Origin of the sequence: Collimonas sp. OK242 (assembly GCF_900107095.1) — a bacterium.
In the GTDB taxonomy this organism is placed as follows: domain Bacteria; phylum Pseudomonadota; class Gammaproteobacteria; order Burkholderiales; family Burkholderiaceae_D; genus Collimonas.
In genome coordinates this window covers 114190-229532 of sequence record NZ_FNOR01000005.1, presented here as the reverse complement: position 1 = coordinate 229532, position 115343 = coordinate 114190, and the positions used below count along the sequence as shown (strand labels likewise).

Annotated in this window: 113 protein-coding genes and 1 tRNA gene (2 of these 114 only partly in view); 53 read left to right on the top strand and 61 right to left on the bottom strand. The window is 56.4% G+C overall.

What is annotated here, in order from left to right:
• From BLV81_RS07085 to cobA, 7 genes are all read left to right on the top strand, one after another.
• Positions 1–562: the 3' portion of a sulfite exporter TauE/SafE family protein gene (locus BLV81_RS07085; protein ID WP_092353803.1), read on the top strand. 212 nt of this gene lie to the left of the window's left edge; the window shows 562 of its 774 coding nt (coding positions 213–774); its start codon lies beyond the left edge, outside the window; it ends in the stop codon at positions 560–562.
• A gap of 122 nt (positions 563–684) precedes the next feature.
• The gene (locus BLV81_RS07080) at positions 685–2382 is read left to right on the top strand and encodes a nitrite/sulfite reductase (RefSeq protein ID WP_092353801.1); all 1698 of its coding nucleotides are present in this window, start codon (positions 685–687) and stop codon (positions 2380–2382) included.
• Complete coding sequence (locus tag BLV81_RS07075) at positions 2357–2905, top strand: DUF934 domain-containing protein (RefSeq protein ID WP_092353799.1); 549 nt, start codon at positions 2357–2359, stop codon at positions 2903–2905. The genes BLV81_RS07080 and BLV81_RS07075 overlap by 26 nt, the downstream gene beginning before the upstream one ends.
• A complete protein-coding gene (locus BLV81_RS07070; RefSeq protein ID WP_092353797.1) occupies positions 2902–3654 on the top strand; it encodes a phosphoadenylyl-sulfate reductase in 753 nt (250 codons plus the stop codon). The genes BLV81_RS07075 and BLV81_RS07070 overlap by 4 nt, the downstream gene beginning before the upstream one ends.
• 54 nt (positions 3655–3708) lie before the next feature.
• Positions 3709–4644, top strand: coding sequence for a sulfate adenylyltransferase subunit CysD (gene cysD / locus BLV81_RS07065; protein WP_092353795.1), 936 nt, complete (start codon positions 3709–3711; stop codon positions 4642–4644).
• Positions 4644–5984 (top strand): sulfate adenylyltransferase subunit 1, encoded by a 1341-nt coding sequence (locus BLV81_RS07060; protein ID WP_255365017.1) that lies wholly within the window; start codon positions 4644–4646, stop codon positions 5982–5984. Before cysD ends, BLV81_RS07060 begins: the two co-directional genes overlap by 1 nt.
• 40 nt (positions 5985–6024) lie before the next feature.
• Positions 6025–6810, top strand: a complete 786-nt coding sequence (gene cobA, locus BLV81_RS07055) for a uroporphyrinogen-III C-methyltransferase (protein WP_092353793.1) — start codon at positions 6025–6027, stop codon at positions 6808–6810.
• A gap of 21 nt (positions 6811–6831) precedes the next feature.
• Here cobA and BLV81_RS07050 read toward each other — a convergent pair whose 3' ends face one another.
• The 4 genes from BLV81_RS07050 to BLV81_RS23560 all read right to left on the bottom strand — a co-directional run bounded on the left by BLV81_RS07050 (position 6832) and on the right by BLV81_RS23560 (position 8930).
• Complete coding sequence (locus BLV81_RS07050) at positions 6832–7017, bottom strand: hypothetical protein (protein WP_092353792.1); 186 nt, start codon at positions 7015–7017, stop codon at positions 6832–6834.
• A 184-nt stretch (positions 7018–7201) separates the two neighbouring features.
• A complete protein-coding gene (locus BLV81_RS07045) occupies positions 7202–7411 on the bottom strand; it encodes a hypothetical protein (RefSeq protein WP_143036304.1) in 210 nt (69 codons plus the stop codon).
• A gap of 261 nt (positions 7412–7672) precedes the next feature.
• Complete coding sequence (locus BLV81_RS07040; RefSeq protein WP_092353788.1) at positions 7673–8065, bottom strand: hypothetical protein; 393 nt, start codon at positions 8063–8065, stop codon at positions 7673–7675.
• Between the two features lie 505 nt (positions 8066–8570).
• Positions 8571–8930: a DUF3563 family protein gene (locus BLV81_RS23560; protein WP_143036303.1), complete on the bottom strand. Its 360-nt coding sequence runs from the start codon at positions 8928–8930 to the stop codon at positions 8571–8573.
• On the opposite strand from BLV81_RS23560, the gene BLV81_RS07030 reads away from it, so the two are divergent.
• Positions 8929–9840, top strand: coding sequence for a LysR substrate-binding domain-containing protein (locus BLV81_RS07030; RefSeq protein ID WP_092353784.1), 912 nt, complete (start codon positions 8929–8931; stop codon positions 9838–9840). The genes BLV81_RS23560 and BLV81_RS07030 overlap by 2 nt on opposite strands.
• On the opposite strand, the gene BLV81_RS07025 is transcribed toward BLV81_RS07030, so the two are convergent.
• The 3 genes from BLV81_RS07025 to lptF all read right to left on the bottom strand — a co-directional run bounded on the left by BLV81_RS07025 (position 9821) and on the right by lptF (position 12577).
• Positions 9821–10234: a sirohydrochlorin chelatase gene (locus BLV81_RS07025; RefSeq protein WP_092353938.1), complete on the bottom strand. Its 414-nt coding sequence runs from the start codon at positions 10232–10234 to the stop codon at positions 9821–9823. The two genes, BLV81_RS07030 and BLV81_RS07025, sit on opposite strands and share 20 nt — an antisense overlap.
• Positions 10235–10295: 61 nt before the next feature.
• On the bottom strand, positions 10296–11429 hold the full coding sequence (gene lptG / locus BLV81_RS07020; protein WP_092353782.1) for an LPS export ABC transporter permease LptG: 1134 nt from the start codon (positions 11427–11429) through the stop codon (positions 10296–10298).
• Positions 11426–12577 (bottom strand): LPS export ABC transporter permease LptF, encoded by a 1152-nt coding sequence (gene lptF, locus BLV81_RS07015; protein ID WP_092353780.1) that lies wholly within the window; start codon positions 12575–12577, stop codon positions 11426–11428. Before lptF ends, lptG begins: the two co-directional genes overlap by 4 nt.
• 37 nt (positions 12578–12614) lie before the next feature.
• Here lptF and BLV81_RS07010 point away from each other — a divergent pair, with 37 nt between their 5' ends.
• Entirely contained in the window at positions 12615–14138 is a 1524-nt protein-coding gene (locus tag BLV81_RS07010) for a leucyl aminopeptidase (protein ID WP_092353778.1), read from the top strand.
• A gap of 71 nt (positions 14139–14209) precedes the next feature.
• On the opposite strand, the gene xth is transcribed toward BLV81_RS07010, so the two are convergent.
• Both xth and BLV81_RS07000 read right to left on the bottom strand, forming a co-directional pair.
• The gene (gene xth, locus BLV81_RS07005) at positions 14210–14977 is read right to left on the bottom strand and encodes an exodeoxyribonuclease III (RefSeq protein WP_092353776.1); all 768 of its coding nucleotides are present in this window, start codon (positions 14975–14977) and stop codon (positions 14210–14212) included.
• A gap of 251 nt (positions 14978–15228) precedes the next feature.
• The gene (locus BLV81_RS07000; RefSeq protein ID WP_255365016.1) at positions 15229–15957 is read right to left on the bottom strand and encodes a YdcF family protein; all 729 of its coding nucleotides are present in this window, start codon (positions 15955–15957) and stop codon (positions 15229–15231) included.
• A 359-nt stretch (positions 15958–16316) separates the two neighbouring features.
• Between BLV81_RS07000 and BLV81_RS06995 the strand changes: the two genes are divergently transcribed.
• The 3 genes from BLV81_RS06995 (at position 16317) to BLV81_RS06985 (ending at position 19351) form a co-directional block, all read left to right on the top strand.
• Positions 16317–17471, top strand: coding sequence for an NHL repeat-containing protein (locus BLV81_RS06995; protein WP_092353774.1), 1155 nt, complete (start codon positions 16317–16319; stop codon positions 17469–17471).
• A 123-nt stretch (positions 17472–17594) separates the two neighbouring features.
• Positions 17595–18047: a MarR family winged helix-turn-helix transcriptional regulator gene (locus BLV81_RS06990; protein WP_176992783.1), complete on the top strand. Its 453-nt coding sequence runs from the start codon at positions 17595–17597 to the stop codon at positions 18045–18047.
• Complete coding sequence (locus BLV81_RS06985) at positions 18044–19351, top strand: MFS transporter (RefSeq protein WP_092353772.1); 1308 nt, start codon at positions 18044–18046, stop codon at positions 19349–19351. Before BLV81_RS06990 ends, BLV81_RS06985 begins: the two co-directional genes overlap by 4 nt.
• A gap of 10 nt (positions 19352–19361) precedes the next feature.
• On the opposite strand, the gene BLV81_RS06980 is transcribed toward BLV81_RS06985, so the two are convergent.
• The 10 genes from BLV81_RS06980 to BLV81_RS06935 all read right to left on the bottom strand — a co-directional run bounded on the left by BLV81_RS06980 (position 19362) and on the right by BLV81_RS06935 (position 29697).
• Positions 19362–20000: an esterase/lipase family protein gene (locus BLV81_RS06980; RefSeq protein ID WP_092353770.1), complete on the bottom strand. Its 639-nt coding sequence runs from the start codon at positions 19998–20000 to the stop codon at positions 19362–19364.
• Positions 20001–20006: 6 nt separating this feature from the next.
• Positions 20007–20264, bottom strand: coding sequence for a hypothetical protein (locus BLV81_RS06975; protein WP_092353768.1), 258 nt, complete (start codon positions 20262–20264; stop codon positions 20007–20009).
• 69 nt (positions 20265–20333) lie between these two features.
• On the bottom strand, positions 20334–21224 hold the full coding sequence (locus tag BLV81_RS06970; protein WP_092353766.1) for an RluA family pseudouridine synthase: 891 nt from the start codon (positions 21222–21224) through the stop codon (positions 20334–20336).
• Entirely contained in the window at positions 21224–21715 is a 492-nt protein-coding gene (locus BLV81_RS06965) for an arsinothricin resistance N-acetyltransferase ArsN1 family B (protein WP_176992782.1), read from the bottom strand. The genes BLV81_RS06970 and BLV81_RS06965 overlap by 1 nt, the downstream gene beginning before the upstream one ends.
• Positions 21716–21799: 84 nt before the next feature.
• Positions 21800–23692, bottom strand: a complete 1893-nt coding sequence (locus BLV81_RS06960) for a propionate--CoA ligase (RefSeq protein WP_092353764.1) — start codon at positions 23690–23692, stop codon at positions 21800–21802.
• A gap of 133 nt (positions 23693–23825) precedes the next feature.
• Complete coding sequence (locus BLV81_RS06955) at positions 23826–25277, bottom strand: bifunctional 2-methylcitrate dehydratase/aconitate hydratase (protein ID WP_092353762.1); 1452 nt, start codon at positions 25275–25277, stop codon at positions 23826–23828.
• Positions 25278–25410: 133 nt separating this feature from the next.
• On the bottom strand, positions 25411–25815 hold the full coding sequence (locus BLV81_RS06950; RefSeq protein WP_092353760.1) for a hypothetical protein: 405 nt from the start codon (positions 25813–25815) through the stop codon (positions 25411–25413).
• A gap of 340 nt (positions 25816–26155) precedes the next feature.
• Positions 26156–27685: a nitrogen regulation protein NR(I) gene (gene ntrC / locus BLV81_RS06945; protein WP_092353758.1), complete on the bottom strand. Its 1530-nt coding sequence runs from the start codon at positions 27683–27685 to the stop codon at positions 26156–26158.
• Positions 27686–27803: 118 nt separating this feature from the next.
• A complete protein-coding gene (gene glnL / locus BLV81_RS06940; protein ID WP_176992781.1) occupies positions 27804–28886 on the bottom strand; it encodes a nitrogen regulation protein NR(II) in 1083 nt (360 codons plus the stop codon).
• A 286-nt stretch (positions 28887–29172) separates the two neighbouring features.
• Complete coding sequence (locus BLV81_RS06935) at positions 29173–29697, bottom strand: DUF4124 domain-containing protein (RefSeq protein ID WP_255365014.1); 525 nt, start codon at positions 29695–29697, stop codon at positions 29173–29175.
• 71 nt (positions 29698–29768) lie between these two features.
• On the opposite strand from BLV81_RS06935, the gene BLV81_RS23920 reads away from it, so the two are divergent.
• Positions 29769–29930, top strand: a complete 162-nt coding sequence (locus BLV81_RS23920; protein WP_176992780.1) for a hypothetical protein — start codon at positions 29769–29771, stop codon at positions 29928–29930.
• Position 29931: 1 nt separating this feature from the next.
• On the opposite strand, the gene glnA is transcribed toward BLV81_RS23920, so the two are convergent.
• Positions 29932–31347 (bottom strand): type I glutamate--ammonia ligase, encoded by a 1416-nt coding sequence (glnA, locus tag BLV81_RS06930; RefSeq protein WP_092353756.1) that lies wholly within the window; start codon positions 31345–31347, stop codon positions 29932–29934.
• Between the two features lie 421 nt (positions 31348–31768).
• On the opposite strand from glnA, the gene BLV81_RS06925 reads away from it, so the two are divergent.
• A complete protein-coding gene (locus BLV81_RS06925; RefSeq protein WP_092353754.1) occupies positions 31769–32233 on the top strand; it encodes a rhodanese-like domain-containing protein in 465 nt (154 codons plus the stop codon).
• A gap of 49 nt (positions 32234–32282) precedes the next feature.
• On the opposite strand, the gene BLV81_RS06920 is transcribed toward BLV81_RS06925, so the two are convergent.
• From BLV81_RS06920 to BLV81_RS06900, 5 genes are all read right to left on the bottom strand, one after another.
• Positions 32283–32789, bottom strand: a complete 507-nt coding sequence (locus BLV81_RS06920) for a GNAT family N-acetyltransferase (RefSeq protein ID WP_092353753.1) — start codon at positions 32787–32789, stop codon at positions 32283–32285.
• Between the two features lie 25 nt (positions 32790–32814).
• Positions 32815–33741 (bottom strand): delta(1)-pyrroline-2-carboxylate reductase family protein, encoded by a 927-nt coding sequence (locus BLV81_RS06915; RefSeq protein ID WP_092353751.1) that lies wholly within the window; start codon positions 33739–33741, stop codon positions 32815–32817.
• 23 nt (positions 33742–33764) lie between these two features.
• A complete protein-coding gene (gene lhpH, locus BLV81_RS06910) occupies positions 33765–34775 on the bottom strand; it encodes a trans-3-hydroxy-L-proline dehydratase (RefSeq protein ID WP_092353749.1) in 1011 nt (336 codons plus the stop codon).
• 116 nt (positions 34776–34891) lie between these two features.
• A complete protein-coding gene (locus BLV81_RS06905) occupies positions 34892–36019 on the bottom strand; it encodes a branched-chain amino acid ABC transporter substrate-binding protein (RefSeq protein ID WP_092353747.1) in 1128 nt (375 codons plus the stop codon).
• Between the two features lie 367 nt (positions 36020–36386).
• Positions 36387–37313: a sugar nucleotide-binding protein gene (locus tag BLV81_RS06900; protein ID WP_092353745.1), complete on the bottom strand. Its 927-nt coding sequence runs from the start codon at positions 37311–37313 to the stop codon at positions 36387–36389.
• Between the two features lie 11 nt (positions 37314–37324).
• On the opposite strand from BLV81_RS06900, the gene BLV81_RS06895 reads away from it, so the two are divergent.
• From BLV81_RS06895 to BLV81_RS06885, 3 genes are all read left to right on the top strand, one after another.
• The gene (locus BLV81_RS06895; RefSeq protein ID WP_092353743.1) at positions 37325–38350 is read left to right on the top strand and encodes a CDP-6-deoxy-delta-3,4-glucoseen reductase; all 1026 of its coding nucleotides are present in this window, start codon (positions 37325–37327) and stop codon (positions 38348–38350) included.
• A 231-nt stretch (positions 38351–38581) separates the two neighbouring features.
• On the top strand, positions 38582–39784 hold the full coding sequence (locus tag BLV81_RS06890) for an acetylornithine transaminase (RefSeq protein ID WP_092353926.1): 1203 nt from the start codon (positions 38582–38584) through the stop codon (positions 39782–39784).
• A 23-nt stretch (positions 39785–39807) separates the two neighbouring features.
• Entirely contained in the window at positions 39808–40290 is a 483-nt protein-coding gene (locus BLV81_RS06885) for a C40 family peptidase (RefSeq protein WP_255365013.1), read from the top strand.
• Positions 40291–40385: 95 nt separating this feature from the next.
• On the opposite strand, the gene lpdA is transcribed toward BLV81_RS06885, so the two are convergent.
• From lpdA to BLV81_RS06840, 9 genes are all read right to left on the bottom strand, one after another.
• The gene (lpdA, locus tag BLV81_RS06880) at positions 40386–42488 is read right to left on the bottom strand and encodes a dihydrolipoyl dehydrogenase (RefSeq protein WP_092353739.1); all 2103 of its coding nucleotides are present in this window, start codon (positions 42486–42488) and stop codon (positions 40386–40388) included.
• Between the two features lie 77 nt (positions 42489–42565).
• Positions 42566–43135 carry an Ntn hydrolase family protein gene (locus BLV81_RS06875; RefSeq protein ID WP_092353737.1) on the bottom strand — a complete coding sequence of 190 codons (570 nt, stop codon included), beginning with the start codon at positions 43133–43135 and terminating at the stop codon, positions 42566–42568.
• An 80-nt stretch (positions 43136–43215) separates the two neighbouring features.
• Positions 43216–44532: a dihydrolipoyllysine-residue acetyltransferase gene (gene aceF, locus BLV81_RS06870; protein WP_092353735.1), complete on the bottom strand. Its 1317-nt coding sequence runs from the start codon at positions 44530–44532 to the stop codon at positions 43216–43218.
• 178 nt (positions 44533–44710) lie between these two features.
• Positions 44711–47407 (bottom strand): pyruvate dehydrogenase (acetyl-transferring), homodimeric type, encoded by a 2697-nt coding sequence (aceE, locus tag BLV81_RS06865; RefSeq protein ID WP_092353733.1) that lies wholly within the window; start codon positions 47405–47407, stop codon positions 44711–44713.
• A gap of 459 nt (positions 47408–47866) precedes the next feature.
• Positions 47867–48487, bottom strand: a complete 621-nt coding sequence (gene plsY, locus BLV81_RS06860) for a glycerol-3-phosphate 1-O-acyltransferase PlsY (RefSeq protein ID WP_092353731.1) — start codon at positions 48485–48487, stop codon at positions 47867–47869.
• 52 nt (positions 48488–48539) lie between these two features.
• Complete coding sequence (locus BLV81_RS06855) at positions 48540–49025, bottom strand: aminoacyl-tRNA deacylase (RefSeq protein ID WP_092353729.1); 486 nt, start codon at positions 49023–49025, stop codon at positions 48540–48542.
• 131 nt (positions 49026–49156) lie between these two features.
• A complete protein-coding gene (locus BLV81_RS06850; RefSeq protein ID WP_092353727.1) occupies positions 49157–49342 on the bottom strand; it encodes a hypothetical protein in 186 nt (61 codons plus the stop codon).
• Between the two features lie 152 nt (positions 49343–49494).
• A complete protein-coding gene (xerD, locus tag BLV81_RS06845) occupies positions 49495–50433 on the bottom strand; it encodes a site-specific tyrosine recombinase XerD (RefSeq protein WP_092353725.1) in 939 nt (312 codons plus the stop codon).
• On the bottom strand, positions 50430–50867 hold the full coding sequence (locus BLV81_RS06840; protein WP_369823834.1) for a methylated-DNA--[protein]-cysteine S-methyltransferase: 438 nt from the start codon (positions 50865–50867) through the stop codon (positions 50430–50432). The genes xerD and BLV81_RS06840 overlap by 4 nt, the downstream gene beginning before the upstream one ends.
• A 618-nt stretch (positions 50868–51485) precedes the next feature.
• Here BLV81_RS06840 and BLV81_RS06835 point away from each other — a divergent pair.
• Positions 51486–52379, top strand: a complete 894-nt coding sequence (locus BLV81_RS06835) for an AEC family transporter (protein WP_092353723.1) — start codon at positions 51486–51488, stop codon at positions 52377–52379.
• Positions 52380–52383: 4 nt separating this feature from the next.
• Here BLV81_RS06835 and queG read toward each other — a convergent pair whose 3' ends face one another.
• Positions 52384–53505 (bottom strand): tRNA epoxyqueuosine(34) reductase QueG, encoded by a 1122-nt coding sequence (queG, locus tag BLV81_RS06830; RefSeq protein WP_092353721.1) that lies wholly within the window; start codon positions 53503–53505, stop codon positions 52384–52386.
• A 101-nt stretch (positions 53506–53606) separates the two neighbouring features.
• Between queG and tsaE the strand changes: the two genes are divergently transcribed.
• Both tsaE and BLV81_RS06820 read left to right on the top strand, forming a co-directional pair.
• A complete protein-coding gene (tsaE, locus tag BLV81_RS06825; protein WP_092353719.1) occupies positions 53607–54101 on the top strand; it encodes a tRNA (adenosine(37)-N6)-threonylcarbamoyltransferase complex ATPase subunit type 1 TsaE in 495 nt (164 codons plus the stop codon).
• Complete coding sequence (locus BLV81_RS06820; protein WP_092353717.1) at positions 54065–55423, top strand: N-acetylmuramoyl-L-alanine amidase; 1359 nt, start codon at positions 54065–54067, stop codon at positions 55421–55423. Before tsaE ends, BLV81_RS06820 begins: the two co-directional genes overlap by 37 nt.
• 93 nt (positions 55424–55516) lie before the next feature.
• Here the strand turns inward: BLV81_RS06820 and BLV81_RS06815 are convergent, their stop codons facing one another.
• On the bottom strand, positions 55517–56161 hold the full coding sequence (locus BLV81_RS06815) for a VTT domain-containing protein (RefSeq protein ID WP_092353715.1): 645 nt from the start codon (positions 56159–56161) through the stop codon (positions 55517–55519).
• A 141-nt stretch (positions 56162–56302) separates the two neighbouring features.
• Between BLV81_RS06815 and mutL the strand changes: the two genes are divergently transcribed.
• The 9 genes from mutL to BLV81_RS06770 all read left to right on the top strand — a co-directional run bounded on the left by mutL (position 56303) and on the right by BLV81_RS06770 (position 68801).
• Entirely contained in the window at positions 56303–58171 is a 1869-nt protein-coding gene (gene mutL, locus BLV81_RS06810; RefSeq protein ID WP_092353713.1) for a DNA mismatch repair endonuclease MutL, read from the top strand.
• Positions 58172–58176: 5 nt separating this feature from the next.
• Positions 58177–59157 (top strand): tRNA (adenosine(37)-N6)-dimethylallyltransferase MiaA, encoded by a 981-nt coding sequence (gene miaA, locus BLV81_RS06805; protein ID WP_092353711.1) that lies wholly within the window; start codon positions 58177–58179, stop codon positions 59155–59157.
• An 86-nt stretch (positions 59158–59243) separates the two neighbouring features.
• Positions 59244–59320, top strand: a tRNA-Met gene (locus BLV81_RS06800).
• Between the two features lie 461 nt (positions 59321–59781).
• The gene (locus tag BLV81_RS06795; RefSeq protein ID WP_092353709.1) at positions 59782–62172 is read left to right on the top strand and encodes a type I restriction-modification system subunit M; all 2391 of its coding nucleotides are present in this window, start codon (positions 59782–59784) and stop codon (positions 62170–62172) included.
• Positions 62163–63413, top strand: coding sequence for a restriction endonuclease subunit S (locus BLV81_RS06790; RefSeq protein WP_092353707.1), 1251 nt, complete (start codon positions 62163–62165; stop codon positions 63411–63413). Before BLV81_RS06795 ends, BLV81_RS06790 begins: the two co-directional genes overlap by 10 nt.
• Positions 63410–66490: a type I restriction endonuclease subunit R gene (locus tag BLV81_RS06785; RefSeq protein WP_092353705.1), complete on the top strand. Its 3081-nt coding sequence runs from the start codon at positions 63410–63412 to the stop codon at positions 66488–66490. Before BLV81_RS06790 ends, BLV81_RS06785 begins: the two co-directional genes overlap by 4 nt.
• Positions 66480–67217: a M48 family metallopeptidase gene (locus BLV81_RS06780; RefSeq protein WP_092353703.1), complete on the top strand. Its 738-nt coding sequence runs from the start codon at positions 66480–66482 to the stop codon at positions 67215–67217. Before BLV81_RS06785 ends, BLV81_RS06780 begins: the two co-directional genes overlap by 11 nt.
• Positions 67198–67833: a gamma-glutamylcyclotransferase gene (locus BLV81_RS06775; protein ID WP_092353701.1), complete on the top strand. Its 636-nt coding sequence runs from the start codon at positions 67198–67200 to the stop codon at positions 67831–67833. The genes BLV81_RS06780 and BLV81_RS06775 overlap by 20 nt, the downstream gene beginning before the upstream one ends.
• Positions 67834–68087: 254 nt before the next feature.
• Positions 68088–68801, top strand: coding sequence for a hypothetical protein (locus BLV81_RS06770; RefSeq protein ID WP_092353699.1), 714 nt, complete (start codon positions 68088–68090; stop codon positions 68799–68801).
• Between the two features lie 281 nt (positions 68802–69082).
• On the opposite strand, the gene BLV81_RS06765 is transcribed toward BLV81_RS06770, so the two are convergent.
• The gene (locus tag BLV81_RS06765) at positions 69083–69706 is read right to left on the bottom strand and encodes a hypothetical protein (protein WP_143036302.1); all 624 of its coding nucleotides are present in this window, start codon (positions 69704–69706) and stop codon (positions 69083–69085) included.
• A 374-nt stretch (positions 69707–70080) separates the two neighbouring features.
• Here BLV81_RS06765 and BLV81_RS06760 point away from each other — a divergent pair, with 374 nt between their 5' ends.
• From BLV81_RS06760 to BLV81_RS23915, 3 genes are all read left to right on the top strand, one after another.
• Positions 70081–70641, top strand: a complete 561-nt coding sequence (locus tag BLV81_RS06760) for a recombinase family protein (protein ID WP_092353695.1) — start codon at positions 70081–70083, stop codon at positions 70639–70641.
• 290 nt (positions 70642–70931) lie between these two features.
• On the top strand, positions 70932–71819 hold the full coding sequence (locus tag BLV81_RS06755) for a hypothetical protein (protein WP_176992778.1): 888 nt from the start codon (positions 70932–70934) through the stop codon (positions 71817–71819).
• Positions 71820–72344: 525 nt separating this feature from the next.
• Entirely contained in the window at positions 72345–72500 is a 156-nt protein-coding gene (locus BLV81_RS23915) for a hypothetical protein (RefSeq protein ID WP_176992777.1), read from the top strand.
• A gap of 106 nt (positions 72501–72606) precedes the next feature.
• Here the strand turns inward: BLV81_RS23915 and BLV81_RS06750 are convergent, their stop codons facing one another.
• The 3 genes from BLV81_RS06750 to BLV81_RS06745 all read right to left on the bottom strand — a co-directional run bounded on the left by BLV81_RS06750 (position 72607) and on the right by BLV81_RS06745 (position 75175).
• Positions 72607–73254 (bottom strand): terminase small subunit, encoded by a 648-nt coding sequence (locus BLV81_RS06750; RefSeq protein WP_143036301.1) that lies wholly within the window; start codon positions 73252–73254, stop codon positions 72607–72609.
• Positions 73255–73538: 284 nt separating this feature from the next.
• Positions 73539–73793, bottom strand: coding sequence for a hypothetical protein (locus BLV81_RS23555; RefSeq protein ID WP_143036300.1), 255 nt, complete (start codon positions 73791–73793; stop codon positions 73539–73541).
• Between the two features lie 341 nt (positions 73794–74134).
• Positions 74135–75175 (bottom strand): PIN domain-containing protein, encoded by a 1041-nt coding sequence (locus tag BLV81_RS06745; RefSeq protein WP_092353690.1) that lies wholly within the window; start codon positions 75173–75175, stop codon positions 74135–74137.
• A 30-nt stretch (positions 75176–75205) separates the two neighbouring features.
• Here BLV81_RS06745 and BLV81_RS06740 point away from each other — a divergent pair, with 30 nt between their 5' ends.
• Complete coding sequence (locus BLV81_RS06740; RefSeq protein ID WP_092353688.1) at positions 75206–75406, top strand: hypothetical protein; 201 nt, start codon at positions 75206–75208, stop codon at positions 75404–75406.
• Between the two features lie 130 nt (positions 75407–75536).
• Here BLV81_RS06740 and BLV81_RS23550 read toward each other — a convergent pair whose 3' ends face one another.
• The 16 genes from BLV81_RS23550 to BLV81_RS06670 form a co-directional block, all read right to left on the bottom strand.
• On the bottom strand, positions 75537–75719 hold the full coding sequence (locus BLV81_RS23550) for a hypothetical protein (protein ID WP_143036299.1): 183 nt from the start codon (positions 75717–75719) through the stop codon (positions 75537–75539).
• Between the two features lie 43 nt (positions 75720–75762).
• On the bottom strand, positions 75763–76056 hold the full coding sequence (locus BLV81_RS06735) for a hypothetical protein (RefSeq protein WP_143036298.1): 294 nt from the start codon (positions 76054–76056) through the stop codon (positions 75763–75765).
• Positions 76043–76234, bottom strand: coding sequence for a Lar family restriction alleviation protein (locus BLV81_RS24415; protein ID WP_176992776.1), 192 nt, complete (start codon positions 76232–76234; stop codon positions 76043–76045). Before BLV81_RS24415 ends, BLV81_RS06735 begins: the two co-directional genes overlap by 14 nt.
• Before the next feature lie 11 nt (positions 76235–76245).
• On the bottom strand, positions 76246–77178 hold the full coding sequence (locus BLV81_RS06730; RefSeq protein WP_218134255.1) for a hypothetical protein: 933 nt from the start codon (positions 77176–77178) through the stop codon (positions 76246–76248).
• The gene (locus BLV81_RS06725; RefSeq protein WP_143036297.1) at positions 77178–77459 is read right to left on the bottom strand and encodes a hypothetical protein; all 282 of its coding nucleotides are present in this window, start codon (positions 77457–77459) and stop codon (positions 77178–77180) included. The genes BLV81_RS06730 and BLV81_RS06725 overlap by 1 nt, the downstream gene beginning before the upstream one ends.
• On the bottom strand, positions 77452–77811 hold the full coding sequence (locus BLV81_RS06720) for a hypothetical protein (protein ID WP_092353683.1): 360 nt from the start codon (positions 77809–77811) through the stop codon (positions 77452–77454). Before BLV81_RS06720 ends, BLV81_RS06725 begins: the two co-directional genes overlap by 8 nt.
• Positions 77811–78218 (bottom strand): hypothetical protein, encoded by a 408-nt coding sequence (locus BLV81_RS06715; protein ID WP_092353681.1) that lies wholly within the window; start codon positions 78216–78218, stop codon positions 77811–77813. Before BLV81_RS06715 ends, BLV81_RS06720 begins: the two co-directional genes overlap by 1 nt.
• A 134-nt stretch (positions 78219–78352) precedes the next feature.
• Complete coding sequence (locus tag BLV81_RS06710; protein ID WP_092353679.1) at positions 78353–79153, bottom strand: hypothetical protein; 801 nt, start codon at positions 79151–79153, stop codon at positions 78353–78355.
• Positions 79154–79245: 92 nt separating this feature from the next.
• Entirely contained in the window at positions 79246–80580 is a 1335-nt protein-coding gene (locus BLV81_RS06705; protein WP_176992775.1) for a site-specific integrase, read from the bottom strand.
• Between the two features lie 321 nt (positions 80581–80901).
• Positions 80902–81294: a hypothetical protein gene (locus BLV81_RS23910; protein ID WP_176992774.1), complete on the bottom strand. Its 393-nt coding sequence runs from the start codon at positions 81292–81294 to the stop codon at positions 80902–80904.
• Positions 81295–81639: 345 nt separating this feature from the next.
• On the bottom strand, positions 81640–85695 hold the full coding sequence (locus BLV81_RS06695) for a pilus assembly protein (protein WP_092353673.1): 4056 nt from the start codon (positions 85693–85695) through the stop codon (positions 81640–81642).
• A 43-nt stretch (positions 85696–85738) separates the two neighbouring features.
• A complete protein-coding gene (locus BLV81_RS06690) occupies positions 85739–86275 on the bottom strand; it encodes a hypothetical protein (protein ID WP_255365007.1) in 537 nt (178 codons plus the stop codon).
• Positions 86276–86371: 96 nt separating this feature from the next.
• Positions 86372–87595 carry a PilW family protein gene (locus BLV81_RS06685; RefSeq protein ID WP_092353922.1) on the bottom strand — a complete coding sequence of 408 codons (1224 nt, stop codon included), beginning with the start codon at positions 87593–87595 and terminating at the stop codon, positions 86372–86374.
• Complete coding sequence (locus BLV81_RS06680) at positions 87592–87984, bottom strand: type IV pilus modification PilV family protein (protein WP_092353669.1); 393 nt, start codon at positions 87982–87984, stop codon at positions 87592–87594. The genes BLV81_RS06685 and BLV81_RS06680 overlap by 4 nt, the downstream gene beginning before the upstream one ends.
• Complete coding sequence (locus BLV81_RS06675) at positions 87981–88628, bottom strand: prepilin-type N-terminal cleavage/methylation domain-containing protein (protein WP_143036295.1); 648 nt, start codon at positions 88626–88628, stop codon at positions 87981–87983. The genes BLV81_RS06680 and BLV81_RS06675 overlap by 4 nt, the downstream gene beginning before the upstream one ends.
• Positions 88595–89068, bottom strand: a complete 474-nt coding sequence (locus tag BLV81_RS06670; RefSeq protein ID WP_092353665.1) for a type IV pilin protein — start codon at positions 89066–89068, stop codon at positions 88595–88597. Before BLV81_RS06670 ends, BLV81_RS06675 begins: the two co-directional genes overlap by 34 nt.
• 504 nt (positions 89069–89572) lie before the next feature.
• Here BLV81_RS06670 and BLV81_RS06665 point away from each other — a divergent pair.
• From BLV81_RS06665 to gloA, 15 genes are all read left to right on the top strand, one after another.
• Positions 89573–89923: a hypothetical protein gene (locus tag BLV81_RS06665; protein ID WP_092353663.1), complete on the top strand. Its 351-nt coding sequence runs from the start codon at positions 89573–89575 to the stop codon at positions 89921–89923.
• A 25-nt stretch (positions 89924–89948) separates the two neighbouring features.
• The gene (gene miaB, locus BLV81_RS06660) at positions 89949–91289 is read left to right on the top strand and encodes a tRNA (N6-isopentenyl adenosine(37)-C2)-methylthiotransferase MiaB (protein WP_092353661.1); all 1341 of its coding nucleotides are present in this window, start codon (positions 89949–89951) and stop codon (positions 91287–91289) included.
• A 45-nt stretch (positions 91290–91334) separates the two neighbouring features.
• Positions 91335–92504, top strand: a complete 1170-nt coding sequence (locus BLV81_RS06655) for a PhoH family protein (RefSeq protein WP_092353659.1) — start codon at positions 91335–91337, stop codon at positions 92502–92504.
• Entirely contained in the window at positions 92488–92964 is a 477-nt protein-coding gene (gene ybeY / locus BLV81_RS06650; protein WP_092353657.1) for an rRNA maturation RNase YbeY, read from the top strand. Before BLV81_RS06655 ends, ybeY begins: the two co-directional genes overlap by 17 nt.
• Before the next feature lie 322 nt (positions 92965–93286).
• Positions 93287–93892, top strand: coding sequence for a cytochrome b/b6 domain-containing protein (locus tag BLV81_RS06645; RefSeq protein WP_092353655.1), 606 nt, complete (start codon positions 93287–93289; stop codon positions 93890–93892).
• Positions 93893–93902: 10 nt separating this feature from the next.
• Entirely contained in the window at positions 93903–94676 is a 774-nt protein-coding gene (locus BLV81_RS06640) for a molybdopterin-dependent oxidoreductase (RefSeq protein ID WP_092353653.1), read from the top strand.
• A gap of 185 nt (positions 94677–94861) precedes the next feature.
• Positions 94862–95146, top strand: a complete 285-nt coding sequence (locus tag BLV81_RS06635) for a pentapeptide MXKDX repeat protein (protein WP_092353651.1) — start codon at positions 94862–94864, stop codon at positions 95144–95146.
• 178 nt (positions 95147–95324) lie between these two features.
• Entirely contained in the window at positions 95325–96206 is an 882-nt protein-coding gene (locus tag BLV81_RS06630; protein ID WP_092353649.1) for an HlyC/CorC family transporter, read from the top strand.
• A gap of 85 nt (positions 96207–96291) precedes the next feature.
• A complete protein-coding gene (gene lnt / locus BLV81_RS06625) occupies positions 96292–97848 on the top strand; it encodes an apolipoprotein N-acyltransferase (RefSeq protein ID WP_092353647.1) in 1557 nt (518 codons plus the stop codon).
• Positions 97849–97988: 140 nt separating this feature from the next.
• On the top strand, positions 97989–98969 hold the full coding sequence (glyQ, locus tag BLV81_RS06620; RefSeq protein WP_092353645.1) for a glycine--tRNA ligase subunit alpha: 981 nt from the start codon (positions 97989–97991) through the stop codon (positions 98967–98969).
• Between the two features lie 11 nt (positions 98970–98980).
• A complete protein-coding gene (glyS, locus tag BLV81_RS06615) occupies positions 98981–101098 on the top strand; it encodes a glycine--tRNA ligase subunit beta (RefSeq protein ID WP_092353920.1) in 2118 nt (705 codons plus the stop codon).
• A 155-nt stretch (positions 101099–101253) separates the two neighbouring features.
• Positions 101254–101811, top strand: a complete 558-nt coding sequence (gene gmhB, locus BLV81_RS06610) for a D-glycero-beta-D-manno-heptose 1,7-bisphosphate 7-phosphatase (protein ID WP_092353643.1) — start codon at positions 101254–101256, stop codon at positions 101809–101811.
• A 67-nt stretch (positions 101812–101878) separates the two neighbouring features.
• Positions 101879–102622, top strand: a complete 744-nt coding sequence (locus tag BLV81_RS06605; protein WP_092353641.1) for a lysophospholipid acyltransferase family protein — start codon at positions 101879–101881, stop codon at positions 102620–102622.
• Positions 102623–102641: 19 nt separating this feature from the next.
• Positions 102642–103577, top strand: coding sequence for a M48 family metallopeptidase (locus BLV81_RS06600; protein ID WP_092353639.1), 936 nt, complete (start codon positions 102642–102644; stop codon positions 103575–103577).
• A 28-nt stretch (positions 103578–103605) separates the two neighbouring features.
• On the top strand, positions 103606–104016 hold the full coding sequence (gene gloA, locus BLV81_RS06595) for a lactoylglutathione lyase (protein ID WP_092353637.1): 411 nt from the start codon (positions 103606–103608) through the stop codon (positions 104014–104016).
• 64 nt (positions 104017–104080) lie between these two features.
• Here the strand turns inward: gloA and rsmA are convergent, their stop codons facing one another.
• The 4 genes from rsmA to BLV81_RS06575 form a co-directional block, all read right to left on the bottom strand.
• Positions 104081–104854, bottom strand: coding sequence for a 16S rRNA (adenine(1518)-N(6)/adenine(1519)-N(6))-dimethyltransferase RsmA (gene rsmA, locus BLV81_RS06590; RefSeq protein ID WP_092353635.1), 774 nt, complete (start codon positions 104852–104854; stop codon positions 104081–104083).
• A gap of 73 nt (positions 104855–104927) precedes the next feature.
• Positions 104928–106025: a 4-hydroxythreonine-4-phosphate dehydrogenase PdxA gene (gene pdxA / locus BLV81_RS06585; protein ID WP_255365006.1), complete on the bottom strand. Its 1098-nt coding sequence runs from the start codon at positions 106023–106025 to the stop codon at positions 104928–104930.
• A 55-nt stretch (positions 106026–106080) separates the two neighbouring features.
• Positions 106081–107487: a peptidylprolyl isomerase gene (locus BLV81_RS06580; protein WP_255365005.1), complete on the bottom strand. Its 1407-nt coding sequence runs from the start codon at positions 107485–107487 to the stop codon at positions 106081–106083.
• 35 nt (positions 107488–107522) lie between these two features.
• Entirely contained in the window at positions 107523–109823 is a 2301-nt protein-coding gene (locus BLV81_RS06575; protein ID WP_255365004.1) for an LPS-assembly protein LptD, read from the bottom strand.
• Positions 109824–110086: 263 nt separating this feature from the next.
• Here BLV81_RS06575 and BLV81_RS06570 point away from each other — a divergent pair, with 263 nt between their 5' ends.
• From BLV81_RS06570 to BLV81_RS06550, 5 genes are read left to right on the top strand one after another with little or no spacing between them, the layout of a single operon-like run.
• Positions 110087–111124, top strand: coding sequence for an aminoglycoside phosphotransferase family protein (locus BLV81_RS06570; RefSeq protein WP_092353629.1), 1038 nt, complete (start codon positions 110087–110089; stop codon positions 111122–111124).
• Positions 111125–111156: 32 nt separating this feature from the next.
• Positions 111157–111864 carry an N-acetylmuramate alpha-1-phosphate uridylyltransferase MurU gene (gene murU / locus BLV81_RS06565; protein WP_092353627.1) on the top strand — a complete coding sequence of 236 codons (708 nt, stop codon included), beginning with the start codon at positions 111157–111159 and terminating at the stop codon, positions 111862–111864.
• A 50-nt stretch (positions 111865–111914) separates the two neighbouring features.
• Entirely contained in the window at positions 111915–113255 is a 1341-nt protein-coding gene (locus BLV81_RS06560) for an aminopeptidase P N-terminal domain-containing protein (protein WP_092353625.1), read from the top strand.
• Positions 113256–113310: 55 nt separating this feature from the next.
• The gene (locus BLV81_RS06555) at positions 113311–113943 is read left to right on the top strand and encodes an HAD family hydrolase (protein WP_092353917.1); all 633 of its coding nucleotides are present in this window, start codon (positions 113311–113313) and stop codon (positions 113941–113943) included.
• Positions 113940–115112, top strand: coding sequence for a UbiH/UbiF/VisC/COQ6 family ubiquinone biosynthesis hydroxylase (locus BLV81_RS06550; protein ID WP_092353623.1), 1173 nt, complete (start codon positions 113940–113942; stop codon positions 115110–115112). Before BLV81_RS06555 ends, BLV81_RS06550 begins: the two co-directional genes overlap by 4 nt.
• Before the next feature lie 78 nt (positions 115113–115190).
• Here the strand turns inward: BLV81_RS06550 and BLV81_RS06545 are convergent, their stop codons facing one another.
• Positions 115191–115343: the end of an NAD(P)(+) transhydrogenase (Re/Si-specific) subunit beta gene (locus BLV81_RS06545; protein WP_092353621.1), read on the bottom strand. 1284 nt of this gene lie beyond the right edge of the window; 153 of the gene's 1437 nt are visible here — the last part of the coding sequence; its start codon lies beyond the right edge, outside the window; it ends in the stop codon at positions 115191–115193.

Genomic DNA, 115343 nt, shown 5'->3' with positions numbered 1-115343 from the left:
CGTCAAATTACTGTCGCTGGGCGCCTTGCCGGCAGCCGTCGCCACCGCCCTGATACTCAAATACCTGGGCGGCATCAGCGCCGAAATCGGCCAGGTCATCCGTTATTCGATCGCCGTTTCGGTATTGCTGACGGTGGTCGCGCTGCTGTTTAAAGGTAAACTCCAGCATTGGTTGAACGCCCATCCGGAAAAACATCTGCACGGCAGGAAGCTGGCCGTAGCGACCGTCGTCGCAGGGCTGATTCTTGGCACACTGGTTACCATATCGTCGATCGGCGCCGGCGCGGTTGGCGCCACCATCCTGGTGCTGCTGTATCCTCGCCTGTCGCCGGCAGAAGTTGCCGGCACCGACATTGCCTACGCCGTGCCGCTGACGGCGATTGCCGCCCTAGGCCATTGGTGGCTGGGATCGATAGACTGGAATTTGCTGGGCGCCTTGCTGCTTGGCTCGGTACCCGGCATCACCGTCGGTTCGCTGGCGGCGCGGGCCGTTCCGGAAAAATTCTTGCGTGCTTTGCTGGCCTTGACCTTGACCAGCGTTGCCGTAAAGTTGATTTATTAAAATTGATTTAATACAGGGCAGTGCAGTAACAGCCCAATACCTGTTTCGAAGCAAGGCGTGGCGAGTTGAGTGATCATACTGCTTGGTGACAACGCTGGCCACAACCCATAAGGAAGACGAAGATGTATCGCTACGATCAATACGATCACCTGATAGTCAAGGAAAGGGTCGCACAATACCGCGACCAGGTACGCCGCCGTTTGTCGGATGAACTGACCGAAGAAGAATTCCTGCCGCTGCGCCTGCAAAACGGCCTGTACATGCAGCGCCACGCTTACATGCTGCGCATCGCCGTGCCTTACGGCATGCTGGCCTCCGCACAGGTGCGCATGTTCGCCCATATCGCCCGCACCTACGATCGCGGCTACGGCCACTTCACGACACGTCAGAATATCCAGTTCAACTGGATCAACCTGGAACAGTCGCCGGACATCCTGGCGGAACTGGCGACGGTAGAAATGCATGCTATCCAGACTTCCGGCAATTGCATCCGCAACACCACTTCGGATGAACTGGCCGGCGTCGCTGCGGACGAGATCATCGATCCGCGCCCTTACGCTGAAATCATCCGTGAATGGAGCACCTTCCATCCCGAATTCGCTTTCTTGCCGCGCAAATTCAAGATCGCCATCAGCGGTTCCGAACAAGACCGCGCCGCGACTGCAGTGCATGACATCGGCCTGCACGTAGTCAAGAACGCGGACGGCGAAGTCGGCTTCCGCTTCCTGGTCGGCGGCGGCATGGGCCGTACCCCTATCATCGGTAGCGTGATCCGCGAATTCCTGCCGTGGCAACACGCGTTGACGTATCTGGAAGCGATCCTGCGCGTCTACAACCAGCACGGCCGCCGCGACAACAAGTACAAGGCGCGTATCAAGATCCTGGTGAAAGCACTTGGCGCGGAAGAATTCGCGCGCCAGGTCGAAGCCGAATGGGCGGATATCAAGGATGGTCCGGCGACACTGACTGTAGAAGAATTGCAGCGGATCGCCCAGTATTTCGTGCCGCCGCCGTATGCAACCCTGCCAGCGAGCGATGCCGGATTCGAGGCGCACAAGGCGGAAAACAAGGCTTTTTCCAACTGGCTGCTGCGCAACGTCAAAGCACACAAAGTAAGCGGCTATGCGGCAGTGATCCTGTCGGTCAAGAAAACCGGCGTGCCGCCGGGCGACATCACCGCCGCCCAGCTCGATTTCGTCGCCGACCTGGCCGACCAGTACAGCTTCGGCGAAGTGCGCATCACGCATGAGCAAAACCTGGTGCTGGCCGACGTCAAGCTAAGCGACTTGTTCACGGTATGGCAGGCAGTCAAGGCGCATGGCCTGGCAACGCCGAATATCGGCCTGCTGACCGACATCATCTGCTGCCCCGGCGGCGATTTCTGCTCGCTGGCGAATGCCAAGTCGATCCCGATTGCGCAAGCCATCGCTGAAAAATTCGACGACCTCGATTTCCAGCATGACATCGGCGAGATCGAACTGAACATCTCAGGCTGCATCAACGCCTGCGGCCATCATCACGTCGGCAATATCGGCATCCTCGGCGTCGACAAAGACGGCTCCGAGTGGTATCAGGTTTCCATCGGCGGTGCGCAAGGCAACCACACCAGCATCGGCAAGATCATCGGGCCGTCGTTCTCGGCGCAGCAGATGCCTATCGTGATCGAACGCCTGCTGAATGTCTATGTGCAGCAACGCAACGAGGAAGAACTGTTCATCGATACCGTGCAGCGCCTGGGTATCGCACCGTTCAAGGAATTTGTCTACGCCAGCCCGATCCCGACGGGTCACACCCATGGAGAGGACGCCTGTGTCTATTAATATCATCAAGAATCGCACGGTCATCGCCGACGACTGGAGCCTGCTGCGCCTGAACGAAGGCGAAAGCGCCGACAGCGTCGGCATCCCTGCCGGCAAAGTGATTGTGCCGTTCAGCGTCTGGCAAGCCCAGCGCGCGCAATTGCAGGATCGTGCGGAAGTAGGCGTATGGCTCGGCAGCGATGCGCAAGCGGACGTAGTGAAAGACGATCTGGCGCATTTCGCCGTGATCGCGGTCGATTTCCCCAAGTTCACCGACGGCCGCGGTTATTCGATCGCTTACAACCTGCGCACCCGCTTGAACTTTAACGGCGAATTGCGCGCCATCGGCGACGTCTTGCGCGATCAGTTGTTTTACATGCAGCGCGTGGGCTTCGATGCCTTTGCCGTGCGCGCCGACAAGGATATCAACGACGCCCTCAAAGGCTTGACCGATTTCTCCGAAAAATACCAGACTTCGTGGGACGAGAAGACCCCGCTGTTCCGCCGCGTGCAACGTCAGGCAGCCATCCAGGATGAATCATGAGCAGCTCGACCTCATCACTGCCTGACCTGATCGCCGCCACCAAGGCAAGCTTGGAAAAAATCGCCGCCGAATATACGCCTGCGGTATTTGCTTCCAGCCTGGCGGCCGAAGACATGGTGCTGACCGATCTGATCCTGCGCGGCCAGCTGCAAGACAGGATTTCCATCTTCACGCTGGAAACCGGGCGCTTGCATGCCGAAACGCTGGGCATGCTGGATCGCATCAAGCAAACCTACGATTACGACGTCAAGCCGTATCGGCCGCAACCTGAAGCAGTCGCCGCCTATGTTGAACAAAACGGCTTGAACGCGTTTTACGACAGCATCGAGATGCGCAAGGAATGCTGCCGCATCCGCAAGATCGAGCCGCTGAACCGCGCCCTCGCCGGCAATAAAGCATGGATCACCGGCCAGCGCCGCGCGCAGTCGCAAACACGTGCTGAACTGCATGTGCAGGAACAGGATGAAGCGCACGGCATGGCTAAATTCAATCCGCTGGCCGACTGGTCGGAAGACGATGTCTGGCAATACATCCGCAGCAACAACGTGCCGTACAACCCGCTGCACGACAAGGGTTATCCGTCCATCGGCTGCGAACCGTGCACCCGCGCCATCCAGCCAGGCGAGGACGTACGCGCCGGCCGCTGGTGGTGGGAAAACCCGGATTCGAAAGAATGCGGCTTGCATGTAGTCGACGGCAAACTGATCCGCATCAAATCGGTCGCTGCAGAACCACCGCGGAACGCCTGAAGCGTCGCATCATTGAAGAATCGTTGAAAAACACAGACCCGGACAAGACTCGATATGAACACAGTTGTTGAAAATTTTTTCCTGGATAAAGCCGCCAACCGTCATCTGGACTGGCTGGAATCGGAAGCGATCCACATCATGCGGGAAGTGGCGGCCGAGTGCAGCAATCCTGCGCTGCTGTTCTCCGGCGGCAAGGATTCCGTGGTGCTGTTGCGGATTGCAGAAAAAGCTTTCCGTCCAGGCAAATTCCCATTCCCGCTGGTGCATATCGACACCGGCCACAACTTCGCAGAAGTCATCACCTTCCGCGACAAGCGCGTGGCTGAACTGGGTGAGCGCCTGATCGTCGGTTCGGTGGAAGATTCGATCAAGCGCGGCACAGTGCGCCTGCGCAATCCGCAAACCGATTCACGCAATGCTGCGCAAGCAGTGACTCTGCTGGAAACGATTGCCGAGCACAAGTTCGATGCCTGCATCGGCGGCGCCCGGCGCGACGAAGAAAAGGCACGCGCCAAGGAACGTATTTTTTCGTTCCGCGACGAATTCGGCCAATGGAACCCGAAAGCACAGCGTCCCGAACTCTGGGACCTGTACAACACCCGCGTTCATCCGGGCGAAAACATGCGGGTATTCCCGATTTCGAACTGGACCGAACTGGATATCTGGCAATACATCGCCCGCGAAAAGCTGGAATTGCCGCCTATCTATTTTGCCCATCAGCGCCAGGTGATCCCGCGCAACGGCTTGCTGGTGCCGCTGACCGACCTGACGCCGGCAAGAGATGGCGAAGTGGTGGAGATGCGCGAAGTCCGCTTCCGTACTGTCGGCGATATTTCCTGCACCTGCCCGGTGGCATCCGATGCGGCGACTGTCGAAGCCATCATCGCTGAAACAGCAGTGACCCAGATCACCGAACGCGGCGCTACCCGGATGGACGATCAGACCTCCGAAGCCTCGATGGAAAAACGCAAAAAAGAAGGATATTTCTGATGAACGCCGTTGTAACGAAAACTGTTGAAGCGACTGTCTCCACCAATGCCACCAACGCGCCGCTGGAACGCGGCCTGCTGCGCTTCATTACCGCCGGTTCGGTGGATGACGGCAAAAGCACGCTGATCGGCCGCCTGCTGTTTGACAGCAAGGGCATTTTTGCCGACCAGCTGGATGCCATCTCGCGCGCCAAACACAAGCGTACAGTGGGCGACACCATCGATCTGTCGCTGCTGACCGACGGCCTGGAAGCCGAACGCGAACAAGGCATCACGATTGACGTGGCCTATCGCTATTTCGCTACGCCTAAGCGTAAATTCATCATCGCCGACACCCCGGGCCACGAGCAGTACACCCGCAACATGGTCACCGGCGCCTCGACCGCGGATGCCGTCATCATCCTGATCGACGTCTCCAAAGTGAAGCTGGGCGACGACGGCAGCGTCGAACTGCTGACCCAGACCAAACGCCATTCGACGATTGCCCACCTGCTGCAAATCGAGCATGTGATCGTCGCCGTCAACAAGATGGATCTGGTGAACTACGATCAAACTGTCTACGACCGCATCGTCGCCGCTTATCAGGAGTTTGCCCGGCAACTCGGTTTGCGCGACGTGCGCCCGATCCCGCTGTCGGCACTGGCCGGCGACAACGTGGTGGTGCCCGGCGATAACATGCCTTGGAACCAGGGACCGACCCTGATCGAGCTGCTGGAATCGCTCAGCGTCTACGACGAATCGCATGACGAGCCGTTCCGCTTCCCGGTGCAGCTGGTGGCGCGCCACAACGGCCACGAAGCGCATGATTTCCGCGGCTACATGGGCCGTATCGAAGCCGGCAAAGTCCACCAGGGCGACAAGCTGGTGGTGCTGCCGGGTGGCCAGAGTGCTACCGTCAAGGACATCCTGGTGCTCGAAGGTTCGCTGCCATCGGCCGTGGTCGGACAGTCGGTTACTTTGCTGCTGGACGAATACCTGGACATCTCGCGCGGCGACATGCTGACTTCCGTCGACCGTGCGCCGGCGTTGCTGAAAACCCTCAGCGCCGATATTTGCTGGCTGTCGGAAGATACGCTCGACCTGCGCCGCAAATACTGGATGAAGCACAGCACCAAACAAGTCGCGGCGCGCATTACCAAGATCGATACGCTGCTCGATATCAATACCCAGGAACGGCGTCCGGCCGAGTCGCTCAAGTTGAACGACATCGCCCGCGTATCGCTCAATCTGCAGCAAGCCATCGCCGCCGATTCCTACGATGCGATCCGCGCCACCGGCGCCTTCATCCTGATTGACGAAGTAACGCACCAGACCGTGGCCGCCGGCATGATTCGGCTATAACCCGGGCTCGACTGACAGCGATAGATAGGACAGGCAAGCCATGCATGCTACTCACTCCTCCAGCAATCGGACCGGCGCCTACGGCAAGGTCTACCTGATCGGCGCCGGCCCGGGCGCGGCCGACCTGATTACCGTGCGTGGCGCCAAATTGCTGGCGCAGGCCGATGTAGTCTTGCATGACGCCCTGGTCACTGAAGAGATGCTCGCATTGTGCCCGCAGGCCTTGAAAATCGCTGTCGGGAAGCGTTGCGGAAAGCTTTCCACCGCACAGCAGTTCATCAACAAGCAACTGGTCGACAATGCCCGTAAATACGCAGTGGTAGTGCGTCTGAAGGGCGGCGATCCGATGCTGTTCGGCCGCGCCGACGAAGAATTACGGGCGCTGGAAAAGCATGGCATCGCGGTGGAAGTAGTGCCAGGCATCAGCGCTGCACTGGCAGCGGCCGCGACTTCCCAGCAGCCTTTGACCAAGCGCGGGGTGGCGCGTAGCGTCGCCTTCTTTACCTCGAGCACCGCTCCCGGCGAATCGGATCAGGTGAATATCCCCTCTTGCGACACGCTGGTGCAATACATGGGCGGGCGCGAAGCAGCGGCCACTGCGCAACGATTGCTGGCACAAGGCCGGGCTGCTTCAACGCCGGTGGTGGTGGTAGAAAACTGCAGCCGCGACAACCAGCGCATCCTGCGCTTGCGTCTTGATGAGCTTGAGTCAGGCTTGCAGCAATGCGAAGGCCCGGTGCTGGTGATGATAGGCGAGGCACTGGCCAGTCGTGCGCAACAGCCGATTGAAATCGACCAACAGCAGGACAGTCGAAACACGGCCTGACCCCGGTCGACGATCAGTGCCCTAGGGGCTTGACTTGGCGTGCGCCGGCGACGCCAGCGCTTTCTGCAGGACCTGGCCGGACTCATCCGGACGGTCTTCGGGCGACAGGACATTGATCCAGCTGACCAAGCCGACAGCAACCACGGTCAGTACAAAAAATACGGCAACTCTCTTATTCAAAAATTCCAATTTCCATTTCAATTTCATTATTTACTCCTTGCCTGCGACATTGCTTGTAGCGCGCATCCGCTGAAAATCGCTGATGCCATAACACCGTCAACTATCGCATTCATATCTCATTCAAATAACAGGCTCCCCGCCGCCATTGCAAACGGCGGCAAGGAAACCTCTACACCATGATTAGCGGATCGCGTTCAGCGTCCCGCAGCCGCTACCTGCTACGTATAGCCAGGACACCGTACACACCGACCTGGCGATTGCCCCGAGCGGTTTCACGCTGAACATTGTTTGATTTTGCATTGCCGGAAAGCGCCGATGCCTGGCTTGGCGTCCAGCCAAAAGTCCAGTTACCGGTGTTGCCGGTGTTACCAGCCTTGCGATTTCCCGGCGCAATACCGAGTAGTTTTTTGACGATCATCATTTCACCTTTTTCATGCGGTGTTTCCTTTGCGGGAAACAGTGTCAACATGTAAAGCGGTGGCGCCGGCGACTGCGACGAAGACATTCCGCCAGTCGATTGCAAGCTGTCCAGCCTGGCCAATCGACACCGGAAAAGTGAGGATAGCTAGACAGGGTCAAGCGAATGCAGGCACACAACTGCTTTACTATTTTTTACTGCTGATTTCTTGGTCCGACATATCGATATCGGACAACTGGAACAGTCCATTTCACTTACTCCTGGTTATGCCGGCAGCGCCGTCGCGTGCGCAGTGCAAGATGCAGATTTGGCCTGGGCAGAGCGCGTGGAACGCTGGGGAATGCTTTCCCAACGCACGCTACGGACGCTGATTTCCCGTGCCACACGTGTTACCAATTGCACCAGGCCGCCACGTTCGCGAACCGAACACATCACCTCAACCGTGATGCTGGTCAAATGCGCCTGTACTGCAGGTGCGCTGCCTTGATAAGTCACGTCATAGGCAGACAACAGCTGACGCATCAGCTCTTCGAGTTTGGCCACTTCCGAACTACGGCAGGTGGTCACGATACGATATGGCAAAGCGGTCTCGTGACTGGCATTGGATGCGGCGAAACGATGCTTGCTAAAAAAGGCGCGCAGTTTATTGAATGGCATGGCGATTTCCTCCCCACTTCCAATTTCCGTTAACCGGGATTGCCAGACGGTTTTCTACAGCAGATCACCGGCCCATGCGGGTGCCCGAGGCAAACACACAGCCGGAATGACATGCCGTACGAATCCGCCGAATGGCAGTACGAAAACGGTCTTACAAAAAACGGATGGGAGTATCGCTGCGGCATTTATCTGCTTCGATATTTGCCGCGATGATTTTGTCGCGATGATGTTGCCGCGACGATCTTACCGAGATACTACAGCTCGCATATAAGCACAAGCCGTAGCGGAGGGAGGTCTGCTAAAGATTATGCGCTATGTGCAGGGCTGAGGACCCATCCACGTGTACTACTAGAACAACTGTCCAAGATATGGACCTCCATGTGATGCAACGTTAAGGATTATATTTCCAACTAGCTATTCCGTCAAGTAAAAACACTTTACTTTGAAGTCAAAACATGCATCGCCGACCTGCATAACGATGGCCGCCGGCGCCAATCAAACGGCCTCAGTAAGAACCGATCTTCATTACACGCAATGTGTGCAATATCGACCCGTGCCGGCAATCCAGCAGCCGCAAACGCCGCTCCAGATCCTGATGGTCCAGCGCTGCGGCAAGATAAGCCTGCTCCGCATCGGGCGCCTCGGTTCGGCTGCTTGCTGCCACCCGTTGCCGCCAGGCAGAGCGTAGAAATGCACGCACATCGATATTAGAAAATTTGTTGGAAAATGCCATGCCAAACCCCAATTCATGAATAGATAAATTAGCTTTACCGGCTGCCGTCTGTTTGCCATGACTGTAGAATAGACGGAGCCAGTCTTTTCCTGAAGCGACATTATCTATTTGAAATATAAGTTTTTTTAACATGAAAACACGTTTGCCACCCCTCAAGCCTTTGCGCGTATTCGAAGCCGTGGTACGCACCGGCAGCCTGACGCTGGCCGCGGCGGAGCTGCACCTGACGCACAGCGCGGTAAGCCAGCAGATCAAATTGCTGGAACAGCATTTCGACCAGACCTTGTTTGTCAGAGGGCAGCGCGGGGTCGAGCCGACTGCGGCGGCGCGGGTGTTTTTTGCCGACGTCAAAGCCGGCCTCGATCGCATCTCCCTGGCGGCCGAACAGCTGCTCAATACCGGCAAGGTGCGCATCATCCGTGTCAGTTGCACACCGTCGATGGCGATGCGCTGGCTGATTCCGCGCCTGTCGTCGTTTCAGATAGAAAATCCGCGGGTCGAGATTCGCGTCACGACGTCGACGGTCGCGGTGGACGCTCTCAAGGAGCCGTTCGATGTGCTGATACGACGCAGTCCGATGCATCGCGCCGAGTATGAATGCATACGATTCCTGGACGACGTGCTGACGCCGGTGGCGTCGCCGCGTTACCTGCAGCAACATCCGTGCAAGACCCCGGCCGATTTGCTGCAAGCTTCCCTGCTGCATTTATCGACCCGATCGGAAAGCTGGACGCGCTGGTTTAGTGAAGTCGGCGTGCCGGTCAAAGGCCGCCTATCCGGCCAGATCTATGAGCATTTCTTCTTGAGTTTACAAGCTGCGCTCACCGATCTCGGGGTGGCATTGGGATCGCTGGCCATGATCGAGGAAGACCTCGCGCATGGCAGCTTGTTGCCGCTGTTTCCAGACTTGCTGCTGCGAGACAAAGGATTTCATTTGCTGTACCGGCCGAGTCTCCAGGATCCGGTACTCACGAACTTTATCGCGTGGCTGCAATTGAAAGGGAAGCAGACATCCGCCAGCATTATCGCGGCGGCAAAGTAGAAATACAGTATTGAGCGATGGCATTCTGCACATCCGGCTGTTCGCCGACCGCCTGCGCCACCGTGATCGCCAGTTGCGGATATTGCTGCTGAGCCTGCATGATCAATGCCGGCAGATCGCGCCGCACATGCCCGCCCTGCCCCAGGAACACCGGCACCACGCTAACTACGCCGACACCGGCGGCAACCAGCTGCTGCAACAGTTGCGGCAAATCCGGCTGCATCAGTTCAAGAAAAGCCAGCCTGACCAGCAATTGCGGACGCTGCTGCTGGATCAGCTGCTGCAGGGACACGAACGGCGCCGCCCAGCTCGGATCGCGGGCGCCGTGAGCGAACAGGATAAGTGCCTGGTGCGGAGCCTGCTGCCGCACAAGCGGGGATTCTGACTGAGACATGAACAGCCCGATCTTCAAACAAAACGTAATGTAGCGTAGCGCCACCTATAGCGCGGTCTGGCTACTGTCGTTCAATCTTCCACAAAGCGCCAATGGCAATCAACAGGAAGATGGTACTCGGCAAGGCTGCCGTGAAAAAAGGCGGCCAGGTATTGAGTAAGCCAAGATGAGAAAACAGCGTGTTGACCAATTGGAAGCTGACACCGATCATGATACCGGTAAATATCTTCAGGCTCACGCCGCCGGTACGGAAATGCAGATAGGCAAACGGCAAGGCCAGCGCCATCATCACAAGCACCGACAGGGGATACACCAGTTTTTTCCAGAACGCGATGTCGTAGCGCTCGGTGTGCTGGCTGTTTTCCGCCAGATGCCGGGAATAAGCCCATAAATTGTATGCCGACATATGATCGGGGTCGGCAAACAGTACCGACAGGATCTCCGGCGTAATTTCCGAAACCAGGCTTTTGGTCGGGAATTTCTTGATGGCGATCGAACCGGTAATATCTTCTGTCGAAGTACCGTTGACGAAATCGGTTTGCACCACGTCATCCATGCGCCAGCTATGCTGGCCCAGATAATCGGCCCTGGCGGCCTGAATCTGCGCGGTCATGTGCAGGTTGCGGTCAAACTCGTATAGTTTGACGCCGACCAGCTGACCGTCCGGGCGGATCTCGCCGATATTGATAAACCGCGAGCCGACGATATCGCCGCTGGCGCCATCGGCCCGTATCACATCCTTGCTCCACAAACCGGTCTTGAATTTCTGTGAAATCGAAGATCCCTTGGCTTGCAATTTCACCTTCTCGGCAAACTCCGCGCTTTTAGGTGAAACAAACTCGCCGATCAATACCGTCGCCACCACAAACAGCAGGCCGATCTTGAGCAAGATCTTGGCGGTCATCATGGTCGACATGCTGGAGACGCGCATGATCGTAAACTCGGACCGCGCAGCGAATTGCGACAAGGTGTAGATCGTGCCGATCAGAGCCGCGATCGGCATCAGTTCGTAGGCGTAGCTCGGCATGCCCAGCAAGACGAACAAGAAAGCATGCTGCAATTTATAGCCGCCGCGGCCGACCGACGGCAATTCATTCATCAAGTCAAAGAATGCGAACAGCGCCAGAAACGCTGCCAGCGTGAACAAGACGGAACGCACAATCTCGGAAGTAAAGTAACGCTGCAGGACTTTCATGTTGCCGCCGTTTTTTTGTTCGATTTTTTGTTTTTAATCAGGCGCGCATGCTTGACCGCAGACCACATCACCAGAGGATGGCAGCGGCTATTGACGTTCAGGCGCCACAGGAACAGCAAGCAGATGATGATCAGCGCCACCAGATGCATAGGCCACCAGGCAATCCCGAAAGACATACGGTTTTGCACAACTGAAGCCTGGAAAATATTGGTCACGTTGCTGTAGGTAATGAACAGCAGCAGCGCAATCAGCAAACTGGCCGAACGCCCCACCCGCGGATTCACAAAGCTGAGCGGTATCGCCAGCAACATCAGGCACAAGGCCATGAACGGCAGCGACAAGCGCCACAGCAACTCGCCCATATTGAAGCCGTTGCGGTCTTTCAATAAATCCGAAGTCGGTAATGCGCGCGCCGATTTGTCGCCGTTCACCGCTAGCGAATTACTGGCCACCAGCACGCCGTAACGCTCGAATTCCATGACCCGGAACTCGTTCTGGCTGGAGAGGACGTCATAGCGCCGTCCTTTTGACAAAATCAGGAATTTATCGCCATTTTTATCTAGCTCGATATTGCCTTCCTGCGCCACCACGATGCTGTTCTTGCCATCCTGCTGGGTATTGACGAAGACATTTTTCACCTTGCTGCTGTCGCCGGAAAATCCTTCCACGAAGAAGACCCGGTTCGCGGCCGCCGACTCTTGAAATTTGCCGGGCGAAACCCGGGAGATGTCTTCACGCTTCTCGAAACGTTCGCGGTATTGCGCGCTCTGGCTGTTGGCCCACGGCGTCGCCACAAAACTCAGGATGGCGGTCAGCACAATGATGGGCAGGCCGAATGCCAGCACCGGCCGGATCCAGCGCACCAGGCTCAGGCCGGAAGCAAACCAGACCACCATTTCCGAGTCCTGGTAGCTGCGCGTAACCACCAGCAGCACCGAGATATAGCCGGTCAGGATCAGCAGGATCGGCATGTAGTTCAAGGATTGGAAACCGATCAGCGCGACCACATCCTGCGACGCAATCTGTCCTCCGGCTGCTTGTCCCAGAATCTTGATCAGCATCACCGTGATGATAATTGTGAAGAGCGTAGTAAAAACTGCACCGGCGGTGCTAATTAATTCGCGTCGGAGTGCGCGCTGAAAGATCATTGGGGAATATAATTGCGGATCAAAAAAGGAGTAAGTGATGGACTTTAGCATAAAAACCAATGACGCAAAAACCTCAATTGCCTCTCTGAAAGCTGGCTGTATCGCAGTCGGGATCTATGAAAACAAGAAACTTTCGCCACAAGCGCATGCTCTTGACAAATCTGGTGAAATCACTGCTGCACTGAAGTCCGGGGATATTTCCGGTAAACCAGGCTCCACCCTGTTGCTGCGCAAAGTCGCAGGCGTCGCCGCTGAGCGCGTCCTGTTGATCGGTCTCGGTACGGACGGCGAGCTGAGCGACAAGGTCATGTCGATGGCAGCCTTGTGCGTAGCACGTGCTCTGTCGACTCTGGGCGGCAACGATGCCTTGCTGGCATTGCCGTTCGACGCCCTGGCGAAGCAAACCCCGGAACGCGACCTGGCGTGGGCCATCCGTAACAGCATCCTGGTGCTGCGCGAGAACAGCTACCGCTCGGACACCCTGAAAAGTAAGAAAGAGACAACACTATCCGGCGTCAAGAAGGTCGCCTTCCTGGTCGCTACCACCCAAGCCGCGGTCGCCAAGGAAGCTGTGGCGCAAGGCCTGGCGCTGGCCAACGGCATCGACCTGACCAAGGAACTGGGCAACCTGCCCGGCAACGTCTGCACCCCGACCTATCTGGCCAACACCGCCAAGAAGCTGGCCAAGGAATTCAAGCTGACGGTCGAAGTACTCGACCGCAAGCAGCTGGAAGCCTTGAAGATGGGCAGTTTCCTGTCGGTCGCGCGCGGCGGCGGCGAAGCGCCGAAATTCATCATCATCAAGCATCTGGGCGGCAAAGCCAAGGATGCGCCGACGGTCCTGGTCGGCAAGGGCATCACCTTTGACACCGGCGGCATCTCGCTCAAGGGCGGCTCCGGCATGGATGAGATGAAATACGATATGTGCGGCGCCGGTTCGGTGCTGGGCACAATCCGCGCCATCGCCGAGCTGAAGCTGAAGCTGAACGTGATCGGCGTCATCCCTGCCACCGAGAACATGCCATCCGGCAGCGCCACCAAACCCGGCGACATCGTCACTTCCATGTCGGGCCAGACCATCGAAGTCTTGAACACCGATGCCGAAGGCCGCCTGGTGCTGTGTGATGCGCTGACCTACGTGGAGCGCTTCAAGCCGGCTGTCGTGGTCGATATCGCGACACTGACCGGTGCTTGCGTGACTTCGCTCGGCCACCATAACTCCGGACTGTTCACCCGTCACGACAGCGCGCATGATGCGCTGGCGAACGAATTGCTCAGCGCCGGCAAGGCAACAGGCGATACCGCATGGCGCATGCCTATCGAAGATAGCTACCAAGAGCAGCTGAAGTCGAATTTTGCCGACATGGCAAATATCGGCGGCCCTGCCGGCGGCAGCATTACCGCAGCCTGTTTCCTGGAGCGTTACACCAAGAAATACACCTGGGCCCATCTGGACATCGCCGGTACGGCATGGAAGAGCGGCGCAGCCAAGGGTGCAACCGGACGGCCGGTGGCTTTGCTGACTACTTTCCTGATGAACCGCGCTGCTGCAGCCAAGTAATCAGCAGGTAGCAAAAAAAAAGGGCTGTTGGCGTTTATGCGCCAACAGCCCTTTTTCATGCGGGGCGGCGTTTACTCTAGCGTCGCTATTACCGGCGCATGATCCGACGGCTGCTCCCATTTGCGCGGCACTTTGTCGATCACGCAAGCGCTGCACTGAGCGGCCAATGGCGACGACAGCAGGATATGATCGATCCGCATGCCGCGGTTCAGACGGAATCCCATCTGCCGGTAATCCCACCAGCTGAACAATTTCTCCGGCTGTTCAAACATGCGGAATGCATCGGTCAGCCCGAGTCCCTGCAAGCGGACAAATGCGGCGCGCTCAGGCGGCGACACCAGGTTCTGCCCGACCCATGCAGCGGGATCATGGACATCGCGGTCTTCCGGCGCGATATTGTAGTCGCCCATCAAGGCCAGCTTCGGATGTTGCCTGCACTCGTCCTGCAGCCAGTCATGCAAGGCGTCCAGCCACTTCAGCTTGTATTGATACTTCTCCGTATCGGGCGCCTGGCCGTTGGGAATATAGGCGCAGACAATCCGCATGCCGTCGATGGTTGCGGCGATAATCCGTTGCTGCAGGTCGTCATAGAGCGGGTTGTTCTTGACGACGTCGGTGATCGGATGGCGTGACAGGATGGCCACCCCGTTATAGGTCTTCTGGCCGCTGAACGCCACGTGGTAACCGGCCGCCTCGATTTCCGCCGCGGGGAATTTGTCGTCGGTCAGCTTGGTTTCCTGCAAGGCCAATACGTCCACCGGATTATCGGCCAGCCATTGCAGCACTTGCGGCAGGCGCACCTTGAGGGAGTTGACGTTCCATGTCGCAATCTTTTGCATTATTCTAAATCCTTATTTTATGCAGGTCAGAGAGGGAAAGTAGTGCATATTCCGCATCTAGCTACCCATTTAATACCCGGTACGGCTTACCCGGCTTTACAAGTGCGGATGTTACCGCACCCGCTACCTGGCTGGGGCATGTGTTACCAGTGCATCGTGACTTTCAGCAGGCGACTACATCAAGATGGCCTTGGGGCCAGATTGAGGCAGGTCTTCGTGTAATTAGCCAACGGGAATCTGCGGATTTTTATTCACGACTTCGCATAGTATGCAATATAGGCGATTGCTTCTCTGAAAATGGAATAGATATCCCGTATTTCAAAGTACCGCCCATGTGCCGCGCCTGTCACTTTGATTCCGTTGCGTTCAAGCGCAAGTTTTGTGCGTAGAATATGAAAGTATTGAGTCGCAACCAATGCTGATTTTAGGCCGTTGGCAAGCATGAAGTTTGCTGCGTTTTTCGCGGTAGCGGACGTATCTATTCCCAAACTATCTTTGACAATAGCTGTTACCGGCACGCCATTTTTTGTGAGGTAGTTTGACATGGAAACCGCTTCGTCGAATCCTTCCTTCCCGGTACCCCCGCTCACAAAGATTAGCCCTGCCCGGCGCTCGTGAAATAGTTGTAGCGCCACATCGAGCCGCGCTTGCAATCTCGGACTTGGCGTTCCATCCGCAGCAACGGTATTTCCAGGAACGACTATCAAATCAGCATCGGCAATCTTATCGTTGAGTCCCGCAACAACGATTGCGCCCGCAACCAGCGAGAGGGAAAAAATACAAATGAGGGCAAATAGCTTTAGTCGTTGCATTATCTTGATTATGAAGAGCTTACACACAACGCAAGACTTCATGGATACCTGAATTGAATGTCCCTCAAGCTCCACCGTCATGCGCAACAATTTTTGATCTAAGTGAAAATTCTGCCGCGCTTTTAACAGTCTTCCCCAGTCCTGGTCCAGCCGCAGGGGTTCGTCCACTGTGAGTTAGATCAAATCATGCGATGCGCTAACTAAATTTTAATCTTCCTCCTTAAAATCATCAGGATCGTCTCTGCTCACTGTGGCGATCGAGTTCCGTCCCTCATAAGGAATATTATCATTTCCAATTCATCTTAAAATTCCAACGGAGTCTCCGCTGCGAAAACCTGTATTACCCAGCCGAAAACGGCATACCGGAGCTGGCAAGCCGTTGTGATTCACGCCTCTTGCCTTTTTGCTGCAACGCTTGAGGCTTTTTTCATCACTGGCTCGGCCATCCAAACTTTGCCTCCAAGAAACCCTGAGAATCCAGTAATATTCTCATATCGATCTATCATCGCCGACTTATCAGAGGTTAAATGGGCGTCAACCAATTGTCCGCCAGACTCTCCTTATGCCTGCTGGGCTTGATGCTGGCGGCTTGCTGTCGGCAAGAGCAGGCGACGAGCTGCAATGAAACCACGCCGGTTACCGAAGCGGGCAGCAGTGACGGCAGCGGCAATAACGCCCGCTTTAGCCAACCCAGCGCTATCGCCGTTGATGCCGGCGGCAATCTGTTCGTCACCGACACGGCCAACAATACCGTCCGCAAAATCACTGCCGCCGGTGTCGTCAGCACTCTTGCCGGCAGCGCCGGCAATGCGGGCAGCGCGGATGGCAGCGGGCAGAAAGCGCGCTTTAATCAGCCGGGCGGTATCGCTATCGACTTGGCCGGCAACCTGTATCTGGCCGATACCCAGAATCACACCATCCGCAAGGTGACCGCCGCCGGCGTGGTAAGCACCTTGGCGGGTAGCGCCGGACAAGCCGGCCAGGCTGACGGCATCGCAGGAAATGCGCGCTTCAATCAGCCTTGGGGGCTGGTGCGCGACCCTGCCGGTAATCTGTATGTGACTGATACCGGTAACGATACAGTGCGCATGATCACACCTGAGGGCGTGGTGACGACGCTGGCGGGCACCGCTGGAAATCCAGGAAGCGCCGATGGCAACGGAGCGCGTGCGCAATTCAATTTTCCACGCGGCATAACGATCGACCGCGCGGCGATTTTGAATCCGAATCTGAATCTGTACATCGCCGATACCAACAACAATACAATTCGCAAGCTTAATCTGAGCGGCGACGTCACTACCCTGGCAGGCACGGCAGGCGCCGCCGGCAGCGATGACGGCGGCGGCCGGCGCGCCCGATTCAATCAACCGGATGGCATTGCCATCGACAGTGCCGGCAATATCCGCGTCAGCGATACCGACAATCAGCTGATTCGCAATGTATCCCAGACCGGTGTGGTCAGCACCCTGGCCGGCGCTGCCGGAACCACGGGCCACGCCGACGGTAACGGCAGCAACGCAAATTTCAACCTGCCCATGGGAATTGCTGCCGATACCGCAAACAATCTCTATGTTGCCGACAGCGGCAACAATCTGATTCGTAAAGTGACGCCAGGTGGACTGGTCAGCACCTTGTTAAGAAGCGGCGAGTCATCGCCATGCTTGTGTCTTTTCAAACTATAAACACACCCGCCCTGTCCCGAGATCAAATTACAACAAGCCGGTTGACATAGTTTGAACTTCATTTATAGTATGCATATGCATGGATGTATATGCATTAATCTATATACGTGAAGAGAACGATACATGATGAAAAGTCAATGCAGCTGCTCGACGCTGCGGCAGCTGACCCGCAAGATGACCAACATCTACGATCACTATCTTGCCGCCGACGAGCTCACCATCAGCCAGTATTCCTTGCTGGCCCGGATCGGTAAATACGGCCCTGTCGGCGTGATTCCGCTGGCAAACAACATGGGCATGGACCGCAGCACGATGAGCCGCACCCTCAAGCCTTTGATTCGCGCAGGCTGGATAGAGACGGTCGACCTGCCGCTGGAAATGCTGACAGACAAGCGTTCATTCGGCGTCAGCTTGAGTACCGATGGACAGCGCAAGTGGCAGCAATCCATGCCTAACTGGCGCAAGGCACAAGATGTAATCAATACAATATTGGGCGACCAGACACATCAAGCCCTGATGGACCTGGTCGATGACGCAAACGCAAAGTTTGAACAAAACGAAAACGCCATTTTATGAACCAGACCATACAAGCCATCATGTCGCGCACACGTTTCAGCTACGTGTGGATCATCGTCGGCATCACTTTCCTGGTGTTGCTGGCCGCAGCCGGCATCCGCGCCACGCCATCGGTGATGATCCTGCCGCTGGAACATGAATTCGGCTGGAGCGTCACCACCATCTCCTTCGTCATCTCCGTCAATATCGCACTGTACGGCTTGATTGGACCATTTTCGGCGGCCGCCATGCAACGCTACGGCATCCGCCCGATTGTGCTGGGAGCGCTGGTGTTGCTGGCGACCGGCACTTTCATCAGTACCTTCATGAGCATGCCGTGGCACATGGTGCTGGCCTGGGGCATTCTGGTGGGAGCCGGCAGCGGCGTCGCCGCCAATACGCTGGCTGCGACTATCGTCAGCCGCTGGTTCGAAACCCGCCGCGGCCTGGCGATGGGCTTGCTGACAGCCAGCTCCGCCACTGGCCAGATGGTGTTCCTGCCATTGATGGCCTACATGGTCGAGCATTACGGCTGGCGTTCGGTCGCCATCCTGGTAGCCAGCGTGGCGGCATTGGCGATCCCGCTGGTGGCGATCTTCTTGCCGGAACGTCCGCAAGATATCGGCATGAAACGCTACGGCCAGTTTGAAGAACTGCCGCCAGATGCCGCCAGCAAATCTAAAAATCCATTGACGATCGCGTTCCAGGCTTTGGGCAAGGCGGTAAAAATCCGCGATTTCTGGCTGCTGTTCTTCAGCTTCTTCATCTGCGGCATGAGCACCAACGGCTACATCGGTTCGCATTTCATCGCCATGTGCGGCGACTACGGCATTACAGCTGTCGGCGGCGCCAGCATCCTGGCCGCTATGGGCATGCTGGATCTGGTCGGCACTACCATGTCCGGCTGGCTATCGGACCGTTACAGCCCGCGCGTGCTGCTGTTCTGGTATTACGGTTTGCGCGGCGTGGCCTTGATTTTCCTGCCGCACGCATTCGGCCTCAGCTATTTCGGGTTGCCGGTATTTGCGCTGTTTTATGGATTGGACTGGATCGCTACGGTCCCGCCCACCGTGCGTTTGGCTAACGATGTATTCGGCCGCTTGGCCGCGCCTATCGTGTTTGGCTGGATCGTCGCCGGTCATCAATTGGGCGCCGCCAGCGCCACCATGCTGGCCGGCTCGCTGCGTAACAGCCTGGGCAGCTATACCCTGTCGTCGATGCTGATGGGAACGGCTTGCATCGTGGCTGCGGTCATGGTGCTGCGTATCAAAGGCCATCACGCCGGCGGCGACCTGATACCTGCAAGTCCGGTGTTGAGCCGCTAAGCGCTTATGACTACGCCCGTGACTTCACGGTGGCCACGATATCGCTGGCCACCTGACGTGAATTCATGATGATGGTATGGATAGTCGGCAGCAGTTGAACCGGCACGTTTCCCAGTTGTACTTCTTTTACCGACAGGATGCCGTCGTTCGGCTCATCGCCGAACGGCATCCAGCGACTGCGCGGACCTTTGACGCCGGCGTACACGCGCAACGGAATATCCGGAATCGGCAAGCTATCCATGAAATCCTGGCGCGCCAGCAACTGTCCCATTTCGCCGGTCAGCAACCGGAACAAACGCCACTGCGCCAGTTTGATCGCGTAGCTGGAGGCCATGGTCGGCGGCGCCAGGAACACGCCAAGCTCCGGCGCCCGCGCCAGGTGCGGCAAGACGGCGCGGGTCAGCACGCAGCCCAGCGAATGGCCGATGATGATGAAGCGCTGCTCGCCGACGCGGCTTGTGATGAATGTACGCAGCCGTTCGACGCAGGGTAGCCAGCGTTCAAATGCGGCCGAATAAGCGAACAGATGGGTGGTGATTCCTGCCGCGCGCAGGCGTTTGGCAAGCAGCAGCATCGATACCGGCGTGCGCCCCATGCCATGCACCAGGATGGCATGCACGTTTGCACTATCGGGCCGGCGACCGTCCATTGCGCGCTACTCTTTCTTTTGCAACTGCTTTTCAAACGCAACGTCCAGCTTGCTGACGCGCTTCGGCTTTTGCGGGCCATAAGCATTGACGAAGCGGACGAAAGCATCCAGCTCCAACGCCTCGCTCAAGCGGATCGGCGCCGCAAAACCGGCGTTCTGCGTCAGGTAAAATAATTCCTCCGCGGTTCTCACCATCGAATACCGCACATCGGTGCTACGGGCATTGAGACGTTCTACCGCCGCTGTAGCTCGGGTTGATCTCATTGCGTTCTCCTGATCTTTATCATCATCTGTACCAACACTCTTCAGCTCTTCACTTCACCTAAATTCCACCTAAAGTGTGCGCTGGCTTGCGAAGTGGCGCGGCCGCCCATCCAGCGGATCAACGAAAGCAATTTCCCGCGCCAGCAACTGCAAGGGCGCCGACAGATCGTCGCCTTTGCAGGGATGTACAACGGGATAAAAGGTATCGTTGATAATCGGTATCCCCAATGCCGCCATATGTACGCGCAGCTGATGTTTCTTGCCGGTCAGCGGGCGCAGGCGGTACCAGCTGCATGTCTCGCGCTGCTCGATCAGCTCGATGCGCGTCTCCGAATTCGGTTCGCCTGCCGCTTCCTGCATACGGAAAAACGGCGTGCTTTCCACCATGCGGCTGCGATACACCAGGGGCAACGCCAGATCCGCTGCGGTCGGCGCCAACGCCTCATATGTCTTGTCGACCAGACGTTGCTGGAACAGCGACTGGTACGCGCCGCGGCTGCCGATGTCGTGGGAAAAAATCACCACTCCGGCAGTTTCCCTATCCAGCCGGTGGATCGGCGTCAAATCGGCCAGGCCGGTCTTCTTCTTAAGGCGTACCAGCAAAGTCTCGTGCAGAAAGCGTCCGCTCGGGATCACCGGCAGGAAATGCGGCTTGTCTGCCACCAGTATCCGCTCATCCTGATACAAGATGGTTTCTTCAAACGGAATCGGCGTCTCGGCCGGCGGTTCGCGATAGTAGAAAATGCACATGCCGCGCCGGTAAGGAGTATCCGGCATCAAACGCAAGCCATTGCCGTCGACCACCTCGCCGCGCGCCATGCGCGCTACCCAGGTAGCGCTATCAACGGCGGGGAAACGCTGTGCCAGGAATTCCAGCAAATTCGGCCAATCGCCGACCGGCAGCCACAGATAGCTTGGTGCAACGCCATCGACAACGGGCAACGGCGACGACTGAGCCATCACAACACCCGTTGCCAATAGCCGACATCGATCCAGCGCTCGAATTTTTTACCTACCTGCGCGAAGTGCGCCACTTTTTCATAGCCCATCTTTTCGTGCAACGCGACGCTGGCAGCATTTGGCAAGGCGATGCCGCCGATCACCACATGCACCGGCAACTTCTCAAGTTCCGCGATCAAGGCGCGATACAGCGCACTACCGAATCCCTTGCCGCCCGCTGCGGTCGACAAATATACCGAACTCTCGACTGCATGTTGATAAGCCGCACGCGCGCGCCATTTGGTGGCGTAGGCGTAGCCGAGAATTTTCCCGTCTTCGACGCACACCAGCCAAGGGAATTGGGATGTTATATCGAGGATGCGGTGCCCCATTTGCTCGGGCGTCACCGGTTCGGTTTCAAAACTGATGACGGTATCGAGGATATAAGGATTGTAGATGTCGCAAATGGCGGCTGCATCGGCGATGGTTGCCGGGCGAATGATGTGGGTCATGGCAATTTATCAGGTTACTTGGGCGAATACACAATCATACCGTGCATTCGCCCGTACCTGACGGCAGCCATCAAATAGACAATGTCAAGCGAGCAAGGCTTGCTTGATCTGCTGCAAGGAAGACGGATCTTCAATGGTCGTCAAATCTCCCGGATCGCGTCCCTCGCAGATCGCCTGTATGGAACGGCGCAGCAGTTTGCCGGAACGGGTTTTCGGCAGCAGGCCAACCACATACACCCGCGCCGGCCGGCCGAGGCTGCCGATCTGCTTGTCGACCACGCGCATGATTTCCGCTTCCAGCGCGGCCCGCCCTTGTGCCGTATTGTCGGCCACCTTGGGAATCACGAAGGCCACGGCCACCTGCCCTTTCAGCTTGTCTTCGACGCCGACCACGGCCACTTCCGACACATTCGGATGGCTGGAAATACTTTCTTCTATTTCGCGCGTGCCAAGCCGATGGCCGGCGACATTGATGACGTCGTCGGTGCGTCCGAGAATGAAGTAGTAACCGTCGTCATCGCGGATGCCCCAGTCGAAAGTCGAATAGACCGGGCGTTGGGAGTCGGGCAAATGCGTGGCCCAATAGGTAGCGATGCAACGCTGGTCGTCGCCATAAATGGTTTGCATGCAACCCGGCGGCAAGGGCCATTCGATGACCACCACACCTTTTTCATTGGCGCCGCACAACTCGCCGGTCGTCTCGTTCAGCAACTGCACTTTGTAGCCATACATCGGCACACCGGGGCTGCCCAGCTTGCAAGGTTTGTCTTCGATGTTCTTGGCAATCGTCATGATCGGCCAGCCAGATTCGGTTTGCCAGTAGTTGTCGACGACGGGTACGCCAAGCGCCGTTGAAATCCAGCTGGAAGTAGTTTCGTCCAGCGGCTCGCCGGCCAGGTATAGCGCCTGCAGCGACGACAGATCGTATTTCCGCATCAGCTCCGGAGGCTGCTTTTTCAGTACCCGGATCGCGGTCGGCGCCGAGAACATCCGCGTTACCTTGTACTTCTCGACGATGCTCCACCAGATGCCGCCGTCAGGGCGGATCGGCAGACCTTCATACAGTATCGTCGCCATGCCCGCGATCAAAGGCCCATACACGATGTAGGAATGGCCGACCACCCAGCCGATATCGGAGGTACAGAAAAATGTGCCGCCCGGCTTGCTGCAAAAGATGGCGTCCATGGAAGTGGCCAGCGCCACCGCGTAACCGCCGACATCGCGCTGCACGCCCTTGGGCTTGCCGGTGGTGCCGGAGGTGTACAGGATATAGGAAGCCTCGTTCGATTCCAGCCAGGCTAGCGGCACCTTGGCGTCCATATGGCGTTGGCGCTGCTCGGCATAATCGACATCCCGCCCCGCCACCGCTGCCATCGGCGCCAGGCCGCGATCAACCAGCAGCACGTGCGCCGGCTTGTGTTGCGCCAGCTTGATCGCATCGTCCAGCAAACCCTTGTAAGCAATCACTTTGCCGCCGCGCGAACCGGCGTCGGCGGAGACGATCAATTTCGGCGTTGCATCATCGATCCGGCTCGCCAGGCTGTTCGAGGCAAAGCCGCCGAACACCACTGAATGGATGGCGCCGATGCGGGCGCAAGCCAGCATGGCAAACGTCGCCTCGGCAATCATCGGCATGTAGATCAAGACACGATCGCCGCGGCCCACGCCTAGCGCTTGCATGATGGCGGCAGTGCGATTGACTTCCGCCTGCAGCTCGCGGAATGAATAGGTTTTTTCAGTATTGGTCTCGGTCGAAATCGCGATCAGGGCAGCCTGGTCGCCACGCGTTGCCACCCAGCGGTCAACCGCGTTGTGGCACAAGTTGGTGGTGCCATCGACAAACCATTTGGCGAACGGTGGCCGGCTATCGTCGAGTACCTGCGAGAACGGATGGTGCCAGTCGATCCGCCTGGCTTGCTCGGTCCAGAATGCGGATGGATCGGTGATCGAGCGTTGGTAAAAGGTGGCGAAACTCATGCTGTCTCCTCGCTTCTTGAAAAGAACCGTCGGGCGGGTAATTTTTTCCCCACGTATTTTTATAAGGTTACGCGCGGGCACATGTGCCCCTCTACGCCTATCGACATCTACATCGACAAGCGCGGCGTAATTGTTATATCACATACAGATCGACATACTCGTTGACTGCCATGTCCTCCAGTTTTTTCTGGTCAAACGAAACCTCCAGGATTTTCTGCTGCTGCTTGAGTGACAACTGGCGCGCCAGGTTGATCTTGAACTTGGCTTCCAGCAGCGGGATGCCATCCTTGCGGCGGCGTGCATGGCCGATCGGATATTCGACCACGATTTCCTTGAGCTTCTTGCCATCCTTGAATTCAAGCGTCAATGCATTGGCAATCGAACGCTTCTTCGGATCGTGGTAATCCTTGGTGAATGCCTTGTCTTCGACGCAAACGATCTTGCCGCGCAAGGCGTCGATACGTTGGTCTGACGCCACCTTGTCTTCATAGTCGCCAGCAGTCAGGCGGCCGAAAATCAGCGGCACCGCGACCATGTACTGGATGCAGTGATCGCGGTCGGCCGGATTGTTCAACGGCCCCTTCTTGTCGATGATGCGGATGCAGGCTTCGTGCGTGCGGATCGTGATTCTCTTGATGTCATCCACCGGCTTGCCAGCCTTGGCCAACTCCGCATGCAAAGTCATGGCGGCTTCGACTGCGGTCTGCGCGTGAAACTCGGCCGGGAAGGAAATCTTGAACAGCACATTTTCCATGACATACGATGCGTACTTGCGCTGGAACTTGAACGGCTGGCCTTTGAACAGCACATCGTAAAAACCCCAGGTCTTGGCAGTCAGCACCGACGGATACCCCATTTCACCGGTCTTGGCGATCAAGGCCAGGCGCACCGCGCGCGAAGTAGCGTCGCCGGCAGCCCAGGATTTGCGCGAACCGGTATTCGGCGCATGGCGATAGGTGCGCAGCGACTGGCCGTCGACCCATGCCAGCGACACCGCGTTGAGGATTTCTTCGCGTGTCAGGCCCATCATCTCCGCCACCACCGCGGTCGACGCTACCTTGACCAGCACGACATGATCCAGGCCGACCTTGTTGAAGGAATTTTCGAGCGCGATGCAGCCCTGGATTTCGTGCGCCTTGATCATGGCGGTCAGCACGTCTTTCATCTTCAACGGCTTCTTGCCGGCGGCGATGGCGTTGCGCGAGAGCCAGTCGGCGGTCGCCAGGATGGCGCCCAGGTTGTCGGACGGATGGCCCCATTCCGCTGCCAGCCAGGTATCGTTGAAATCCAGCCAGCGAATCATGGCGCCGATATTGAACGCAGCCTGGATCGGGTCGAGCTGGAATTGCGTGCCTGGCACTTTGGCGCCGCCAGGCACCAAAGTGCCAGGAACAATCGGCCCCATCAGTTTTTTACAGGCCGGGTACTCCAACGCTTCCAGGCCGCATCCCAAGGTATCGATCAGACAGTTGCGTGCGGTGTCATAAGCGACCTTGGACGTGATCTTGTACCCGGTCACGTAATCGACGATATCGACCAGCACCTTGTCGTATTTTGGACGGACGTTGGAGATGTGGGCGGACATTGTGTTCCTTGTCAGATGAGAATTGAAGCCAGAAATGCATCTGTTACGCCAATCTAAGCACTCCAATAAGTAATGCTGACAATGATGCCGGCAACACTCTTATCACAAACCCCAGCTCCGCAAAATCAAGGGATCAGCGCAGCTTGCATTCGTTCGCCAGCTGCAGCCCCTGCTTGGAATTGAGCAGCATCGACTTGGCTGGGATCTGGATCCACACCAGGCCGCTTGCTTTATCTTCCAGCCGTACCGCGCCGGTGGTGGTGCCGACCCTAGTCATCGGATAGCCGCGCCCTTTCCAGGTCAATTTGACTTCGCCGCTGGCGGCGCTGGCGAGATCGACCCGGTTACCCAATTCGCAATAAAAATTACCGGCAACCAAACTCGCTGCCGGCGCCGGCTCAAGCTTCAAAAGATTCGGCGCGGTCGCTGCCGGCTTGGTGTCAGCCAGCGGCACGCTGGAGCCGCAAGCGGCCAGCAAGGCGGCAAGAGTTAAAGCGGAAGCAATACGGTAAGAATTCATTACGTTAAAAACAATCATGTTGTCCCGGCCCTGAGGCTATAAGTAAGCATAGCCCCCGTTGTTGATCACGACGAGGGAATCCCTTGGCTCGCACAAACGCCGGCATTGCCATTTTGCATACAGACGCTATTTACATTTGCCAATCGAGACAAATTTTAAATCTTCTTGGCCGACATAATTCACCGACTGACGAATAATCTTATTGTCCGTCTGTTGGTCGTTTATGTGTGATTATGTGCGCGAACTGCGCAATCTGATGAAGCTGGGGATGGAGCTTATAATCAACCGCGCCATCTGCGGCGTAAATTACGGAAACAGCAAGACCGCTGAGCGCGGCCTTGCTTTGCCTGCTCCGGCCTCAGTCGTCCTTGGCGCCGGCTATGCCTAATTCCTGAATCTTGCGCGTGATGGTATTGCGTCCGATGCCGAGACGTACCGCAGCATCGTTCTTGCGCCCGTGGGTATGACGCAACGCCATTTTGATCAAGGCCGATTCAAATTGCCGGCCCAGCACATCCATCACGTCGGCGTCGCCATTGCTGAGCATTTGCGCAGCTTCAATCTCGAGCAAAGCGATCCAGCTCTGCTTTTCGTTTTGCATCTCGCCGCTGACGGCGACTTGCCCAGGAGGCGCCGATACTTCTGGATAATGCGTGGCGGCGGCTGGCGCTGCAAGATGCGGGTCGAACGCTACCGGCCGGTTGGCCGGGCTTTCCAACTGCAGGCTTTGGTCGCGGCCGCCGACCAGATCTTGCGGCAAATCCTTGATTTCGACGGTCTGGCCCGGCGCCATCACGGTAATCCAGTTGCACAGGTTTTCCAGCTGGCGGACGTTGCCCGGCAAGTCCAGACCGCTCATGAAACGCATGGCGTTATCGGATACCCGCTTGCTTTCGACACCGAGCTGCTTGGCGCTCTGGCTAAGGAAGTAGCGCGTCAGGATCGGGATGTCCTCGCGCCGTTCGCGCAAGCTCGGCAGGCGCAGCCTGATCACATTCAAACGGTGATACAGGTCTTCCCGGAACAGGCCTTCCCGCACCCGGGTCTCCAGGTTCTGGTGGGTCGCGGCGATCACGCGGACATTGGCTTTCAACGACTGATGTCCGCCGACCCGGTAGAAATGGCCGTCAGATAACACACGCAGCAGACGCGTCTGCAAATCAAACGGCATGTCGCCGATTTCATCCAGGAACAAGGTGCCGCCTTCGGCTTGCTCAAAGCGGCCGCGGCGCGACGCCTGGGCGCCGGTAAATGCGCCGCGCTCATGGCCGAACAGTTCCGACTCCAGCAAATCCTTCGGAATCGCCGCGGTGTTGAGGGCGATGAACGGCTGCGCCGCGCGCGGGCTATGCTTGTGCAGGGCGCGCGCCACCAGCTCTTTACCGGTACCCGATTCTCCGGTGATCAGCACAGTCACATTCGATTGCGACAAGCGGCCGATGGCGCGAAATACGTCTTGCATCGCCGGCGCCTGCCCCAGGATTTCCGGGGTTTCGGCAGACGCCTGCTCGACATTGGCTTCGCGCAAGCTTTCTTCCAGCGCGCGCCGGATCAGTTCGACTGCCTTGTCGACATCGAACGGCTTGGCCAGGTATTCGAAGGCGCCGCCCTGAAATGCGGCAACAGCGGAATCAAGATCGGAAAAAGCGGTGATGATGATGACCGGCACGCCGGGAAACTTGGCTTTGACAGTCTGCAGCAACTCCAGGCCGGATGCGCCCGGCATGCGGATATCGGAAACCAGCACCTGCGGCGTGCTCGATTGCAGCGCTTCGATTGCATCGCGCGCATTGGAGAAACTCTTGGTGCTCAGGTTTTCGCGGGCCAGCGCTTTTTCAAGCACCCACCGAATCGATTCGTCGTCGTCAACAATCCAGATTGGTTTCATGTGGTTTCTGCTGCGTCAAGAACGCAGTCCTTTAAACTGTTTGTCATCGCGATGAAGCCGCTATCTCAACGTATCAAGTCAACTTGTTAAGCCAACTTGCCAAGCTTGCAGGCAAGCATCAAGGTAGCGGTATCAGAATTCTGAAATCTGTATATCCCGGCCGGCTTTCGCATTCGATGACACCCATGTGCTGTTGCACGAAGGTTTGCGCCAGCGTCAAACCCAAACCGCTGCCGCCGTCGCGTCCCGATACCAGCGGATAAAAAATGCGTTCGGCAATCTCGACCGGGATGCCAGGTCCATTGTCGATGATATGCAAGTCTAGTGCCAGCCGGTAACGCACCTTGGCCAAGGTCACTTGCCGCACTATCCGGCTCTGGAATATCAGCTCGGCATCGCCCGCTTTGATACGCTCGCTCAGTGCTTGCGCTGCGTTGTGGGCAATGTTCAAAATCGCCTGTATCAGTTGCTCCTTGTCGCCACGGAACTGCGGAATCGACAGGTCGTAATCACGCTTGATGCTCAGGCCGCTCGGGAATTCAGCCACGATCAGGCTGCGTACCCGCTCGCACACCTCATGGATATTGACGTCGCCGACGATCTGCGCCAGCCGGTGCGGCGCCAGCAGGCGGTCCACCAGGGTCTGCAGGCGATCGGCTTCCTTGATGATGACTTGCGTGTACTCGCGCAATTCCTTGAGGTGACGCTCCGGCAGCTCCAGCTCCAGCAACTGGGCGGCGCCGCGAATGCCGCCCAGAGGATTCTTGATTTCGTGCGCCAGATTGCGGATCAGCTCTTTGTTAACCTGGCTCTGGTCGATCAGGCGTTCCTCGCGCTCCAGCTTGAGCTGCTGCACATTTTCACGCAACTCGATCAACACCGGCATGTCGGGGCTATCGAGGGCGGTGACGATGGTGTCGACCCACAATGGTTCGCGCCCCATGCGTTCCAGGATCAGGTCCTGGCGCGAGTCGTCGAATTGATGTTGCAGCGCTTGCTGGTAAATCGCAATCAGCTGCTCCGGATTCAGGAACAGGTCTGACAGGGTCTGCTGCACCAGCAAGCGGCAGGAGCTTTCCAGCAGATTTTCCGCAGCGGCATTGGCAAACACCAGGCGCCCGTGCTGATCCAGCACCAGTACCGCAGACGCCAGCAGATCAAGGCTGGCAAGTGCGTTCCGTTCGGTGGTTTTTATTGACATCCTGGCATCCTTATTAAAAAGCCTGGTCCAGGCAGACAGCGGCGCCGCCAGCATAAGCCGGCAAGCAAAACAATCCACGACGCCACGGCGTCATTGAAACTGTCGTCGCGATTGAAATGGTGCATTTTCCGAGCATAAGAAGCTTTGTAAGCAATGTCGGTGGGTAATATGCAAGATCGCCACATTATGGTGCGTCCGGCCTGACTCTATCTTAAACCGGATGGGCAAAAATAAAGGCCGCAATAGCGGCCTTATGGATTAAGCAAGGTTGATACCATGCGCGGTATTACTTGAGATTCGACAATTCCCGGTTGAGGGCATCGATATTTTTCTCGCTGCGGGCAATATCTTCTTTCATGGATGCCACCCGTTCCTGGTACTTGGCGTAATTGCGTTCGTTGCCTTGTCGATCCGGCGTGCCATCGTTGTAGTCTTTCTTGAGATTGGCCAGGCGCTCCTGCTCATTCTTCATCTCATCCTGCAGGATCTGGCGGCGATCGTTGTCGCGCGCCTTTTGCGTGCCGTTATCCACCTTTGGGAAATCGGACGGCGTTGATGCTGCGGGCTTGCTGGAAGCCGCGCCTCCGCCCCCGCTCGGCTTGCTGGACGAAGTCACGATCAACGGCGGCAAACTGACGCGTTTGCAGCCTTTGGTATCGCCGGTATTCTTGTATTCCTTGACGCCGTTCTGGTCAACGCACAGAAAGACTTCGCTTTGGGCGCGCACAGTACTGCTGAACACGGCGCCGAACATGCTGACCGCTGCCAACAACAGGAATCCCCGGGAAAAATGCAACATTGGACGCTTCATAGGCTGCTTCATAGACTTTCTTCGCAATTCAATCGTCAATCGAGACGCTAGTTTATGTCAAGAAACTTCCAATGACAAACCATCCTGCACAATATAAATTACGACACGTTGACAAGAAAAACAAGCATGCAAAAAAAACAAAAGGACAGGAAGAATCTCCTGTCCTTTTTATCTTGCCGGCCTGCCTTGCGCAAGGCAGGGCTGGCCTTCAAAACTCACGAATTAACTTATGACTTATACCGAATAGTACATATCGAATTCGATCGGGTGCGTCGTCATGCGGTAGCGTTGAACTTCTTGCATTTTCAAGTCCAGGTAAGCATCGATCATGCTGTCGCTGAATACGCCGCCACGGGTCAGGAACTCGCGATCCTTGTCCAGCGCTTCCAGCGCTTCTTCCAGCGAAGCGCAAACGGTAGGGATCAGCTTGTCTTCTTCTGGCGGCAGATGGTACAGATCTTTCGATGCCGCTTCGCCCGGATGGATCTTGTTCTGCACGCCGTCCAGACCGGCCATCAGCAACGCTGCAAAGCACAGGTAAGGATTTGCCAGAGGATCCGGGAAACGGGTTTCGATACGACGACCCTTTGGATTCGCCACATGCGGGATACGGATCGAAGCCGAACGGTTACGTGCCGAGTAAGCCAGCTTGACCGGCGCTTCGTAACCTGGGACCAGGCGCTTGTACGAGTTGGTGCCTGGGTTGGTGATCGCGTTCAGTGCCTTGGCGTGCTTGATGATGCCGCCGATGTAGAACAGCGCGAATTCGGACAGGCCGGCATAGCCGTCGCCAGCGAACAGGTTCTTGCCGTCTTTCCAGACCGATTGATGCACGTGCATGCCGGAACCGTTGTCGCCAACGATAGGCTTAGGCATGAAAGTGGCGGTCTTGCCGTAGGTGTGGGCAACATTCCAGACGACGTATTTCAGGTTCTGGGTCCAGTCGGCGCGTTCAACCAGAGTCGAGAACTTGGTGCCGATTTCATTTTGGCCAGCGCCAGCCACTTCGTGGTGATGCACTTCAACCGGGATGCCCAGCGATTCCAGGATCAGGCACATTTCCGAACGCATGTCTTGGAAGCTGTCGACTGGCGGCACTGGGAAATAGCCGCCCTTGACGGTTGGACGATGGCCGGTGTTGCCGCCTTCGAGCTTGGCGCCAGTGCTCCAGGAAGCTTCTTCGGAACCGATCTTGACGAAGCAGCCTGACATGTCGGCGCCCCAACGGACGTCGTCGAAAATAAAGAATTCTGGTTCCGGACCGAAGTAAGCGGTATCGCCCAGGCCGGAAGATTTCAGATAGGCTTCAGCGCGCTTGGCGATCGAACGCGGGTCGCGGTCGTAGCCCTTGCCGTCGGACGGCTCGATCACGTCGCATTGCATGAACAATGTGGTTTCTTCCATGAACGGGTCGATGTTCGCGGTGTTCGGGTCCGGCATCAACAACATGTCGGAAGCTTCAATACCCTTCCAACCAGCAATAGAAGAACCGTCAAATGCATGACCCGACTCAAATTTATCGATATCGAAATGAGAGACCGGAACAGTTACATGCTGCTCCTTGCCTTTGGTGTCAGCGAAGCGAAAATCAACGAATTTGACTTCGTTGTCTTTTGCCATTTTCAAGACTTCTGCGGCCGTCATTGCCATGTGAATCTCCTAAAATATGAAAGTACTGCATTTTAAATTGTGTGACCTGCTCAGGATCTGTTGCACGCGGATCTCAGCGTCGCAGTAACATCATGGACAGGTAGTGAGCATCCTCAGACCGGACAGCACTTCAGTACGACCAGAACTCAGTGCAGGATGATAGCAGAATCCATGCCACCATCCGTTTGCGAAATAGTGCTTATTTGATTCGGTAATTAGCTTATTTAGAAGGCTTTACTGAGCTTTTCACACTGCTAGCCTTAGCATTGCAGCAATATCGGATCACCAATCGGGTGCGATGAAAAATGAGGGCACCATGTTTGTGCAAACAATTGAGTAAACCATGAATTAGCACCGATTTGGTGCGTTTAAGATTTAAATAAAGCAACATTACGGAAACCAAACTTCCAGGAGAAATACCATGCCAAACAGTAATGAAATCCTGGCCACCGCCAAACAACGCGGTCAAAATGATCGTCTCCCCTATGCCGGCGCCGTCACGCCAAGCGAGGCCTTCTCTTTATTGGAGGCCGACGGCGCCACGATCCTGGTGGATGTCCGCACCAATGCTGAGCGCGACTGGGTCGGACGGGTAGCGATTCGCGAGGCGCAGCACGCCGCGGTGCAATGGTCGCACTATCCAGGCGGTGTGCAGAATCCCGATTTCCTGGCGCAACTGGCCCAGGTTGCGGAAAAAGGAACACCGTTATTGTTCCTGTGCCGCTCCGGCGTGCGCTCGCAACACGCGGCCAAGCTGGCCACCGAACACGGTTACAGCAATTGCTTCAATATCCTGGAAGGCTTCGAAGGCGATAAGGACCACGATGGCCACCGCAAGAACGTCAACGGCTGGTGCAAGGCCGGGTTGCCTTGGTCAGGCGCTTGAGGAGATTTGTTCAGGCTGAGAAAGCGGTTCCGTCAGAACCGCAGCGGATTCAGGTTGTGACTCTTGCTTTTTGATAGGCAAGTATCCGGTTCTCATATTTCTGGTCTTCGAATACGTGCCAGGCGGTACCGATGTCGATGAAACCATAGGCGCGGTAGAAGGCCAGTGCCCGTGCATTGCCGACCCAGGCCGTCAGCCAGAGCCTGGCGCCGACGCTATCGATCGCGTGCCCCAGCAGCGCGCGGCCGATGCCGCGCCCATGAAAATGCTCTTGCACGTATAGCGTGTCGACTTCGACTCCGTCGAAGTTTTCTTCCCTGCAGCGGGAATCCAGATCGAGCAGGATATACCCAAGCAGATTTTCACCATCCGCTTTCACAAACAGCCGGTAACCGGGATCGGCGATGATCTTGCGGAAATACTCCGGGGTAAAGGTCGACAGTACCTCGCGCGCCAGGTCATCGCTGACGCCTTCGGTGGCATAGGTATGCAGCCAGACCTGGATCGACAGCGCGGTCAGGCTCATGCAATCGGCTTCTGCTGCGTTACGAATCATATTCGCCCGCGATATTCATCGACGATCATGCTTGCGCAAGCGATGCGATCGCGACGCGCGCCGCGGCCAGGTCCCAGGCTGCCTGGCCGACGGTTTTATATACCGGCAGCAGCGCTTGCCGGGCAAAACCATGGGCCAGCACCTCGGGCAATTCACGCACTTTGCTCCAGTCGACTTGCGCTTGCAGCAAATCGCCGGCTTCATGCTTGGCGCCGGCCAGGCAGTCGACCACCACGGTGCGGCTGTGCAGAAGTTCAGCCGGGAACTCCACCATATCCGGTTTGAAAGCGCCGACGCCTATCGCTAATGTGGTCGCGGCGATATGGACAGGAATCACGGCGCTGCGCGACGTGGTCAAGGCTATCAGAACGTCTGTGTGCGGCAAATCGGTGGCCAGCGTAGCAGCGGCCACCGCCTTGATTGCAATGTGCGGATGGCGCAGCAGCAAGGCATCGCAAAATGCCTGGGTCTTTTGCATATCGCGGGCGGCGATCCAAAATTCATTGACGCCAAAATATTCGACCAGGCCGTCGGCATGCGCGATGGCTTGCACTCCGGTGCCGATCAACAGCGCGGATTTCGGCTTGAATGGCAGCAAGGCTTCAATGCCGAGCAAACTTACCGCGGCAGTCCGGCGCGCAGTAACGGTAGGACCGTGCAACAACGCCAGGCGGCGGCCGCTGGCGGTATCGAACACCACCACTTCACCCTGAATCGCCGGCAGCTGATACTGCGCGTTATTGGCATGCACGGTAATCAGCTTGGTCATGCCGATATCGGCAGCGATAGCCGGCATGCATAACAGCACGCTAGCCTTGTCGATTTCCACCACCATGCGTTCGGGCGCGTTGATCTTGCCTTCACGCAGTTGCTGCGCAACCGTTACCAGCGCAGGCACCAGTTCGGAATATGGCAGAGCGGCGGCAGTGCTTTCGGCGTCGAGAATGTGCATATTGTTTTGATGAAAAAAATGAATCAGCGCAAGAAAAACCCTTGCGGGAACGGATCGCTGTCTTCCAGCACCCACTGATTGAAACCCATGATGTGGGCGTTGCCGGTCACTTCGGTATGCGCCGCATCGAACGCGCCGACCTTGGTGGCGCCTGTCACCCGAACCTGGAAACAACTGCCGACTATGCTTTCATTCACCAATGTCTGATTCAAGGCCAGTTTCTGCCGCAGGAACAATTGCGCGGCGCGGCCCGAGGTGCCGGTGCCGGTCGGCGAACGGTCTACTTCACGGTCGGCAAAGATGCAGACATTGGCTTGATCCGCCTGCGTATCATTCGGCGCGCCGTCGATGATGGTGCCGTACAAGGTATCCAGGCCGGGCTCCAGCGGATGCTGGATTTTCACTTGGTCTTTGACCGCCTGCTTGGTTTCCGCGCCCAGCTGGATCAGCTTGCGCACCTGCTCCGGCTTGATCTTGAGCCCGGCCTGATCGGCATTCATATAGTAGTAGAAAGCACCGCCGAAAACGATGTCGCCGGTGACTTTGCCAAAGCTCGGCGTCTCGACCTCGACATCGCGCTGATAGATAAATGCCGGCACATTGCGGAACGTGACGGCGCCGGCGCGCTTGCCATCCCACTCGACCTGGGCTTCGATGAAGCCGGCGGGGGTGTCGAAGCCGATGCGCGTCAACGGTATCGTACGTTCCACATGATTGAGTTCCACCAGCACCTTGCCGAGTGCGATGATGCCGTGGCCGCACATGTCGCTATAACCTTCGTTATGGATGAAGATCACGCCGAAATCGGCGGCCGGCGTCACCGGCGGCAACAGATACGCACCGTACATGTCGGCATGGCCGCGCGGCTCGTTCATCAGGAACTGGCGAACGTCGTCGCGCTGTGCCTTGAGCCAGCTGCGGCGTTCGAGAATCGTCTTGCCCGGCACCGGCGGCAAACCGGAAATCACGATGCGCAACGGCTCACCGCCGGTGTGCGCATCTACCGTGTGTATGGTGCGTGTGTAACTTAGCATGGGGGATTTTGTTTGAAGAGGACTGCGAATATTGTGCAGGGCGGGCAAAAAAATCTTGCCCGCCCTGCGTTCAACCAGTCAGGTAGCGTGGGCACTGATGCCCGCGCGTGAACCTGTTAGTAGCTGGTCAGCGCTTCCGGCACGCCGGCCTTGAAGCGATAAACCGTTACCGGCGATTGCTTCAGATCGTGGTTGGCGTCGAATTCATAAGAGCCGGCTACACCCTTGTAGTGAATTTTTTCCAGCGCCGATACGTATTGCTTAGGCTCCACCGAATTGGCTGCCTTCATCGCCTGCGCGATCAGCATCATGCCGTCGTAGAACGATGCCGCATAGGTTTCTGCAGGACGGTTGTATTGCTTCTGGTAGTCTGCTGCGAAAATTTTGCCTGAAGCGAGCTTGTCCAGCATGGCGCCGCCCTGTGTGCAATACACTTGATCGGTAATCGCATCGCCGCCCAGACGACCCATTTCCGGCGAGCAGATGCCGTCACCGCCCAGGAACATGGCGCTCACGCCCAGCTGTTTCATCTGGCGTGTCATCGGACCGCCCTGTGGCGCATAGCCGCCGTAGAAAATCGCGTCCGGTTTCTTCGCCTTGATGCTGGTCAGGATAGCGGTGAAATCGGTCGCCTTGTCATTGGTGAAGTCATTGCCGAGCACCTTGATGCCGTTGGCTTTGGCGACTTTCGAAAACTCTTCCGCCAGGCCCTGGCCGTATGCAGTGCGGTCATCGATGATCGCCACTGTCTTGACCTTCAGTTCCTTGGCCGCATACAGCGCCATCTTGCCACCCAGCTGGCTATCGCTGGCCGCTACCCGGAATACCGAGTGAAAGCCTTGCAAAGTCACTTTTGGATTGGAGGCGACAGTGCCCATCACGATGCCGGCGTCGTTATAGACGCGCGAAGCGGGAATCGTGACACCCGAGTTGTAAGGGCCGACCACCGCCTTGACGCCCATGTCAACCAGCTTTTGCGCTACGCTGACGCCGGCGCGCGGATCGGCCTGGTCATCTTCCATCTGGGCGACGAACTTGATTTTCTTGCCGCCGATAACCATGCCCTGGCTATTCAGCTTGTCGATCGCCATCGTCAGGCCGCCTTGGTTATCGCGGCCGGCAGATGCCTGGGGACCGGTCAGCGGGCTGCTGAAGCCGATTTTTACTTCTTGTGTCTCCTGCGCCATCGCGAGCGCTGGGAATGCAGCCAACATAACCATCATCAGTTTGGTCCGTGCGTACATGGCGTATCCTTTCGTCTGTCTTTAATAATAGTGTTTTTTTAATAATGACACCCATCGTCAGGGGTGGGTGTCAAGGACGTCTCTTGCAGATCGAATCCTAGCAGGGACGCCGCCACATTAAATTCTTTTATGGGGCGGCTTCTCCGTAGATTCGATGGCAAAATGACTCGATTCAGCTCGGATTTTAGTTGCTACCCGGCTGCAAAGGAAACAAATTGAAGGTAGGCGACGCGCGGGCCGGGTCGGCGCTGGTCGATGGCAATCGGGTACGTTCTGGTCCAAGTGGACCTCGAAAGCGACGTTATTGATCATTTTTTCGATTGTCGGCCCATTATGCGAAAAACAGATATGGCAGCCCGTCATAGCACTATTGCCCGACCTCCGGCTTGCCGGCCGCCACCAACTCCGGCAAAGCCGTCGGCACATCTGGATAGCGCAAGCGCACTCCCAACTCCTGCTTGATACGCTGGTTTTGCAAACGACGCGATTCCGACATAAAGGACAGCAACATCGGCGACACCACTTGTTCCAGCTCGGCACGCGGCAGCCGCGGCGACAACGGCAAGCCGAAAGCCCGGGCCACCAGATCGAAGTATTCCGCCATTTTCAATTGGGAATTGTCGCTCGCATGATAGATGCGCAGGGGCGACGCCTTGAAGACTGCCGCCACGATAATACGCGCCAGGTCGTCGGCGTGAATATGGTTGGTATACACATCGTCGGCGGCGATCAGGGCCGGGGTCGCCTTTTGCAAACGGGCCAGCGGCAGCCGGTTTGCAGCGTAAATTCCGGGCACGCGCAGAATGGCCAGGCGTCCGCCGCGGCGCCGTGCCCAGGCCCGCAACACTTGTTCGGCATCGACGCGGCGCCTGGCGCGGCCATTGTGCGGGCTCACCGCGCGGGTTTCGTCTACCAGCGCGCCGCCGCAATCGCCATAGACGCCGGTAGTACTGATGTAAACAAGAGTCGCCCGCTCGGGTAAAATAGCGGCCAGGTTACGGGTGCGCTGGTCTTTTTCTCCTGCGGAGTGCGGCGGCGCCAGATGGACGACAATCTGCGCCAGACGCGTCAAGCGCCCCAATGTTGCCGGTTGATCAAGATCAGCCACCAGCGGAATCGCACCGGCAGCGCGCAATTCGGCGCAACGGGCTGCCTGGCTGGTTACCGCGAATAGGCGAAAGCGGTGTTTCAGCAGCCCCACCAAGCGCAATCCCACGTCGCCGCAGCCGAGAATCAACAGACGCGGCTTGCCTAGCTTGCCGTCATGGTCATGGTTTTGTTTTATATTTTTCATTACAGGATTGTATGAGTTTTCAGATAACTGTTCAGCCTAGCGGTCGCCAATTCAGCTGCGACGAGGGCGAGACCATACTCAACGCCGCCATCCGCGCCGGCGTCGGTCTGCCTTACGGCTGCAAAAACGGCGCGTGCAGTTCGTGCAAGGGCAAGTTGCTGGACGGCGACATCACCCACGGCGCCCATCAGGAAAAAGCCCTGCCGGTCAAGGAAGAGCAATTGGGCTTTGCCCTGTTCTGCTGCGCCACCCCGCATTCCGACCTTACCATCGAAGCGCGCGAAGTGGCCGGCATCGGCGAATTCCCGGTACGTAAAATGCCGACCCGCGTGGTCAAGCTCGACCAGGTTGCCGACGACGTCATCGTATTGTCGCTGCAGTTGCCGGCCAATGAACGCCTGCAGTATCTGGCCGGCCAATACGTCGAATTCATGTTGCGCGATGGCAAACGGCGCAGCTACAGCATGGCCAACGCGCCTTACAAGGACGAATATCTGACCTTGCATATCCGCCACATGCCGGGCGGCTTATTTACCGATCAGGTATTTTCCAGCATGAAAGAGCGTGACATCTTGCGCCTGGAAGGCCCGCTCGGCACGTTTTTCCTGCGCGAGGATTCGGACAAGCCGATGGTACTGCTGGCCTCGGGTACCGGTTTCGCCCCGATCAAGGCCATGATCGAACAATCCGCTCACACCGGATCGCTGCGGCCGATCACCTTGTACTGGGGCGGACGCCGCCCGCAAGACCTGTACATGATGGCGCTGTGCGAGGAATGGGCCCGCACGCTGCCGAACTTCAAGTTCGTGCCGGTGATTTCGAATGCACAGCCGGAAGATCAGTGGCAGGGCCGTAGCGGCTTCGTCCATCAGGCGGTGATTGAGGACTTGCCGGATCTGTCCGCTTACCAGGTGTATGCCTGCGGCGCGCCGATCGTGGTGGAATCGGCGCAACGCGACTTTGTCGCCCTGTGCAAATTGCCGGCCGAAGAGTTTTATGCGGATTCGTTTACTTCGGAAGCCGATCTGGCGCCTTAGCGCGATATTTGTGGGAACAGCCGACAACAACGGCGCAAATATTTTTTGACGCACCACACAAAAGGTCCTAATATTTGCGTCATGAACATGATCAAGACATTGTTGCGACGCCGTAGCCCATTACCTCAGCCTGGTAAGCCGTGCGCGTGACCGTCGATTGATCACGAAGCCACAGGCGATGCCTGTGGTTTTTTTTTGCCCTTATTTTGGAGTAGCCATATGGAACACAGCGTGAAATTCAGCGATTATCCGGTCAACGACCTGATGTACATCACCAACCGCCCTCCTCTGGTGTTTACCGAAGGCGACGGCATGTGGATGACGGATCATACCGGCAAGCGCTACCTGGACTACCTGCAGGGCTGGGCAGTCAATTCGCTGGGGCACTCGCCACAATGCATCCAGGATGCGCTGCTGGAACAATCCAGGAAGATCATCAATCCTTCGCCAGCCTTTTACAATGCGCCCTCGATTGAACTGGCCCGCCTGCTGACCGCCAATTCCTGCTTCGACCGCGTGTTTTTCACCAACAGCGGCGCCGAGGCCAATGAAGGCGCGATCAAGCTGGCGCGCAAATGGGGCAAGAAAAATCCGAACCAGGCCGGCCAGAACCGGTTTGAAATCATCACCTTCCATCACAGTTTTCACGGCCGTACGCTGGCCACCATGTCAGCCAGCGGCAAACCGGGCTGGGATACCATTTTTGCACCGCAAGTGCCTGGCTTCCCGAAAGCCGAACTGAACGATCTGGCCAGCGTCGAAAAACTGATCAGCGACAAGACCGTAGCGGTCATGCTGGAGCCGGTTCAGGGCGAAAGCGGTGTGATTCCGGCGACACGCGAATTCATGCAAGGCTTGCGCGAACTGACCAAGAAACGCGGCATCTTGCTGATCGTCGACGAGGTGCAATCCGGCATGGGCCGCAGCGGTGAACTGTTCGCTTATCAGTTGTCCGGCATCACACCGGATATCATGACGCTTGGTAAAGGCATCGGCGGCGGCGTGCCGCTGGCGGCATTGCTGGCGCGCGAAGAGATCGCCTGCTTCGAGGCTGGCGACCAGGGCGGTACTTACAACGGCAATCCCTTGATGACAGCAGTCGGCGTGGCGGTGATCAATACCTTGCTGGCGCCTGGCTTCCTGCAATCGGTAAAAGACAAGGGCGCCTACCTGAGCAGCGAGTTGTTGAAACTTGCCGAGAAACACGGGCTCGAAGGCGAACGTGGCGAAGGTTTGTTGCGCGCGCTGAAACTGGGCAGCGACATCGGTCCGCAAATTGTCGATATCGCGCGCGACCTGAATCCGGTCGGCCTGCTGCTGAACTCGCCGCGGCCAAACCTGCTGCGCTTCATGCCGTCGCTGAACGTGACGATTGCCGAAATCGACCAGATGATCGCCATGCTGTCGGACGTGATCAGCCGGCTCAAGAAGTAAGACTGACTAAAGGCGAGTACTCGATGACGGTTAGAAATCTCTTTATCTGTTGCCTGGTCTTGTTACTGGCAGCTTGCGGCGGAACCGGTTCGGTCCGCCCCGGTTCCGCCGACGACACGCCCGTCAGCGAAAAGGGCAACGACGTCGTCATCTACTCGCTGGGCCTGATTGACACCAACTACCGCTTCGGCGGCAAGAACCCGGAAGCCGGGCTCGATTGCAGCGGCATGGTCAGTTATGTGTATAGACAGGCTGCGGGTCTCAATGTCACCGGTAGCGCGGCAGACATTGCGCGCCAGGGGAAAAGCGTTTCCAGGGCCGAGCTGCGTCCTGGCGACCTGGTTTTTTTCAATACCATGCACCGCGCTTTTTCCCATGTCGGGATTTACATTGGCGACGGCCGTTTCATCAATGCGCCGTCGACCAACGGCAAGGTGCGTATAGACCGTCTTGACAATCAGTATTACGCGACGCGCTTTGAGGCCGTGCGCAGGTATTTCGATTGATTGTTGTTGGCTGATTTAAATAAAAACGCCGTTCCGGCTGATGCTGGAACGGCGTTTTTTATGCTGCGTGGGCACTGCGTGCCCACCCTACTCCTCTATTTTTTCTTTGGGATGAACAGGTCGGTGATCGTACCCAGGCCCATTTCAGCCGCAAACATCGGCGTCTCCGACAGCGTCGGATGTGCATGGATGGTCAGCGCCAGGTCTTCCAGGTCCGCACCCATTTCCATCGCCAGCACGGTTTCCGCCAACAGCTCGCCGGCATTCACGCCGACGATGCCGGCGCCGATGATGCGTTTTGTCGTCGGATCCCATAACAGCTTGGTCATGCCGTCGTCGCGGCCCATTGCCAGTGCACGGCCGCTTGCCGCCCACGGGAAATTGGCTTTTTCGAAAGGAATGCCCTTGGCTTTGGCTTCGGTTTCGGTCAAGCCCATCCAGGCGATTTCCGGATCGGTGTAGGCCACCGAAGGAATCGTCATGGCATCGAACTCAACCTTGTGCCCGGCGATCACTTCGGCTGCAACCTTGGCTTCGTTGGTGGCTTTGTGCGCCAGCATAGGGTCGCCGCAGATGTCGCCGATGGCAAAGATGTGCGAGACGTTGGTGCGCTGCTGTTTGTCGGCAGGAATGAAGCCGCGCTCGTTGACGATCACGCCGGCTTTCTCAGCTGCGATTTCCTTGCCGTTAGGACGGCGGCCTACGGCCACCAGCACCATATCGTACAGTTGCGGTTCCGGTGCTGCCGGCGAGCTGCTGTCGGCGCCTTCAAACGTTGCGCGCAAACCTTCTTTCAAGGCTTCCAGCTTGGTGACCTTGGTTTTCAGGTAAATCGCTTCGTAGCGTTTTTCGATACGTTTTTGCAGCGGCTTGACGACGTCGCGGTCGGCCGCCGGAATCAAGCCGTCGGCAAATTCGACCACCGTGACCTTGGAACCGAGCGCGTCATACACGCAAGCCATTTCCAGGCCGATGATGCCGCCGCCGATGACCAGCAGTTTCTTCGGAATCTGGCGCAGTTCGAGCGCGCCGGTGGAGTCGATCAGACGCGCATCGCCGTAAGGGAAACCGGGGATTTGGGCAACCGAAGAACCGGCGGCGATAATCGCATTCTTGAAGCCGACTACTTTCGGGCCGTCAGCGGTTGCTACCGTGATCGTGTTGGCTGAGCTGAATTCACCCTTGCCGGTCAGCACTTGCACTTTGCGCGCCTTGGACAAGCCGCTCAGGCCGCCGGTCAATTTCTTGATGACGCTTTCCTTCCAGCCGCGCAAGGCGTCGATATCGATTTCCGGCGCCGACATCTTGACGCCGAAATGCGCCATTTCTTCCGCTTCGGTAATCACCTTGGCCGCATGCAAGAGCGCCTTGGACGGAATACATCCGACGTTCAGGCAAACCCCGCCGAGGCTAGGATAGCGCTCGATCATCACCACGCTTTGCCCCAGATCGGCGGCGCGGAATGCTGCGGTATAACCGCCAGGACCGGCACCGAGCACCATGGTGTCGCACTCGATATCGACCTTGCCGGCGAAACTGACGGCGGCGGGAGCGGCGACAGCAGGCGCTGCTGCCGGAGCAGCTGCGGCGGAAGTAACAGGAGCTGCGGCAGTCGCTGCAGCTGCGGTCTCCAGTAACACGATCAGCGACCCTTCGCTAACCTTGTCGCCGACCTTGACCTTGATTTCCTTGATCGTACCGGCCTGGCTCGATGGAATTTCCATGCTGGCCTTGTCCGATTCGACGGTAATCAGCGACTGGTCGACCTTGACGCTGTCGCCCACCTTGACCATCAACTCGATGACGTCGACTTCCTTGACATCGCCGATATCCGGCACTTTGATTTCGATCGTGCTGACGGCGCCGGTCGCCGCGGCAGGCGCAGCAGGTGCGATTGCTGCAGCCGGAGCGGCGGCAGCTGGCGCCGCGGCCGGTGCAGCAGCGGGCGCAGCGGCAGCGCCGGCGGCCTCCAGCACCAGAACCAGCGAGCCTTCGCTCACCTTGTCGCCGACCTTGACCTTGATTTCCTTGATGACGCCGGCCTGGCTCGAAGGAATCTCCATGCTGGCCTTGTCCGATTCCACCGTGATCAGCGATTGATCGACCTTGACGGCATCGCCCACCTTGACCAGCAGTTCAATGACTTCTACTTCTTTGACGTCGCCGATATCGGGGACCTTGACTTCAACCATACTCATAGCGTTTGCTCCATGCTCGTTCCTCCGTCAGGAGAAAAAATGTGTGATGTAGTGTGATGCTGCGTGCTGTGCGCCGCCTAGGATTTCATTGCAAAACTGTGAATGCGCATCGGGGTGGCAGAGCTCTTATCGAATTCAACGCCGGCATGAATCCCGACTTCGGCGATACGCTGTGCGCTGACATCCTGATCGTAGACTGCATACATCGCGCCCAAGGCAAAATTGCGGCCGCTGCCTATGCCCCAGAAACGATCGAAACTGAACACTTCGCGATAGGAGTACACCCCGAAAATGCCGCAAGGATTGGCAATCAAGGCGGTAATCTGCGATGACTCGTAGGGATCGTCTTCATCCTCTTTGGTATTCAGGAAATACTGATCCTTGAGGATGGTGTGCACCTTGGAAAAGGTTTCAAATACCTCATCGCGCGTATTCAGCTTGCAGTCCTCTCCCATGCCAGTCAGCAGCTTGCGCATCACCGGGAAATGAGCCGCGGTGCCGGCCAAGGTGATATACGATTCGCCAACCTGGAATATCTTGTTGTTGACCTCATAAGCATGCGACAAACGGGTATCGCCGAATGTCACCAGCGAATCAGACGCAATCGCGATTTGCCCATTTTTTTTGACGACAACACAGGTAGTCATAGTTGCTCTCCATCGGTATGCCAAATGACCGCAAGCGACGCAAAATGAAAGAACCGGCTTTCATTGTGCGCCGCCCGGCATCACAACAATGTCTTGCGCATGTCGGCCAGCACTTCAGCCAGATAGACGCTAAAGCGCGCACCCATGGCGCCGTCGACCACGCGATGATCGTAAGACAAGGAGGTAGGCATCATCAGGCGCGGCACGAATTGCTTGCCGTCCCAGACCGGTTTCATCGACGCTTTCGACAAGCCCAGGATCGCCACTTCAGGGGCATTGATGATCGGCGTGAATGCCGTACCGCCGATACCGCCCAGCGAAGAAATCGTGAAGGTTGCGCCTTGCATGTCGGCCGGCTTCAGCTTGCCGTCGCGGGCCTGGGCAGACAATTCGCCCATTTCCAGGGCGATCTGGCTGATGCCCTTTTTGTCGGCATCCTTGATCACCGGTACTACCAGGCCGTTCGGCGTGTCGGCGGCAAAGCCGATGTTGTAGTACTGCTTGAGGATCAGGTTTTCACCCTTGCCGTCGAGCGAGGAGTTGAACGCCGGGAATTTCTTCAGCGCAGCGACGCTGGCCTTGATCACGAAGGCCAGCATGGTCAGCTTGACCGGCGACTTGGCCTTGGCGAAACTGTCATTGGCTTGCTTGCGGAATTCTTCCAGCTCGGTGATATCGGCTTCGTCGAATTGCGTGACGTGCGGGATCATGACCCAGTTGCGATGCAAGTTCGGACCGCTGAGCTTTTTGATGCGCGACAAGGGCAGCAACTCGGTTGGGCCTTGCTTGCTGAAATCCAGCGACGGCCATGCCAGCAGGTCCAGGCCGACACCGCTGCCGCCCTTGCCGGCTGAAGCGGCGGGGCTAGCGCTGGCCGCACCCGACATCACACCCTTGACGTAATTCTGTACATCTTCATGGGTGATGCGAGCCTTGATGCCGGTGCCGGCAACGCGGCTCAGGTCAACGCCCAGCTCACGCGCAAATTTGCGCACCGATGGCGACGCATGCGGGATGCTGCCGCTGGCGTGAACCGGCGCTGCCGATACTGCCGGAGCTGCTGCAGCGACCGGAGCCGGTTTGTTTTCCGCCGCGGCCGGGGCCGGAGCTGCTGGCGCGGCAGCCGGAGCACTGGCTGGCGCCGGTGCAGCTGCAACCGCATCGGCTTCCAGTACCAGCACCAAAGTGCCTTCCTTGACCTTGTCGCCCAGCTTGACTTTCAATTCCTTGATCACGCCCGCATGACTGGACGGGATTTCCATGCTGGCCTTGTCGGATTCGACCGTGATCAGCGATTGATCCACCTTTACCGTGTCGCCGACCTTGACCATCAATTCAATGACTTCAACTTCACTGACGTCGCCGATATCCGGGACTTTGACTTCCACCATACTCATCGCTTAGCTCCATTCATTCTGCCCGCTGCATATGCGAATCTGGCGGGCCTGAGTTTCTTTTCAGAAAATTCAGGTCCGCCAGACCCGCATATATAGCCGTGGAAATTTTAATACTGGCTTGCTTACCCTTACCTGCTATTGCTTGTTAACTTATTATCCAGTTATCAAGACCAGTACCTTATTGCGTGACCGGATTCGGCTTCTCCGGATTGATACCATACTTGGTAATCGCATCGGCGACAACCGAGGCTTTGATCTTGCCTTCGTCCGCCAGGGCCTTCAATGCCGCCACTGCCACATAGTAGCGATTGACTTCGAAGAATTCACGCAGCTTGGCGCGGGTATCCGAGCGACCGAAGCCGTCCGTGCCCAGCACTTTATAAGTACGGCCCGCAGGAACAAAAGCACGCGCCTGCTCAGCGAAAGTGCGCATGTAGTCGGTGGAGACGATGATCGGACCGGCGGTGTCTTGCAGGCATTGGGTGATGTGCGCCAGACGCGGTGTTGCGGTCGGATGCAGCATGTTCCAGCGTTCGACATCCTGGCCGTCGCGGGCCAGCAAGGTGAACGACGGCGCCGACCAGACATCGGCATCGACGCCCCAGTCGCTGGCGAGCAATGCCGCGCCTTCGATGACTTCGCGCAGGATCGTGCCGGAACCCATCAGCTGCACGCGTTGCTTGCTCTTCTTGCCGCCTTCCTGCAGCAGGTAGAGGCCCTTGATGATGCCCTCTTCCTGGCCTTCCTTGAGACCTGGATGACTGTAGTTCTCGTTCATCAGCGTCAGGTAGTAGAACACGTCTTCCTGATTGGTGACCATGCGGCGCAGGCCATCATGCATGATGACTGCGACTTCGTGCGAGAAGGTTGGATCGTAAGGAACGCAGTTCGGGATGGTCGAAGCCAGCACGTGGCTGTGGCCGTCTTCATGTTGCAAGCCTTCGCCGTTCAATGTGGTACGGCCAGCGGTGCCGCCCAGCAGGAAGCCGCGGGCGCGCATGTCGCCCGCCGCCCAGGCCAGGTCGCCGATACGCTGCAGGCCGAACATCGAGTAGTAGGTGTAGAACGGAATCATGACCCGGTTATTGGTCGAGTAGGAAGTTGCCGCAGCAATCCATGAACTCATGCCGCCGGCTTCGTTGATCCCCTCTTGCAGGATCTGGCCAGCCTTGTCTTCACGGTAGTACATCACCTGGTCTTTATCGACCGGCTCGTACAATTGGCCGACCTGGCTGAAAATACCGATCTGGCGGAACAGGCCTTCCATACCGAAAGTACGCGATTCGTCGACCATGATCGGCACCACGCGCTGGCCCAGGCTCGGGTCGCGCAGCAGGATGTTGAGGATACGCACGTAAGCCTGGGTCGTGGAAATTTCACGGCCTTCGGCAGTCGGCTCCAAGGCGCCCTTGAATGTGGACAATTCCGGCACCACCAATACTTCGTCGGCTTTCTGCCGGCGTTGCGGCAGGTAACCGCCCAGCGCTTTGCGGCGGGCGTGCAGGTATTGCATTTCCGGGGTGTCGTCGGATGGCTTGAAGAACGGCACTTCAGGCAGCTGCTCGTCGGCAATCGGCAACTGGAAGCGGTCGCGCATGGCCTTGATGGCTTCGTCGTCCAGCTTCTTGGTGTTGTGCGCAGTATTGCGCGCTTCGCCCGATTTGCCGAAGCCGTAGCCCTTGATACTCTTGACCAGCAAGACGGTCGGCTGGCCCTTGTGTTCTTGCGCCACTTTGAAAGCAGCGTAAATCTTGTGCGGATCGTGGCCGCCGCGGGTCAGGTGCCAGATATCGTCGTCCGACATCTTGCTGACCAGTTCCAGCAGCTTCGGATGCTTGCCGAAGAAATGCTTGCGTACGAAAGCGCCGTCCTTGGCCTTGTAGTTCTGGTATTCGCCGTCGACGGTTTCCATCATCACGCGTTGCAGGATGCCTTCCTTGTCGCGCGCCAGCAGATCGTCCCAGCCTGCGCCCCAGATCACCTTGACCACGTTCCAGCCGGCGCCGCGGAAATCGCTTTCCAGTTCCTGGATGATCTTGCCGTTACCGCGCACCGGGCCGTCCAGGCGCTGCAGGTTGCAGTTGACCACGATCACCAGGTTGTCCAGACGCTCGCGGCCGGCCATGCCGATGGCGCCCATCGATTCCGGCTCGTCCATTTCGCCGTCGCCGCAGAAGGCCCAAACCTTGCGGTTGGCGGTATCGGCGATGCTGCGTGCATGCAGGTATTTCAGGAAACGCGCCTGGTAAATCGCCATCAGCGGGCCCAGGCCCATCGATACGGTAGGGAATTGCCAGAAATCCGGCATCAGCTTCGGATGCGGGTAGGAAGACAGGCCGTTGCCGTCGACTTCGCGACGGAAATGCAGCAGTTGCTCTTCAGTCAGGCGGCCTTCAAGGAAAGCGCGGGCGTAGATGCCTGGCGACGAGTGGCCCTGGATGTACAACAGGTCGCCACCATGGTTCTCGGAAGGAGCATGCCAGAAGTGATTGAAGCCGATGCCCAGCATGTTGGCCAGCGATGCAAAGCTGGACAGATGGCCGCCGAGGTCGCCGTCGAGGCGGTTGGCCTTGACCACCATGGCCATCGCGTTCCAGCGCATCCACGAGCGCAGGCGCTCTTCGATTTCCAGATCGCCGGGGCAAGGCTCGCCCATGTGGGCCGGGATGGTGTTGACGTAAGCGGTGTTGCTGGAAAACGGGATCTGGGCGCCGCGGCGGCGGGCCAGGTCGACCATTCTTTCCATCAGATAGTGGGCGCGTTCAGGGCCTTCGGTTTCAATAACAGCTTCTAGCGCATCAAGCCATTCTTGGGTTTCTATGACGTCTGGATCGTTGGCGGCCTGGGCCAAAACCTGGTCGAGCTGGGCTGACATGCTGAGTCTCCTGAATTTGTGCGCCTGTCCAATTTAACATCGGATTAGCGGGTTGGGTCGCAAGCGTCTACGTCACTTTGTAGACGGACGCCAAATTCTAACAGGAGTTTTTTCCATTTCCAAATAGCGATATTTGATTTCATAATATGAAAATATGCTGCATAGCAAGGCGAAATACTATGGGAAATTGCGGTTGATTAGTTTTTTCATTGTATGGAAAACTGAATTTCAGCTTGAAATACCATACTGCATCGCAGCAATAGTTTTATATTGACATCAACAAAATCTGACTTATAGCTAATTCGATATAACGACTACGGTAAATCCAAGTAAAAAAGCGCTGACCCGGAAGGGAGCAGCGCTTTTTTTATCATCGGCAGGATGGGCAAGTTTTTTGCCCGCGTTGCCGGCTAAGCATGATGGCGGATTTGAAGTCACGCGTGGGCGCAGGCGCCCGCCCTACGCCGTCTTGCCGCCCTTCTTCTTGGCGCCGATACGGCTTTCCTTGCCGGCCAGTAAATTGCCGATGTTTTTGGCATGGCGATAGATCAGCAAGGCGCTCATGACGACAATTGCCAGCAAAATCATGTCCGGCCCTTCCATCAAGGCATAGAAGAATGGGGCGAATACGCTGGCAATCAAGGCCGCCAGCGAGGAATAGCGAAATGCATAGGCCACGATCATCCAGGTCGCGATGGTCGCCAGGCCCAGCCAGAGGCTGATGCCAATCAGGATACCGAGCAATGTCGCCACACCTTTGCCGCCGGCAAAACGGAAAAACACTGGCCACAGATGCCCCAAAAACACCGCCACGGCGGCCAGCGCCACGGCGCCGTCGCCCAGGCCGAATTGCGGCCCGTATTTCTGTGTCAGCCACACCGCCAGCCAACCCTTGAAACCATCGCCGAGCAAAGTCAGGGCTGCCGCGGTTTTATTCCCGCTGCGCAGGACATTGGTGGCGCCCGGATTATTCGAGCCGTAGGTACGCGGATCTCCCAGCCCGAATACCTTGCTGGTGATGATGCCGAACGATACCGAACCGATCAGGTAGGCGGCAAGCGCGAATAACAATGTGTACATGCGTGTCTCTTTCTTTTGTATTTGGTTGATTCAGGTCTGGCATTTATTCTGCTTACTCGTCCAGCGCACACCGGACCGCTTTTGCTTGCAACAGATCGGCCGCGCTGTGCGGCGCCATGCCGATCAAATAGCCACGCCGGCCACCGTTAATATATATCTTCTGCAAGGCCAGGATGCTTTCTTCTATATAGACGGGCAGCGCCTTGCGGGTAGCGAACGGCGAAGTGCCGCCGATCAGATAACCGGAATGGCGGTGCGCCACCTCCGGCTTGCATGGCTCGACCGACTTGCAGCCGATTTGCCGCGCCAGGTTCTTGGTCGACACCTTGCGATCGCCGTGCATCAGGATGATCAGGGGCTTGGCCGCCTCATCCTGCATCACCAGCGTCTTCACCACATGATGTTCGTCCACGCCTAATGCGCGCGCCGATACCGTGGTGCCGCCATGTTCTTCATATGCATAGGGGTGCTCGGAAAAGACCGCGCCGTGCTTGCGCAAGAATTGCGTCGCCGGGGTCTCTGAAATATGTTTTGTCATACCGGGTATTTGAACGCAGCGCCCTGTGCCTGAGCGTCTGCTGGCAAATCATGTTTTCGTTCGTAAAACTTGACGCAGCGACAACCCTGCCGCTGATCCACGCTGATCGGGCTGACCGCCGCGCTTGACGTTTAAGGCTGTTTTGGCTCGTCGGAAGCCGGCTCACCGGTCGCCGGCAGTTCGGACTCTGCCGCATCTTCTGCTTCAACTTCGGTGGAAGAACCTTTCTCCGCCTTACGTTTCAGCTTTTCTTCCTTCTTTTTTTTCTTCTCTAACTCTTTTTGCCGTTTTTCATACTGAAAATTCGTTTTTGCCAATTGCGCCCCCTAAATAGACTCTTGAATAGATGTATTACAGGATACAGGAGAATAATTGGGAGGATGCAGAATTCAATTTAATGGAGGATTATCAAAACACCAACCAATCCATTCGACTTCATCAATGCTGCCCGCATCCGGTCTCCAAAATTTCAGCCGCGCGGATGATGCGCCGCATGCAGCGCCTTCAAGCGTTCACGCGCCACATGCGTGTAAATCTGGGTAGTAGATATGTCGGCATGCCCCAACAGCAGTTGCACTACGCGCAAATCCGCGCCGTGATTCAGCAGGTGGGTGGCAAATGCGTGGCGCAAGGTATGCGGCGACAGCGGCGCATTGATGGCAGCCTTGGCTGCGTATTTCTTGATCAAGGTCCAGAACATCTGGCGCGTCATGGCGCCGCCGCGGGCCGTCACGAACAACGCATCGTCCATCTGGCCGTTCATGATCTGGCCGCGCGCATCTTTCAGGTAGCGCACGATCCAGTTGCGCGCTTCTTCGCCAAACGGCAGCAGACGCGTTTTATTGCCCTTGCCGGTAATCCGCAACACACCCTCGTTCATGCCGACTTCCAGCGTTTTCAGCAACACCAGCTCCGATACCCGCAAACCGCTGGCATACATCAGCTCCAGCATGGTGCGGTCGCGCAGGCCGAGCGGCGTCGCAACATCGGGCGCGGCCAACAAGGCTTCAACCTGGGCTTCGGACAAGATCTTGGGGAAACGCGGCGCTTGCTTGGCAGAGCGCAAATGCAGGCAAGGATCGACGCTGATGCGGTTTTGCCGCAAGGCCAGCAGGTAAAAACGCTTCAGCACCGCCAGGCGACGGTTCGAGGAGGTCGCCTTGCTGCTTTCATGCCTTGCCAGGAAATAAGCGTTCAGATCGCCGGCATGGGTAGTAAACAAGGATTTGCCGTCCGGTTGCGCCTGTAACCACAAGGCGAACAGCGTCATGTCGCGCCGATAGGCTTCAAGCGAGTTCTTGGCAAGGCCGTCTTCCAGCCACAAGCTGTCGCAGAACTCGTCGATCGCGGTTTGATGTTCGGCGTTTAGTGCCGGTTTCGTTAGTGTCTCAGCGCTGGACCTTCTCACAGGCCAACCACGCCTTCATGCTCCAGCAACCAGCGTTTGACGCGCAAATGGAAACCATCGACGTCGTCGTGATGAGAAAAGCCGCCTATGCCGCCTGCCGCGGTTACCCGGTGGCAGGGAATCACCAGCGGGAACCAGTTGGCCCCGCATGCCTGCCCAACCGCGCGCGGCGCCGACTCTATCAGCTTGGCGACCTGGCCATAAGTAAGCACTTCTCCACGCGGTATTGCGGCAATCGCCTTCCACACTCTGTGCTGGAAAGCGGTGCCTAGCGGCGCCAAGGGCAGGTCGAAGCGGAAATCCGGTTGTTCCAGATAACGGCCGATCTGCTTGACCGCGCGTGCGGCCAACGCATCGGTGGCGTCTTTTTCGTGAAATGACGGGGGTAGATAGACCAATTCCTGCAGCAAGCCGGCTTCGGTGCGTATGCCCATCGCACCGAATGGCGCGGCGACCACGGCGGTGAAATGCTGCGCGGGGAGCTGGCCGCCGGCGGCGCGCTTGAGCGGACTATCTGAGATTATGTTCATACCGCGTAGCATAAAATAAAAAAGGCGCATCTGTCGATGCGCCTCAAATTACTTCGTATGCATTCCCGGCCGTTTAGACGGCTTCATTCGGAATGCAAGGTCTCCTCAGTATCCCCGGTATCAATACCGTTCTTATGCACCACCACCTACAATCCTGTTGATTCAACCTGCTTGGCAATCGCTTAATCGCTTCGCCAGACGCTTAAAAATTCTGAATTCTGTGCCACATGACTACTGTTTTCCCGGAAACCGAAATCCGGTTCAATTTGCTGATTTTTTTACAATCTGCAATATCTGGTGTGGTCGCACTGTAACAGGAGTTACGCAGATTGAACAAATAATTTATATGAATCATTTTAACTAAACAAAATAGGTTTTCACTAAACCATTATTAAAATGATACTCTCTGACGACCACAAATTTTCCACACAGAAATAAATGTCGGCGCTTTTCCCTTAAATTACGCAAGACGGCCCGGTGTGTCTACAATCGAGCTTGCTTTCTAACAATATTCGCCACTCCATGTATATCGTCAACCTGTTGTTTCCGGATTTCTCGCTGATACTGCTGGGAGCGATCTTGTACCGTATCAGCAACTGGGGGACTGGGTTCTGGACCGGGGCGGAGAAACTGGTGTATTTCCTGCTCTTCCCCGCCTTGCTCTTTTATTCCACTGCGCGCACCCCTCTCAGCTTCGACACCAGCGGCAAGATGCTGATGATCGGCATGTGCGCGCTGCTTGGCGCCATCTTTCTTACCTGGCTGGGCAAACCGTGGATCAAGGCAGCGCCTATGGATTATGAATCCGGCATGCAAACCGGCTACCGCTTCAATTCGTATATGGCGCTGGCCCTGGCGGCCAGGCTGGGCGGCGAGCAAGCCACCGGCATGATGGCGATGCTGATCGGCTTTGGCGTACCTTTATGCAATCTGGCGGCGGTCCATGCCCTGGCGCATAAAAGCGGCGGCTTGCTCAAGGAGCTGGCGCGCAATCCCTTGCTGATCGCCACCGCTTGCGGGCTCTTGTATAGCCTGTCCGGCTTGCCGATGCCGGAAGTGGCGGGAGCGGTCTTGTCGCGCCTCGGCAACTCCGCGCTAGCGCTGGGCCTGTTGCTGGTGGGGGCTGGCCTGCGCTTAAGCGGCGCGCATAGGGCCAAAGCGCTGACCGGGTACTTCCTGGCGGTCAAGCTGCTGGCGCTGCCGGCCATGGCCTGGCTGCTGGGTCAGTGGCTGGGACTGGCGCCGTCGCAACTGCAGATAGTCGTCCTGTTTTGCGCCCTGCCGACCGCCTCCAGCGCCTACATTCTGGCCGCCAGGATGGGCGGCAACGGCCCTCTGGTAGCGTTCATGATTTCCAGCGGCACCATGCTGTCGGCGCTGACCTTGCCTTTCTGGCTGTGGGTTTTGCAGCAATAAACAATCAGGCGCCATGCTGCTGCAGGGCCCATGCTACGTGCTCGCGCACCAGCTCGGACGGATCGTCGCTGCGCTGTTGCAGGGCGGCGACGATCTCCGGCGTGCCGGCGCCGGCCGCCGCGGTATTGCCAAGGCCCACCGCCATATTGCGCAGCCAGCGCTGATAGCCGATGCGGCGAATCGGACTGCCTTCCATGCGGCTATTAAACTGCTCCTCGCTCCAGCCGAATAATTCCACCAGAGTGGCTCGATCGAGGCCGTTGCGTACATCGAAATCTCCCAGCGTGGACGGTTGCGCAAACTTGTTCCATGGACAGAACAGCTGGCAATCGTCGCAGCCGTAGACGCGGTTACCGATCAGCGGCCGCAGTTCCACCGGGATGCTGCCTTTCAATTCGATCGTCAGATAAGAGATGCAACGGCGGGCGTCGAGCCGGTACGGGCCGACGATCGCCTTGGTTGGACAGACATCGATACACGCGCTGCACTGCCCGCAATGCGAGCTGACGGACTCGTCAACCGGCAACGGCAGATCGGTCAGGATTTCACCGAGAAAGAAAAACGATCCGGCTTCGCGATTCAGCAATAAGGTGTGCTTGCCGCGCCAGCCCAGGCCGGCCTTCTGCGCCAGGGCCACCTCCATCACCGGCGCCGAATCGGTAAACACGCGATAGCCGAAATCGCCGATCTCGCCCTTGATGCGGTCCGCCAGCTGCTGCATGCGCGAACGCAGCACCTTGTGATAATCGCGTCCGCGCGCATACAGCGACACTGTGGCAGTGCCGGCGGCGGCCGGCGCCAGCCGCGCCTGTTCGCGCGAGCGCCAGTTGCGCTGACCATCCTGACTATCCTGATCATCTTTATAGGCGCGCGGCAGATAATCCATGCGCACCGCAATCGCCCGGATCGCACCGGGCACCAGTTCCGCAGGCCGGGCGCGCTTCATTCCGTGCGCTGCCATATAATCCATCTCACCGTGATAGCCAAGCGCCAGCCATGCCTCGAAGCCAGCCTCTTGCTGCGCCAGATCGACATCGCTGATGCGGATATCGGCAAAGCCAAGCTCCCGCCCCCACGCTTTGATGGTGGTGGCTAGCGCTGCTAAGTTTTGTTCGGTGACTACCATGGCTGGGCGACTTAAAAGACTTGATGCTAAAGATTCGATTTAAAAGACTCGATTTAAAAGATTTGATTTAAAAGACCTGATACGAAGGACTATGTAACGAGATGCCCCATTTTACTACCCACCTGCACGATGAAGCCGGAACCAGCGCTCTGGGAGCCGCATTGGCGAGAGCCTTGCTGCCCGGGCTGGCGTTCCATTTGCATGGCGACCTGGGGGCGGGCAAAACCGCGCTGACCCGCGCCTTGCTGCACGCTGCCGGTTATGAGGGCCACGTCAAAAGCCCTACTTACACTTTGGTGGAACCTTATACCATCCAGATAGCCCAACAGGCGGTCGAAGTGATGCACTTCGATTTGTATCGGATGGCCAGTCCGGATGAATTCCTGGAGGCCGGTTTCCGCGAATATTTCAACCAAAGCACCATCTGTATCGTCGAATGGCCGGAAAAAGCCGCTGCCGCGTTGCCGCCGCCCGACATCAATGTATTACTCAGTGTTTCCCATGTTTCCGACAGGGGACGTGATGTAGAATTGCAGGCGTTATCTGATAAGGGTAGTCAATGTCTCGCTCGATTGAAATTTGCACCAAACCTTTAAAATCAAAGGTTCGCCGCACCATACTCAAGGCCGGCGGCACCTTGCTCATTTCAGTACTGGCGCCGCTGTCGGCGCGCGCCGCGCAAATTGTCGCAGTACGGGTCTGGCCGGCAGAGGACTACACCCGCGTCACCCTGGAAAACGACTCGGAACTGAAAACCACCCATTTCCTGGTGCAAAATCCGGACCGCATGGTGGTCGATATCGAAGGCATCGAACTCAATCCTACCTTGAAGGAACTGGTCGCCAAGATTCAGCCTAACGATCCCTATATCAAACAGGTCCGGGTCGGACAGAACCGCCCCAACGTCGTGCGGCTGGTGTTCGACCTGAAGGAAGAAGTCAAACCGCAGGTGTTTACCCTGGATCCGGTGGGCGGCTACCAGCATCGGCTGGTATTCGATTTGTATCCGGCCAACCCGCCCGACCCGATCGCCGCCATGATCGAAAAGGGTGAATGGCCATCCGCCAACCCGGGCGAAGTCGCGCCGCCAGTAGCGCAAACCAAACCGCCGGAGCCAAAACCGCCGCTGCAAGCGCAACCCGAGCCGCCACCGCCGCAGATCGCCCGCGTCGATCCCAAACCCGACAAAACCCCGACCCCGACCTTAACGCGCATGATCACCATCGCCCTCGATCCGGGACATGGCGGTGAAGACCCGGGCGCCACCGGGCGCGGCGGCAACCGTGAAAAAGACGTCGTGCTGTCGATTGCCAAGCGGCTCAAGGCCAAGATCGAGCAACAGCCGAACATGCGGGTGATGCTGACGCGCGACGCCGATTATTTTGTACCGCTCGGCGTACGCGTGCAGAAGGCCAGGAAGGTGCAAGCCGACCTGTTCGTTTCCATCCATGCCGACGCCTTCGTGACGCCGACCGCACGCGGCTCCTCGGTATTTGCCCTGTCGGAAAAAGGCGCCAGTTCAACCGCTGCACGCTGGCTGGCCAACAAGGAAAACTCGGCCGACCTGATCGGCGGCATCAATATCCAGAGCCATGACCGTCAACTGGCGAGCGTGCTGCTGGACTTGTCGACCACGGCACAGATCAACGACAGCATGAAACTCGCCAGCGCGGTATTGAATGAAATCGGCGGCATCAACAAATTGCACAAGGGCGCGGTCGAGCAAGCCGGTTTTGCGGTGTTGAAAGCGCCGGATATTCCTAGCATCCTGATTGAAACCGCTTTTATTTCCAATCCGGAAGAAGAAGCGAGACTGACTGACAACGCTTATCAGGATCAGATGGCGGATGCGGTCCTGAAAGGGATCAAGAAGTATTTTGCCCATAATCCGCCGCTGGCACGGAACCGTTTGACCTAAGCCGCCGATCCAGATTTTAAAGTAATAAGGGCGCACTGCAAATCTTGCAGCGCGCCCTTATTTCATTGTGCTTCGGCTGTGCTTCGACTTTACTTATACGCCGCGCATTTTCCGGTAGAACTTCCACAGGCCGCCCAGCGCCACCGGCACCACTGCGGCGCCAACCCCGACCAGCACAATCGTGTTCAGGTGATCGCGGATAATCGGGATATTGCCGAAGAAATAGCCGGCCGAAACCAGGCCGACCACCCACATCAAGGCGCCGGTAATATTAAAGAACTGGAACTTGGAGAAAGTCATCTCGGACACCCCGGCCACAAACGGTGCGAAAGTCCGCACGATAGGCACGAAACGCGACAGGATGATGGTCTTGCCGCCGTGATGCTCGTAAAACGCATGGGTCCTTTGCAATGCCTTTTTGTCCAGCCATCGATAATCGTGGGTGTAGACCTTATGCCCGATCACGCTGCCTATCCAGTAATTCAGCGTGTTGCCGGTAGTTGCCGCAATAATCAGCATACCCATCAGCAGCCAGATATTCATTTCACCTGTTGCGCAAAACGCACCACCGATAAATAACAAGGTATCGCCAGGCAAAAACGGCAATACCACCAGGCCGGTTTCGCAAAAAACGATCAGGAACAGAACCATATAGACCAGGGTGCCGTATTCCTTGATCAAAAAGCCAAGGGATTTATCGACGTGCAGAATGACGTCCATGAATTGCATAAAGTCCATATTTTTTCCTTAGTTAGCGCCGGAATAATACACTACGAAAGACAGCAAACAATTAGGTCCGGCAATTGTTTGTGCTGACAATGACAAGGCTTCCGGGAGGCAACTCGCTGCGGCGGCGGCGCGCTTCGGTATAATCGCCACATGAATGCACCGCTCTCTCCCATCCGCGCTATCCAGCAACTCCCAGACAACCTGATTTCGCAAATTGCGGCAGGTGAAGTGGTCGAACGACCCTCCGCCGTGGTCAAGGAACTCCTGGAAAATGCGCTGGACGCAGGCGCCACCCAAATCACGGTGCGGCTGGAACAAGGCGGCGTCAAACGCATCGCCATTACCGACAACGGCCGCGGTATCGCGCCGGAACAACTGCCATTGGCGCTGGCGCGTCATGCGACATCAAAAATCAGTTCGCTGCACGATCTGGAAAATGTCGCCACGCTAGGATTCCGCGGCGAAGCGCTGGCATCCATTGCTTCGGTATCGCTGCTGACCCTGACCTCGCGCACCGCCGACGCCAGCCACGCCTCGGAAATCGACGGCAGCACGCTGGCCGTGACGCCGTCATCCGGCGCGCAGGGCACCACGGTCGACGTCCAGGACCTGTATTTCAATACGCCAGCCAGGCGTAAATTCCTGAAATCGGACCAGACCGAATTCGGCCACTCCGCTGAAGTGGTACGGCGCATCGCGCTGGCGCGGCCGGATGTGTCTTTTTCGCTGACGCACAACGGCAAGACTGTCGACCACTGGAACATCACCGAAATCGCCAAGCGCAGCGCCAGCATCCTCGGCAACGAATTCGCCAATGCCCGCCTGGCGCTGGATGAAGGCGCCGGACCGCTGCGCCTGCATGGCTTCGTCGGTTTGCCGACCGCCTCCAAGGCGCGCGCCGACGCCCAGTACTTCTACGTCAACGGCCGCTTCGTGCGTGACAAATTGCTGGTGCACGCGGTGCGCGCCGCCTATCAAGACGTGCTGCACGGCGACCGCTATCCCTCGTACGTCTTGGGACTGGACCTCGACCCGGCACTGGTAGACGTCAACGTGCACCCGTCGAAAATCGAAGTACGCTTCCGCGACAGCCGCGCGGTTCACCAGTTCGTGTTCCATGCGGTCAGCCGCGCGCTGGCGCAAACTTCCGCCACCTCGTTTGGCGCAACGCCGGCGCCATTGCCCTCGCCCAGCGGCGCGATGCCGTGGATTCGCGGTTCGCAAGAGCATCTGCAGGCGATTCTGCAGCCCGCTGCACAAATGCCCCAGCAGCAAACCTCATTCGGCCCGCAATTTGCGCCCGCCATCAACGGCGTGGCGCAAACCATGGCTAATTACGGCGCATTGTTTACGGATAGTGACCGCGCTGCCGGCAGCGTCGCCGCAAACTATCCGGCCGCACTGCAGCCTGCCAGCCAAACGCTGCCCAGCGACGATTTCCCGCTAGGCTTTGCGCTGGCCCAGCTGCACGGTATTTACATCCTTGCGCAAAACACCAAAGGCCTGGTGCTGGTCGACATGCACGCGGCACACGAGCGCATTCTGTACGAACAATTGAAAGGCGCCCTGGATGACGATGCGATGCAGGTGCAGCCGCTGCTGATCCCGGTGACCTTCTTTGCCGATGCGGTTGAAGTCGGCACCGCCGAAGAAAACCAGGAAACCCTGCATGCGCTGGGTTTCGATATCGCCGCCATCTCGCCCGCCACGCTGGCAGTGCGCTCGGTCCCGGCATTGTTGAAGAACGCCGACGCCCAGACGCTGGCACGCGACGTGTTGCGCGATGTGCGTGAATTCGGCGGCTCGCGCGTCCTGGTCGAACGTCGCAATGAACTGCTCGGCACCCTGGCCTGCCATACCGCGGTGCGCGCCAACCGCAGCCTGACGGCGCCGGAAATGAACGCCCTGCTGCGGCAAATGGAAGCCACCGAACGCGCCGACCAATGCAATCACGGCCGCCCCACCTGGAGCCAGCTGGCGCTGTCGGACCTGGACAAATTATTCTTGCGCGGTCAATAAGCGGTATGTCATCACAGCCTGCAACACCAACCTCGGCCACAGCCAAGCCGCTGGTAGTCGCCATCATGGGCCCCACCGCATCCGGCAAAACCGCCGCCGCACTGGAAATCGCGAAACACATCCCGTCCGAAATCATCTCGGTCGATTCGGCCCTGGTATATCGCGGCATGGATATCGGCACCGCCAAGCCCAGCCGCGACGAACTTGCCACGGCGCCGCACCACCTGATCGACATCATGGAGCCGACGCAATCCTACTCGGCCATGCAATTCCGCGACGATGCGCTGCGCCTGTTCAATGAAATCCATGCGCGCGGCAAGCTGGTATTGATGGTCGGCGGCACCATGCTGTATTTCAAAGCCCTGCGCGACGGCCTCGACGCCCTGCCGCAAGCCGATCCGCAACTGCGCGCCCGGCTGGATGCCGAAGCCGCCCTGATCGGCGTGCCCGGCATGCACGCCAAGCTGGCGCAGCTCGACCCGGTCACCGCCGCCCGCCTCAAACCCAACGATAGCCAGCGCATCCAGCGCGCCCTCGAAATCATCGAACTGAGCGGCCAGACCATGTCCTCGCTGCTGACCGACCGGCCAGCGCCGGAACTGCCGTTCGACATATTGCCGATAGCCCTGGAGCCGTCAGACCGCAGCGTGCTGCATGAGCGGATCGCCCGGCGCTTCGATCTGATGCTGGATATACAAAGCGGCGGCCTTATAGCGGAAGTCGAAACACTACGCGCCCGCGGCGACCTGCACCTCGGCCTGCCGTCGATGCGCTGCGTCGGCTATCGCCAAACCTGGGAATATCTGGACGGCCAGTACGGCTACCAGGAACTACGGGAAAAAGGCATCGCCGCCACCCGCCAGCTAGCCAAACGCCAGCTTACCTGGTTGCGCTCCATGCCGGAGCGGCTTGTGATTGACTGTATTGGCGATCATGTTGCCGATACGGTGCTGGAGGCAGTGATTACAGCCCTCAAACAGCGATAACACCACGAAATTGCCCTTGAAAAGCATCCGGAAGCTGTTTTTCTTGACAGGATTTGGCGGAATGCGTCATAATTTAGGGCTTCATTGGTGATATAGCTCAGTTGGTTAGAGCACAGCACTCATAATGCTGGGGTCGGTGGTTCAAGTCCACCTATCACCACCAGAATTTAGTGATATTAATCAATCACTTACGATAAAAAAGGCCGACTCTAATCAGTCGGTTTTTTCGTTTGTGGCCTTCCTGTGGACTTTTTTGGCAAGCGGGCCGTCGATTTCCGGCACTCCTTCCTGACTGCGTGCGAGCGCACTTGCACATCCACCCATCGCCGCCCTTGTCCAGGCCGCACTACAACATTCCATCTCGGCAGTGCGACGCATAAGATAAGATGACATCTCATCAAATCCCGACTGTAATCACCTCCTGCATGATCGAAGACCTCAAGCAAACCATTCAACCGACAGCACATAAGCGGTGCGCCGATACGCGGACAGTGGTGGCCAGCGTTCTGGTAAATTCATGGCGACGACTGTCGCACGAACACGGTCACACATCTGCTCGACGCACTAGCCCATGCATTGGCCCGCGCACCCCTAGTACGTATTCACAATAAAGTAACCTCATTCATGGCAATTAAGAAATCCGAACTCTATAACTCCCTCTGGAAAAGCTGCGACGAACTGCGCGGCGGCATGGATGCTTCCCAGTATAAGGATTACGTTCTGGTCCTGCTGTTCGTCAAATACATTTCCGACAAATACGCCGGTCAAAAGGATGCACTGATCGATGTACCCACCGGTGGCAGCTTCGCCGATATGGTCGCGCTCAAGGGTGACAAGGAAATCGGCGACAAGATCAACAAGATCATCGGTAAGCTGGCCGAGGCCAACGATCTAAAGGGCGTGATCGACGTTGCCGACTTCAACGATGCCGAGAAACTGGGCAAGGGCAAAGAGATGGTTGACCGCCTGTCCAATCTGGTGTCCATCTTCAATACACCCGGACTGGATTTCAAGGGTAATCGCGCCGAGGGCGACGATATTCTCGGCGACGCCTATGAATACCTGATGCGCCACTTCGCCACTGAATCGGGTAAGAGCAAAGGGCAGTTCTACACCCCGGCGGAAGTCTCGCGCGTTATGGCCAAGGTAATCGGTATCGGCAGTGCTACCAGTGCCAACCAAACCCTGCATGACCCTACGTGCGGCTCGGCATCGCTGCTGCTAAAAGCCCATGATGAAGCTCGCAGTACCACTGGGCTGGACATCACCATCTATGGACAGGAAATGGACAACGCAACCGCTGCGCTGGCGAAAATGAACATGATCCTGCACGATTGCCCTACGGCGGAAATCTGGAAAGACAATACGCTGTCCAATCCGCATTTTAAACAGGCCGACGGTAGTCTCAAGACGTTCGACTTCGTGGTCGCCAATCCCCCGTTCTCCACCAAAGCCTGGAGCAATGGGTTCAATCCGTCAGAAGACGAATTCCACCGCTTTGCACATGGTATTCCGCCCGACAAGAACGGCGATTATGCGTTTCTGCTACACATCTTGGCCTCGCTAAAAACAACCGGCAAGGGCGCAGTGATCCTGCCGCACGGCGTGCTGTTCCGGGGCGGTGCCGAAGGTGGCATTCGCAAGCGCATTATCCAGCGCGGTTACATCAAAGGAATCATCGGCTTGCCGGCCAACCTGTTCTATGGCACCAGCATCCCCGCCTGCATCATCGTGCTGGACAAGGAAAACGCCGCCGCTCGCAAGGGCATCTTTATGATTGACGCCAGCAAAGGCTACATCAAGGACGGCAACAAGAACCGCCTGCGCGCGCAGGACATACATAAGATCGTGGATACCTTCAACAAGCAGGTGGCAACGCCCAAGTATGCGCGCCTGGTGCCTGTGGCAGAGATCGAGACCAACGACTACAACCTCAACATCCCGCGTTACATCGACAGCACTGACTCCGAAGACCTGCAAGACATCGCGGCCCATCTGCAAGGCGGCATACCGAACCGCGACATTGACGACCTGTCCCGCTACTGGGAAGTGTTCCCTGGCGTGCGCGCAACGTTGTTTTCTCCGGCAGATCGACCAGGTTATAGCCAGCGTAAGGTAGCGGCCAGCGACATCAAGATGTCCATCTTCGGCCATGCCGAATTCTCCAGATTCAACCAGTCGATCAGCGTCCTTTTTGCGCAGTGGAAGGCGGCTAACACGCCGGAACTGATGGGCATCACCCTCGGTGGCCACCCAAAGGCGCTGATCGAGACGCTGTCTGAAAGCCTGCTCGACACCTTCAAGCAAGCAAAGCTGCTGGACGCCTACGATGTGTATCAGCACATCATGAGTTATTGGGCAGAATCGATGCAGGACGATATCTATATGGTGGCACACGATGGCTGGAATGCAGTCGTGGATGGAAAACCCAACACCGATCTCATCCCGCAGCGATTTATCATTCGCCGCTATTTTTCAACCGAGGCAAAGGCCATTGATCAGTATGAGGCCGAGCGCGACGCCGTCAGCCGTCAAATGGAAGAACTGGACGAGGAACACAGTGGCGAAGACGGTCTATTGGCAGAGGCCAGGAACGACAAGGGCAGGTTAACCAAGGCCAGCGCCAAGGTACGACTGGGCGAGATTAAGAACGACCGTGACGCTGTTGACGAACGCAAGCTGCTGAACGACTATCTTGAGCTGATCGAACAGGAAGCCATCGGCAATAGAAAACTCAAAGACGCGCAGAAGGCGCTGGACGCCAAGGTATTCGCGCAGTACGCCAAGCTGTCCGAGACCGATATCAAGACGTTAGTGGTGGAGGACAAATGGCTGGCCACACTCGCCTTTGACGTACAGACCGAACTGGATCGCGTCTCGCAGGCGCTCACTGGACGGGTCAAAGAATTAGCGGACCGCTACGCAACGCCATTACCTCAACTCGTCGACGAAGTACAAGTCTTGACGGCCCGTGTGAATGCGCATCTGAAGAAGATGGGTGCGGCATGGAGATGAAGGCGGGATACAAGCATACCGGAGCGGGGATGATTCCGGTGGATTGGGATGCTAAGCGACTAGATGAACTTGGTACTTGGAAAGGAGGTGCTACCCCTTCTATGCAAAATCCGATGTTCTGGTCTAACGGAAACGTGCCATGGGCATCATCTGGTGATATCAAGTCCGTGTTGATTTCAGATACTCCAATGAAAATCACTGAAGCTGCTGTGAAACAATCAAGTACTACACTTCTACCTCCAAACAGTGTCTTGATCGTAACCCGGAGCGGAATCCTAAGAAGGTATCTGCCTGTATCAAAGAACACCAAGCCGATTGCCATCAATCAGGATATCAAGGCAGTGATTCCTGGCGTAAAGGTTGACTCGGATTACTTGCTTCACGTTCTTGTCGGTAGTGGGCAGCGAATATTGGCAACTTGTTTGAAGTCAGGTACGACTGTAGAGAGTATTGAATACCCTTGGTTGAAAGCATATCAGGTCCCGCTTCCTTCTCTCCCCGAGCAACAGGCAATCGCAGCCGCCTTGTCCGATGTGGATGCCCTGATCAGCGGGCTGGACCAACTCATCGCCAAGAAGCGCGACCTCAAACAAGCCGCCATGCAACAACTTCTCACCGGCCAGACCCGTCTGCCGGGGTTTAGCGGGGAGTGGAAGCGGGTTAAAGCCGGCGACATCGGCCAGTTCCGCGGTGGCAGCGGGTTCCCAACCAAGGTCCAAGGGGCGACGGTAGGGACATATCCACTCTTCAAGGTTTCTGACATGAACCATGTGGGTAACGAAATTTTCATGGACACTGCAAATAATTACATCAGCGAAGCATTGCGAAAGCAGCTTGGTGCAACAGCCTTTCCCGCTGAAAGTATCGTATTTGCCAAAGTCGGTGCCGCTGTATTTTTGGAACGAAAGAAAATTCTTATTAAAGCAAGCTGCTTGGATAACAACATGGCGGCGTTCGTATTGGATGCCGGTCGTGCCTATAGTCGCTTCATTCATTACGTGCTACTTAACACGAACCTGGGGAATTTAGTGAGTACAACGGCATTACCTTCGCTTAGCAAGGGTGTACTTTCTGCGATTGAATTAACTCTTCCACCGCTGCCTGAACAAATTGCCATCGCCACGGTGATCTCCGACATGGACGCTGAACTTGCCGCTCTCGAAAACCGCCACGATAAGACCCGCGCCCTCAAGCAGGGCATGATGCAGAATCTCCTAACTGGAAGGATTCGTTTGATATGAGTATGGTCGGCCAAATTGAGAAAAAAACCCAGGAACGGGTGATCAAACTGTTCCGCGACACGCTGGGCTACGACTATCTAGGCAGCTGGATCGACCGCGTCGACAACCGCAATATCGACACGGACTTGCTGGATACCTTTTTGGAAAAGCAAGGCGTTGATGCTGCGCTAATCAGCCGGGCACGGCATATTCTCGACAAGGCTGCCGGTGATACCAGCAAAACCATCTACGACCGCAACAAGGCAGTCTATGAGCTGCTACGCTATGGCGTAAAGGTGAAACCAGAAGTAGGTGAAAACACTCAGACCGTCTGGCTGATCGACTGGAAACATCCACTCAATAATCATTTTGGCATCGCGGAAGAAGTTGCCATCAAGGCAGCGGACGCCTCGGCCAATATCAAGGGATATGACAAGCGCCCGGACGTGGTGCTGTATGTGAACGGCATCGCGCTGGCCGTCCTGGAACTCAAGCGCTCAACCGTGTCGGTGGCCGAGGGGATACGCCAGAATCTGGATAACCAGAAGCCCGTCTTCATTCAGCACTTTTTCTCCACGATGCAGTTGGTAATGGCCGGCAATGATACCGAGGGCATGCGTTACGGCAGTATCCAGACGCCAGAGAAGTATTACCTGACATGGAAGGAAGAAAGTCCCATCGAGAACCTGCTTGACCGACACCTGACGCAGGTGTGCTGCAAGCCGCGTTTGCTGGAGCTGATCCACGATTTCATCGTATTCGACGCCGGTACCAAGAAGCTGTGCCGCCAGAACCAGTATTTCGGCGTGCGCGCCGCACAGCAGCATGTGCAGCGGCGCGAGGGCGGCATCATCTGGCATACGCAGGGATCGGGCAAAAGCCTGACGATGGTGTGGCTGGCCAAGTGGCTACGCGAGAACCGACCGGATGCCCGAGTGCTGATCATCACCGACCGCACCGAACTCGATGAGCAGATCGAAAAAGTATTCAAGGGCGTTAACGAAGATATTTACCGCACCAGCAGCGGCGCCGACCTGATCGCCACGCTGAATACCAGCAAGCCCTGGCTAATGTGTTCGCTGATCCACAAATTCGGCGGCAAGGAAGACGAAGACGCGGGCGGCAGCGCTGCCGATATTGCCAAGTACATCGCTGACATGAAAAAGGCACTGCCGACCGGCTTTCTGGCCAAGGGCGACCTGACCGTGTTTGTGGATGAGTGCCATCGCACCCAGTCCGGCGAGTTACACAAGGCGATGATGGCGATCCTGCCCAGTGCGCTGTTCATCGGATTCACCGGCACGCCACTGCTCAAGGTTGATAAGCAGAAAAGTATCGAAATATTTGGCGACTACATCCACACTTACAAGTTCGATGAGGCGGTGCGCGATGGCGTGGTGCTGGATTTGCGCTATGAGGCACGTGATATTGACCAGAATATTACCTCGCAAAAGAAAATCGACCAGTGGTTCGAGGCCAAGACCAAGGGCCTGACCGATCTGGCGCGTGCGCAGCTCAAGCAGAAATGGGGAACCATGCAGCGGGTGCTGTCCTCCCAGTCGCGCCTGGAGAAGATCGTGGCCGATATCCTGATGGACATGGAAACTCGCGACAGGCTCAAGAGCGGCTACGGCAATGCGATGCTGGTGTCGGGCAGCATTTACCAGGCATGCAAATTCTATGAACTGTTCGACAAGACTGATCTGGCGGGCAAATGCGCCATCGTGACCAGCTACAGGCCATCAGCAGCCGACATCAAGGGCGAGGAATCCGGCGAGGGGCTGACCGAGAAACTGCGGCAATACGGCATTTACAACAAGATGCTGGGTGGCCAGGAGCCGGAAGCGTTCGAGAAAGCGGTCAAGAAAAAATTCATCGACGAACCGGGACAGATGAAGCTGCTGATCGTGGTGGACAAGCTGCTGACCGGCTTCGATGCGCCCTCGGCCACCTATCTCTACATCGACAAGCAGATGCGCGATCACGGTTTGTTCCAGGCCATCTGCCGGGTCAACCGGCTAGATGGAGAGGACAAGGAATACGGCTACATCATCGACTACAAGGACTTGTTCAAGAGCCTGGCGACGTCGATCCACGATTACACCGCTGGCGCACTCGATGGCTATGACAAGAGCGACGTGGCGGGCCTGCTACAAGACCGGCTGGGCAAGGCACGCGAGCATCTGGAGGAAGCACGGGAAGCGATCAAGGCGCTGTGCGAGCCGGTCGATGCGCCTCAGGATACGGCGGCCTATCTGCGTTACTTTTGCGCCATTGACTCGGGCAACGCGGCACAGCTCAAGGAAAACGAGCCGAAGCGACTGGCCTTGTACAAGTTCACCGCCGGATTCATCCGTGCCTTTGCCAATCTGGCCAATGAAATGGAACAGGCAGGCTATACGTTAGCGGAGATCGACGCCATCAAGGCGGAAGCCGATCATTTCGAGAAGGCCCGCAATGAGGTGAAACTGGCCAGCGGCGACTACATCGACCTGAAGATGTATGAGCCGGCCATGCGTCACCTGATCGACACCTACATTCGGGCCGAGGAGAGTGAGAAGATTTCGGCCTTTGATGATATGTCGCTGATCCAGCTCATCGTTGAGCGCGGCGCCGATGCGGTAGGTGCGCTGCCCAAGGGCATTCGCGAGAACAAAGAGGCGGTAGCGGAAACCATCGAGAACAACGTGCGCAAGTTGATCATCGACGAGCAGCCGATCAATCCGATGTACTACGAGAAAATGTCGGAACTGCTGGATGCGTTGATCGAGAAGCGCAAGCAGAACGCGCTCGATTACGAGCAGTATCTGGCGGAGATTGTGGCATTGGCCAAGCAGGTGAAAAATCCGGCGACGGGCGCGACTTACCCCGCGACCTTGGATAACGCTGCCAAGCGGGCGCTGTATGACAACCTCGGCAAGGATGAAGCGCTGGCGCTGGCGGTTGACCATGCGGTGCGGCTGAAAGCGCAGGATGATTGGCGCAGCAACGCGAACAAGATCAAAACGGTTAAATTTGCAATTAGGGCGGTGCTAAAAGACGACGAACAACTTACCAATGACATTCTGGAGTTGGTGAAAAATCAGCATGATTATTAAAGGAACAGAAAAGCACCAGATCACGATCAACGGCTTGGCCGTGGAGGTGGTGCGCAAGGACATCAAGAACCTGCACTTGGGTGTCTATCCACCCCAAGGGCGGGTCCGAGTGGCTGCACCATTGGCAGTTAGCAACGATGCGGTACGGCTGGCGGTGATCGGCAAGCTGGGGTGGATCAAACGTCAACGGGCAAAGTTTGATGCCCAGCCGCGTCAGTCCCAACGCGAAATGGTCAGCGGCGAGAGCCACTATTTTCTCGGGCAACGCTATCGCCTTCGCATCACTGATCACCAAGGCGCAGGCAAGGTCGTCATGCGTAACAAAGCGATTATCGACCTCCAAGTGCGCCTCGACGCCAGCGCGGAGCAACGCGAAGAGGTTTTGTTGCGTTGGTATCGCGAGCAGTTAAAAAACATAATTCCACCGCTGCTGGAGAAATGGCAACCGATTATTGGTGTGCAGGCGGCGGCCTGGGGCATCAAGAAGATGAAGACCAAGTGGGGTAGTTGCAACACGAATGCCCAACGCATCTGGTTGAACCTTGAACTTGCCAAGAAGCCGGTACAGTGCCTGGAGTACATCGTCGTTCATGAACTGACGCACTTGCTGGAGCGACACCACAATGATCGTTTTACGGGCTTGATGGATGCCAATATGCCGAGTTGGCGGCTACATCGGGATGAGCTAAATTCTGGATTGCTGGCGCATGAAAGTTGGGATTATTAACTTATCCGTGGCTGAATCAGCAGCTATGTCGCTCTTCGGCAACCGTTGGCAGCGCTTGCGATGGCTGGGAAATCATTGCGTTCTTACAGGAGGTGTTATGTGGATATTCGGCTATGGCTCACTTATGTGGGATGGGTGGGAACAAAACCACTGTTGTCTGCAACGCGTTGTCGGTGAATTACCTGGTTACCGCCGTGCGTTCAACAAAGCATCGATCAAGAACTGGGGAAGCAAGGCAAGTCCCGGCCCCACGCTCAACATTGAGCAAGCAGAACAGGCGGTTTGCTGTGGCATAGCCTTTGAGTTCCCGGACGAGAAAGCCGACAGCGTCCTTGCTTACCTTCGTCAACGTGAGGGCAACGGTTTCAACCTCAAGCAAATGTCAATCACGCTTCGAGACGGCAAATTCGCCAAAGCCTTCATAGCGTTCTATGAAGGCCCTAACAAAATCAAAGTCGACTCTACCACCGAACTCGCTAATCTTATCGCGCTCGCTTCAGGTTCGAGCGGAAGCTGCCGCGAGTACGTTCGAGGTATCTATGTTGAGCTATCCAAACTTGGACTCACGGATTCAGTGGTAACTACAACTTGGCAGGCAGTGCAGCAGCTTGCCTGAAATGACGCCCAATCCGGCGGTCAACAGGACTTGCGCAATAAGCCGTCCGGCAGGTTACTTCTGAGTTGAACGGCCGCTTTTGAGCGGGGCGAAAGGCCGGAATGGATCGCAATGCATAGCTATGCGTTGCTACAAGAAGCAGGCATTCGCACGTTCGCAGCATACAGTGGCGGCACTCTTGGCGGAGAAGGCGCTTGCCTCGCGACAGTAATCGGCGTTTGCCAGTATTTTTTGGACACCTGGAGGCGCACACAATGTCGGATCATTCGCTCTCACGCCTTCCTGACAAGTCGAGCTGGTGCTTCAACCAGATAGCTTGCTCCGACCTTGATCGAGCATCAGCACTAGAAATTGCAGGACCGCCGCGTGCGTTGCTGAAGGCGACCGTGAGGGCGCTGGATGACGCACTCTGTCGCAGTGACGTGCGTTTCGGTCGCGAACACGCAGGGTCTCAACCAGACGACTGCCGGGCGGTCGTCCAATTCAGCGTAGGCGTCGGGCTATTCGATTGGTTCTTCAATGCGAGAACCGGGTATCGCGCACATTTTCGAGGGGACTATAAATTTGGCTTGGAATTTGAGAAACGGATCATCATAGCGCTGCGCCTTCGCCTCAATGCGAAACTTCTGGATGTTGTCTTTGGTCGGGAGCTGAATGAAAATTTCGAGGATGAGGGCGAGGCACAGATTCCGAAACACTTTTTGATCGACTCTCTCACGCCGAACCTGGCAAAGGTTTGGTTCTGCACCCGGCGTATAAAGCTCGGTGGCGGAATAGAGAGGTTGCCTACGGGTGTTGTCGGACCAAGAATTCTGCTGGATCATGACAAACTCTGGGCCGCGCCTTGTCGCGAACACGACACCGCTTGGCTGGACATCAAAGGGGCTTTTCTCGGAAAGGCAGGACCTTATCAACTGAAGGGTCCGATATGCCGCGCCAAAAAGCTTCATGACGAAGGAGAAGCATAGTGCGTGTGCCTATTCGGTGTTCGGCCATCAGCACCTGTTGACCTTGCTGGCGATGCTTGAAGATGATGCTGCAATGTTGGCGTTCATGTTTTATTAGCTGATGGGCGCAAGCAGCATGAATGTTAAGTTGCTGGCTAATGCCGTGTCAGATGCGCACGGAATCTGAGCGTACATGAAAGATCGGGATCGCCCCAGAACGGCACTTCGAGTTTGTGCGCCGAAATCGGTCACTTGTTGTCATGCCAAGGGTGGTAGCGACTCGAAATACCTCGTCACCTGAGTCATGACCTATTGGCCGCTGCGACATTATCGCCTGCGGCGGCGAACCACACTTCTACCGGCACACCGCGCTCTTGAAAGCGACACAGAATGTACCGTGCGTCGTGCCGGTGCGTCATCAAGTGCGACTCCATCAGCCGGAAAACCTTGTTGCCAAACTCAATGATCGTTTGGCGATCTTCTGCTAGGCGCTCCGGTGTCGGGTTGAAGGCGTATTTCTCGGGTGACCCACGGTGGAGTTTGTCGCCACAGATACCGTTCAACTTCTTTAGGTCGGCCTTTGTCAGGTACGGGGCGTCGATCTCATCCAATTGGACTCTGTCGTCCGTAACGGTCATCGTCCGTGGCTTTGGGTAGAAGTCTTGGTGCAGCCCGTCGAGTGCCTTCATCAGGGTATCCGCCGACCACTCCTTTTGAAACTTTGGGGCCTGCAGTTCCTTGATGTATGCGTGCGCGATAACGCATGCAAAAGAGGTGCATTCACAGATGACCCGAAGCTGAAGAAAACAGAACTCATGTGCCAGCGGTCCTTGAAGTGCGGTACGCCCACTTAAAACGTCTTCAATCGCATATAGCCGCTCTTTGATCTCCTGCATCAGGTCCGGGTACCTGGGGTCTTGGTTCATCGAGACTTCCTCCTGTATGACGCAGTATCGCATCAAGTTGATTTTCCGACATACCCCATGCAAGGATAGCGCCACGCGCCACCTTGCGGAGTGAACGGCGACAGGATCGCCTTGGCCGATACTAGCTTACCGCTCATGCTTGCTTTCGGCGACGTATGCCTCGATGACGTCGGCGGGGATATCTGGCTATCTTGGCAAATGCCAAGATAGCCGTCATACAGGTATAAGTAGGGTATACGCCAGCATGACACATTAGGTTGACACTTTATGGCCCCTGATGATGTACAAATAGGGTTGTTTTATTATTTCTTGACATCCATCCTTCAACGTCTAGACTCTAACTGTACACATTGTACTTAGTTAGGGAGACGGTCATGAAAAGCAAACAGGTAGGCTATATCAGGGTTTCGGGTCTGGACCAGAACGTCGCCCGTCAGCTTGACGGCATCGCCCTGGACAAGGTGTTCACCGACAAATGCAGTGGCAAGGACACCAAGCGTCCACAACTGGCCCTGGCACTCGACTTCCTGCGTGAGGGCGACACGCTGGTAGTCCACAGCATGGACAGGCTGGCGCGCAACGTAGATGACCTGCGCCACATCGTCAAAACCCTGACCGCCGACGGTATCGCGGTGCGTTTCGTCAAAGAGGGCCTGAGGTTTAGCGGTGACGATAGTCCGATGAACAATCTGCTGCTCACGCTGCTGGGCGCAGTGGCCGAGTTCGAGCGCTCGATGATTCACGAACGCCAGCGTGAAGGCATCGCCCTCGCCAAGGCCAAGGGAGTGTACAAAGGCCGCAGACAGCAACTAAGCGAGCAAGAAGCCGCTGAATTAAAAGCCCGCGTAGAGCGTGGCGACCAGAAAGCGCAGATCGCCAGGGACCTTGGGATCAGCCGAAACAGCCTATACAATTACTTGGGACGCCGACCCTAAACTGGCCACTATCAAACTGACATGGCCGTGCGGTGCTGCCAGCTTTTTCCCATCCGATTTAGCTACACTCATAGGATGCCTGCCTATGCGCCGTTACTACATGACCAACTCCGAAACTGCGATGATCTTTGATCATGATTGAATTTAATCGAGTTTTGGTAAAATTTCGTTGTAATCACGGTTTAATAGTTGATTTCCTTAAATAATTAGTGGCAGAAAACATGAAGCTGGAGCATGATTCATAAGACTTCGCTCTTAGCTTATTGCCAAGTTACTTACCGGGGACTCAGTTGACAATTGCAGTATGCTACCTCTCACCAGAGGGAATCGTGCTCGGCGCAGATAGCACATCTTCTGTGCCATGCGGCACAGGAATGCATTACTTTGATTTCACTCAGAAAGTTTTTGAAATTGGTGAGGGCAGTACCCTAGCATTGATAACTTGGGGCCTTGGAGGACTCGGGCCTGTTAGCTACCGGACTATTTTAGCGCGGCTAGGCGACGATTTGGCCGCCAACAAGCCGATATCCGTAGCCGAGGTGGCTCAACGCTTTACGGATATGTTTTGGGCGGAGTATTGCGCATTTGATCTTACTCAGAGAGTGATTGCTTTGAGTGCGAAAGGGCCATATGATCCAGCAGCGAATCCGCAAAACCCAGTGGCCCGGACTAAACTCGAAGAAGATGAGTTCACGAATTTAAGAACAAGCTTAGTAGTCGGTTTTTGTATTGCTGGGTATCTTTTGCCGAGTCGAACACCGGAGGCTGCTAGCATAACCTTTGACCCTCTTGCGCCTAAGCCAGTGCCGACATTGAATAAGATGGAGGGGTCGCAATGGTGGGGCGTCCCTAACATCATAAGTAGACTTATTTTTGGCGCAGATGCCAATTTAAAACAGGCAATCTTATCGTCGGGAAAATGGAATGGAACACAAGCCGATTTAGAGGATGTGGTGCAGCAACAGCAGTTTTCACATGCTACATTACCGATTCGAGACGCTATCGATTATGTGTACTCATGCATACACTGCACGATTAAGGCAATGAAATTTTCTAGCATGGCGCAAGTTTGTGGTGGCCCTATTGAAATAGCTGTAATAACAACTGATCGTAAATTCCGCTGGGTTCGACATAAACCGTGGGATGCTGCAATTACCGATGGAGAATATAATGATTAATGAGAAAACTGATAAGAGTGGGTCTACCGTTCAAGAGACAGTTAAAGACATGCAGAGCCATTTTGCGCAGACAGGAACATATCGCCCATCTGACCTTTCACATGTCTTCGGCGATCCACGAGTAAGCGTAACTGTCAAAACGACCGATGCGTACGCGCAAAGTCTGCGCGGATCGAAATAAGAAATTTGATTTTCTACTTCGGCGCCATCATAAATTTGTGGAGCGTCAATTCGGCTTTCATTGCTGAGAGCCGAGTTTGACATTTAATCCAGTAACGCCGCAATATTTTCAACACTCCAAGTTTTGTCTGTGATTCCGACCCCAAGTGCCGGCGCTGTTTTTAGTTTCTTACCCGCAGCCGTTTGCTAACGTTGCGGCAAATATCCCCATACTTCGTCGACATCGATCTGGCTGAGTGGTCGCCAACGTCATCGCTGTACATAGCCATCATCTGTGACGAGGCAACGGCAATGAGGATTAAAGGTGCTACAAGTACGCGGTCCTGGCGTGTTGGTGGTGCCTGAATGCCGCACCGAGCAGCGCTGTATCCGCCGTCGCCTGCGTCTTGCCACGTCCTGATGGCTTCGGCGGCTGCTTACGTGGGCAAGGTGAAGATCGTCGTGATGGGGCGTGGCAGGGTCATTCTTGGCTGCCGATTCGCTTACGGTAACGGTTCTTAACGGTTTGGTAACAGCGGCGGGAGCTGACCTGACGCGCCCCCGAGGATCGCCGGCACCCTGCCCATGACGCACGTCGTCAACCAGCGTCAACATGGCCTTCGTCACTTTAGTCAACTTGTGCCAGCCGCTTCCTGAATGCTTCGCGCAGTTTGTCGAAGCTATCGTCCAGAGCTTCGGTCGTTGCTTCCAGCTCAGGCTTGGCGACATCTTCCAGTCCCAGGTGCTTGATCAGTTTTTCCAGTGCGCCCAGCTTGTCCCACAATCGAATTTTTTTGGTGAAGTTTTGCGGCTGTCCAGGTTCGCCTGTGGCTTTGATTTCAGCCGTCTCCACGCTCGCCAACGCACCAGCAGTGTCGTCGTCAAGGTCGGCCACCAGCTTCATGCTGCCATCGCCATTGAACAGTTTACGCATGTCGCAAAAGGCTATCTTGGCCAACTCACTGACGATGCGTTCGCGTGTGACGCCGGCTTTGTTCGCCAGTTCCTTCTGCCGGACCTGGATCGCCTGCTGTATCTGAGGTTTTCTTAACAACGCAAAGCCTTGCTCTGCCGCTGTTTTCTTGGAGTATCCGGCCCGAATTGCGGCTTGCGTCGCGTTGAGATCAATCAGGTACTCGTCGATGAATCGAAGCTGCCGGCTATTGAGTTCGCCATGGTTTAGGTTATTTTTCATAATGCACTCCTTAAAATTTCGTGCTGCTTTTACTGCATAGCTTTTGGTGAACCGTTTTCCGGTACTGAAAAAAACAGCCACCCACAGCTCTCCAAAGGTGAGAGGTGTGGGCCTTTGATGTAGGTCCAGGCTCTCAACTGCGCCACATCCAGAAATACCCTCTGGCTGCCACGCCCTCTAGGAGGCTGAATTCAGTCGACACGGGCTTGTCTCACCATTTGGACCCGTGCCTTCCTTGCAGTCGCTTCAGCTACGCTGCGTTGGCTCGCCTGTAAGGTTAGACAGGGCCAGTCTTTTTGCGGTGGGGGCCGATGCAGGCCCATGCACATTTTTTTGAGGTGTCGTCCGCTCCACCTTGACAGCAGTTACGCTCCACGCCGCACATCCATCTGCGTGGAGCCGCGATGCCAGACTGCATACCGGTCGATCACGCGTTTGGTCGTGCGTGCGGCCACACCTGTCTCGCTCGAAATCGCAAGATAGGTCCGCATTGGCATTCTGTTTTCTCGAAAAAAAACCGCCGGCATCGAGCTGATGGGGGCGGGTCGTAAACGCAAAAAACCCGGCGATAAGGCCAGGTTTGATGGTGTTGATGCAATCGGTTTTGAGGGCTGAGTCATGACGTTTCCGAAAAAGATTTGTACCTGGCTGGGCCAGATAAAAACACTTTGTCTTTGACGTCCGATTCACCCGCCGAAACGGTAGGGCTACTTGGATAGAGCAAGAGTCTGTGTGACGTGGGTCACCCCACGCTTGCTACTTTACGACGAGATACATAAGAACTCAATACCTAACTGTAGTCCGTAAAAAAATAGTTTTTCGACGGCATATGATTGACTAAATACGTAAATTTTCGCAATTGTTTCGAGGCGACTCGTCGGCATATTCGCTGCGACCATATGACGTTATCGGGCCAATGGTCACAAGTTGGTGATGGCCGCTATCGTACTGTGGACACACTCTACGTGTACAGTTCGTCCCAGTCTTCACCAAGCATCCAGCGGAGGGCAGACAGCTTCCCGTTGATCATTCCCCACTCGAAATCAGTCCAAGGGCCGTAGTTGCCTTTGCCAAGCGTCCTCTCCGCCTTCTTGGCTCCCCTGAGCGCACCCTCCCAAATATCCTCGACGGTGTGGGTTTGACCGCTCAGCTTTCCCTTGTCCCATTCCTCGCGGCTGACGATCTTGTGCTTGCCCTTTTCAACCTGCCAAGCGAGGTACTTGTGTCGGTTGTACCAAACCTGTGTTGCCAACCGATCCATTGCATTGAGCATCTCGGAGAGGCTCCTAGGCTCTTGCTCCCATTCCTGTTCCCACATTGCGTAAGTGACACGCATCGGGTCGATACGTCGTAGGCACTCGGCAAGGTTGATAAAATACATCGACTTGATCTTCGAGAACGAACTAGCAAAGTCAGCGTGCGGCAGCTTCTGGTTGCCGTTGATGAGGCTGAAGTCGTGCTTGTTGTGCGTGACAAACGCAAACCTTTGGCCCGCGCCCCCCATCGTCCTGACGCACTCGAAGTAGGTCTCGATCAGCACCGCATCAGCCATTGAGTTTTTGTTCTCATGGTGGCAAGGTGCCTTCCGATGCAGCGCACGGTCAGCGGCTCGAACCTTGATCTCGTCGCTCGCTTCGATGACCGTTGCGGCAGCGAGGATATTGTCGATCCGAGCTAATGTGCCCTCGGCTGCACCACCCAGGATTGGGATGCGGTGATCCACTTCGGACAGGTAGCCCAATACCTTGTCTTTCTGCCTCTTGTCGCCATCAGCTTTGCGTATGGCGTCCTTGACGAGGTTGAAGTGCGTTGAAAGGCTCTTTGCGCTCGATTTCGCGACCCGGTTGCGGTTCTTCTGAAACTCGTTGATCACGATGCGAGGCACAAGGATGTTCATGAACCCACCCGACAGCAGCTCTACGAGCAAATTGAGTAACGGCGTCTGCTTCGGGTCCTCGGCAAGGTCGAGCCACACGCTGGTGTCGATGAGGATGTTGAACATTGCTGTGAACTCTCTTTCTAGCTAAGGTGGATGGCGGTCGTCTACGCGGTGGTGCCTGCAACAAGCGGTCGCATGCTGGTTCCGGTCGCGCCCAACAATTTATCATTTTTGGTGGCGCAGAATCCGGGTGTTCTTACTTTCTATGGGAAAGGCGCCGGGTGTGCGACGCCGATGAGTAAAAACGTGTTCCCGATCCAGGATAGTGCCGAAATCATCAGCCACGTTTCCTGAACCATGTGGTCAGATGCGAACGATAAACAAGTCCACAGATGGCAAACTCTATAACTGGTGCAGAAACTGTACCGATGAACAAAATGGCACTGCACTATGAACAGTGGTGCAGTTTCTGTACCGATAGGCGCTATGCTGTGGCGTCTTGTGGTGCATTTTCTGCACCTCCTGGCACCTTTTTTTCAGGGTATTGGTTCCGTTTCTGCACCACAGGAATTAATTTATCCGGCGGGTTTCCGCGTCCGTCGTTGGGATCGATTCTCTTTAGTTCGGAGAAATTCAAGTACGGGAATGTCTTTGGGTCAATATCCATCGACTTCTCGTAATGTAGCGGCCACCACGTAAACGCCAGCCACTCAGCGGTCCGGGGGGGGATGGCCTTTTCGCGTGAGTACAACGAACGGGCATTCAAGCAGTGCGCGTTTAGCATTGATAAGCGTTCTCTTCGAGGTCCATCCGCAACGTTCCATAACGACAAACGCAGGACAAAGCCGGCCGTTATTCTTGCCGGTATATTGGCCCATCAGAGCGATGGCCAGCACTACCGCATTAGGTGGTAACGACTGCCACGCAGCGGAGCGGATAACATCCATCGGGATCGCCACAAAATGAAAAGGAAGCGCTCCCTTTACATGGTTATGCTTCGTCATCTGGCCTCCGATTCCAGGCGTTGACGGCTTGTTCTGCATCCGGCATCGCCCAGGGGGTGACGCCGCAGTGGTAATTGTTGCAGCGTACACGCCACCATTCCTGTGCATTCCGCATTGGAGCGAGCGTGGCCGATCCGCCGCAGAATGGGCAAGGTCGAAGGTTTAACGTGCTGGGCACGATAAATAGCTTTACTCACCGAAAGTACCCGCCAACATGCGCAGGCCAGCGCGCTCGGATTCCTCTGCGACCTTCGCCGATGCCAATGCGCCCTCGGGCAACAGTTCCTCTATTTGTTGGCGCAGCAAGGCACGAAGAATACGTGCTGGCATCGCTTCGGCTTCGACAGTGGAGGCAACTTGGAGCGAGCGCGTGTCGGACTCCTTTCGGGGTTTGGTCGGTAGGTCATATAACGCAATCTGATCCTCGTTGATGCCGATGCGTTGAAAATGTAATTTAATCGATGGCTTCAGGTGTAAACGCAATTCGCGCTCAAGCGCAACGTCGATAATTACGCCTGCCGGGTCATAGTCACCAATATAGAAAATAATCAGTGGGCGACCATCGTCGGAATAGTTGTGCGCTTCTGCCGCTTCATGGACGAATGACAGGCTAGAGAAGCCGCCACATGGGTACAAATCAACTGCCAGTTCAGTGCAGTCCTTTTGTATAACGCTGGCAATGCTCCGGCTTTCACACCACACCTCACAGCGATAATCCGACAGCGCCCACAAGTCAGAACGATACAACCCGGCCATACGGGACAGAAAATCTCCTTTTCCTGAAAAAGTAGTGACGAAGTAACCGCGCCGAGACATATCCGCAATCCAGTCATACCGCACGCGACCCGAGCGCCGCAGCTTGACGCAGCGGTCCTGAACGTGACGATAGCCACGGTCGGACTTCTCGACCGGCTCGGGTAAGCGCGGATCGGTCATGCGGTAAAAAACGTGTCGTACAGACTGCGGGTGATCATCTTTCAACACGTCAATAATTTGCTGATCAAGCTGCTCTAGCTGTTCGTTGGTGCGGCGGTCGCGCTTTAACGTGCCAGCACGATAAAGCGGTCCCGACTTGGCTTCGTCAGCGGAAGATGCGCTTGTGGTTTGAGTACGCTTGACCATTACAAGCCCTCCTCGGAACCGAATGCTGCGCGCAGCGTATGTTCGGCATCCGCGAGGTAATAGAACGCGACATGTCGATGCGGGTCTTCTTCAATTGGCGCATGCACCTCGAACATTTCAACTGACCAGCCAAGGCTCCTGAGTTCTTTGACAGCGGCGGCCAGTTTCGTGGGGCCGACTGATTGAACGAACTCAGGATGACGGTGCATGTCGTTATTTAGCATTGCCGTCAAGAGCCGCGCAGCCAGCGTGTTCGGCATTGGATAAGTAGGGCTAGGCATATACGCCTCCGGTCTTTGCAAACCAGCGGTTGATGCGACGCACGTCAGCAACTGTCAGCGCGTACACTTCGCCATGAACAACATCGTCATTACCGCTGACGATAGGTACTTGAACGGTTGGCAGTTCAAGCCCGAGCTGGCGCAATTCTTCGGCAAAATCTGTTCCGCTGGTGGGATGACCGATGCGGGAAAATTGATCGGAAGGCAACGCGTTGCGCAGCAACGCAAGCAATGCTGTCCAGTGCGTCGGGTTGACCGTGCCAACAAATTTATGTGCGGGACGTGACGGGCCAGAATCCTTGACGCTATCAACGCACAACGCGTCAATCAGGGGGAGTTGATGGTTTTTCATTACACGCCCCCGGTCAGCAGGCGTTTATACTCGATCAGCGCTGTTATGCGCTCTTGGCAGGTGGAATCCCTGGCGATCAAGAGCGCGTTTTTGGCTTCTACTTTTTCCAGCAACTCCCGGTCGGTCGGCGACAGGCATTCGCGGTCCACCAGGTCCGGTTTGCCGAACACCAACGTATGGATCAGCTTGGACTCATTGGCTTTGATAAATTCCAGGGTCGCCATATCAGTACGCATTTGCATTTCTGCGCGCCATTCGGCACCTGCTTCATCTGTAATCAGCGTGCGGTTACCGACCTTGAGAATTTTCGGGCCTTGGCCACTTTTAACGAGTTTGTAGAAAAATGATTTGGAGAGGCGGCCGTTAGCAAAACAAAACTCGTCGACCGTCGAAGCTGCCTTTTTCATTGTGTGTCCTTATCCGGTGTTGTAAATCCACTGCTGCTTCAGTGGTCCCGGAAACACAATATGTATTTTTTTTAGATAACCCTATGGGCGCGCCCGCTGCCGCCCTTTGCCGCTCGATTGCGCCCTACTTCGCCCTATTTCGCCCTTTGGCGCCGTGCGGCCTCACGTTTCATGCGGTCTTTCAGGTTGGCTTTAGTAAAGGTGCCCACCCCGTTTCCGCTCCTGTATTTTGCCGCATTCAACGAATGGCTATATTCAATAAAACACCCTTCTTTTGCGGACGCCATTTTTACAATTTCAGCCCAGACGCTATGGTAGTCGCTAGGGTTTAATGCTCGTGACTTGGCTATCTCGATTTCGGCGTCGAGTACTCGGCGTTCTTTTTCGTTGAGCTTGTGCGTTGTTGTGCGGCCGACCTGCGGCGCAGACTTCGGTTCGGTCGCCGGATCATCATCGGGTTCAACCCGTTCCAGTTCCTGCACGCGTTGCACGGGGGACTCGGCTTCCGTCACGACCGGTTTTTTGTCAAACACGATGAAATAGCGGGAATCGGGACCCGACAGCCAGGCAGAAATTTCTTTTGTTTTAATGAACAAATTCAATATATCGTCCTCTGCCTCACTCTCAAGCCCCGCAGCATCACGTACAACCAACCTCCCCACTACCACGGCGCTGCGGATGGCACTCGTCCAGTGTTTTTTTTGTTTTTCGCGCAGAATGTCTAGATGGTGCTTTTCCCTGGCAGCGCGCGGCACATCGGGTCGGTGCGACCAGGTTCCTTTAATATCTTGCACCCAACCATCCTCCCTCATACTGGCCGAAATATAAGAATCATCACTTTGCTTGAAAGCAAAAATAGCAGTTTGTTCTGCCAACAAGTCAATGGTTTCCAGCACGGAAAGATACTTACGATTGCTAGGTAAAATCAATCTCATTCGCGCTCCTTAGGCGTATTTATCCAAGTTGGTACTAGTAGGGAAAAGCAGGCAGCATGTCGCACTGTCGACGAAATCGTGCATCAAACTGTTTATTTTTCAGCAGCCTTCAATGACGTCAAATTTGACATTGGCGCCATGGTTTCGTGATCCGTCATCCCCTGGGTAGGCGTGATTTTCTCAGTCGACGACATCCTACCCATTAGTTTTTGCACCGCGCTCATTTTGTGTGCCGGTGCAAGATGCGCATACCGTAAGGTCATTTTCAAGTCGGCGTGGCCCAGCAGTTCACGCACGGTGTTCAGATCAATCCCGAGCATCACCAGATGGCTTGCAAAGTGATGGCGCATGTCGTGCCAGCGAAAGTTTTCAATCGCGGCGTCGCGCAACAATTTGCGCCAGGCGGTTTTGACTTCGGCGATGCGATTGCCATCCCGGCCCGGAAATACGATTTCATTTGCGCCCCGTTGCGCTTTCCAGCGAAGTAACACAGCCTTGGCTTCGTCGTTCAGCGGAACATGCCGGCCCTTACCGCTTTTGGCGATCTTCCCAGGGATAAACAAGCTGGCATCCTGCCCCAGATCAATATCTTTCCACAACAAATTGATCAGCTCTCCTTGTCGAATGCCCGTATTAATAGAGAGTAGGATGGCTGGTTGCAGATAATCAACAAAATGCGACGGTGCCAGTTCCGGCAGCAGATCATAGCGCCTGGCCGACCGCCACAAGTTTGCCCGAGCGCGGCCCGCCCGATCCCGCATTTCGCGCTTGTCCAACGCGACGCGAAGCCGAGTCTCTTCTTCCGCCGACAAAAACCGGACAATCGGGTCCGTATCGCTGCCGAGCGGCTTAAACCGCTTTAGTGGATTTTCTTGTAGTTTTTTCCATTCGACCGCACGCGAAAACAGCGGTTTGAGCGCGCCGATGTCGCGGTTGACCGTGGAGGCGCTGATGCCGGCTTTGATCCTGGCCGCACGCCATCGCTCAATAGCAAGGGAATCTATGTCTTGCAGCGCCGTGCCGAGGAATTTGGCAAAGCACTTTTTCAGGCGAAGAATGGTCGCGTCGGCGGTTTTCGTCTTGCTTTGCAGATGGTTGCCGTAATCACCGTCAATAAATGCCCCTAGGGTGAGCCTGCCGACCGCTTTGGCTTTCTTTTCTTGGGCGGGGTTTTCACCGGCGGCGACCTTGCCTAACAGAATACGCGCTTCTTCGCGGGCGTCGCTGACGCTTGTTGTCGGAAAGGATTTATTCAGGGAATAGCGGACTTGTACTCCCGATCCGGTAGTATACCGAATGCCATATACCATGGCGCCGCCGAGTGTCACCCGGACAATAAAGCCTTTGACGACGGTGTCGGCAATATCCATGACTTTGCCGCCCGGCTTAGTATCGCGCAGGAGGTCTCGGGTGATATAGGCTTTCATGTGATCGCCGTGGCCTTTTTGTGGACTTATTCGGCAGTGTACCAGCATGGCCAACAGTGGACAACTATCACCTAAGTAGCTGATTTTATTAGACTTTTAAAACAGCAGGAAACATGGGTGGAAGCATATTCTTGCACTCATAATGCTGGGGTCGGTGGTTCAAGTCCACCTATCACCACCAAGAACACGTTTGAAGAAGTCCAGCAACGTACAGAAACCCGCCTCTAGCCTAGTGCTGATGCGGGTTTTTTGTTTTTTTTGGCTGTTAATTCCTAAATCCTGACCGCACCCAACTCTTTTTTGTTGTATCGCGTTATCGTCTCAAGGCTGTTGCGGCGACGCTACCGGTGCCGAAGAAACACCGGCGAAATCGGTGATATGCAGTTCAATATCCATATACGAAGACATATCCATCCCCTCGCGCCGCGCTGGAATAAATGCGGTGGCATAAAACATGGCGACCAGACGCTCAACCGCCAACCCGTCCGCATCATCGGCTTGCAGGACTCGAATGTCTTTGACAACTCCATATTTATCGACATAGAGGCGTAGTCTGATGGGCGAACCGCTACTCTTCACACCGACAAGGAATTGGCTATCGGGTTCGGAGACCGGCACGGCGCCAAGGTCCATCTCGCTGGAAGGCAGGAAGGTCGAAGGTAACTCATCCTGTAAGTCGCCCCCCCGCTCGGCTAGACCAGCTTTAGGGGTCACTTCGCCTATGCTCCCACTTCCCGGTTTGGTTTTGCCAGCATCTATGGGTATCGGACGCACCGATCGGACTGGGGGCTCAGCTAGAATTGGGCTTGGCACAGAGGCAGTTGCCTTTGCTTCGCCTACCCCGACATATAAGGTCATTTGCAACAACTGTGCGTTCTCGCGCAAGTGTTGGCCAGACATAACCGGTCTGGTTGCAATGAACACCAGCAAAATATGCATGCCCACTGACACACACAAAGATAACAGCGAAAGACGGCAGCGTCCGGCCGCCCATCGCTTGGAATTACAATTGTCCAGCCATTTATTCAAAACATCACCAACTACCCCTGCTTCTCACGGTCAGTCAGAGGTGGGAATTTCACGCCAATTCAGACGTTTCAAGGAATTTGCGCCACCCAATGCTCCAGGTATGTTGACAACTTTCCCCTGATTATTGCCAGCCTGCACGCGAAGTTTGCCACCGACATTAAGAATCGCCACATCGGTGATCAAGCCGCCAAGAGCGGTAGAAGAGGCAATGATGTTCCCGGCACTGTCGGTCACTACCGACTGGCCTGAGCCGAAATTGATCACATAGATTTCATTGGAACCTGTATTGCTGCAGACGTCGCCGCTCGGCAGATTGGCTGCAAAGGTGACGAAACCTGAATTGGCCGAAAGCGGAATATTTACCAGCTCACCTGCAGCCAGATCGTGATACCACCCCATCGGTTTAGTCGTATCCGCAACGATCGCTTTTGTGACATCGGTATTCGCAATCATGCTGGTGCGACCGATCGGAAAGGATATGCCTTTAGGCAAGGTAGCCGATGTGTAAAAGGAACCCAAGGCCGATTTACCATCCAGGATCGCATAAAATGTCTGGGTCTGGGTGGTTGGGACATCGGTAAATGCGAGCAGGCGGCCAGTGCCAACCAGGACATAGCGCTTGGATGTGTTGGGCTGCACCTCGATAAGCGGCGCCGTCGTCACCGGTTGCGCAGCGCCAGACGTGTCTTTATCTGTCAACGTGGCAATGTTGGTAACGGCATACGAGGTGCCGGCTGAAGCTGTCAGATCCAGCCGCCAGACATTCCCTAAAAGATCGCCGGCATATACCGAGTCTGCTGTGCCATCCGTAAAATCCGGAACATAAGCCGAAGCACGCGCCAGTCCGGCAGGACTGGCAACCGACCCCGCGCCAGTCGACACCGTCTCAAGCAATGCGCCGGTTTTCGGATTCACGATAAAGAAATAACCGACCCCGTCATCGTTGTTATAACCGGAGGTTAAAATTGCCACCCACCCGTATTTTTTGGTTTTAACCACCACCGGATCGCCATATGAATACCCCATATGGGCATTCGTGAACTCCCATAATACATTGCTGGCCAATGCGGTTTCGCTGGTCCAGGTAGTCGGATCTGTGACGTCTATCGCATAATAGCCCTGACCGCCTTTGCCAAGGCCGCCGATCAAGATCGATTTCCACGCAGCAGTGGAGGCGGTGGAAGCCGTTACCGGGCTTCCGGTCAATTGGGTGTCGATATCAAAAACCTGCGGCGTGCCATCCACCAGGAAGTGATGCGTGAAATCCAGGCGGCCCAAGGATGCCAATCCGCTCAGCGGTGCTGTGGTTGTGCTTCCATATACAAAACTTGGAACGTATGCAAACAATTCTTTGCCACCGGTACTTGACCCGTCGAACGCATGCATCATGCCGTCATTGGCGCCCACGTATACAACGGTAGAGCGATTTTTATATGTGCTCTTGAAATTGCTATAACCTGGATTAGCACTCTCAGAGAACAGACTTGCAGGGGCAGCCACAGGATTTGCCTTGGAGTTGACAATATCGCCCAGCAAAAATGAACGCGTCCGATAAATGCCGCCTGCCTTGCTGACCTCAAGACTCTGGTCGCCGCGTAAATAGGCGAGATAATTCGCGGCCGACTGGGAGGTAGCTCCTACTCCGGCTATGTTGGAAAATGTTGCATAGTTGGTACGGCTATTCAGTTGCGATGCATCTTTCAAGCTGGCGTCCTGAAAAGGCAAACCCGCACCTGTAGTGGTGCAGCAGGTGACAATTTGTCTGCCGGTTTGCGCTTGCAGCACAGACTTTGCATTCCAGATAGGTGCGCTGAATGCCGGATTCCCGTCTGCGTCGTAGGTTACCTTCGTGGCAATCACATCTCCGGTCCAGGAGTCTGAGTATTGCGTGGCATAGCTTAGGCTACCTGAGGGGACATTTGCCGAGGTATTAGAAAAGGCGGTTCCGGATCCCGTGATTGCATTGGCAATATTGGCAAATGCCGATTGCAAGCCGCTGACCATTTTGTCTGCCTGTCCGGCGCTGAAATAGTTGTCAGGGCGCTTGTTGGTGCCGACCGTGTCAGTCGTGGTATGCCACATCGAGTCGGTCAAGGCAGTTGTAGAGGCCGGAGTACCCGTGATGGTCAAAGTATTCAATGCATTGGTCGACGCATATGGATCGAAATCCTTCGGTACCGTGAATCCACCGTATTTCGTCGCCAGGTAAAATTGATTGTTGTTTGTATATGTTTGGTATTCCTGAACGTCCAGCCAATAGGTCGAAATTGTCTGTATTCCGTTCTTGGTCCCATCCGAATTCTTAAAATCGTTTGGCCGTATGTCCTTAACATGCGAATCGTAGGCAAGGCCGGCAATGAAATAAGTCGCATAGTCACCGACATACTTTTTTCCAAGCGGAGTGGCAGTAGTACCCAATCCTTCCAATGTACCAACCATGCTGGTTGCAGTCGTCACATCAACGGAGGTATCCGTTGGCCTGGTGGTTGTTTCGTAGGTGCTATTACCGATGGTACTTCCTGGCAGGTTTGCATCTGCATGGGTATTTACGTCGCCGATCCCCAGGATGAAGTTCTTTTGACAGCTGTACAGAATTGGGTCAACCCAACCCGAAGCCTTGGTTTGATCCGTGCTTGTCCCGGTAATGACCGGAAAGCCGTCCAGCATGGCCGAAGAGCCCGTGGGGATCGACGAGTATGTCGACCAATCTCCCAGATGTTTGTAATAGCGAATTCCTGCGTAATACAGTTCACTGACCGGATCATAAGTCTTATACGTCTGAGCGGCTTCCCCGAATTTATTCAAATAATTCATTACGCCGCTGTTAGTCACACCTGAAGCCGTAGCATCCAGCGGGTTTGGGTTGACAACGAAAGTACCGTCCGTGGAACTCCACTCAGCCAAGGAATTGGCAACATCCGGCGCCCCTGGCACTGGCTGTCGCGGGCCTATGTATTTTATGTTCGCACGCAACACCCCGCCGTCCCGCTTAATTGACGAGTCATTCAAATACCCAAAGGCACCAAATCGAATTTTCATCGCGTACTGCTGCATCAAGCCTTGCGGCTTGTAATTGGAACCATACGCAACACAATTGGATTCCAGGCCCACGGCACTGTTGCATACCTGGACTCTGGCATTGAGGGCATATACTTGCGACGGATCTGAGGTTCCTCTCACATTGGTGGGACTAATCGTTACACAAGTCTGGGTAAGGCCATTATTGCTATTCGTGCAGGTAGGGCCTTGCGTAGACGTGATCGGACTGGAGTTGTAAGCGGTGGTCGCGGTCGATGTACACGTTGGGGTCCCAAAACTATTGGAGGTTTTCTTCCGTGTAGCGACACAGGTTTGCACTGGCGTGCTGGACAAACTCCCGTCCCCGTATTGCCCCGTGTAGTTTACTGTACTGCTTGTAGATGTGCTATCCAGGCTACCGGAACTGATACCGGAAACCCAGATCTGATTTCCGACACCCCAAATGCGTGAGGTGACTGCCGACCAGGTAAAAGGTGTTGCGCCGGTCACATCCGTCGCAGAACCCGACGATGAAGGAATGGTTTTGTTCGGCGTCTCACCATTGCCGCCTTGTCCCGACGCATAAGCCTTTTCAAGAATCGTCGAAGTTGCCGTGTCCACCGAGCGGTAGCCGCCCGTCAGCGCCCAGCGAAACGAATCGATCGTCTGCATACTCGCCCAATTGAGCCAGTTACCGCTCCATAGGGGATTAGTCGCAGTGCTAGTACATGCATGGCTGGTGGCAGCGCCGTATGGCTTGAAATAGCCGTTTGCCGGCGTTGTCGTATCGGCTTGATAGCTGTAACACTTGGCTCCGTCGAAATAGCCAAGATAAGTGCTAGCCGGCGTATACGGATTGGATGTGTACGGATAGGCTTGACTCAAGGCCGTCGGATATTCCACCGACAGCGGCAACAACAGATTCCCGGGAACCGTGATGGAAGAGAAAATAGGCTGATCGGAAAGCGTAATTGCCGCGTGACTCGGAAAAGATAGCAGCGCCATACCGGTGACGGCAAGAAATCGAAAAAAAACAGCAGTTCGCCGAAAAAGAGATATGGTAGCCATGTTGAAACTCCAGTTATGTTTTTGCGTTTTTTTTGACGTGCGTTCAGAGTGAGAACGTCGTTTGCAAGTATGTTTGGGTACTGCGGGGACCGGTGACGCGCACGCTGATCCGATATACCGGCGGAGTGATTGCCGTAGCTCTTTTCGGGTTAGCTGTGCCGCCCTTGTCGCCGTAAGTACTGACAATGCAGTTTGCCGCGCTGGCAGCACCTGACGCCGAGCACAGGCGGTCAATTACATAGCGGATCTTTACACCGCTTAACCCGTCAGTAATATCATCGGCAGCAGTCATCCCGGCGGTGGTCCATGCACTGTCTTTGAGCAGGATTACCGGGATGCCATGCGCATCCGTAGCCAAGAGCGAAGCCGAATAATTGCTAGTTACCAGATCGCTTTCCCGTGTAATTTCCGACACCAGCGCGCCCGAGCCTTTCATGGAGAGAATCGCTGCCGACATCCCGCGCTCTCCCTGATTAACCAGATCCCGCTTGAATGCCATATTGCCGGCCAATACAAGTGAAGAATCGAAAGAACGCACCAGGGCGATGCCGGAAATCATCAGTATGATCAAGGCGAACATGGTCACGACCAGGATGATCCCGCGCTGCCCGTGGCGGCGCATCGCTGAACGTTGCGGGGCACGGCGGAGAGTGTAGTTAGGCGCAGATTTCATGGCTCAATTTAACAGCAGTGAATTGCGAAGCGGGATAGTCGACTCAATAATCCGATATCGATAATTTTGTTCTGCGGCGCTCAAGGCTCGCTTGAACGTGAGTGTTGTCCCCAGATCTGAGAATAAGACTAACGGTCCTGTGGTCGCCGGCGCTTTCTCCGGCAGCGAAGTCCGCATGATCAGGCCGAGGCGAATCGCTTTGATTGTCAAGAGTGTTTGGTTCGCAGCGATGGTTCCGCTTTCAAGCGTGGCGTAGTCGTAACCGGTCGTCGATGGATCAACCCAGGTATCAACCAAGCCGTCGTTATTGGTATCTACGCCGTACAACGCATGCATCTCAAACACGCCGTCTGCGATCGGTATCGGCGTGTCGTACGTGCCCCCTTGCAGCAAATCGTATTGCAACAAGACATCGTTGTCTCCCACGCCAAACAGCTGGAACGATGGCGGGTTACCAGCGGGATTGCCAATGCCCATGGCTAGGGCGTCATTCGAAAAATCCACCAGGTTTCTAACCGTGCCGTCTTTAGCCTTAATCGAGCTGGCGTAATAGGCGCCCGCCAGCGGCAATGCCGTGGCGTTGCCGCTGGCCGTAAAGCCCGAGTCAACCTGTTGAATCATGCAAGGCAATGACCCGGCGCTGCCAGCCTCATCTGCTACAAGGACAAAATCATTTGGATTGAAGGACAAGGTGCTTTGCAAATTAAGCTGTGTCGAAGTGGCTGTATTGGCGAACGCCGTTGGCACCTCGCCATATCCGGCCGCCCCGGCCATGACGATGAGCGCATCGGATGTCTTCCCGCTCATGCCGGGCGTAGTTGCCCCACTCGCGATGATCATTGGTGCCAACACGTATGACCCGCTCACCGTAGCGTTCAGCGTATTGAAAGGGTTTGCCATGGTTGCGCCAGGAAAAGGAAGAACCACGCCAGTATTGCCAGGTGTAGCCTGCTTCTGATACGCGAATAACCGACATCCAAACGACTGCGTATAACTTTGGGAAAACCCGGAGCCGGCATTGCGTAGAGCCTTTTCGAGCTGGAACAGCGCAAAATTTCCTGACTGGTTGATATCGTTCACCGAGGTCAAGGTGCGTTTTTTACCTTCGCTGGTCGACATCACGCCAAAAATAGCCAGCGACATCACTAGCACGATGGCGATCACCACCATCAATTCGATCAGGCTAAATCCGCCCTGGCGTTTATGAGTAAGAAGTGGCTGATTCATGGCATCGCAACCTGGGTAATATAGTTGTCCGCGGTTTTAGTCGATGGCTCTTGCCAGGTAATGGTGATCGTCACCACACCGTTCGCGTCTGCCGCACTGACCGTTCCGGTTGCGCTTCCAGGAAGGCCGGAAACCGTTGGATCAGCCAACCGTGTTTGCCACGACGTCAAGGATGGGCTGAGCGTTTTTTTCGTCCACATCGCCGCAATGATCTCGTTTGCCATCAGCGCTGCGCGCGTACGATCTTCTGCGCCGTATGAAACCTTGACTGCATTCACCTGCAAGCTGACCAGTCCAAGAATAGCGAACGAAAAAATAAGCATGGAGATCAGCACCTCGATGAGCGACATGCCCGCCTGGTCGAGACGATTGCGTTGTGGGGTCTTCATGGGCACCCATCCGGAGCTGTTGGAGATAAAGTTCTTGTGGTGTCGCACATGCGCACCTGCCCTCCAAGACCAACTAACACCCGAAGCGGATGCGTCGCACCAGTGAGGGTGACGTCATAGGTGATATTCCCTGGGGGAGCAGTGCAGGTTGTTCCAAAATTCGCACTTGTGGTGGCGTCACTATTGGCAACCAGCCGCCCCATCGAGTTAAAACAAACCAGGGAAGCAGTAGCCGTAACCTTGACGCCTGGAGCCAGATTACCGAACGCGCCGCCCTGCACGAAAGCATCAGTGCCGAGCGTTTCGCCGGTATATACAGGCAGGACTTGAATGTACCAATTGCTGCCGCTACCAGAGGTACTGGCAGCCGTGTTCGGTGCCGGCGCCGCATTTGTCAGTACAAAGGCCGTCTGATGACTACGCCGGACGGCTTCAGCCTGCGCAGCACGCAAGCCGTTTTGCAGAGCCTCGGCAACGCTCCTGACTTTTGAATTATTCATCCAGCCGATAAATGAGGGAACCACCATCAGCAGCAATATCGTCATTACCGTCAATGTGATCGCTAGCTCGATCAGCGTGAAGCCACGCGCTTCCCCAACAAGGGATCGCTTTAGCACGTCGTACCTCTCTTCATGGCCCAACAAGCGTAGCTCCCCGCGCCCCAGGCGGCTCCTACTGTTGACGTCTGTACATTGGCATCGGTTACGTTAAAGATAAAACCCGTGGTAGCCGTAGTGGAGCCAGTGGCAGTGAGAGTGTAGGTTGTTGGGGTAAGAGTGGGGCAAGTAAGCGTAAAATTTTTGAGACTGCCGTTAAGCGTAGTTAAACTCGCGGCATCGCACGGCGACAGGATAGTGCCGGAGGTTTGATATGTGCGATTGTCCTGATAGTACTGTTCCATGTTGGCTCGCGTCGCCGACAACATATTTGTCGCCTCGACAAGCTTCCCGCGCAGCACGTAGTCACTGTAACTCGGCAAGGCAATCGCCGCCAGAATCGCAACGATCGCCACTACGATCATTACCTCGATTAACGTAAAACCAGCTTGCACGCGCGCGTAACGGTGAAATGAATTCGGGTACATGAAAGTGTCTTCTCTTTCTTAAATTTGCTTACGTGTTACTAATCGAACACCGTTTTCAGCTGGGATAATTCGATAAATTTATCGGCTTACCTAGCGCCCCAGGCCTGCGCTGCATAGGCTTGAATGAAAGCTGTGAAAGTTCTACAGATGCATCATTATAGATTTTACGTTTCCAGAAGGAAATCATTTAACCTTCCGTCCATCGACACCCAAGTACCGGCTGTCAAGAAAAAATAAAAAAAACACAATTTCATTCGTACAGTTATTTTCAGGGGCCTCGGCTCTATGGGATAGTTGGCGTCTCGATGCAATAGCCGCCAAATGCTATAATCCGCGCTTCCCGCAAACGGACCGACAGCCCCCGGGAACGAGGCCCGGCACTGCAGTCACAGGCGACTTGCACTTACGCAGTTCCGCAATGCTGGCCGCTTTGGCCATCCTTAAACGGTGTTTTTTTAACGCCATGCACGGATACGGCATGGTATTCATTGAATGGAGTTTGCTATGTGGACAACAATCCGGCCCATCCGCCTGCTGATGATTTTCCTGCTGGCGACGCTCGCCTTTTCCGCGATGGCTGCAGAGCGCGACTTCCCCGCCTCCACCCTGCGTGGCAAGCTGACCATCACCGACTATCCGAATGTCGCAATGAATGGCAACGTGCTCCGGCTGTCGCCCGGCTCGCGCATCTGGAATACCCAGCAGCTGACCCAGATCCCCAATTCGCTCGGCACCGATACCTACCTGGTGAATTACACCCTGAATCCGCAAGGTGATATCGACCGGGTCTGGATCCTGACGCCAGACGAGGCCAGCCAGAAAATCGAGACGCAGCGCAACGGCAACAAGTTGTAATTAAAGAGTGGTCATGGAAAAAACGATGCAAAAGAAAGTATTCATCAAGACCTTCGGTTGTCAGATGAACGAGTACGACTCGGACAAGATGGCCGATGTCTTGAACGCCTCCGACGGCTTGATCAAGACCGATCGCCCGGAAGATGCCGACGTGATCCTGTTGAATACCTGTTCGGTGCGCGAGAAGGCGCAGGAGAAAGTGTTTTCCGATCTGGGCCGCCTGCGCGAGCTGAAGCGCAACAATCCCGATCTGTTGATCGGCGTCGGCGGCTGCGTCGCTTCGCAGGAAGGTGCGGCTATCGTCAAGCGTGCGCCGTATGTCGACATGGTATTTGGCCCGCAGACCTTGCACCGCCTGCCTGAGATGATCAGCCAGCGGCGCGCCACAGGCAATGCGCAAGTCGACATCAGCTTTCCCGAAATCGAGAAATTCGATCACATGCCGCCGGCCAAGGTCGAGGGGGCGACTGCGTTCGTCTCGATCATGGAAGGCTGCAGCAAATATTGCAGCTACTGCGTGGTGCCTTACACTCGCGGCGAAGAAGTCTCGCGCCGGTTTGAAGATGTGCTGACTGAAGTGGCGGGGCTGGCGGAGCAAGGCGTCAAGGAAATCACTTTGCTGGGCCAGAACGTCAATGCTTTCCGCGGCGCCATGGCGGATGGCGAGATTGCCGATTTCGCGCTGCTGATCGAGTACATTGCCGAGATTCCGGGCATCGAGCGGATCCGCTTTGTGACCAGCCATCCGAAAGAATTCACGCAACGCCTGATCGATACCTACGCCAAGGTGCCGAAGCTGGTCGACCATTTATACCTGCCGGCGCAGCACGGTTCGGACCGCATTTTGTCGGCCATGAAGCGCGGCTATACCGTGCTGGAATACAAATCGGTGATCCGGCGCTTGCGCCAGGTGCGCCCTAACATCACTATTTCGAGCGATTTCATCGTCGGTTTTCCAGGCGAGACCGATGCCGATTTCGACGCGCTGATGAAACTGATTACCGATATCGGCTACGACAACAGCTTCAGTTTCATTTTCAGCCCGCGGCCGGGAACGCCGGCGGCCAATCTGCAGGATGACACGCCGCATGAGGTCAAGCTGAAGCGGCTGCAGCAGTTGCAGGCAGTGATAGAAGAAAATATCGGCAAGATCAGTGCGGCGATGGTCGGTACTGTGCAGCGTATCCTGGTCGAAGGCCCGTCCAAGAAAAATCCAGCCGAATTCCAGGGCCGGAGCGAGAACAACCGCGTAGTCAACTTTGATGCCGGCCCCGACGGCGCGCGCCTGATCGGCCAGCTGATCGATGTGAAGATTACAGAAACTTATGTCTACACATTGCGCGGCGAAATCGTCTTGGCGGAATAATCGCGGCACCCACCCACCACGCACACCAGACAAGCAAACCACAGTTTGAAAACTAAAACCCCTACCCAGCCGCATTACTTCATCCCGCAGCCGCTAGACAATACGCGGCTGGCGCATCTGTGCGGACCGCTCGATGAAAATCTGCGGCAGATTTCCGCGGCGCTGGATGTATCGATTTTCCGGCGCGGCGACAAGTTTATCGCCGCCGGCAGCAATGCCGAACGCGCAGTGGAAATTCTCGATCAGTTTTACGCGATTGCCAATAAAGTGATTTCGGTGGATGAAATCCAGCTGGCGCTGGTGGAACAACGGGCCAAGCTGGGCATGGGGAAGAAGCCGAAAGCCGCCAAGAGCAACGGTAAGGCCAACGGCGAGCCAGGCGACGAGGCAGGGGTTGATCCAGCCGATGCCGAGCTGACCGAGAGCGATATCGAAAGCCCGGTCCTGAAAACCCGGCGCAGCGATCTGCGTGGGCGCACTCCGCATCAAAGCCAATATATCCGCTCGATCCTGGAACACGATGTAACGCTGGGCATTGGTCCTGCCGGCACCGGCAAAACCTATCTGGCGGTGGCCTGTGCGGTCGATGCGCTGGAGCGCGATGCCGTCAAGCGCATCGTACTGACCCGGCCGGCGGTCGAGGCCGGCGAGCGCCTGGGCTTCCTGCCCGGCGACCTGGCGCAAAAGGTCGATCCTTATCTGCGTCCTTTGTATGACGCGCTGTACGATTTGCTGGGCTTTGACCGCACCCAGAAAATGTTTGAAAAGCAGGCGATCGAGATCGCGCCGCTGGCATACATGCGCGGCCGCACGCTGAACCATGCTTTCATCATCCTGGACGAAGCGCAAAACACCACGCCGGAACAGATGAAAATGTTCCTGACCCGTATCGGCTTCGGCAGCAAGGCCGTGGTCACCGGCGACGTCACCCAGATCGACCTGCAGCGCGGCCAGAAGAGCGGCTTGATCGACGCCATGAATATCCTGAAAGATGTGCGCGGCATCGCCTTTACCCGCTTCAATAGCAGCGACGTGGTGCGCCATCCTTTGGTGGCGCGGATTGTCGATGCCTATGAAACCGCAGCGCAGGCCGCGCCGGTAGCATCCACCCACGGTGTCATCGAAGCGGCCGCGCCGCAAGCAGTCAGACCCGCCCAACCGGTGCCAACCGGTATTACCAAAACCGCCCGCAGCCGCCATGCCGTCAAAAAATAAACTCTCATTGTCGGTGCAATATCCCGACCCGCGCCTGCAAGATAGCGTGCCGCGCCCGCAATTGCGGCGCTGGGTGCAGGCGGCGTTATTGGCGCCAGCGGAACTGACGATTCGCTTTGTCGACGCCGAAGAAGGCCGCACCCTGAACCGCGACTATCGCGGCAAGGATTACGCCACCAATGTGCTGACTTTCGCTTACTCCGAAGATCAGGAAGAAGGTCCGGCAGAAGATAACGGCGTCACCCAGGCCGATATCATTCTTTGCACCGATGTACTGGAGCGTGAAGCGAAAGAGCAAGGCAAGACGGTGGTGGAACATGCCGCGCATCTGGTGGTGCATGGCGTCCTGCATGCCCAGGGTTATGACCATGAAGACGATGAAGACGCGGCCGAAATGGAAGACCTGGAAATTGACATATTGGGCAAACTGGGCTGGCCCAATCCCTACGCTGATCGATAGTTTTCTCCATTCCTCGACAAAAACGCCGCTACTGCGGCGTTTTTTTATTTCCGAAATTCATTTCCACAAATAAGTCTTTGTTTATAAATCTTCGTTTTATTACTTAAAATCAATGACTTGCAGTAAAAAATATTGCAACTAAGACATTCAATATCTCTTCTTATCTTTTTAATTAATAAGATTATGATGAATTCATGTAATGAACCGGTCCGGCCTGCGACTAAGCCACATGAAAACCATCATTACACAGCTCCCGGAGACAAACGTGAACCAAATCATGTTGTTGCCGTTGATCGTCCTCTCTCCTGTACAGGCGGCCTAAATGTCATCCTCTGCACTCAAGAAACCGGTCATTCACCCGATCTGGCTACGCATCACCCACTGGCTCAATGCGTTTGCCGTGATCATCATGATCCTGAGCGGATGGCGCATCTATAACGCGTCGCCGATTTTCCCGTTTCGCATTCCCAGCGAATGGACCTTGGGCGGTTGGCTGGGCGGCGCTTTACAGTGGCATTTCGCGGCGATGTGGCTGCTGCTCTTGAACGGCCTGGTTTATCTGCTGTTCAATACTGCCAGCGGCCGCCTGTGGAAGAAATTTTTTCCGCTGCGTCCGAGCGAGGTGATCCAGGACCTGTTCAAGGCGCTGCGCGGCAAGCTCCAGCACGATGCGCTCGACCACTACAACGCGGTACAAAAGCTGGCGTATGTCTCGGTCATCCTGGATTTGATATTGCTGGTGATCTCTGGCCTGGCGATCTGGAAATCGGTGCAGTTGCCGCTCTTGCGCGAGCTGATGGGCGGCTACGACAACGCCAGGATCGTGCACTTCTGCGCGATGAGCTTTCTGGTCGCATTTATTGTAGTGCACATCATCATGGTGGCACTGGTTCCACGCACGCTGCTAGCCATGCTGCGCGGCCGCTGAGGAGATGGTCATGTTCAAGAAAGCGCTTAACTCGACGCTAGACACCGAATTGATACTGAAAGACGCTCGCAGTGAACTGGCGCTGCCATCGCGCCGCCTGTTTGCAAAGCGGGCACTTACCCTAGGCGGCCTGTCGCTGCTGACCGGCTGCAATATCACCGACGAACCGTCCGTCAATCGCATGCTGGAGCGCATCTCGCGCATGAACGATGGCGTGCAAGGATGGCTGTTCGATCCGAAACGCCTGGCGCCGACTTACACCCGGGCCGAAATGACCCGGCCCTTCCCGTTCAACGCGTTTTACAGCATTGAGGAAGTACCGGAAATCGACGGCAGCGATTATCAGCTGGAAGTGGTCGGCCTGGTGAGCAACAAACGGCCCTGGACGCTGGAGCAATTGCACAAGATGCCGCAGAACGAGCAGATAACCCGCCATATCTGCGTCGAAGGCTGGAGCGCCATCGGCCGTTGGGGCGGCATCCCGTTCTCTTACTTTCTGCAACAGATCGGCGCCGACCTGAGCGCCAAATATGTCGATTTTCAATGCGGCGACGATTATCACACCAGCATCGACATGCCGACTGCATTGCATCCGCAAACCCAGCTGACCTTGACTTACGACGGCCAGATCCTGCCGCCGAAATACGGCTTCCCGATGAAATTGCGGATGCCGACCAAACTCGGCTACAAAAATCCGAAACACATCATGTCTATCGAAGTAACGAACAAATACCCTGGCGGTTACTGGGAAGACCAGGGTTACAACTGGTTCGGCGGATCGTGAATGCTGGCTCTGCAACCTACTGCGCGACCCAATCTCGGGGGTTGCGATGCTCACCGTACTAACGTACGGCTGCGCTTCTCACCCCCGACCTTGAGCCGCTCGCTACGGTTGCAGAACCAGCCGAACCGTATTTATTGATTTATTGATTTTTTTGGCGTTTTTGCCACTTTTACCTGGAGATTGAAATGAAAAAAAGCCTCACTACCCTGTTGGTTACCTGCCTGATGATGACTGCTGGCGGCGTTTATGCGCAAGATGCAATGAAGAAGGATGACATGTCCAAAGGCGCCATGTCGAAAGATGCAATGACCAAACCGGCGATGGAAAAAGATGCGATGGGCAAGGACGCCATGGGACATGACGAAATGGCGAAGAAGAAAACACACAAGAAAATGCCTATGAAAAAAGACGGCATGGCCAAAGATGAAATGAAGAAAGACGACATGGGAAAAGATGAAATGAAGAAATAATTACCATTTCCTCAATACGGCGAATATTGCCATTTGGCATTATTCGCCTTTTTTACGCAAGAAAATCGCCTTCCGGAATCACGATATAAGCTTTCTGACCCATGCGTTTCGTCGTCCTGTCACATATTTGTTGTATGCTATTGCTTCCAAAACAATGTGAAACCAAGGCTAACGCCATATGCCAGAGCACCCTAGTAGCGTCAAATCATTTGACGCTAAACCCCACCGGTCATTATTTGAACGCCTGACCGCACTGATTTCTCCCGAACCTGAAAATCGCGCCGAACTGCTCGATGTGCTGCAAGATGCGCACGAACGCAACCTGATCGACGCCGACGCGCTGTCGATGATCGAAGGCGTATTCCAGGTCTCCGATCTCTCCGCCCGCGACATCATGATCCCGCGTTCGCAAATGGACATGATCGACGTCACCAAGCCGATAGAAGACTGGATGCCGGAAGTCCTGTCGACCGCTCACTCGCGCTTCCCGGCCGTCGATGGCGAGCGCGACAAGGTGATCGGCATCCTGCTGGCAAAAGACTTGCTGCGCTACTACGCCGAAGATTCTTTCGACGTGCGCGACATGCTGCGGCCGGCGGTTTTCATCCCGGAATCGAAACGCCTCAACGTCTTGCTGCGCGATTTCCGCGCCAATCGCAATCATATGGCGATCGTGGTCGACGAATACGGCGGCGTCGCCGGCCTGATCACGATTGAAGACGTGCTGGAACAGATCGTCGGCGATATCGAAGACGAGTACGACTTTGATGAGGAAGAAGATAACATCCTCGCCATCCGCGACGGCGACCATGGCAGCCGCTGGCGGGTCAAGGCGCTGACCGAGATCGAACAGTTCAACCAAACGCTGGAGACGGCGCTGGTCGATGAAGATGTCGATACCATTGGCGGCCTGGTCGCCAATCATCTGGGAAGAGTACCGCGTAAAGGCGACGAGTTCACGATAGACAATGTGCGCTTTGAAGTGCTGCGCGCCGATGCCCGCCAGGTGCATGTCTTGCTGGTCGAAAAATTGTCGGGACCGGTTCAGGAAAAAGCCTAAAAAAAGAGTGGCTCGGAACAGCGCGGCTCCGTGCTGTTCCGTCCTGCCCACCCAAGAGCAAAAAAGAGCAAAATCGCCGCTGCCTATGAGTTTTCGCCTCACCTCGATTTTTAAACTTCCGCTGCCTTTGGCCGCTTTATCGGCTGCATTAATCGGCGCCATCAACGTGTTCGCCTTCGCGCCATTCGGACTGTGGCCGATTCAATTGCTGACGCTGGCGCTGTTGGTGTTCTGCCTGCTCCGCGTTCCTACCGTCAAGCAGGGCGCGCTGCTGGGCTGGGCCTATGGCTTCGGCTGGATGGCGCATGGCGTCTACTGGATTTATATTTCGCTGCACGATTTTGGCGGCTTGCCGGCTGGGCTAGCGGTGGTGGCGGTAGCGTTGCTGGCAGCTGCCATGGGACTGTACACGGCCATGTGCGCCGCCGCCGCGCTCTGGTTGCGGCAACGCTGGTCGAGTTCGCCGCTGCTGTTTGCGCTGGCGATCTTCCCCGCCCTATGGGCGCTGACGGAATGGGTGCGCGGCTGGTTGTTTACCGGCTTCCCGTGGCTGATTTCGGGTTATGCCCACACCGGCAGCCCGCTGGCAGGTTTTGCGCCGCTGATCGGCGTGTACGGCATAGGCGGCATCGCGGCATTGATCGCCGGCTGCCTGGCTTTGCTGCCGCGCTACAAGCTGCCGGCCGCGGCGGCCCTGCTGATACTGGTCGCGGGCTTCGGCTTGCACCAGATTAACTGGACTGCGCCGCAAGGCAAGCCGATCTCCGTGCGCCTGCTGCAGGGCAACGTGCCGCAGGAAGAAAAATTCAATACCGCGCAGATTGTGCATTCCCTGCGGCTGTATATCGATATGATACGCGCCGCGCCGGCAGACCTGATTGCCACGCCGGAGACTGCGGTACCGATCCTGCAAACCGAGCTGCCGCCGGATTATTTGCCGGCCTTGGCAGATTTCTCGCAGCAAACCGGCAGCCATATCGCGCTGGGGATTCCCTATATCGATGGCCCCTACCGCTACTCGAACAGCGTGATCGGCATCACACCCCAGGCTAAGGATCCCGCCTCCCCTTACTTTCGCTACGATAAGCAGCACCTGGTGCCGTTCGGCGAATTCGTGCCGTTCGGTTTCCGCTGGTTTGTCGACATGATGAATATCCCGCTCGGCGATTTCACCGGCGGCGCAGCGGTACAAGCACCGTTCGCGGTGAAAGACCAATGGGTATTGCCCAATATCTGCTACGAAGATTTGTTTGGCGAAGAAATTGCCGGCCAGCTAGCCGCCGCCAACGCCGCCGGCAAACCGGCAGCCACCTTGTTGCTGAACATGTCGAATATCGCCTGGTTCGGAAACACAATTGCATTACAGCAACATTTGCAGATCTCGCAAATGCGCAGCCTGGAAACCGGCCGTCCTATGCTGCGCGCAACCAACACCGGCGCCACCGCCGTGATCGATCCGCACGGCGTTGTCAGCGTTCAGCTGGCCTCGTATGAGCGCGCGACCTTGGCAAGCTCCGTGCAAGGCTACAGCGGCAGCACGCCGTACATCCTGCTGGGCAACCGGATGATGGTGATCCTGGCCTTGCTGATGCTGGCGGGCAGTTGGTACAACTACCGCCGTAAAGCGCGCAAGCAGCCCTAAACCAGTCAAAACCCGCTAAAATCGCTGGTCTTAGCGCTCTGCATCATCTGCTTTAATTGGCTTTTGTCGGGCCACTGCGTTTGATTCGCCATACTTAATCGATTAACCGGCACTTAGCCGTATGGAAAAGCAACAAAACGATGCTTACATTTCAACAAATCATTCTTAAATTACAAGATTACTGGGACGCTCAGGGCTGCGCCCTGCTGCAGCCCTACGACATGGAAGTCGGCGCCGGCACCTCGCATACGGCGACCTTCCTGCGCGCAATCGGCCCCGAACCCTGGCGCGCCGCCTACGTGCAGCCGTCGCGCCGTCCCAAAGACGGGCGCTATGGCGAAAACCCGAATCGCTTGCAGCACTACTATCAATACCAGGTCGTGCTCAAGCCTGCGCCGGAAAACATCCTGGACCTTTACCTTGGTTCGCTGGCCGCGCTCGGCCTGGATCTCAGGCGCAACGATGTGCGCTTCGTCGAAGACGACTGGGAAAATCCGACCTTGGGCGCCTGGGGCCTGGGCTGGGAAGTCTGGCTGAACGGCATGGAAGTGACGCAGTTCACGTATTTCCAGCAAGTCGGCGGCCTCGACTGCAAGCCGGTGCTGGGCGAGATCACTTACGGTATCGAACGGCTGGCGATGTACCTGCAGGGCGTGGAAAATGTCTACGACCTGGTATGGACCGAGCGGGTTGAAAACGGCGTCGCCAAAAAGCTCAGCTATGGCGATGTGTTCCATCAAAACGAGGTCGAGCAATCGACCTACAATTTTGAACACGCCAACACCGAATTCCTGTTCCCGCTGTTCGGCAACTATGAAGCTGAAGCCAAGCGCCTGCTGGACGTGCCGCTGGCGCTGCCGGCTTATGAAATGGTATTGAAAGCGGCGCACACCTTCAATCTGCTGGATGCGCGCGGAGCGATCTCAGTCACCGAGCGCGCCGCCTATATGGGCCGGATCCGCAACCTGTCGCGTGCGGTGGCGCAAGCATATTACGATTCACGGGCCAAACTGGGCTTCCCGATGTGGGAGATCACCAAGGAAAACGGCGATCTGTTGTTGCAAGAATTTGGAGATGAATACATGGCGGCAGTAGCGCAGCGCGCAGGGGAAAAGGCATGAAGGACACACTCATGAGCCGCACCCTGCTGATCGAAATTTTTACGGAAGAACTGCCGCCGAAAGCACTGGCAAAACTCGGCGATGCCTTTGCCAGCGGTATTTTCAACGGCCTGAAATCGCGCGATTTCCTGGACGACGGCGCCGTCGCCACCGCCTTCGCTACACCGCGCCGCCTGGCGGTTTCCATCAGCAATGTGCGCGCCACTTCGCTCGATAAAACCATGCGCGAAAAGGTGCTGCCGGTCTCGGTAGCGCTGGATGCGGATGGCCGGGCAACCGCGCCGCTGGTGAAGAAACTGGCGGCCATGGCTGCGCAGTGCGGCAAGGTGACGATCACCCCGGCCGAACTGGAACGCGCCCCCGATGGCAAGGCTGAAAGCTTTTTCTACAACTACACCGCCAAAGGCGTGGCCTTGCCTGTCGGTTTGCAAGTGGTGCTGGAAGATACGGTAGTCAAGCTGCCGATCCCGAAAGTGATGAGCTATCAGCTGCAACATGGCCATGCCGCCGGCCACACCGTACGCTTTGTGCGGCCAGCGCATAGCCTGGTGGCGCTGCACGGCGACCAGGTATTGCCGCTGACCTTGCTCGGACTGGATGCCGGCCGCCAGACCGAAGGCCATCGCTTCCTGTCGCAAGGCCGCATCAGGCTGGCCGACGCCGACTGCTATGCGGCTACGCTGGCAGAACAAGGCAAAGTCATCGCCGGTTTCAGTGAGCGCAAGGAGAAGATTCGCGCCGCCCTGTCGGCAAGCGCTGCGGATGATCAGGTACTGATGCCGGAGGCGCTGCTGGATGAAGTCACGGCGCTGGTCGAATGGCCGGTAGTGTATGCCTGCAAATTCGAAGATGAATTCCTCAGCGTTCCTCAGGAATGCCTGATTCTGACGATGCAAACCAACCAGAAGTATTTTGCCTTGACCGATAGCGCCGGCAAATTGCGTTCGCGTTTCCTGATTGTCTCGAATCTGCAGACCAACGAGCCGCATTACATCATCGGAGGCAATGAACGCGTGGTCCGGCCGCGCCTGTCCGACGCCAAGTTCTTCTTCGAGCAAGACCAGAAAAAGAAACTGGCCGAGCGCGTGCCTTTGCTGGCCAATGTGGTCTATCACAACAAGCTCGGCAATCAGCTGCAACGCACCGACCGGGTCAAGGCGCTGGCGGCGGCGATCGCCACACTGCTGGGCGGCGATGCCGCATTGTCCACCCTGGCCGAACGCGCGGCACTGCTGGCCAAGGCCGACCTGCTGACCGACATGGTGGGCGAATTCCCTGAGCTGCAAGGCATCATGGGCAACTATTACGCACGCCATGACGGCGAAGCGGAACACGTCGCGCTGGCAATCTCGGAACACTATCAGCCGCGCTTTGCCGGCGACGCCTTGCCGACTACCGATACCAGCGTCGCGGTCGCGCTGGCGGACAAGCTGGAAACCCTGATCGGTATCTGGGGCATCGGCCTGCAGCCCACCGGCGACAAGGATCCGTTTGCCCTGCGCCGCCATGCGCTAGGCATCCTGCGCATGCTGCTGGAAAAGCGCCTGCCGATATCACTGGCGCAATTGCTGAACAACGCTGCGCAACAGTTCGCCGGCAACGCCAACTTCAAGGATCCGAGCAGCGACCTGCTGCCGTTCCTGTATGAACGCTTGCGCGGCCTGCTGCGCGAACGCGGTTATTCACCGAACGAAATTGAAGCGGTGGTGGCGCAGCAGCCCGACCGGCTCGACAACATCATCGAGCGCCTGGATGCGGTACAAGCGTTTGCCGCGTTGCCGCAAGCAGAAGCGCTGGCTGCGGCGAACAAGCGCATCACCAACATCCTGAAAAAGACCGAAGGCGTTGGCAGCACGGTACAACAGGATTTGCTGCGCGACAGCGCCGAACAACAATTGTTCGCGGCGATGAATACGCTTAAACCCGAGGTTGACGCGGCCTTCGCCCAAGGCGATTTCAGCACCGCGTTAAAAGCATTGGCGCGGCTGCGGGAAAACGTCGACGGCTTCTTCAACGATGTGATGGTGATGGCAGAAGACGAGCAATTGCGTAACAACCGTCTGGCGCTGCTGGCGAACCTGCATGTGATGCTGAACCAGGTCGCCGACATTTCCAAGCTGGCCGCTTAAGTGTTATTTTTCTTTGCAATTTAACCGCGCTATCTAATCAGTTGGGGACAGAGTCGCCCAGAAAAGGGTCGCCCAGAAACGGGTAATTCGCCACGCTACGGTGGCTCTTAAACACTCGCCGTGCGCCTCTGTCCCGCAACTGAATACAATGCTATATGAAACTAATCATTCTCGACCGCGACGGCGTCATCAATCACGACTCTGATGCCTTCATCAAATCGCCAGATGAATGGGTGCCGATCAAGGGCTCTCTTGAGGCGATAGCGCGCCTGAACCAGGCCGGTTACCGGGTAGTTGTGGCGACCAACCAGTCGGGCATTGCGCGCGGCTTGTTCGATATGCAGGCGCTGATGGCGATTCATCAGAAAATGCATGAGGCGGCGCAACTGGTCGGCGCCGAAATCGATGCCATCTTCTTTTGCCCGCATTCGGCCGACGACCACTGCGATTGCCGCAAGCCCAAGCCCGGCATGCTCCAAGACATCGGCAAGCGCTTTGAAATCAGCCTGCGTAGCGGGATCCCGACGGTAGGCGACTCGCTGCGTGACTTGCAGGCAGGTTTTATCGCCGGTTGCGCCCCCTATCTGGTGCTCACCGGCAAAGGCGAAAAAACCCGCGACAAGGGCGGGCTGCCACCCGGCACATTGATTTTTCCAGACCTGGCGGCGGTGGTTGAATTCCTGTTGAAAAAACCGGTGGAGCTGTCAGTTTGATCGACGGGCGCTCCACCCTGTAACAGATAAAAAAGATAGTTTGTTTAGAAAAAACCCTGGAGTCTGCATGTTGCGTTTTTCCCTGTTTTTGCGTTCCCTGTTGTTCTTCTTGCTGATGACCGTCTTGACGATAGTCTGGTCCTTCGCTTGCATGTTGTTTGCGCCTTTCCCTTACGCCCGGCGTTATTACCTGACGGCGCGCTGGAATGTCATGGTGGTCTGGATGGCCAAGGTCATTTGCGGCATTCGCTATGAGGTCAAGGGCTTTGAAAATTTCCCTGATGCGCCAGCGGTTGTGCTGAGCAAACATCAGTCGGCCTGGGAAACGATTTTCTTGCTGCAGCTGACGCCGCGTCCCTTGGTGTTCGTGTTCAAGAAATCGCTGACCTATATCCCGTTCTTCGGCTGGGGTATCGCCCTGCTGCGCATGATTCCGATCGACCGCAGCAAAGGCCGCGACGCCTTCGCGCAGGTGGTGGTGCAAGGACGCAAGCGACTGGCCGACGGCCAATGGATCATCATGTTCCCGGAAGGCACGCGGATTCCGGTCGGTCAAACCGGTAAATACAAGAACGGCGGCACACGGCTGGCGGTAGAAACCAATACACCGGTGGTGCCGATCGCGCACAACGCGGGTGAATGCTGGCCGAAGAATTCTTTCATCAAGAAACCCGGGCTGATCACCGTTTCCATCGGCAAGCCGATTTATCCGGAAAACCTGGATAGCAGCCAGCTGATGGCTAAAGTCGAAAATTGGATAGAATCTGAAATGCGCGTGATTTCACCGCATGTTTATTCCAAGAAGCAATAATTCCCTCATTTGGTCGCCATTGAAACTATTGCATCAAAAGCCAGTAAAGCCGCGTCTGGGACCGCATAGCCGGCCCCAGGGCAAGCTATTGCAACAGCAAGCGTTGCAGCTGGACCTGTTTGCCGACGATTTGACTGCCAGTATCCCGCCTGTCGGAGCAGCGCCAGCGGGTCCGCAATCAAGAGCTAAGCCCCCGGCTCTACCGCCGGGCGATTCGACAGCACTGGCGCCCGGCAAGCGCCGCTTGCACTTTGACGAACATGTACTCGACTACACCCTGCTGCGCTCGAAACGGCGCTCCATCGGTTTTCTGATCAGCGACGACGGCTTGCGCGTCACCGCACCCAAGTGGGTCACACTGGGTGATATCGAAATCGCCATCCGTGAAAAGAAACGTTGGATTTTTACCAAGCTGAGCGAATACCGCGATCGTTCGACCCGCCGCATGCAACCGCAAATGGTATGGCGCGACGGTGCGGCACTGCCCTATATGGGCCGCAACATAACGCTGCGGATTCACGCTACCCAGAGGGCGGGAATTCATTTTGACGAGACCAGCGAGCAACTGATCGTGTGCCTGCCGGCCGACGCCGGCGAGCAGCAGCTGAAGGATCGCGTATTGGGCTGGCTGCAGCTGGAAGCCAAGCGGGTGTTCGCTGAACGGCTACCGATATATGCCGAAAAACTCGGCGTCAGCTACCGCTCGTTTGCGCTGTCGTCGGCGACTACCCAATGGGGTTCTTGCACGTCGGAAGGCAAGATCCGGCTGAACTGGCGGCTGATGCATTTTGCATTGCCGCTGATCGATTATGTGATTGCGCACGAGTTGTCGCATTTGCGTGAGATGAACCACAGCCCGCGTTTCTGGGCCACGGTGCAATCGATTTTCCCCGAATTCGAAACGGCCAGGAAAACCCTGCGCGACAGCGCCCATGAAACCTTGCCGGTATTCTAGTCTCTCTCCCTAACCATTGAGAAAAACCATGCGTATCCTCCACACCATGCTGCGCGTCGGCAATCTGCAACGTTCCATCGATTTTTACACCAAGGTGCTCGGCATGAAACTGCTGCGCACCAATGACAATCCTGAATACAAATACACGCTGGCTTTTGTCGGCTACGGCAGCAATCCGGATCATGCGGAACTCGAATTGACTTATAACTACGGCGTCGACAGCTACGACCAGGGCACGGCGTTCGGCCACCTCGCAGTCGCCGTCGAAGATGCCTACAAAGCCTGCGAGGCCGTCAAGGCGCAAGGCGGCAACGTGACGCGGGAAGCGGGCCCGGTAAAGGGAGGCAGCACCGTAATCGCCTTTGTGCAGGATCCCGACGGCTACAAGGTGGAATTGATAGAACGCAAAGCGGGACATGGCGCCGACGCCGCTTTATAAGTCACGCTTTATAAGCTGATTTATAAGCCATTGCGGCCGGCGCCGGCCATGCTTGATCAGATCGTCACGGCAAACGATTTGCCAACGCCACAAACAATTCCATCGAGATGGTTTCTGGCCGCGCCTGTGGATTGATACCGACGTCAATCAAGTCATTTTCCGTAAACATGCCCGCCAGGCAGTTCCTGATCACCTTGCGTCTCTGCGTAAACGCTTTCAGCACGACGTCTTCCAGTTTTTTCTGGTCGCAAGCCAAGGGCTGGGCAATCGGAATCATCCGCACGATGGCTGATTCAACTTTAGGCGGCGGATCGAACGCGGTCGGCGGCACGATGAACATCAACTGCATGGTGTAACGCCATTGCAGCATGACTGACAGGCGGCCAAACGCTTTGCTGCCGGGTGCGGCGACCATGCGCTCTACCACTTCCTTTTGCAGCATGAAATGCTGGTCTTGCACCTGCGGCGCGATCTGCGCCAGGTGAAACAGCAAGGGACTGGAAATGTTGTAAGGCAGATTCCCGACCACACGCAATTTGCCATTGCCGGTCAGAGGAATACTGCTGAAATCGAATTTCAACGCGTCGGCGGAATGCACGTGCAAACGCGCCGGATCGAAATTCTTTTGCAGGCGCGCCACCAGATCGCGATCGAGTTCGACTACGTGCAATTGCTTCAACGACTCCAGCAGTAAACGCGTCATGGCGGCCAGGCCGGGGCCGATCTCGACCATATTATCGTCGGCTTGCGGGTCTATCGCAGCGATGATGTTGTACAACACGGTGTCGTCCGTCAGGAAATTCTGGCCGAAGCGCTTGCGGGGGATGTGGTTCTTCATTTTTTTCTTTATTTGCGGGACGGACAAGCTAAAACAATTGCGAGAGCTTGGGCAATCAGCTCGGCGTGGCAGCCTATGCAGCCGCCAATTTGCTCTGCCGCACCATTTGCGCCGCGACGTTCAACGCCGCCAGCATGCTGCCATGATCGGCCCGGCCCAAACCGGCTGCGGCGAGATCCAGTGCGGTGCCATGATCCACTGAGGTGCGAATAAACGGCAAACCCAGCGTGATGTTGATGCCGTGTCCAAAACTGGCATATTTCAATACCGGCAAACCCTGGTCATGGTACATCGCCAATACGCAGTCGGCGTCTGCCAGATATTTTTGCTGGAACAAGGTATCGGCCGGATAAGGACCGCGCACGTCGATGCCGACGGCTTTGGCCGCTTGCAGGGCCGGGCTGATGATGTCGATTTCTTCACGTCCCAGGTAACCGCCTTCGCCTGCATGCGGATTCAAACCCGTCACCAGGATGCGCGGCTGCGCCAGGCCGAATTTCTTCTGCAGATCGGCATGCAGGATGGCGATGGTCCGGCTGAGGCTGTCAAAGGTCAGTGCCGCCGCCACATCTTTCAACGCCAGATGCGTGGTCGCCAGCGCTACCCGCAAGGGCGGCGTGGTCCGGTCCGTAGCCAGCATCATGACGACCTGCGCAGTTGCGCTTTTTTCGGCAAGGTATTCGGTATGGCCGGTAAACGGCACGCCGGCATCGTTGATCGTGCTTTTTTGCAGGGGCGCCGTCACCATGCCGTCGAAAATACCTTGCTGCGCACCGTTGATGGCGATATCCAGCGTGCGCAATACGGCGCGGCCGTTGCGTGCGTCCAGGTGGCCCGGTTGCACATGCGCATCGAGCGGACAATCGATCACCGCGATCTGATCATGCGGAAAATTCGGCAAGCCGTTGTTGCGCAAGGCTTGCTGCGACAATGCCACGAGGCGGATTTGCGGATCGATCTCAGCCGCGATCATCGCCAGGAAAGCAGCATCGCCAATCAGCACGCTATTGATGTCGGCGCGCAGCTGCCAGGCCGCTTTGATCGCGACTTCAGGACCTATGCCGGCCGGCTCGCCGCAAGTGACGGCCAATACCGGCCTCGGCCGCCCTGGCGGTTTCAGCGGCGCTGTGGCTAATTGCGCAGCTGATTGCACAGCAGATTGATCAGGCATGCACTACTCTCGATACTGGCTGGTGTACTGGCTTAAATTCTGGCTTAGCACGCAATCAACGGTCGTCGTTACGGTATTCCACGTAAGTCCGGTCGCGCAATTGGCGCAGCCACTCGTTAGTAGCTTCTTCCGTTTTACGTTCACGAATCGCCAGCCGCGCGGTCAGGCGCTGGCGTTCATTGGATACGTCGTTAGACTTGCGCTCCACCACCTCGATCAGGTGATAACCGAACGGCGACTCGACCGGATCGCTGATCTGGCCCGGTTTCAGGGCATCCATCGCACGTTCGAATTCGGGTACTGTATCGCCCGGGTAAACCCAGCCCAGATCGCCGCCCTTGGAGGCCGACAAATCGTTCGAATACAACTTGGCCAGATCTTCAAACGTTGCCGCCTTATTGTCGATACGTTCCTTCAGGTCAGCCAGACGGCGGCGTGCATCAGCCGCGGTGACGGTCGGCGTCACCTTGATCAGGATATGCCGCACATGGGTTTGCTGGACTGGCGCTGCCGCGGTGTCGGTTGCAGCTGCGGGAGCAGCACGCTTGCCAACCAGTTTGATGATATGAAAACCATTGGCGCTTTTCAGAATGCTCGACACCTGGCCCGCGCTCAAATTTGCGACTGCTTCTACAAACAGCGCCGGCAGGCGATCTTGCGTGCGCCATCCCATGTCGCCGCCGGTCAAGGCGTCGCTGGCATCGGAAAAAGCGGCTGCGATGGCGGCGAAATTGCCGCCAGACTTGATTTGCTGCATGGCTTCTTCAGCACGTTTGGCGCGCTGTGCAATCTGCTCGGCTGAAGCATTTTCCGGCACCCGGACCAGAATCTGCGCTAAATCCAGTTCCTGCGCGGCCTGCTTATTATTCTTGTCAGCGGCAATGTAATTATCAACTTCCGATTCCGAAATCTGGATCTTGTTGTCGACTTCACGCTCACGCAAACGCTGCAATAACATTTCTTGTCGAATTTCCTCGCGGAAAGATGCGTAAGGAATTTTTTCCTGCGCCAGCTGCTTTTGAAAATCCGCCATCGACATCTTGTTCTGATCGGCAATCCGGCTGATTGCGCGATCCAGCATGACGTCGTCTACCGACAAACCATTCTCTTTCGCCAACTGGACTTCGGCGCGTTCAAGAATCATGCGTTCCAGCAACTGTTTTTGCAGTTCAGCGGCAGGCGGCAACGCAATTTTTTGAGCCTGCATACGTTGCACCACGTCGCTCATGCGCTTATTCAATTCCTGCTGGGTAATCACATCCGTGTTCACCACAGCGATGATGGCATCGACGGTCTGCGGTGCGGCTTTAGCTGCTGCCGGTTTGGCGGCCGGGGCAGTGACTGGCGCGACAGCCGGCGGCGCCGGCTGATTCGACGCGGTTTGAGCCCAGGCGCCGCCGGCAGTGGCTGACAACAACGAGAATGCGATTGCAGCGAGTTGGGTTTGATTGGTTTTACGCATAATTGGAAAAACGTTCATAAGTGAAAATGACGGATTCAACGGCTGATGAAAGAGTCGGGTTGATTAACATTCTGATAACCTGGAACACCGCTACGCAGGGCTTGCATCGGATTCGATCCGAAGCTTGATAAACCATTCAACTCAAGTTGCACGAATATACCCGTAGTCGAGCGGGTTGACGACGTCGGCGTACGTTGTCCCACCACGCGGAAGACCCAGCAATCGGCTTTGTATTCAAGTCCAAGCAAGCTTTGTCCGACTGTTTTTTCCTGCAAGGAGTAACTGACCCGGCCGACGCCATACCAACGGCGGCTGATAGGCCACTGAGCGGATACGTCAAACTGCTTCAGGTATTTACTGTCCAGCAGCAGCGGATCAACGTTGTTGTGATCCAGCTGATAAGAAAAATTGATTACCTTTTTCGGGCCTGGCTGCCACTTGATGGTGGAGCTGGCGCGTACCCATTGATTATTGCTCTGGCTGTATTGGATTGTATTGTCGACGCCCAGTGCCTGCGTCACCTGCCCGCCCGCCGTCAACAGCAAATCTGAACGGCTGCTGGTGATCGTGTCGGTAGCGCCCCCGAGCGACACGCGCGGCTCGGTAAAGTAAAAACGCTGGCCGATACCCAGGCGCAAACGTTCTATCCCGGATTCCTCGATAAAACGTGAGATCACTGCCGCCGTAAGTTGATTGGCGTCGCCAATACGGTCATGGCCGCTATATCGGTTTTCCGTGAAAATCTGGGCAAAATTGAAATCTGCCACACCGCTGTCGAACAGCGGGAACTGGCTCTGATCACGGTAAGGCGTACGCACGTAGAACAAGCGCGGCTCCAGCGTCTGCGTCATCGGATTGCCAAAAAACTTTGCCTCGCGCTCGAAAATCAAGCCGGCATCGAGCGAGAAAGTCGGCAGCACCCGGTTATAGCTGTTACCCAGCGGCGTTGCATCCGTTGGAATTGGATTCGGTATGCCAAACTTGTTCGGCGAGATGTTATAGGAAGTCGCATCCAGCTGGATTTTCGGCGTGATGAAATAACCCGGACGAATAATCGGATAAGAAAGCTGCGGGTTGATGTAGATGCGGTCGCCGCCCAACGGCAGCAAAATGCTGCTGGTCGTGGGCATACCGCTACCCTGCGGAAAATCGTACTGCGTGTTTCGGAACCGGGTGTATTGCGCGTTCACGCTCCAGTCAAAACCGTAAATATCCTGCTTACCGGCATTCAGGGTAATTTGCGGCAGACGGTCATACGGGCGGCTCAGCGTCGGTTGTCCGTTTGAATTGAAATCCTGCAATACCTGATAGCGCGAAGCCAGCGCCGCCACGTTCCAGAACGAGCCGGCGTAGTTCAAGTCGAACTCCCGGTTCAATATCCGGGTTGAACTTTGGGTAATCGAACGCGTGAAATCGTCCGGATAATTATTGTCCGAAGCAAAATTAACGTTCCAGCCCATGGTCAAACCAGGCGCCAGCGTCTGCGCATGGATCGATTGCAAGGCATAGCGATTGCTCTTGGTCAGCTTGTCGTCCGGCAAGAATTCGACCCTGGTTTGCCCGCTGTAGCCATCCCCTATGTAACGGGCGTCAGCCCCCATTTGCAAACCGCGCTGGGTGATGATGTTGGGGTACAGCGTCAAATCGCGGTTAGGGGCGATATTGAAATAATAGGGAAGATTGAACTCAAAACCGCCGTTGTTGGTGCTGCCGATGATCGGCGGCAGCACGCCGGACTGGCGCTCGCTCGACAAAGGGAAGGACAACACCGGCGAACCAAGGATAGGCACGCTCTTGAAGTAAAGAATGCCGTTATGGGCCACTCCCTCGCCCAGGCCGCTATCGACATCCAGCGTACTCGACTTGATGTACCAGTCCGGCTTGGTGCCGGGGCAAGTGGTGTAGGTGCCGGTGATGATTTTCGACTTGTCCTCATCGATAAAATCGATGCGCTCGGCGCTGCCGTGACCGTCATTCGCTTTAAACCAGTAAGTCGGATTGGTCAGGAAACCTTGCCCGGAATCCATATTCAGCTTGAGATCGTCGCCGGTGTATTTGTCGCCATAGCGATTCATCCGTACGCAACCGTGGGCTTCTGCCTCGTTCTCGACGATCCGGTAGGTCGCCTTGTTGGACTTGATCTCGGTTTGACCGCGCGTCATGTCGACATCGTTATCCAGGTTGATCAGGCGGTCCGGGCGGCCGGTCATCTGTTCAGCCTCTACCGTGGTCGGCGCATCAGAATCGTTGACGCGCGGCGGCCTGACGTTGTTTTGCGTGGTAGGGACGACTGGCGCGGCCGGATCGATCGATTGCGCCCAAACCCACATCGGCATGGATATCGCCGCGACGACCGAAGCCACCATGACGGTCATGCGCCGCAGCGCGGGCAATTGGGACGTCGCCCGATCTGGCGCGGTCCGACCTGGCGCGGTCCGACCTGAATGTGACTGGGATTGCTTAGGTAGCGCTGAGGAGGACCGGGTCATGAAATGAATTTGGCAAACACCATAGCAGGCGATTTTTTGAAATTAATCCCTTATTATATGGGAACTCACTACCGGCAACGCATTACGCTTGCTTATTACTGGAATGCTCAATGTCTTTATTACAGTCTGCCCCTGCCCTGCCCGATCTGCGCCAGACCCAAATTGTCGAATGGCTAACTACGCTTAGCGCTATTCCCACCTTGCCTGCAACGCTACGCCCAGCCTCTGCCGACGCCAGTTTCCGGCGCTATTTCAGACTCGACGCCGCGGATGGCAAAACCCTGATCGTGATGGACGCGCCGCCGCCGCAAGAAGACGTAAAACCCTTCATCGACATTGCCGGGCTGTTTGCCGGCATCGGTCTTTCGGTGCCGGAAATTCTGGCGCAAGACGTTGAACGCGGTTTTTTGCTGCTGTCCGACCTGGGTTCTACCACTTACCTGCAACAATTGAATGACGATACCGCGCCGAAACTGTATATGGACGCGATCGACGCCTTGGTGTTGCTGCAAACCAAGAGTCAGCCCGGCGTGCTGCCCGAGTACGACCGTGCCTTCCTGTTACGAGAATTGCAAATATTTCCAGAATGGTATCTCGGCAAGCACCTGAATGCGAGCCTGAGCGACCAGCAAACCAGCGAGCTGAACAAGGTTTTCGACGCCATCCTCGCCAACAACCTGGCGCAGCCGCAAGTATTTGTCCATCGCGACTATCATTCACGCAACCTGATGGTGCTGCCAAACGGCAATCCTGGCGTGCTGGATTTCCAGGGCGCACTGTTCGGCCCGATTACCTATGACATCGTGTCGCTGCTGCGCGATGTCTATATCCAGTGGGATGAGGCGCAGGTGCTCGACTGGGCAATCCGCTACTGGGAACGCGCCAAACGCGCCGGCCTGCCGGTCAATCCGGATATCGACATTTTCTATCGCGATTTCGAGTACATGGGCTTGCAACGCCACCTGAAGATACTCGGCCTGTTCGCGCGCCTGTATCACCGCGACGGTAAGGAAGCCTACCTGAAAGACATCCCGCTGGTCATGGAGTACACCCGCAAGACGGCGCTGCGCTACCGCGAACTGATCCCGCTGGTACGCTTGCTGGACAAGCTGGAAGATAAAGCGGTGCAGGTCGGCTATACGTTCTGATCCGTTCTAATTGCACATCGAATAGAGCCTCCATGAAAGCAATGATTTTCGCCGCCGGCCGCGGCGAGCGCATGCGCCCGCTGACCGACACCATCCCCAAACCCTTGCTGACGGTCCGCGGCCGGCCGCTGATCGTCTGGCACATCGTCAACCTGGTGCGTGCCGGCATCACCGACATCGTCATCAATCACGCTCACCTGGGGCAAATGATTGAAGATGCGCTGGGCGACGGCAGCAAATTCGGCGCGACGATTACCTACTCGCCGGAAGCCGTGGCGCTGGAAACCGCGGGCGGCATCGCCAACGCTCGCCATCTGCTCGGCGCGGCGCCGTTCGTGGCGATTGCAGGCGATGTCTACTGCCCGCATTTCGACTTCGAGCAAGTCAAGAATACGCTGGAAGACAATGACATCTGGGGCCAGCCGTATGCGCTGGACAAGCGCGACAATGCCTGGCTGTTCCTGGTGAAAAATCCTGCCCACCACCCGCAGGGCGATTTCGCGCTGCACAGTTTTTCGGTCAGCAACGAGGGTGAGCCCGGCCATACCTATACCTTCTCCGGCATCGGCGTTTACCGGCCATCGATGTTCGATGGCGTCGGCGCCGGCCAATCGGCAAAGCTGGTGACCTTGCTGCGCGAAAATGCAGCGCGCGGCCAGATCGGCGGCGACGTGTATCGCGGCGAATGGACTGATGTCGGCACCATCGAACGCCTGAATCAACTGAACGCGCCGCTGTAGTTGACAACACATAGCCGCAACACATTAACCTATCCCAGAAAGACGCCCGCATGACTCCTTACAGCACACGCCGCAGCAAACTGATTGCGCAGATGCAGGCCATGGGCGGCGGCGTCGCCGTCATCTCGACGGCGCCCGAGGCCGCTCGCAACGCCGACTCCGATTTTCCGTATCGCCATGACAGCAGCTTCTATTATCTTTCCGGTTTCACCGAGCCGGACGCCGTGATCGTCCTGATCGCCGGCAAAGATGCAAAGGCGATCCTGTTTTGCCGGGAAAAAAATCTGGAACGGGAAATCTGGGACGGCTATCGTTTCGGCCCTGACGCCGCCCGCGAGCAGCTCGGTTTCGACGCCGCGTTTGCGATCGGCGCCATCGATACCGAAATGCCGAAACTGCTGGCCGATGCGCCGGCGATTTTTTACTCGCTGGGCAAACAAGCTAATCGCGATATTCAATTGCAAGGCTGGCTCAACAAATTGAGCGGCCAGGCCCGTATCGGCGTCAGCGCACCGGCCACTATCCATAGCCTGGATCCGCTGCTGGCTGAAATGCGCCTGTTTAAAGACGCAGGTGAGCACGCGATCATGCAACGCTCCGGGCAGATTGCCGCCGGCGCCCATTGCCGCGCGATGCGCCTGGCCCGTCCCGGCTTGCGCGAATATCATCTGGAAGCTGAATTGCTGCATGAATTCCGCACCCAAGGCGCGGAGTCCCCGGCCTATACCTCGATCGTCGCCACCGGCGCTAACGCTTGCGTGCTGCATTACCGCGCCGGCAACACCGAACTGAAAGACGGCGACCTGGTGCTGATCGATGCCGGCTGTGAATTCGAAAGCTACGCCTCCGACATCACCCGCACATTTCCAGCCAATGGCGTATTCTCCGGTCCGCAAAAAACGCTGTATGAAATCGTGCTGGCGGCGCAGCAGGCCGCGATAGCGGCAACCCGCCCGGGACAGTGCTTCATCGACGGCCACAACGCAGCGCTGCGGGTGCTGGCGCAAGGCATGCTGGATACCGGCCTGCTCAACAAGAACAAAACCGGCACGCTCGACGACGTGATCGCCAATGGCGACTATCGCCAGTTCTACATGCACAGCACCGGTCACTGGATCGGTCTTGACGTGCATGACGTCGGCGCCTACCGCGAACCCGGTGCAGCCGCCCCGGAAGGCCAGCAAAAGCCGTGGCGCAAGCTGCAGCCCGGCATGGTCACCACGGTCGAACCGGGCATCTACGTGCGTCCGGCCGAGGGCGTGCCGGAACAATACTGGAATATCGGCATCCGCATCGAAGACGACATCCTGGTTACTGCAGACGGCAACCACAACCTGACCAGCGACGTCCCTACCTCGCTGGCCGAGATCGAAGCATTGATGCGCACATGAAGCAAGCGCGGCCCCTGGAACACGACGTAGTACAGACACGAGTATCATGATGTCCATGACAAACGCGACTCCCACCATCGTCGTCTTCGACCTCGGCGGCGTTCTTTTCGACTGGAACCCCGACTATCTGTACCGCAAGCTGATCGCCGACGACAGCGAGCGCAAGTGGTTCCTCGCCAACGTCTGTAACAGCGAGTGGAATCTGCAGCAAGATGCCGGCCGCCCGCTCAGCGAGGCAACCGCCGTCCTCAGCGCCCGCCATCCGGCTCACGCTCGCCTGATCCACGCTTTCTATGCGCGCTGGACTGAAATGCTGGGAGGTACGCTGGCAGAAGGCATGGCGATTTTCGAGGCACTGGAAACGGCTGGCGTGCCGCTGTACGCCTTGACCAACTGGTCGGGCGAAACCTTCCCCTACGCCCGCGACAACTATCCGTTCCTGCGCCGCTTCAAGGACGTGCTGGTGTCGGGCGATGAAAAACTGATCAAGCCGGATGCGCGTATTTACCAACGCATGCTGGAACGCATTCGCCAACACTATCCCGATGCGCAGCCGGAACAACTGGTGTTCATCGACGATGTCCGCAGAAACGTCGATGCGGCGCATGCGCTCGGCTGGCGCGCCATTCATCATACCGACCCTGCCGCCACCGCCGCCCAGCTGCGCAACTGGGGGTTGCCGGCATGAACACCACCACCCATCCGCAGCTGCAGACCGAAGTCGACATCGCCATCTGCGGCGCCGGTCCGGTCGGCCTGAGCCTGGCTGCATTACTGGTTAAACGCGGCGTGGCAGCTGCGCGGATTGCGCTGATCGACGCCAAGACGGTTGAACTGGCACGGCAAGATCCGCGTTCCCTGGCGCTTTCCTACGGCAGCCGCCAGATCCTGCAAGAAATCGGCGCCTGGCCGATTGCCGCCACCGCCATCCATCAGATCCATGTCTCGCGCCGCGCGCATTTCGGCCGCACCCTGATCCAGCGCGAGGAATTCCAGCTGCCGGCGCTCGGCTATGTCACGCGTTATGGCAACCTGATAACGGCTTTAGCGGCGCTGCCGGCGCTGGCCGGCATCCACTTGCTGCGGCCGCTGCAAGTCAGCGCCAGCACCGAGCAAGACGACGGTGTGGTATTGCAATTGTCAGATGGCAGTTCGCTGCGGAGTCAATTGCTGGTGCAAGCTGAAGGCGGTATATTCGGCGCCCAGGATGACAAATCCCTGCAACGCGATTACCAGCAAATCGGCATCGTCGCCAACGTCCAGAGCAGCGCACCGATTCCACACCGCGCATTTGAACGCTTCACCGATCAGGGGCCGCTGGCGCTGCTGCCGCAGGACGACGAGCACGGCCACAACTATGCCTTGGTATGGTGCGTGCGCCCTGCCACTGCAAGCCAGCTGCTGGCGCTGGACGACGCCGCATTCCTGCAGGCATTGGCGCAAGCCTTCGGCGGCCGGCTTGGAGGTTTTCTGAAGACATCGAAGCGCAACAGCTTTCCGCTGGGCTTGAACGCTCGCCCCGCAGCTACGCTCAGGACTGTAGCCATTGGCAACGCCGCGCAAACCTTGCACCCGGTTGCCGGCCAGGGCTTGAACCTGGGCTTGCGCGATGCAGCGGTGCTGGCACGTTTGCTGGCCAGCGACATGACACCGGATACCCTGCAACGGTTTGCCGCCGCCAGACAGGCAGACCGCAGCTTGACGATCCACCTGACCGATGTCATGGCGCGGATTTTTGCCAGCGCGCCGGACGGCGCCGTATCGCAAACCCTGCTTGGTCTGTCGCTGGGACTGGTAGATGTTGTGAAGCCCGCCAGGCGCTTGCTGGCCCGACAAATGATGTTCGGACGACGCTAATTTTCGCTCCACTGTCACAATAAAAAAAACCGCGGCGGTTTTAGCCGGCGCGGTTTTTTTTATGGGAATGGCCAGCGCTTACTCAATCGCCTTCGCCATATCTTCAATCACCTTCTTGGCATCGCCGAACACCATCATGGTTTTATCCATGTAGAACAACTCGTTGTCCAGCCCGGCATAGCCGGAAGCCATGGAACGCTTGTTGACGATGACGGTCTTGGCTTTGTAGGC

Bases quoted from the DNA above. Each gene is read 5' to 3' on its own strand.
- BLV81_RS06885 (WP_255365013.1), top strand. From the start codon at position 39,808: ATGACGGTTAGAAATCTCTTTATCTGTTGCCTGGTCTTGTTACTGGCA.
- BLV81_RS06815 (WP_092353715.1), bottom strand. From the start codon at position 56,161: ATGGACTTTATGCAATTCATGGACGTCATTCTGCACGTCGATAAATCC.
- BLV81_RS06570 (WP_092353629.1), top strand. From the start codon at position 110,087: ATGTCTTTATTACAGTCTGCCCCTGCCCTGCCCGATCTGCGCCAGACC.
- glnA (WP_092353756.1), bottom strand. From the start codon at position 31,347: ATGGCAATGACGGCCGCAGAAGTCTTGAAAATGGCAAAAGACAACGAA.
- queG (WP_092353721.1), bottom strand. From the start codon at position 53,505: ATGGTAGTCACCGAACAAAACTTAGCAGCGCTAGCCACCACCATCAAA.
- BLV81_RS06785 (WP_092353705.1), top strand. From the start codon at position 63,410: ATGAGTATGGTCGGCCAAATTGAGAAAAAAACCCAGGAACGGGTGATC.
- glyQ (WP_092353645.1), top strand. From the start codon at position 97,989: ATGCTTACATTTCAACAAATCATTCTTAAATTACAAGATTACTGGGAC.
- BLV81_RS07080 (WP_092353801.1), top strand. From the start codon at position 685: ATGTATCGCTACGATCAATACGATCACCTGATAGTCAAGGAAAGGGTC.
- BLV81_RS06920 (WP_092353753.1), bottom strand. From the start codon at position 32,789: ATGATTCGTAACGCAGCAGAAGCCGATTGCATGAGCCTGACCGCGCTG.
- BLV81_RS06740 (WP_092353688.1), top strand. From the start codon at position 75,206: ATGGCGGTCGTCTACGCGGTGGTGCCTGCAACAAGCGGTCGCATGCTG.
- miaA (WP_092353711.1), top strand. From the start codon at position 58,177: ATGTCATCACAGCCTGCAACACCAACCTCGGCCACAGCCAAGCCGCTG.
- aceE (WP_092353733.1), bottom strand. From the start codon at position 47,407: ATGTCAGCCCAGCTCGACCAGGTTTTGGCCCAGGCCGCCAACGATCCA.
- BLV81_RS06710 (WP_092353679.1), bottom strand. From the start codon at position 79,153: ATGAGATTGATTTTACCTAGCAATCGTAAGTATCTTTCCGTGCTGGAA.
- BLV81_RS06900 (WP_092353745.1), bottom strand. From the start codon at position 37,313: ATGAAAAATATAAAACAAAACCATGACCATGACGGCAAGCTAGGCAAG.
- BLV81_RS07030 (WP_092353784.1), top strand. From the start codon at position 8,929: ATGAAAACACGTTTGCCACCCCTCAAGCCTTTGCGCGTATTCGAAGCC.
- BLV81_RS06935 (WP_255365014.1), bottom strand. From the start codon at position 29,697: ATGAAGCGTCCAATGTTGCATTTTTCCCGGGGATTCCTGTTGTTGGCA.
- BLV81_RS06575 (WP_255365004.1), bottom strand. From the start codon at position 109,823: ATGCCGATGTGGGTTTGGGCGCAATCGATCGATCCGGCCGCGCCAGTC.
- BLV81_RS06745 (WP_092353690.1), bottom strand. From the start codon at position 75,175: ATGTTCAACATCCTCATCGACACCAGCGTGTGGCTCGACCTTGCCGAG.
- BLV81_RS06950 (WP_092353760.1), bottom strand. From the start codon at position 25,815: ATGATTGTTTTTAACGTAATGAATTCTTACCGTATTGCTTCCGCTTTA.
- ybeY (WP_092353657.1), top strand. From the start codon at position 92,488: ATGCCGTCAAAAAATAAACTCTCATTGTCGGTGCAATATCCCGACCCG.
- BLV81_RS06875 (WP_092353737.1), bottom strand. From the start codon at position 43,135: ATGACTACCTGTGTTGTCGTCAAAAAAAATGGGCAAATCGCGATTGCG.
- BLV81_RS23920 (WP_176992780.1), top strand. From the start codon at position 29,769: ATGACAAACCATCCTGCACAATATAAATTACGACACGTTGACAAGAAA.
- BLV81_RS06695 (WP_092353673.1), bottom strand. From the start codon at position 85,695: ATGGCTACCATATCTCTTTTTCGGCGAACTGCTGTTTTTTTTCGATTT.
- BLV81_RS06630 (WP_092353649.1), top strand. From the start codon at position 95,325: ATGCCAGAGCACCCTAGTAGCGTCAAATCATTTGACGCTAAACCCCAC.
- BLV81_RS07010 (WP_092353778.1), top strand. From the start codon at position 12,615: ATGGACTTTAGCATAAAAACCAATGACGCAAAAACCTCAATTGCCTCT.
- cysD (WP_092353795.1), top strand. From the start codon at position 3,709: ATGAACACAGTTGTTGAAAATTTTTTCCTGGATAAAGCCGCCAACCGT.
- cobA (WP_092353793.1), top strand. From the start codon at position 6,025: ATGCATGCTACTCACTCCTCCAGCAATCGGACCGGCGCCTACGGCAAG.
- mutL (WP_092353713.1), top strand. From the start codon at position 56,303: ATGAATGCACCGCTCTCTCCCATCCGCGCTATCCAGCAACTCCCAGAC.
- BLV81_RS06720 (WP_092353683.1), bottom strand. From the start codon at position 77,811: ATGAAAAACCATCAACTCCCCCTGATTGACGCGTTGTGCGTTGATAGC.
- BLV81_RS06970 (WP_092353766.1), bottom strand. From the start codon at position 21,224: ATGGCTCAGTCGTCGCCGTTGCCCGTTGTCGATGGCGTTGCACCAAGC.
- BLV81_RS07075 (WP_092353799.1), top strand. From the start codon at position 2,357: ATGGAGAGGACGCCTGTGTCTATTAATATCATCAAGAATCGCACGGTC.
- pdxA (WP_255365006.1), bottom strand. From the start codon at position 106,025: ATGCCTGATCAATCTGCTGTGCAATCAGCTGCGCAATTAGCCACAGCG.
- BLV81_RS06790 (WP_092353707.1), top strand. From the start codon at position 62,163: ATGGAGATGAAGGCGGGATACAAGCATACCGGAGCGGGGATGATTCCG.
- rsmA (WP_092353635.1), bottom strand. From the start codon at position 104,854: ATGAAGAACCACATCCCCCGCAAGCGCTTCGGCCAGAATTTCCTGACG.
- BLV81_RS06635 (WP_092353651.1), top strand. From the start codon at position 94,862: ATGAAAAAAAGCCTCACTACCCTGTTGGTTACCTGCCTGATGATGACT.
- BLV81_RS07040 (WP_092353788.1), bottom strand. From the start codon at position 8,065: ATGCCATTCAATAAACTGCGCGCCTTTTTTAGCAAGCATCGTTTCGCC.
- BLV81_RS06665 (WP_092353663.1), top strand. From the start codon at position 89,573: ATGTGGACAACAATCCGGCCCATCCGCCTGCTGATGATTTTCCTGCTG.
- BLV81_RS06690 (WP_255365007.1), bottom strand. From the start codon at position 86,275: ATGTTCGCCTTGATCATACTGATGATTTCCGGCATCGCCCTGGTGCGT.
- BLV81_RS23550 (WP_143036299.1), bottom strand. From the start codon at position 75,719: ATGGATATTGACCCAAAGACATTCCCGTACTTGAATTTCTCCGAACTA.
- BLV81_RS06670 (WP_092353665.1), bottom strand. From the start codon at position 89,068: ATGTACCCGAATTCATTTCACCGTTACGCGCGCGTGCAAGCTGGTTTT.
- BLV81_RS06715 (WP_092353681.1), bottom strand. From the start codon at position 78,218: ATGAAAAAGGCAGCTTCGACGGTCGACGAGTTTTGTTTTGCTAACGGC.
- BLV81_RS06965 (WP_176992782.1), bottom strand. From the start codon at position 21,715: ATGACCCACATCATTCGCCCGGCAACCATCGCCGATGCAGCCGCCATT.
- BLV81_RS07045 (WP_143036304.1), bottom strand. From the start codon at position 7,411: ATGATGATCGTCAAAAAACTACTCGGTATTGCGCCGGGAAATCGCAAG.
- BLV81_RS06760 (WP_092353695.1), top strand. From the start codon at position 70,081: ATGAAAAGCAAACAGGTAGGCTATATCAGGGTTTCGGGTCTGGACCAG.
- BLV81_RS06735 (WP_143036298.1), bottom strand. From the start codon at position 76,056: ATGACGAAGCATAACCATGTAAAGGGAGCGCTTCCTTTTCATTTTGTG.
- lptG (WP_092353782.1), bottom strand. From the start codon at position 11,429: ATGAAAGTCCTGCAGCGTTACTTTACTTCCGAGATTGTGCGTTCCGTC.
- BLV81_RS06580 (WP_255365005.1), bottom strand. From the start codon at position 107,487: ATGCGTAAAACCAATCAAACCCAACTCGCTGCAATCGCATTCTCGTTG.
- BLV81_RS07060 (WP_255365017.1), top strand. From the start codon at position 4,644: ATGAACGCCGTTGTAACGAAAACTGTTGAAGCGACTGTCTCCACCAAT.
- BLV81_RS06705 (WP_176992775.1), bottom strand. From the start codon at position 80,580: ATGAAAGCCTATATCACCCGAGACCTCCTGCGCGATACTAAGCCGGGC.
- gmhB (WP_092353643.1), top strand. From the start codon at position 101,254: ATGAAACTAATCATTCTCGACCGCGACGGCGTCATCAATCACGACTCT.
- plsY (WP_092353731.1), bottom strand. From the start codon at position 48,487: ATGTACACATTGTTATTCGCGCTTGCCGCCTACCTGATCGGTTCGGTA.
- BLV81_RS06560 (WP_092353625.1), top strand. From the start codon at position 111,915: ATGACTCCTTACAGCACACGCCGCAGCAAACTGATTGCGCAGATGCAG.
- BLV81_RS06960 (WP_092353764.1), bottom strand. From the start codon at position 23,692: ATGAGTTTCGCCACCTTTTACCAACGCTCGATCACCGATCCATCCGCA.
- gloA (WP_092353637.1), top strand. From the start codon at position 103,606: ATGCGTATCCTCCACACCATGCTGCGCGTCGGCAATCTGCAACGTTCC.
- BLV81_RS06980 (WP_092353770.1), bottom strand. From the start codon at position 20,000: ATGGACGGTCGCCGGCCCGATAGTGCAAACGTGCATGCCATCCTGGTG.
- BLV81_RS06780 (WP_092353703.1), top strand. From the start codon at position 66,480: ATGATTATTAAAGGAACAGAAAAGCACCAGATCACGATCAACGGCTTG.
- lpdA (WP_092353739.1), bottom strand. From the start codon at position 42,488: ATGAGTATGGTTGAAGTCAAGGTCCCCGATATCGGCGACGTCAAAGAA.
- BLV81_RS06895 (WP_092353743.1), top strand. From the start codon at position 37,325: ATGAGTTTTCAGATAACTGTTCAGCCTAGCGGTCGCCAATTCAGCTGC.
- BLV81_RS06765 (WP_143036302.1), bottom strand. From the start codon at position 69,706: ATGAACCAAGACCCCAGGTACCCGGACCTGATGCAGGAGATCAAAGAG.
- BLV81_RS07025 (WP_092353938.1), bottom strand. From the start codon at position 10,234: ATGTCTCAGTCAGAATCCCCGCTTGTGCGGCAGCAGGCTCCGCACCAG.
- BLV81_RS06550 (WP_092353623.1), top strand. From the start codon at position 113,940: ATGAACACCACCACCCATCCGCAGCTGCAGACCGAAGTCGACATCGCC.
- tsaE (WP_092353719.1), top strand. From the start codon at position 53,607: ATGCCCCATTTTACTACCCACCTGCACGATGAAGCCGGAACCAGCGCT.
- miaB (WP_092353661.1), top strand. From the start codon at position 89,949: ATGCAAAAGAAAGTATTCATCAAGACCTTCGGTTGTCAGATGAACGAG.
- BLV81_RS23555 (WP_143036300.1), bottom strand. From the start codon at position 73,793: ATGACTCAGCCCTCAAAACCGATTGCATCAACACCATCAAACCTGGCC.
- BLV81_RS06955 (WP_092353762.1), bottom strand. From the start codon at position 25,277: ATGTCCGCCCACATCTCCAACGTCCGTCCAAAATACGACAAGGTGCTG.
- glnL (WP_176992781.1), bottom strand. From the start codon at position 28,886: ATGTCAATAAAAACCACCGAACGGAACGCACTTGCCAGCCTTGATCTG.
- BLV81_RS06725 (WP_143036297.1), bottom strand. From the start codon at position 77,459: ATGCCTAGCCCTACTTATCCAATGCCGAACACGCTGGCTGCGCGGCTC.
- BLV81_RS06775 (WP_092353701.1), top strand. From the start codon at position 67,198: ATGAAAGTTGGGATTATTAACTTATCCGTGGCTGAATCAGCAGCTATG.
- BLV81_RS06835 (WP_092353723.1), top strand. From the start codon at position 51,486: ATGTATATCGTCAACCTGTTGTTTCCGGATTTCTCGCTGATACTGCTG.
- BLV81_RS06605 (WP_092353641.1), top strand. From the start codon at position 101,879: ATGTTGCGTTTTTCCCTGTTTTTGCGTTCCCTGTTGTTCTTCTTGCTG.
- BLV81_RS06555 (WP_092353917.1), top strand. From the start codon at position 113,311: ATGACAAACGCGACTCCCACCATCGTCGTCTTCGACCTCGGCGGCGTT.
- murU (WP_092353627.1), top strand. From the start codon at position 111,157: ATGAAAGCAATGATTTTCGCCGCCGGCCGCGGCGAGCGCATGCGCCCG.
- BLV81_RS06685 (WP_092353922.1), bottom strand. From the start codon at position 87,595: ATGAATCAGCCACTTCTTACTCATAAACGCCAGGGCGGATTTAGCCTG.
- BLV81_RS06840 (WP_369823834.1), bottom strand. From the start codon at position 50,867: ATGGGCATACGCACCGAAGCCGGCTTGCTGCAGGAATTGGTCTATCTA.
- BLV81_RS23915 (WP_176992777.1), top strand. From the start codon at position 72,345: ATGCCGCACCGAGCAGCGCTGTATCCGCCGTCGCCTGCGTCTTGCCAC.
- BLV81_RS07070 (WP_092353797.1), top strand. From the start codon at position 2,902: ATGAGCAGCTCGACCTCATCACTGCCTGACCTGATCGCCGCCACCAAG.
- BLV81_RS06905 (WP_092353747.1), bottom strand. From the start codon at position 36,019: ATGTACGCACGGACCAAACTGATGATGGTTATGTTGGCTGCATTCCCA.
- BLV81_RS06985 (WP_092353772.1), top strand. From the start codon at position 18,044: ATGAACCAGACCATACAAGCCATCATGTCGCGCACACGTTTCAGCTAC.
- BLV81_RS06915 (WP_092353751.1), bottom strand. From the start codon at position 33,741: ATGCACATTCTCGACGCCGAAAGCACTGCCGCCGCTCTGCCATATTCC.
- BLV81_RS06990 (WP_176992783.1), top strand. From the start codon at position 17,595: ATGATGAAAAGTCAATGCAGCTGCTCGACGCTGCGGCAGCTGACCCGC.
- BLV81_RS06975 (WP_092353768.1), bottom strand. From the start codon at position 20,264: ATGAGATCAACCCGAGCTACAGCGGCGGTAGAACGTCTCAATGCCCGT.
- BLV81_RS06925 (WP_092353754.1), top strand. From the start codon at position 31,769: ATGCCAAACAGTAATGAAATCCTGGCCACCGCCAAACAACGCGGTCAA.
- BLV81_RS06995 (WP_092353774.1), top strand. From the start codon at position 16,317: ATGGGCGTCAACCAATTGTCCGCCAGACTCTCCTTATGCCTGCTGGGC.
- glyS (WP_092353920.1), top strand. From the start codon at position 98,981: ATGAGCCGCACCCTGCTGATCGAAATTTTTACGGAAGAACTGCCGCCG.
- BLV81_RS06820 (WP_092353717.1), top strand. From the start codon at position 54,065: ATGTCTCGCTCGATTGAAATTTGCACCAAACCTTTAAAATCAAAGGTT.
- ntrC (WP_092353758.1), bottom strand. From the start codon at position 27,685: ATGAAACCAATCTGGATTGTTGACGACGACGAATCGATTCGGTGGGTG.
- aceF (WP_092353735.1), bottom strand. From the start codon at position 44,532: ATGAGTATGGTGGAAGTCAAAGTCCCGGATATCGGCGACGTCAGTGAA.
- lnt (WP_092353647.1), top strand. From the start codon at position 96,292: ATGAGTTTTCGCCTCACCTCGATTTTTAAACTTCCGCTGCCTTTGGCC.
- BLV81_RS06855 (WP_092353729.1), bottom strand. From the start codon at position 49,025: ATGACAAAACATATTTCAGAGACCCCGGCGACGCAATTCTTGCGCAAG.
- lptF (WP_092353780.1), bottom strand. From the start codon at position 12,577: ATGATCTTTCAGCGCGCACTCCGACGCGAATTAATTAGCACCGCCGGT.
- BLV81_RS06640 (WP_092353653.1), top strand. From the start codon at position 93,903: ATGTTCAAGAAAGCGCTTAACTCGACGCTAGACACCGAATTGATACTG.
- BLV81_RS06645 (WP_092353655.1), top strand. From the start codon at position 93,287: ATGTCATCCTCTGCACTCAAGAAACCGGTCATTCACCCGATCTGGCTA.
- xth (WP_092353776.1), bottom strand. From the start codon at position 14,977: ATGCAAAAGATTGCGACATGGAACGTCAACTCCCTCAAGGTGCGCCTG.
- BLV81_RS23560 (WP_143036303.1), bottom strand. From the start codon at position 8,930: ATGTTAAAAAAACTTATATTTCAAATAGATAATGTCGCTTCAGGAAAA.
- BLV81_RS06680 (WP_092353669.1), bottom strand. From the start codon at position 87,984: ATGAAGACCCCACAACGCAATCGTCTCGACCAGGCGGGCATGTCGCTC.
- BLV81_RS07050 (WP_092353792.1), bottom strand. From the start codon at position 7,017: ATGAAATTGAAATGGAAATTGGAATTTTTGAATAAGAGAGTTGCCGTA.
- BLV81_RS06730 (WP_218134255.1), bottom strand. From the start codon at position 77,178: ATGGTCAAGCGTACTCAAACCACAAGCGCATCTTCCGCTGACGAAGCC.
- lhpH (WP_092353749.1), bottom strand. From the start codon at position 34,775: ATGCTAAGTTACACACGCACCATACACACGGTAGATGCGCACACCGGC.
- BLV81_RS06770 (WP_092353699.1), top strand. From the start codon at position 68,088: ATGTCGGATCATTCGCTCTCACGCCTTCCTGACAAGTCGAGCTGGTGC.
- BLV81_RS06795 (WP_092353709.1), top strand. From the start codon at position 59,782: ATGGCAATTAAGAAATCCGAACTCTATAACTCCCTCTGGAAAAGCTGC.